The following is a 96,676-nucleotide window of genomic DNA, read 5'->3' as shown; positions in this document are numbered from 1 at the left end:
TCTAACATTTTTATTTTAAATTATTTTTTGTTAAATCTTGTTGTTTGAAAAAATATTTTTTTATAATATTTAGTTAGATGTTACTTTTTGGGATTTTATCTATTAAAAATCTAAAATACTTTATAATTTATACATTAAGATTAGATTTAAAGGAATCTCTATGCGAAGTGATATTATCAAAAAAGGACATCAAAAAGCCCCACACAGAAGCCTATTAAGAGCAACAGGGCTAAAAGATGAGGATTTTAATAAACCATTTATCGGTGTTGCAAATAGCTATATTGATATTATTCCCGGGCATTTTTTCTTAAACAAATACGCCCAAATCATCAAAGATGAAATCCGCAAAGCTGGTGGAGTGCCATTTGAGTTTAACACAATCGGCGTTGATGATGGAATTGCAATGGGACATAGCGGAATGCTTTATTCTTTGCCAAGTCGCGAGTTAATCGCTGATTGTATAGAATCTGTAATGAATGCGCACGCCTTAGATGCGATGATTTGTATCCCAAATTGCGACAAAATCGTTCCGGGAATGCTTATGGGTGCATTGCGAGTGAATGTGCCAACAATCTTCGTTAGTGGCGGACCAATGCAAGCTGGCAAGCTTGATGATGGCACGATTTTAGACCTTAACTCTGCGTTTGAAGCTGTGGGTGCGTTTAATGAAGGTAAGATTGATGCACAAAGGCTACATGAGATTGAATGCAAAGCTTGCCCTGGTGGCGGGAGCTGTAGCGGAATGTTTACTGCAAACTCTATGAATACACTTTGTGAGGCAATGGGTGTCGCACTGCCTGGAAATGGGACGATTCTAGCCCTTACTAAAGAGCGCGAAGAGTTATTGCGTAAAGCCGCACGCAGAATCGTAGAGATTGCTTTGGATTCTGCTAAAAGTGAGCAGTTTAGATTCCGCAATATTCTAAACGCTAAAGCTGTGCATAACGCCTTTGTCGTGGATATGGCAATGGGTGGTAGCACAAATACGATTTTGCATATGCTAGCAATCGCCAAAGAAGCAGAAGTGGATTTTGGATTAGAATCTATCAACCAAATCGCCAAAAATGTTGCACATATCGCTAAAATCGCCCCTGCTTTAAGCTCTGTGCATATGGAGGATATAAATCGTGCTGGGGGAGTTTCAGCGGTAATGCACGAAGTGGCAAAACGTCAAAATTCTGCCTTGCACCTTGATGCACTCACAATCACAGGCGAGACTTTGGGCGAACGCATTGCAAATGCAGAGATTAAGGATTCTGATATTATCCGCCATAATGATAATGCCTACTCTCAAGTTGGGGGCTTAAAGATTCTCTTTGGGAATCTTTGCGAACAAGGTGCGGTGCTAAAAGTCGCTGCTGTGGCAGAATCTATGAAAGAATTTAGCGGCAAAGCAATTTGTTTTAACTCGCAAGATGAAGCGATTAAAGGCATTGCAGGAGGCAAAGTTGCGCCCGGAAATGTCGTAGTTATCCGCTATGAAGGACCAAAGGGCGGACCGGGAATGCAAGAAATGCTAAGCCCTACAAGCCTTATTATGGGTATGGGCTTGGGAGAATCTGTCGCGCTTATCACCGATGGACGCTTTAGCGGGGCAACTCGCGGGGCATGTATTGGACATGTGAGCCCAGAAGCTGCAGAAGGAGGGTTGATTGCCCTTATTGAAGATGGCGATGTTATAGAAATTTCTGTTTCACGCGGAAGCTTGGAGCTTAAAGTAGATTCTGCGACTTTGGAATCCCGCAGGGCAAAATGGAAACCGATTCAAAAAGACATCAAAAGCAAATGGCTCAAACGCTACTCGCTTTTGGTTAGTAATGCTGCAAATGGTGCGGTGTTGAAGACGGAGCTGTGAGGGGGTCTAAGTAAGACAATAAGCAAGCGAGGGGGATAAATGCCAAATATTCTAGCTTTTGATGAATTTTTAAAGACATTGCAAACTACCAATAGAAGTTTAGGCTTTTTTGTGGATTGGCAAAAATGTTTAAACAATAGAGATTCTATAAGTATTTATCTCAACCATTTAAACTTTTTGTTGAGTAAAGATAAACAAGAAATGTGGAAGTAAGAAAATGGCGAAAATTAATAAAAAATCTTTAGTTTTAGAATCTTTATTGCAATATTGCAAAGAAAAGAATAATTTTATTTTTCATAATGATTTAGTTAAAGAAATGGCAAAACAACATAATTTTGGGAATCCTTTTGATGCAACAAAGCTAGATTCTAGTGATAAATTGCCACTTTCTTTTAGAGAACAAAATATTTGTTTGCTTCATTTAGGAGGAGGCAATCATCAATTTATTAAGGGTATAGAACTACTCTATCACCCCTTTGAAGCAATACAAACTTCTATAAATTGGAAATATAAAAAGAGTTTGCTTAATGAATATAATGATAGTGAGAGCAATATTTTAAGCGTGGCAAATAATCAAAGAATCTTACACCATTTTTTATTTGGAGAAGATTTAGAGTTTGAGAATCTAGGGATTGAAAATCGTCCCAAAACTTACTTTCCCCACCGCACAAAAACAACTTTAAAATATCAATTTGGAGATATTCTAATTAATGCACAAAACCAGCAAATAGAAATTGACTTAACAATAGAATATAAAGGACTTATTGGAATATTTGAAGCAAAAAATGGAGAACCTAAAGATTTTAATATTTATCAAATTTATCACCCTTATCTTTATTATTATAATTCTGGTTTAGATTTTAAACAAATTATTTGTGTATATCTTGTGAGAAATGATAATAATCTTAAATTATGGGCTTATACTTTTAGTAATCCTACACATTTAGACTCAATACAATTCTTAAAATCTTGTGAATATATCCTAATAAGGTAGGCAGTATGGATTTCAATAAACTTTACAATAATGATGTTTTAGAAGTTTTAAAAAGCATTCCAGATTCTAGCTTGGACATGGTTTATGGTGATCCTGATTATAATGTGGGAATCAATTATAATGGTTCAAAATATACGCAAAAATGGGAAGATTATATTGAATGGTATTGTGAGTTAGCTAAAGAATCTATGCGTGTGTTAAAGCCAACAGGAAATCTTTTTATGATGAATTACCCTAAACAAAATGCTTATTTAAGAGTTAAATGTTTAGATTCTATTAGTTATGATGTGCAAGATTATGTATGGGTGTATAATACTAATGTAGGGCATAGCAAAAGGAGATTAACCACTGCACACAGAAGTATTTTACACGCAACTAAGAGCAAAGATAATCATTTTTATAAGGATAATATTGCACTTCCCTATCAAAATCCAACAGATAAAAGGATTTTACAAAGATTAAAAGATGGGCATAGCGGTAGAATGCCTTACTCTTGGTTTTATTTTGATTTGGTTAAAAATGTAAGCAAAGATAAGACTTTTCATTCTTGCCAAATACCGCTTAAGCTTGTAGAAATGCTTATTAAATCTTGCACAAATGAGGGAGATTCTGTGTTTGTATTATTTGGTGGAAGTGGTGGAGAAATAATGCTGTGTGAGAATCTTAAAAGGCAATGGATTAGCTGTGAATTACATAAGCCTTATTATGAAATGATACTTGATAGATTACAAAATCAAGGGCAAATTAGAGATGAGTTTAAGTTGCCAAATTTTCAAAAACCTAGTATTAAACAAAATAATTTGTTTGCAATGCAAGGGGAATAAAGTAGATAATAGAATCTAAATTTAAGGAGAACAAAATGGCAAATTATCAAAATTTCAGCATGAGAATATAAAAAATATGATTTCAGTAATTTATAAAAATGAAACCAAGTAAAGGAAAAAACCAATGCCAACATCTGAAAATTTCAAAGATTTCACGCTTGAAATGCTTAGCAACGCATTGCAAGGCACGCAATATCGCTTTAGTGCTAAAAAGATGTTTGGAGAATATTGCATTTATGTGGCTGATGACTCTGCAATTGCACCCAAACCGATTTTCTTGCTTTGCGATGAGACGCTTTTTGTTAAAGAGCATAAGATTTTGCAACCTCTTTTAGAATCTTCTCCTAAAGGCTTCCCATATCCCGGAGCAAAAGAATCCTATATTCTTGATATAGATTCTCCCCAAATTTTGCGCGAAGTTGTGCTTACTCTTGCTCCGACACTGCCAAATCCAAAGCCTAAAAAGGTAAAGGAAAATCACTAAATGTTAAAGGAATATAAAATGACAGATGAAGAACCAAGAGAATTATTCAAGGAGTTGCAAAAGCATTGGGATTTAGAAAAAGTTAAGAATATGACTTTAGAGCAATATACAGGAATTAAAGAAGAAGGTAACGATAGAGATGATTTTACTTATTGGATTGAGAGCAAACTGGATAAACTAGGAAGCATATGGGGTGGAAGCGCATTCAAATTTGGTATCTACAAAAGAAAAAATCAAGAAGAAAAAGAGGATAACAATACATATAGCTATAATGCAACTTACGGATGGCTCAAAAAACTTGGAGAAAATCCAAAAGATGCTTTTGAAAAAACCAAAGCTATAATTCTTAAAATCATAGAACTTAGTCAAAAAAATGAACTTGATGAAATTGATAAAATAAAAGATTTAGGAGAAGCTTACAAATGGAAAATTGCCTTTCATTACCAAAATGTTAATGATATAAGGATTATGTGCATTTTCAAAGAAGATGTGCTACAAAAAATAGCTAAAGGTGAGAATCTCGGTGAGAATCTTAGCACAGCACAGATTCATCAAAAGCTTTTAGGCGATAAAACTAAACCTTATACGCTTGAAAAAATGCTAAATGAAAAATACATACCTCTTTGGGAGAAATATGGCAAAAATGATAAAGAGCAAGATATACAAAAATTAAATGAAGATAGCAATCAAAATAATTTGCGAGATTCTAAGATTCCGCTTAATCAAATCCTTTATGGACCTCCGGGCACAGGAAAGACTTATCATGCCATTGATAAAGCGTTAGAAATCTTAGGATTTACGAAAGATAATAATATCAACAAGAATAATAAGGTTAGTTTAGATTATGACAAAATTAAAAAAGAACTTGAAAAACTTAACATTAAACTTGATAAGGATAATGAGCGCGTTTATGCAAAAACCTTGTTTGAGTATTTTAAAGATAAAGGACAAATTGCATTTATTACTTTTCATCAAAGCTTTTCTTATGAAGAATTTGTCGAGGGGATAAAGCCTATTGTTGATGATTCGCAAAATATGACCTATGAAGTAAAAAATGGAATCTTTAAAGAACTTTGCAAAAAGGCATTAAAAAACTATGAAGATTCTAACAAATCTCAAGAAACAATTCAAAAAGAAAGCAATATTAGTAATGCAGTTTCAGATTTTTTTAATAATCTTATATCCAAAGAAACACTTCTCGCAAAAACACAGAGAGGGAGTTTTAGTATCAAAGAAATCAATAATGAGCGAATCTATATACAATCAGAGGACACAACACAAAATCTTAAATTTCCAATTACAGATTTTGAAAAAATTGTCTTAGCGGATAAAAATTTCAAATCTTCACGAGAGCTTGCATTTGAAGTCTTTGGAGAGAAAAATCAATCACAAATAAGAACCTATCAATACCAACTTTATAACGAATTTAAAAAAGGAAATTTTCAAAAAAGCCAACCTCAAGAAAAAGAGGCAGAAATTGAACTCAAACCCTACATTCTCATTATTGATGAAATCAATCGTGGGAATATTTCTAAGATTCTAGGAGAGCTTATTACTCTAATTGAAACAAGTAAAAGAATCGGAAATAATGAGGAGCTAAAAGTAACCTTGCCTTATAGTCAGGAAAGCTTTGGTGTGTCAAATAATCTTTACATCATCGGCACAATGAATACTGCAGATAGAAGCATTGCGCTTCTTGATACTGCATTAAGACGAAGATTTGAATTTATTGAGATGATGCCAAAATCTAGTGTTTTAAGCACAGATTGTGTTGGTGTGAATTTACAACAATTGCTAGAATCTATAAATAACCGCATAGAATTTTTACTTGATAGGGAGCATACCATAGGACATGCTTATTTTATTAATGCAAAAACTTTAGAGGATTTAAAAACAATCTTTGCTAAAAAGATAATCCCACTTTTTCAAGAATACTTCTATGAAGATTATGCCAAAATTAATGCAGTGTTAAATGATAACGAAATGATAAAAGTAAAAGATTCTAAATTTGATAAATTATTTAATACTAAATTTAACGAATTTGACAATGAAAAAGTGATATATGAAATTACGAACAAGTGGAAAGTAGAAAATTTCCAAAAAATCTATGATAGTAGTGTAAAACTTGACACACAAAACAATGAAAACTAAAAACACCCTTTGTATAGCTGAATGGCAGAGTTTTAGCATTGATGAGATAAAAGAAGTTTGCGATAGTCAAGAGAAAGCCCAAAAAATCTTTAGCGAATTTGTGGAGTTTGCCCAGCAAGATGGCAATCACTACTTTTTAAAATTTAAAAATTCTAAAACCCTTGTGGCACAAAATTATGTAGGCATTATCCAAACTACAAGCGGTTTTTGCCTAGAGATTCTACCTAAAACTTTTAGGACAAAGAAGAACAGTGAGGGCTTTAATGCCTATAATGAACAATCTCAAGAAAATGAGATTAAAAAAGCTAAAGAGATTCTGCTTAAAATGCTAAAATCCCTTAAAAATGCACCTTTTAAAGAAAGTGATTTTGCTAATCTCAAAGCCCAAAATTTTCCCTTGCTTGAAATTTTTATTTTAATGTTTTTAGAAGAGCTTTTAAAGCTTATAAAACGAGGTATGAAGGCAAATTATATTACAAAAGAAGAAAATCGCTCTTTTTTAAAAGGCAAACTTCTATTTAATGAGAATCTTAAAAGCAATTTTGCCCACAAGGAGCGGTTTTTTACAAGCAGTGATGAGTTTAGCGTAAATATCGCTCCTAATCGCATTATTAAAAGCACTTTAGAGTTTTTAAGCAAACAAAATCTAAGCGCGGCAACAAGCACAAAGCTTAATCAGATGCGTTTTATCTTTAGCGAGATTGACCCAAGCCAAAATATCACTAAAGATCTTAGCCAATGCCATAATACAAGGACTTTTAAACACTATTCTATTTTATTGCAATGGTGTGAAATCTTTTTAAGATATAAGACTTTTACTCTTTATAAGGGGGATTCTAAAGCCTTTGCTCTGCTCTTTGATATGAATAAAGTTTTTGAAGATTTTGTAGCAAGCGAAATGAAAAAATGGTGCAATAACACGCATTTTCAAGAAAAGAATCCACACTACAAAGAATTTATAGAAAATATAGATTTAATGGCAGATTTACATATCAAAACACAAGAAAAAAGCAAATATTTAGCCCAAAATCAAAAAGAAAAAGATATTTTTCAACTAAAACCAGACATTGTGGCTTATCAAGATTCTAAGCCCCATTTTATCGCGGATACTAAATGGAAAATGCTAGATACACAAGAGAGAAATTTTGCAATTTCACAAAGTGATATGTATCAAATATTTGCTTATCTAGCTAAATACAAATGCACTAAGGGATTTTTGATTTATCCAAAAATAGAAGAAATGCAAAATAAAGAATTAAGCTTACAATTTGAATTTAAGCCCCAAATTGCAATAGAGGATTCTAAGAATAATAGCACACTTACCATACTCTTCTTCCCATTAAATCAAGATTAGCACCTAGCTAAAGCCTATTCAAAAGAATCCCTAAATGCACAAAAACATTAAAACTTCAACTTTAAAAAACAAACTAAGACAAGATACGATAAAATTCTCTATTCAAAAAGCTTTTTTACAATGCCCTTTAAAGATTTTTCAAAGGAATCTTAATGCTTGAAATTTTGCTTACTTATATTTTAGCAGTTTTCTTGCTTATTGCGACACCCGGTCCTGTGATTGCGCTTATTATCCGCAATTCCTCTTTTTATGGATTCAAAACCGCACTTTTTACAAGCATAGGGACAAACTTTGCTTCTTTAATCTTAATAGCATTTGCTATTGCTGTGATTTTGGGTGTTTTTAAGATTTCTCCTTTTATTCTTTCTATTATCAGCCTTTTAGGTTGCGCGTTTATCTTTTATTTGGGGGCTAGCTCCTTGTATCTTGCTTTTAAAAACTACAAAAACAAATCTCATTTAGAGATTCCACAACCGCTTTACAAACAAAATCCCACAAAAACCTTTACTTCTAGTTTTTTAGAAGGCTTTGGAATCGCGATTGGCAACCCTAAGGATATTATATTTTTTGTTGCATTTTTTCCGCAATTCATTCACATTACTGATTCTATCGCCCTAAGTTTAAGTATTTTGGTGTTTGTATGGATTCTCCTTGATTTTAGCATTCTTGTGAGCTATGCCGCACTTACTCAAAAAGCTATTTTCTTAAAATATCAGAATCTTATTGCGATTATGAGTGATGTAATTTTAATGCTTGTTGGAATATTTGGGGCTTATTATTTATTACAATAAAAACACTTTTTATTGCCGCTACATAGTATTTTTGCACTATAATTTCAAATTTATAATATAAGTCCAATCAAAGGAATTTTAATGTCTCAAGCTCAACAAGCACAACCCCCAAAAATCAATGCTTTAAGCTATTTACCTGTAAGTTTTTTTGGCTCATGTATGGGGCTAAGCGCGATAAGTGTAGCGTGGCATGCAATGTCGCATTTGAGCTTGCTTTACTCCAAAGATTCTCAATACAATCCAGCTCCTATGCCACAATTTTCTTTTATCTTTCATTCTTTTGCCGATATGATTTCGCTAATTTTTGCAGCGTTTGCTGTTGGGGCTTTTCTTGCTTTAGGTATAGCTTATAGTCTAAAGCTCATCACAAACTTTGAGAGCTTCAAGCAAGAATTTCTCTCTCCTATCACGCGCCCATTTTTTGCCACAATCTGCATTGCTTTGCTACTTTTGCCTTTTGCACTAGATAGACTTGGAATCCCTGAAAAAATAAGCCTTTTTGTGTGGGCGATTGGGGCTATTTTTATGCTTATTTTTAGTGTGTATATTGTGCAATTTTGGATTTGCCAAAAATTTGAGCTTGCTCATATCACGCCTGCTTGGATTATCCCTGTTGTGGGATTACTTGATTTACCTCTTGCTTTGCCTCTTTTTTCACAATTCCACGCAATGCCTGATATTGGATTTTTGATTTCTCTATTTTGCTTAGCAGTGGGTTTTGCTTTTACAATCGTGCTTTGCACATTAATCTTTGCGCGCATTGTATTTTTTGCCAAACTTCCTGATAAACTTATGCCAACTTTGGTTATTTTCCTTGCACCCTTTGGAGCTGGTGTTGGGGCGTATATGGTATTAATTTCTATGCAAGCACTCACATTAGCAGAAGATTCTTTAGGCTTTCTTGCGATAGATTCTACACCTTATATTCTCTTTTTGCTTGGCTTATTTTTATTCTTTACCTTATTGCCACAAATTATCCAAATCAAAAAATGCTGCCCTTTTAGAATCTCATGGTGGGCGATTAGCTTCCCGCTAGCAGCAATGAGCATTGCAAGTATAAAAATCAACACAGAAATTTTAGAATTCTCAAAAGCTTGCGCATTATTAAATTCTCCATTTTCTCATATTGAAATGGTATTTTGGATTGTTTCAATAAGTCTATTAGTTTTTGTAACACTTATATTTATATGGCTTATTGGGCGCACTTTAGTTGGAATCTTAAAAGGAGAATTGCAAAATCTTGCATAAGGCTAAGGAGAGAAAGATTCTATTAAAGAATCTTTGCTTTACCTAGCGGAGTTTAGCGAGATATTTTTGTAAAGGGAGGTTATCGACATTTGCACTAAAAATACAAAATGCTTCTTCAACTTTAGCGCCTAAATAAAAAAAGGCATTATTAATAGGAGATAAAAGAGCATTGATACCATAACCATCACTCCCATCATAGCTTGACTCTTCTCCAAGTGCTGTGGTGATAATGCTAAAAGTTTTACCCTCTAGCAATTTAGGATTATCACTATGAAAAATTGCTGATAGCACTCTATCTTCCCATTCTTTCAGTAGCGAGGGTGTGCTAAACCAAAAAAGCGGGAATTGAAAGATAATTCTATCTGCCTTTTGCAAAAGCGCAATTTCAGATTCTACATCAATTTTATAATCCTTATAAGTTGTGCTAAGATTGTGGATTGTGAGGTTATTAAGCGATTTTGCAGATTCCAAAAGTGCTTTATTAACCTTAGAATCTTCCCAAAAAGTATGTGCAAAAATAAGCAGTGTTTGCATAAAATTTCCTTTATGAATTTCTCTAAAGTCTAAATTCTAGCCATTTAATGCTTTATAAAAACTTTTACTCTATAAACAAAATATCAAAATAATTTAACAGCATAAAATACAAACTAATACACAAAATCACAAATTTTATGCACTTTGCCCTTAAAATAAAGCCTCTGATTCTCTTCTCTTAGATACAAATCCTCTCCGCTTGCAGGATTAAAAAGGCAAGGATTTGGAATCTTATCTTGATGAAACAAATAATAAAACATTGCTGCCATTCCTGTGCCGCATGCAAGCGTTTCATCTTCTACTCCGCGTTCAAAAGTGCGCGCTATCACCCTATTTTGTGCAATTGTTGCAATATTTACATTTGCATTATATTTATGGCGTAAAGAGCGCAAATCCTCTTTACTTAATTCTTTTCCTTTCTCGCAAACCAAATGCGGAACTCCTGTATCAATAAGTGACCAAGTGTTACCAAACTCTAAGATTCCTTCCTTGATGACTTCCACACCGCTTAAAGCACTCTCTACCTCATCTCCATCTATTATTATATCAATCACACCTGCAAGTGTTAAGAATTTCTGCTTCTTACCAGCAATACCCAAATGATACGCATACATTGCTGCGGCACGACTTCCATTACCACACATTTTTGGAACACTTCCATCACAATTATAAAATTCCCATTCAAAATCATATTCCAAATGTGGTTTAAGAATTATCAATCCATCTGCTCCTATTCCTTGATGACGATTACAGATTCTTTGTGCGAGCTTATCAAATGCTTGATTTTGTTTTCCAAAGGTATGCGTAATAATAAAATCATTTCCACTTGCAGAATATTTACTAAAAAACATAAATTCTCCTTATTGTATTCTATAAAAAATTAAACTTTGCGGTTATCTGAAAACTCTGCTACCATTATAACTAGATTTTATTTAATAAGGATATTTATGGAATTTTTCCTCGCTTTTGTGGGCTTTGCCTCACTTATTTTAATTGTCTATCTTCTCTTGACAGATAAAACCACTCCATCGGTTGCTTTTATTATCGTCTCTGGTGTGAGTGCGGTTTTGCTTGTTTTGTTGGATACAAATTTCCATTTAGGAATCGGAAGTCTCCTCAAAGAAGAGTTTGATATTGCATATTTTACAAAAATGGAGAATCCTGTTTTTGATTTTAATGCGCTCAAATATTTTATCCGACAGGGAATCAACAGCGTAAGTTCCACTGCGGTTTTGTTTATTTTTGCAATTTTATTCTTTGGACTTTTAAATGAAGCTGGTGTTTTTAACACAATGATTAATTATTTGCTAAAATTTAGCAAAAACAATGTGTATAGCATTTGTATCTTAACGGTGGTTATTTCTGTTGTCGTCCATTTAGATGGTTCTGGAGCTTCTAGCTTCCTTATTGTGATTCCAGCGATGTTGCCAATCTATGAAAAGTTAGGAATGCGCAAAACAACATTAATGACGATTATGGCAGTTTCACTTGGAGTAATGAATCTCCTTCCTTGGGGAGGTCCAACACTGCGTGCGGCAACTATCATCAGCACAGATGCAAACGAAATTTGGCATCAATTAATCCCAATTCAAATCACGGGACTTTTATGCGCTTTGGGTATTGCGATTCTTTTGGCAAGAAAAGAAATCCAAAGAGGAGCGGGAAATATTGCAGTTGATGAGGATTTTCATCAATTAGCACTTGGCGAACATCACCAAAGTAGTCAATTCTTCTTGAATATTCTCTTGCTTTTGGTGATTTTAACTCTTTTGGTTGCAAATATTCTTCCAAGTTATTTTTTGTTTATGCTTGGATTCTGCTTTGCTTTATTTATCAATTATCATAAGTTGGAGGTTGCGCAAAAACTCATTGACAAATACTCTAAAAGCGCGATTTTAATGGCAACAACACTTTTTGGAGCTGGAATCCTCATCGGTGTTTTTGACAAAACAGGCATTATGAAAGTAATGGCAAATGTAATTTTAGAAATTCTACCTGATTGGGCATTAATCTTGATTCCCCTTATTGTAGGAATTAGTGCAGTCCCTATGGCGTTAATTTTCTGCACAGATTCTTACTTTTTTGGCATTATGCCTATTGTCGTTGGAATCACCTCTGCACTAGGAATCGACCCTATAAGCATTGCGATTATTATGGTTGTCGCTAGAAATTGTGCGACTTTTATTTCTCCTGTTGTCCCAGCAACGCTTTTGGGTTGCGGAATCAGTGGAGTAAGCATCAAAGAGCATATTAGCAAAAGCTTCTTTTATGTTTGGGGTGTTTCTATCGTTTGTCTAAGCGTGGGAGCAATTTTGGGGATTATAAAGTTCTTTTGATTGCATGGATTCCATACTTAGGCGGGAAAGGAGAATCCCGCTTTTGTGGGTTATTTTATTTTGGATTATCCAAGCAACGCGTCTAGGCGATTTTGTAAATATTGTGTATTAAAAGAGCTTGCATAAAGCGTTGCATTTTCTTTTAATTTTGCGGCATTAAGTTGATTGTAATTTTCTGCTACATCATCTTTCATTAAGCCACCCTCTGCGGCTCTTAGATTCACAACTGTATTCATGCTTGCATTAATGCCAGATTGGATTCCATTCATTGCAGAACCGATATTTGCGCGATCCATATTCACTCTTTCAATAAAATTCAAAATGCTTTGTTGATTATTCACGCTTAAACCTGAAACATTAGGTGCTTGCATATTAATGCTTTCTGTTCCATTACCTGTTACAAAGCTCATTTGCCCACTAAAAACATTTTTTCCATTAAAGGTAGCTTGATTTGTCGCATCACTCATTGCTTGTGTTAGCGCATTTGCTTCGCTTTCAATCATTGCTCTTTGTTCATTATTTAATGCAGGATTTCCAAGTGCAACAGAAAGCTCATTCATGCGAATTGCAGAATCTGTAATATTTGAAAGTGTTGCATCAGCAATTTGCATAACACCTAGCGCATCATTTGCATTACGAATCCCTTGACTCATTGAATTAGCCTGCATTAAAAGTGCATTTGCTAATGCCAAACTTGCACCATCAGTTGCTTCTAATGGACGAGAGGAAGAAATTTTCTTTAGTGCGTCTTTCTCTTCATCTTTTGCTTTGTTTAAGCTAATCAAGCTTTCATTTGTGCTTTGTGAATTTCCAATTTTCATTTTATCTCCTTGATTTTAGTTTAATTTGCATCCTTGCGACTTCCAAATCTACAAGCATTTTTCGTTCCACTTTATACCTTATTCGCAGAATCACTCACCATTTTTTCCTCCAAATATTTAGTATGGACAACACCTCTTTTAAAATCGTCATTTTGCATCATTTCTTTATGAAATGCAATAGTCGTTTTAATACCCTCTACACAAAACTCATCTAATGCACGAGCCATTCTAGCAATTGTTTCATTACGATTACGTCCCCAAACAATGAGTTTGCCTATCATAGAATCATAAAACATTGGCACTATATAACCCGCATAAGCATGACTATCAATGCGCACATTATTACCACCCGGAGCAATCCATTTTGTAATTTTTCCAGCTGATGGATAAAATTTTACAGGGTCTTCTGCTGTGATTCTACACTCCATTGCGCAACCATTAAAACTTATGGAATCTTGTTTTGGAAGTTCTTTCCCTTCAGCGACTTTAACCATTAATTCAATAATATCCAAACCGCTAACAAGCTCACTTACCGGGTGTTCAACCTGCAAACGTGTATTCATTTCCATAAAATAGAAATTTTGGTCAGAATCTAGCAAGAATTCATAAGTGCCTGCACCCACATACTTAATTGCTTTTGTTGCAGTAATTGCAGTTTGCAACAATCTTTCACGCGTTTTAGTCTCTAATGTTGGCGCGGGAGATTCTTCAATCAACTTTTGATGACGTCTTTGTAAAGAACAATCTCTCTCTCCAACATGTAAAACATTTCCATGTTTATCAGCAATAATTTGCACTTCAATATGTTTAGGTTTATCAATAAATTTTTCCATATAAATTGTGCCATCACCAAACGCACTAATTGCTTCAGATTCTGCTGCTAAATAAGCATTAAACATATTCTCTTCATTTTCTACAATACGCATTCCTCGACCACCACCACCAGCAGCAGCTTTTAAAATCACCGGATAGCCAATTTCCTTAGCGAGTTTAATAGCTTTTTCTTTGGATTCCACAGCACCATCACTACCCGGAATTACAGGAACTCCAGCATTTCTCATAATTTCTTTTGCTTTGCTTTTATCACTCATTAATACCATAACATCGGGAGTTGGACCAATAAATTCAATTCCATGATGGTTACAGATTTCCACAAAATTTTGATTCTCGCTTAGAAATCCATATCCCGGAAAAATTGCATCTGCTTTGAAAAGCTCCGCAGCAGAAATAATTGCGGGAATATTTAAGTAACTTTCACTAGATTTATCACCCCCAATGCACACTTTAGCATCAGCTAAATCTAAATAATGCGCATCTTTATCTGCGGTAGAATACACCGCAATTGTCTTTTTGCCCATTTCTTTAATTGTGCGGATTGCTCTTAAAGCAATTTCACCGCGATTGGCAATTAAAATCGTATTAATCTCTTTTTGCAAAGACATTAGAGCTTCTCCACAACAAATAAAGGAGAGTTATACTCCACAGGCTGTGCATCGTTTGGAATAATTTCTAAAATCTTGCAATCGAACTCTGCTTCAATTTCATTCATAATCTTCATTGCCTCGATAATCCCTAATGTTTGTCCCTTTTTCACTTTATCACCGACATTCACATACGCAGGAGCATTTGGGCTAGGACAACGATAAAATGTTCCGACCATAGGAGAATTAATCGTATCGCCACTAGGAGTTACTGGGGCAGGTGCAGTAGCAACAGGAGCTGCTTGCGGAAGGCTTTGTGTTACTTGAGATGGGGCTGCTTGCACAACAGGAGAAGAAACAGGAGCAACAGGAGCATTTACACTTCCTATGCCTTTTTCTAATTTAATTTTAGTTGTCTCTTGCGTGATACTTAGACGATTTAATGTGCTTGCATCAAAGATTTTGATTAGCTCTTTAATATCTTTAAAATCCATTTAAAGCCTTTTTTTAATTAATTTAACCCTCTTAAAGTAAGCCCTTAGAGAGAAAACCATGATTTACATTTGCTATAATATCACATTTAAATAAAATAATCACTTAGTCAAGGAATAAAATGGGCTTAAAGGAAGATACTTGGATTAGGGAAATGGCAACAAAGCATGCAATGATTGCACCTTTTTGTGAAAATCAAGTTGGCAAAGGTGTAGTAAGCTATGGATTATCTAGCTATGGATATGATATTAGAGTTAGCAATGAGTTTAAAATCTTTACAAATATCAATGCAATGGTTGTAGATCCAAAAAACTTTGATTCTGCTAATGTGGTGGATTTTGTGGGTGATGTGTGCATTGTGCCACCAAATTCTTTTGCTTTGGCGCGGACGATTGAATATTTTAAGATTCCGCGCAATATTTTAGCGATTTGTCTTGGCAAAAGCACATATGCAAGATGTGGAATTATCGTTAATGTAACACCTTTTGAGCCTGAATTTGAAGGGCATATCACAATTGAAATTAGCAACACAACACCACTGCCTGCTAAAATCTATGCAAATGAAGGAATCGCGCAAGTTTTATTCTTAGAAGGTGATAGAGATTGCGAAGTAAGCTATAAAGATAAAAAAGGCAAATATCAAGCACAAAAAGGAATCACACTTCCTAGAATCTTAAAATAAGATTCTTCCCTTTGCGCTTTTAGTGTTCTACTCCGCTCCAATCCATTTAAATACAATCTTTCTTGCAACACGCTCCAGAATCCTACGCAATGCCGCCCAGTGCATAAATGCACCACCAATCAAACCAATAATACTCCCTACAATAATATCCAAAACTCTAGCATGAATAATAATATCAGGGTCATATTGCATAAAATTACTAACCTCAGCTAAATAAGTAGAATAAGGAGTTAAAAACACCATTGATAAAGCATAATTACGCACCACAGTGTATTCTGCAAAAAACATTAACACCATCATCAAAAACGCAAACTCAAAAGGACTAAAAGTAAAATGCAATAAAAAATATGCCAAACTCACTCCAGCAATCGTTCCTAAAATCCTTTGAAGTTGTTTAATCCAAATTTGTTTAAAAGTAACTGCCGTCATCACTGCTGCACAACTAATCCCAACCCAATACCCTCTATCAAGCTCTAAATAACTCTGCAAATACATCGCAAATCCGACAAAAAAAGCGATAATTACAGGATCAACCACAATAACACCAAAACCAAATTCTCCAACTTTAGGAATAGGTTTAATAGAATGTTTAAAAATATAAATCACACTTAAAGAATACACAAGAACCATAATATTTGCTACCATTGTTCCAAGCGCAACAAGTCCAATCGCCATAGGATAATCCCTAACTTCAAAAGGAATATAAGTCCCAAGAATCGTAGCAAAAGTAAAGAAAAAGAATCCAGGCGCACCAATGCTAAAATAACGCACGACTTGCGCACTTACAAGGGTTACTCCAAAAACAATAAACGGAATAAATTGCGGAAAACTTTGCCCAACAAGTCCAAGCGTAAAAGAAACAATGATTCCAAACGCACAAGACATACTCAAAATCATTTTATGATAAATAGGAGTATCTGGCACATATAAAAAAATCATTGCTCCAATGATAGAAACCAATCCAAAATCCGGACGCCCAAAAAATGTTGCAATAAATAAAATTATCGCTATACCAAGCCCAGCAAAAAATGGCATTTGCCAAGATCTATCACTCTGATTCCAAGTAAAAATTAATCCAAATTCTTTTTTGACACCTTGAAACATTAAGCACCTAATTTATAAGAATTCATCAAAAACTATCTCTCTACACATTCTAAAATTCTGAGGTTAAATCCGCTTAATGCGCTATATTCAGACTCATTAATTTTAGAGTTGCTCAAAAGTTTAAAATCTCCTACGCCTAATGCTTTTAGAATCTGCGCTCCAATCCCCAAACCTTTAATATCTTTATTATTTTGTGTGCGTAAAAACACCAAATATCCCCCCTGCTCTTTTAGCTGTGTAATCGCGTCCATTAACGCGCCAAATAAACTTTCATTCTCCAACAACTCTAAATCTTCTCGCACACTATGAAATTTCACAAATGGAATCTTTGGAGTTCCAAACGCAAAGACAAAATGTTCTCTTCCTAAATGGTCTTTAAATTGTATTTTTGTAGAATCTGCACCTAAAAATTTGCAAGAAGTTTTACTTTCTATTGTAATAAGCTGCTCAAATTGCAAACGATATTCAATCAAATCTGACACATACAGAATCTTTAAATTGTGCTTTTTTGCAAACTCACTTAAAAACTTATCACCCCTTCTTGCCATTAATCCATCTTCTTTCATAATCTCACAAATGACGCTTACTGGCTTTAACCCTGCTAAACGACAAATATCCACACTAGCTTCAGTATGCCCTGTGCGCTCTAGCACGCCACCTTCTTTTGCAATGAGTGGAAAAATATGCCCGGGTCGCACAAAATCATTAGGCTTTGTGCTAGGCTTGCACATTAATTGAATCGTCAAATCTCTCTCATACGCGGAGATTCCTGTTTTTGCCTCTTTTGCGTCAATAGACACCGTAAAAGCTGTTTCGTGATTAGAGCTATTTTCGCTCACCATTGGGGGCAAGTCAAGCTTATGTGCAATTTCTTTTGTAATCGACACACAAATTAATCCACGAGCCTCTTGCGCCATAAAATTTACTTTTTCGGGTGTGCTAAAAATGCCAGCCATTACCAAATCACCCTCATTTTCTCTATCTTCATCGTCCATTACAATAATCATTTGACCATCTTGAATTGCTTTTATTGCTGCTTCAACACGTAAAATTACTTCATTTTCCATATAAAACCTTAAAATTTTTCTAAAAGCCAAATTATAGCGTAATATCCGCTAAATCAATCTTAGCAAGTATTGACAAATAAAAAAAATAGGGGTATAATTCCGACTTTTAAAAACATTGGGGTATCGCCAAGCGGTAAGGCACCTGGTTTTGGTCCAGGCATTCCGAGGTTCGAATCCTTGTACCCCAGCCACTTCTAAACTGCATAAATTTCAGTGATTTCATTTTATTAAGTTATCGCGGGGTAGAGCAGCCCGGTAGCTCGTTGGGCTCATAACCCAAAGGTCGGTGGTTCAAATCCGCCCCCCGCTACCAAAACCTTGCACCCTTTAAAGCTTTACAAAGCCTTATTTTGTTGTTACAATTCTAAAAACTTATCAATAAAGTGATTTTTATGGAATTTGTCGGTTCTGAACTTATTTCTGTCCATTTATTTTTTTCTTTTCCGTTGCTTTTACCGCCACTTTGGAATCTTTACGCCCTACTTAAAAATCCCTCGCATACACAAAAATTACGTTCTCTAGCAGTCTGTGCTCCAGCATATTACACACTCCTTAGTGCATCTGCATTTAGCGGATTTGTGATTTGGGCAATGTTAGGTTTTATCGTTACATTTAAAATTCTTTTAATGCTTGTTTTATGGCTTGTAATATTAGTCGCAGAAATCAAACGCCATAAATACCAAAAACGCATTTTGACTGAAGCAGACGCAGCAAAGCGCGAACAATTTTTCCGCTTTGCAAAAATAAAATACGCTTTAGATTTATGCGCTTTTATTCTTTTATTGCTTTTTATGGTCAATTAAATGCAATTTATCTACCATAAATGCGCTGGAGATTCCACAATTTTACTTGATGGAGAGATTTATAACCATCTCTTCCGCTCACGCAGAACACGCAAATTAGAATCCCTAATCTTATGCAACCTAAAAGACTGCAATGCTTATATCTATCAAATCAACTCTCTTGATAAAAAATGCGCCACACTCCAGCTCATAAACACACAAAAAATGGAATCCAAAACACCAAAAGGGCATTTGATTTGGGCGATAATTGACCCCAAAAATATAGAAAAAGCACTTCCCTTCTTAAATGAACTTAATTTAGCACGCATTACATTTTTTTATGCAAACTTCTCCCAGCAACATTTTAAAATCGATATTGAACGCTTAAATAGAATCCTAGAAAATTCTTGCATGCAATGCGGACGTCTCACGCGTATAAAAATCGAAATTCTAAAAGACTTAGAAGAAGTGTTACAGAAATACCCGAAAATTGCTGTAATGGACTTTGGCGCAAAACCCTTAGAATCGCATTTAGAGATTCCATTTCTCATTGGAGCAGAAGGGGGATTTAGTGAAGATGAACGCAAGCTCTTGCGCTCTCAACAAACTTTTAGCGCACCAAATTGTAATATCTTGCGCAGTGAAACTGCTGCAATTTATGCAACAAGCAAAATTTTCTAACCTTTACATTGCCAAGCTAAAATTGTTAGAATCCTTACAAATGAAATCAAAAAGGAATAAAATGCGCGCTAAAAAAGCTTTTACAATGCTTGAACTTGTCTTTATTTTAGTCATTTTAGGAATCCTAGCTGCTGTTGCGATTCCAAAAATTTCCGCAAGCCGTGATGATGCGAAACTTGTTGCCCTAAAAAGTGATATTAATACACTAAAAACTGCTTTTCCTGCATATTTTCTAGCACAAGGTGAAGGAACTTTTTTAAGTGCAATCACGCTAAGTAGCGCAAATTGGACATTAAGCGATTATTCTATACAAAGCAAACTGCAAGATTCCAACCAAAATCCTTGCATTAGCGCAAAACTTCTTAACACAAATAATGTGCTTTCTACGACACCAAAAGATGTGCAATTCCTAGAAATATCCACGCAAACAAACGCAAACGTAAATGGAGATACTTGTGCAAAACTTGTTGAAAGTATTGGACTAAACGCACCTCTTAAGATTCCGCTTCTTAGCAATTCTATTGTTTTTTAAAAATGCAAAAACGTGCATTTACTTTACTAGAAATTGTCCTAACACTTCTATTAACTGGAATCCTTTTAAGTATTGGGATTCCACATTTTACAAACTACACCAAAAGCGCGTGTGCAAAAAAGCTACAACTCCAAATGCTAAATCTACGTTTAGAATTAAAAGCGCAACTCAACACACAGCAAAAAGTTAATTGGGATTCCTTATACAAGCATTTAGACTTTGATGCAAAAGATTGTCATTTTAGCAAGCAAAAAGATGGCTTTGTTATCCATCACTATGGCGCACAAGCTTACTTTAGGCTTAAAGATTCTATTTTAGAATGCCAACACACAAAGAGTGCGCAACTGCATAATGGCGAATCTATGTGCGATATTTTTTAAAATTTACATTATAATTGCGCTTTTATTAAGGAGTTTTAAATGCAAGAATTTATGGCTAATCTTGATATGTATATGCTTTTATTACTCTTTTTTGCAGCACTTGTTGCGGGTTTTGTAGATTCTATTGCGGGGGGCGGGGGAATGATAACACTTCCTGTTCTCTTACTTGCTGGAGTCTCTCCCCTTCAAGCCTTAGCGACAAACAAACTCCAAAGCTCCTTTGGAAGCTTTTCTGCGACTTTGCATTTTTATAAAAAAGGTTATATTAACCTAAAATCCAACATTCCTTTTGCAATTATCGCCTTTGTATTCTCCGCAATAGGAACAATTAGTGTGCAGTTTATTCAAACAGAATTTCTCTCTAAGATTCTGCCTTTTTTAGTGCTAGTTTTTGGATTGTATTTTTTATTTTCACCCAGCATTAAGGAAGTAGAACGCACAGAAAAACTCAACAAAGCGTATTTAAGCCTTGCGATAGCTGCTGTTGGTTTTTATGATGGTTTTTTTGGTCCGGGAACTGGGTCATTTTTTATGCTTGCACTTATTATTATTGGTGGTTTTGGAGTTACACAAAGTTTAGGACAAGCAAAACTTTATAATTTCTCAACAAATCTTGCTTCTTTAATCTTTTTTGCCATAGGCGGACATATGCTATGGGGTATAGGGCTACTTATGGCACTTGGGCAATTTATCGGAGCAAATTTAGGCTCACGTATGGCGATTCGCTATGGGATTCGTATTGTTAAACCCCTTGTTGTTACAATATCCTTTATAATGGCTGCTAAGCTTCTTTATGAGCAATTTTAATGCAGATTTTCTTACAAGGATTTTTGATTGCTTTTTCTTTATTTGCAGCAATTGGCGCGCAAAATATGTTTGTCATCAAACAAGGAATCTTAAAAAATCATATCTTTTTTGTATGTTTAACCTGCATTTTGTGCGATATTGTGCTTGTAAATATTGGAGTTTTTGGCGTTGGAGAATTTCTAGCAAAAAACAAAATTTTTAGCATTATTTTAGGCATTAGTGGGACGCTTTTTGTTTTTATCTATGGAATCTTGTCTTTGCGCTCTGCCTTTAGGGCAAACCAAAGCCTAGTTTTAACACAAATGGGACACAAAACAAGCCTTTCTAAAACGATTTTCCAAACCCTTGCACTTACACTTATTAATCCCCATGTTTATTTAGATACGATTCTGATTCTAGGTGCAGTTGCGCTTCCTTTTAATTTAGAAGAAAAAATAATGTTTAGCGTTGGGATTATTAGCGCGTCTTGTGCGTGGTTTCTATGCTTAGGATTTGCTTCTCATAAAGCAAGTGTTTTGTTTAAAAATCCAAAATCTTGGATATTTTTAAATACAATCACCGCACTCGTAATGTTTTTTATCACTTATACGCTAGCGCGCTTTTGTTTAGAACAATTACAAGATTTTTTATAAGACAGAATCTCAAAGTGTTTTTAGCAATAAACGTTCAATCTCTTTTGCTGTTTTCAAAAAAAAGAAATGGTCGCCTTCTAGTGGAAAAAATTGAGAATCTTTAATAAGAGAATGAATACGCTCTCCAGATTTTAAAGGTGTGGCAAGGTCTGCTTTTCCCCAAAAGATATAGCAAGGGTTTTTAAAATTTGCAAAAAGATTAGAAAAATCTTCATCAACAACATTTTTAAAAGTTTGATACATCACTTCGTCCATATTTTGCACATCTTTAGAGCGCAAAAGATTCCGCAAGACGTAATTTGCACCGGGCAGAATCTTTAAAACCTTTGCAAGAACGATTTTAAAGCGCACCTTTAGGCTTTTTTTTGTCGGGATTCCAGCACTGCTTAACAAAATTAGCGTTTGTGGATTTAATAGCGTGGCAACTTTTCCACCAAAACTATGCCCCATAATTGTAATTTTTAAACTCTCTAAATGCAAAGATTCCAACATCAAACGCATAATTTCCGCATAATCTTGCGTAGTAAGCGCAAATGGGGGAGTTTTTGAACGCCCAAAACCGGGCATATCAATATAATAATGTGTATAATCTTTAAAGGTATCTTTAAATGCTTGCTCCATAAGATTCTTGCTTGCTCCCCAGCCATGCAAAATCACAAGAGTTTTAGCATTTTCAATCGCGCTAGGAATTATCGTGTAAGAAATCGCAAATTCTGCTTCCTTATAAATCAGAATCTTTTGTGCCACTACTTTCCTTTTGCAAACTGAATTTGATGCAATAAGGCATAATCAACTTTGATAGCATTAGGCTTTGGCAAAGCTTTTGATAGCGATTCTAATGCAGTTTTAAAATCCTTAAAGAGATAGTTTGCCAAACTTCCTGGAACCGGATTGATTTCATTTAAATAGCATTCTCCGTCTTTAACAAAGAAATCGCAGCGTATTAATGCGCCTTCAAAGAGATTTTCATATAAACGCGTGAAATTTTCTTGTAACTTTTGTTTTAATTCTTCGCCAATTTCAGCTTCTTTAGCATTACCTGTGCGCGAAAAATCTAAATATTTTTTTTCAAAATCCAAAATTTTATTTTTCTCTGGCTCTTCAATAAAAGAAAACTGCATTCCTTCTTTATTTTTAAAGCCTGCTAAATTATATTCCTTAATCCCTGCAATAAAAGGTTCAATAATAACCTTGCTATCGTATTCAAACGCACTATCTAAAGAATATTGTAAATCCTCTTGCGATTGTGCAATATTGATACCAAGCGAGCTTCCAAGACGTGCAGGCTTGATAATAACAGGAAATTCCAAATCACAAGGCAGCTCATCATCGCGATAAAGCACACGATATGCAAGACTTTTGACACCGCGACTTGTTGCAAAAGATTTAATAAATTCCTTATCATAGCTTAATACGCATGCAGCGTTGCGCGGTCCTATATAAGGGATTCCATAAAAATCAAGCAAAGAAGCAATTACGCCATCTTCTCCATCACCACCATGGATTAAATTTAGAATTACAGGAAGATTTAATGGCTTTTCCCCAAAAAGTGTGCGCATATAGAATCCATCTTTTTTGGGATAGATTTTTTGGGCTTTTTGATAGGCATTAGAGCTAAAAAACTTAGATTGCATTTGTGCAGCTTCTATATAATAAAAATTGTGATTGGAATCCAAAAATACATAATGTTTAACGTCTGGAAATAGTTTTTTTAGAGCAATTGCGCTTACAATGCTAATTTCGTGTTCGTAGGATTTTCCACCAAATAAAATACAAAGATTCACGATTTTCCCTTCAAAATGCAAAATAAAATTTTAAAATCATACCAAAAGTTTAGAGAATTTTAAACACGCAATAAGAGTCTATACAACAACACGTGGGATATAAGCGTGCAAATGCACTAAAATTTCATAAGGAATAGTCTCAAACGCCTTAGCAAATGCGCTCACATCATTAAATACACAGACTTTTGGAGCATCACTTTCTATGCTAATGCAATCCATGCTTGCACGTGGAAGGATTCTATAACCTTCTGCAGTGTATATCTCCATTCCTTCACGCAAGCGGAATAATCCATCGCCATAGCCAATATCATACGAAGAAATGCTACCACCCTTTGTTTTGCTAACTCCACTATAGCCTATACTTGCACCTTTTTTTAGCTTAAGGCTCGAAATCTTGTTGGCATAAAGAGAAGCGATAGGTTTTAATTTTGGCTGATTTAATGCACTGCAATTATATCCATAAAATGCGATTCCTATGCGAAACAAATCATCTTGCAATTCTCTTGGCAAACTTGCATTAAATACACTTGCGCGCATTGCTCCAGAAGAGCTTAAAGAGTGAAATTGTGGGCGTGGAATTTTAAAATGCTCGCACAATCTTAATGCTTCTTTTTTGATTTCTAAAAACTCCATATTTTGCACATAAAATGCACTGCTTAAATCATCTCCATAGCCATTATGTGTAAAGATTCCTTTTAGGTGTAAATTCCGCGCTTGAATAATTGTTAATGCTTCTTGTAATTGTTCTTTAGCGATTCCATTGCGATGCATTCCACTATCAATTTTTAATGCAATATTTGTGTTTTCTGGATAGCTTTGTAGAGATTCTAAACTAGGAACACAAAAGGAAAGATGTGGAATCTTTAAGGCATTTTCTAAATCTTTAGCATTCAAAAGTGAGTTTGGATAAAGAATTGTAATATCTTTAAAAAGTGGGGCGATTCCTAGAGCTTCTTGAATATTTTTCACAAAAGCGGTTTGGATTTTTGCTTTGTTTGCTAGTGTAGCAACTTCTAAGATTCCATGTCCATAAGCATTATCTTTTAGAACAATAGCAATCTTTTCTGGTTCTTTTGGTGCTAGTTTTTGTAAGATTGTTTGGTAATTATACGAGAAATTTTTGGAACTAATTTCTAAATAAGGCATAAAAAATCCCCCATAAAGGGGGCTAGAAGTTATTTTACAGGGGGGAGCTTAGAGATATAATCTGCAACTGCTTCCATATCAGCTTCTGTTAATTTGAAGTTTTTCATATTTGCATACATAATTGCTTTTGCTCCACCATTGTCAGCTGTTCCTGCTTCATAACCTTTAAGTTGCTCAACAATTCTTGTTTTATCCATACCAGCAATAGTTACACCACCTTTACTTCCTGGTGCAACTCTTTCAGCTTTTGCTCCATGACAAGCAATACATTTTTTGAAAATCTCTGCACCATCTGCTGCCATTAAACAGCCACTTGCTAATGCTAATCCTAACAAAATCTTTTTCATATCAAACTCCTTTCTTAAGTTGATGTAAATTTCATCTATAATCATATCCTTTTATCTTAAAATAATCATAAAATTTTAAAAATTTATTTTTTTATTGTTTTTAAACATCAATCTTGCATTATTATCTTTAAATCCGTTAAAATTTCACCAAAAAAGGCAATAAATGTCTAGGATTCCTTATGATTTTACAGATAAAAATACCACTTTGGTGCATATTTGTTGCAGCGTAGATAGCCACCACTTTTTAACCCAACTTCAAAAACAATACCCAGAAAAAAACTTTTGTGGTTTTTTCTACAATCCAAACATTCACCCATTTGAAGAATACCAAATGCGCCTTTTTGATGTAGAACGTAGCTGTGCGCAACTTGGAATCCCGCTTATAGAAGGGGAATATAATCTTGAAGAATGGTTAGATGGAAGCAAAGGTTTAGAAGAAGCACCAGAAAAAGGGGAGCGTTGCGGTTATTGCTTTGATTTTAGATTACAAAAAAGTGCGCAAGTTGCACTAAATACACATTGTGTAGAATTTACAACAACTTTGCTTGCAAGCCCTATGAAATCCCAAAAAGAACTCTTTGCACAAGGACAAGCAATCGCAGAGAGTTATCATCTTGCGTTTTTGCCTATTGATGTAAGAAGCAATGGCGGCACACAGCTACAAAACCAACTTGCCAAAGATGCAAATCTTTATCGTCAGAATTATTGCGGTTGCCTTTATGCGCTAAAAGCACAACGCGAAAAAGCACAAAAGAATCCCTTAGAATTACTCTCCACTTTAAATCTTCCAAAAGAAACAAGGAATCTCCCTGCTTTACGGCTTAAAAACTTCCAAACACGCACACAATTAGAACAAAAACAACAATCTTACCAAATTGTTAAACGCAAAGTGCAATATTATCGACTATTAAAGGGATTATTACAAGTGCAAGATTGCACGATTCCAAGTTTTATTTGTAACTATTCTATGCTTAACAAACCCACAAAAGCCAAAGTAGAATTTTGGCAAGAAGGTATAGGTTATGCCAATAAAGAAGGAATCCTGCTTTTAGAATTTGACGCCTTTCAAGATTTGCTTAAAATTCAAGATTTTAACACTCTCTTACATCAAGGCTTAAGCGATGCAGAGCAGTTAAATTTGCGTTATAAACTCTACCCTAATGGCTTTTTCACATCACCGATTGTTATTGTAAATCAACGCATAGAACAAACTTTTACTTTAGAAATTAGCTATATGATGCAAGAAGAAATTTTAGAAGATTTTATTCCTACATCCAATCAATAATCTTTGTAACTTCTTGCACTTCAAAGCATTTGATATTAAGATTTTGGGTTGGCTTTTTAGGGAGAATTGCGCGCACAATTCCAAGCGATAATGCTTCTTTTAACCGCTGCTCCACATTTGGCACATCACGAATATCACCCACCAAACTCACTTCCCCCAAAAAGACGCTTCCGTTTGAGAGCGAACGATTACGAAAACTTGAAAGAATCGCAGCGACCACTGCTAAATCTGCTGCAGTTTCTAAGATTTTGATTCCACCTGTAATATTAATGAATACATCATAACGATTAAGCGGAATCTCTAATTTTCGTTCCAAAAGTGCCAAAATCATATTAAGGCGGTTAGAATCAAAACCCGTAGAAGAACGTTTTGGCATTCCATAAGCGCAGTCGCTTACAAGTGCTTGCACCTCTAAAACAAGCGCACGAGAACCCTCCATAATCACGCTTAACGCACTTCCGGGAGCAGAAGTTTTTTGAGAGAAAAAAATTTTTGACGCTTCTTTTGCGCCAACTAATCCATTACATTTCATCTCAAAGATTCCAATCTCGCTTGTATTACCAAAGCGATTTTTAAAACCTCTTAAGAATCGCAATTCACGACTAGAATCCCCCTCAAAATACAGCACGCAATCTACCATGTGTTCTAGGATTCTAGGTCCTGCGATTGTCCCATCTTTGGTAATATGCCCGATGATAAACACGCAGATTCCATATTCTTTTGCCAAGCGCATAAGCTCAAAGGTTACTTCACGCACTTGTGAGACACTCCCCGGACTTGAGCTAATATTCTCACTATACAGCGTCTGAATACTATCAATCACAACCATAGAATAATGGTGTTTATCAGCATGGATTGCTGCTAGAATCTCTTGGAGTTTGATTGCATTGAGCAAATAAAGATTCTCACAAACTGCACCAAGACGCTCGGCGCGCAATTTGATTTGTGAAGAGCTTTCTTCTCCACTTACATAAAGGATTTTTTTGCCCATTTTAGCCAAGTTGCTTGAGATTTTAAGCAAAAGCGTAGATTTGCCAACGCCGGGACTTCCGCCGACTAAATACATTCCCCCAAGCACGATTCCTCCACCTAGCACAATATCTAATTCTTGCTCACCGCTGCTAAAGCGCACAAACTCTTCTTCTTGCACTTCTGTAATGGGCAAAACTTTGCTAGGCTCTAGCGCGGATTTTGTCGCTTCAAAGGCTTTGATTTGCTCCTCTTTAAACTCCAAAAAGCTTTCCCAAGCCCCGCAATTAGAGCATTTTCCAAGCCATTTTGGGCTTTGGAATCCACAATGTTGGCATTCAAAAATTTGCGCTTTTTTCTTTGCCATTTTGCAACCTTTTAAGAATGGATTTTAATTTGGCTTGTATGTGTTGCTCTAGTGAGTTGGTTCAAAAATAGAATCCAAAATCGTAGCAATATATTCTTCTTGATTAAATGCGATTAAATCTTCCGCATTTTCTCCAACACCAAGATATAAAATCGGCACGCGCAAAGTATGAATCATACTAAAAATCGCCCCGCCTTTGCTTGTGCCATCAAGCTTAGTAACAATCACGCCATCTATTCCTCCTAAAGTTTGGCTAAAAATCTTTGCTTGCTCTAGGCTAGAAGTGCCTTGTGTGCCATCTAAAATCAAAATTTTTTGGTGGGGAGAACCTGCTTTTGCCTTATCGCAAATTCTTGTGATTTTTTGCAATTCTTGTTGCAAATTACTTTGATTATGCAATCTCCCTGCGGTATCAATGATTGCTACATCTATGTTTTTAGCAACCGCTGAAGTAATTGTATCAAAAGCCACAGCAGAAGGGTCATGTCCAATCTGTGAAGCGACAACAGGGAGATTTAGCCTTTGTCCCCAAAGTTTGAGTTGTTCAATCGCAGCAGCCCTAAAGGTGTCTCCAGCGCCCAAAATCACGCTTTTACCTTGTTTTTTATAGAGGTTTGCAAGCTTAGCAATCGTTGTCGTTTTGCCCGCTCCATTCACACCAATAATAAGACACACATTAGGCTTATCTTCTACTACTTTTGCCTGCACACTATCATAATAACTTTCTCCACGAAACAACCTAAGCAACGCAACTTCAAGCTCATTGCGACTGATTTGCTCACCAAGTGGGCTTAAAATCATCTCAAGCAAATCATAATCCATATCTGTGGCAATTAGGATTTCCTCTAAAGCTTCTTTGTCAATTTTTTTATGCGTCTTTGGGAGTAAATCACGAATATTTTGTGTGGTTTTTTGTAATGTGCTTTTAAAGATTCCAAGCATTAATGCGCCTTTATTTTAGATAAATTATGCGAAAGGTCAAACTCTATCATTTCTTCTGGGATTGCGCCTAAATAATGGATAATATAATGTCCATCTTTATCGTATAAAGCAAGGAGCGGCACACCCTCAATCCCTCCAAGCGCATTGAATAGTTTAGAGCGATTTGCATCTAATATCAAAGGCATTGTGGTAGCATTTTCTTCATTAAAGATTTGCATAATACCTTTGAAGTTTTCCACTTCTCCTACTAAATCATCTATTGGGATTCCATAAAATGAAATTTGTTCGCCAAATTGTTTTTTGAGATTCTCTAAATGTGGCAGGATTCCTTTACAAGGGTCGCACCAAGTTGTGAAAAAAACTAATATTTTAAGATTTTCTTGTTGCGTTGTAACGATAAGATTTTTCAAAATATTTTCTTTTTTGGATTCAATATTTTTAAAATTACCTTGTTCTTTTGGCGGTATTTGATTAATGATTAATGTTGTCTCATCACTGCTTTGCAAGATAAGATTCTCTAAAATCTCTGGCTTTTTCTCTTTAATGCTTTGCTCTATTTGCCCATCTTGTCCCTTTTCTTTTTCACAACCCAAAAAGCCAAAACAAAGCAACCCAAAAATTACGCTAAATTTAATCCATTTCATCATTTTTCCTTGCATAAAAATGCCCATTATAGCAAATTTATGGGCTTATTTAACAAAAAGAGATTCAAGGGGAGTCTTAGTTGCTTGAACAAATTGCGCCATTTGCTCTAATGGAATCTTAAGCTTAATGATTCCATACGCATAAGGCATAATCTCGTAAGGCTGGTAAATAAAAACAAAAGAATCATAATCAATTAAAACTGCCTTAGAAGTATAAAAAGATTCCAAATCTGTATAAGGCTCGCCTGTATCGCCTAGTTTTTTGAGATAATTTTGGTATTCTTGCCAAAGCAAGTTTTTTAGTTTTGGGTTTTGAAAATCAATCAAAGATGTCAAATCCAAAATTTCATGATTTGTTTTGGACAAAATAACACCCCATTGACTTTTCATACCATGCGCACCACCTGTATAGAGATAATTATCATGCAAAAACACGCGCAAATTCTCATCAAAATAATACAAAGAATCTCCATCAAGTTGCTCTAATGATGAAAACTTTAAAAACTCTTCCATTGCTTTTTCTTCATTTTTAATTTCAGTTTCTTCTTGGAAATCTTCTAAAAAACTCCACATAGAATCTTGCGCTATCTCCAAAAATACTTTTTGAGCATTTTTGCAATCAAACTTAACCCCATACAAAACTTCTAAAGATTCTTGAATCTTTAAATCATCAGAACAATAAAACTGCGTAGAAACTTTGGCACTAGTTGCGGGATTTCTTTTAGATTTTTTGGGATACTCATAGCTTGCTTCTTGGCTTTTTAGCACAAAGGAATCTGTAATTTCAAGGTTTAGTTTTTCGCTACTTTTAGCATTAAAAGCTTCTGTGATTACTCCATTTTCAACCTTGAAAGATAAATTTTTGCATTGGAGTGTGCCATTTTTAACCGCGTTAGATTCTCTAAATTGCGACTTTTCATCTATCAAAGGCACACAACGACCTAAAGCTTGATTTCCCGCATACAAGATTCCTTCTTTGGAATCTGCAACAAAAAGGAGGGAATATTGTTGTTTGGAAACTTTTTTGATTGGAACAAAAAGCTTGGATTGCAAAAAAGTTTGTGGTAACACAAAAGTCTGATAGCTAAAATCCATAGTAGAACCTAGCAGCACAGAAGGTGCGCTAAAATATAATATAAAAGCCCCAAAAAACGCACTCAATTTTAAACTTTGTCGTTTCATTATCAAAATTCCTTATTAAAATTAAAGATTTGGAATTCTATCATTTTTTGCCATTTTTACCTAAAATATCTTGATTTTTTTAAAAGGCGTTGCTATAATTTTGCTCTCACTTTTATGCGGGAGTAGCTCAGTGGTAGAGCATAACCTTGCCAAGGTTGGGGCCGCGGGTTCGATCCCCGTCTCCCGCTCCACTAAAAATCATAAAAGTAAAATTTCTTGCGTAGCATAAGCCCGGGTGGTGAAATGGTAGACACAAGGGACTTAAAATCCCTCGGACATTACGTCCGTGCCGGTTCAAGTCCGGCCCCGGGCACCACGAGGTGGCGACATAGCCAAGTGGTAAGGCAGGAGCCTGCAAAGCTCTGATTCCCCAGTTCAAATCTGGGTGTCGCCTCCAAATTTTAGGAGCAAGAATGCGTTATTTGAGTGCGATTCTTATCTTAGCATTTTTTGGGTGTTCCAACACATGGAGTGGAGTAAAGGAAGATTCAAAAGAAGTTTATGACTGGTCTAAAAAGAAAGTCAATCAAGGTGCTAGTTGGGTTGAAGAAAAAACTGCTGAATAATCGGGAGATGGCTGAGTGGTCGAAAGCGGCGGTCTTGAAAACCGTTGAGGGTCACACCTCCGGGGGTTCGAATCCCTCTCTCCCGGCCACAATCTATAATAAAACTCCCTAAATTAAAGATTTTAAGCTGAAATTATCTATCAGCTTATTGAAATTAAATTTGAGAAAAACAAAGGGAGAGGATAAATATGGAATCTGTATTTAAGAAACTCCGCAAATGATGCAAAAACTACATAATATCTTAATAAATAAGAATCAAGTTAATAAAATTATCTCCAACTAGAAAAACTCTCCCCGACAAGAAAAAGTAAGTCGATTAAACTTTTTGCCTTTATTGAGAATAAGAAAAGAGTATTTCAATGAGATTTGATATGATTTAAGCTACTTCTTGATAGGATAGATTTTATACTCTACCCTATCAGTTGGGTTCTATGCGTATAAAGTTTAGGCTAACTAAACTTTATCTTATTGGGAGGGTTATAATTAAGAAATGCTTATCCGTTGCGTTTTTCCATAATTTCTTTAGAAATATTACTTGGAACTTCACCATAGTGGTCAAATTCCATTGTGTAAGTTCCTCGTCCTTGTGTTGCAGAACGTAAATCTGTTGAATACCCAAACATTTCAGCAAGTGGAACAAACGCATTAACAATTTTTAAGCCCATTCTATCGTCCATAGAATTAATTTGCCCACGTCTGCGATTTAAATCCCCAATTACATCACCCATATATTCTTCAGGCACTTCTACTTCTACTTTCATCATTGGCTCTAGTAAAACTGCACCTGCTTTACGACAAGCATCTTTAAACGCCATAGAACCCGCAATTTTAAATGCCATTTCAGAAGAATCCACATCATGGTAGCTACCATCAAATAATGTAACCTTGAAATCCACTACTGGATAGCCTGCTAGCACACCATTTTGCATTGCTTCTTGAATCCCTTTATCAACAGCGGGAATATATTCTTTAGGAATTACACCACCGCTAATATTATTGACAAATTCATAACCTTTGCCCGGCTCTTGTGGCTCAAGCCTAATGAAGACATGTCCATATTGTCCGCGACCGCCGGATTGTTTAGCATATTTGCATTCTTGCTCTACGCTTTGGCGAATTGTTTCGCGGAAAGCAACTTGTGGTTGTCCAACTTCTGCCTCTACCTTAAATTCACGCTTTAATCTATCTACAATGATTTCTAGGTGTAATTCACCCATACCAGAAATAATTGTTTGCCCAGATTCTTCATCTGTATGCACCCTAAAACTTGGATCTTCTTCAGCAAGTTTCGCAAGTGCTAGAGCCATTTTTTCTTGGTCTGCTTTAGTTTTTGGCTCAACAGCAATAGAAATAACAGAGTCTGGGAATTCCATTCTTTCTAATACAACGGGTTCTTTTTCAGAACAAAGCGTATCTCCTGTCAAAGTTTCTTTTAAACCTACAAATGCGCAAATTTCACCTGCATAAACTTCTTTAATATCTTCACGCTTATTAGAATGCATTTTAAGCAATCTTCCTACGCGCTCTTTCTTGCCTTTTGTAGAGTTAAGCACATAACTTCCAGATTCCAAACTTCCACGATAAACACGAACGAATGTTAGTTGTCCCACAAATGGGTCTGTCATAATCTTAAATGCAAGTCCTGCAAATTCTCCATTATCAGTAGATTTTACACTAATTTCTTTTTCTTCATCTTTTGGATCTACACCACGAATATCTGCAACTTCTGTTGGCGCTGGCAAATATTCAACAACAGCATCTAATAATGTTTGCACACCTTTATTTTTAAAGCTTGAACCACATAACATTGGAATCATATCCATTGCCAAGCAACCTTTTTTGATTCCTGCTTTAATTTCTTCAACGCTTAATTCTTCGCCACCTAAATATTTTTCCATTGTTACTTCATCTTGCTCAGCAACGGCTTCAAGTAACTTCTCACGATATTCTTGCGCTTTATCCATTAATTCTGCTGGAATTTCTTCAATATCATATTTCGCGCCCATAGATTCGTCATTCCAAACAATTGCTTTCATATTGACAAGATCCACAACTCCTTTAAAGTTATCTTCAGCACCAATTGGGATTACGAGCGGCACTGGTTTAGCCTTTAATCTTGTAGCAATTTGGGATTCCACATTATAAAAATTTGCACCAATTCTATCCATTTTATTAACAAATACGATTCTAGGAACACCATATTTGTTTGCTTGTCTCCAAACGGTTTCACTCTGTGGCTGCACGCCACCTACCGAACAAAATACCGCAACAGCACCATCTAAAACACGCATTGAACGCTCAACTTCAATCGTAAAATCCACGTGTCCGGGGGTGTCAATTAAATTAATTTGATAATCTTTCCAAAAACAAGTTGTCGCCGCAGAAGTAATTGTGATTCCACGCTCCTTTTCTTGCTCCATCCAATCCATTGTAGCTGCACCATCATGCACTTCACCGATTTTATGGCTTACACCTGTATAAAATAAGATTCTTTCTGAAGTTGTTGTTTTACCTGCGTCAATATGCGCCGCGATTCCAATATTTCTAATTTTATTTAGTGGAGTCTTTCTTGCCATTTTTAAATCCTTTAGGATAAATAATTTGAGATTTTGTGAGTAGAGAGCCTAGGGAATCTTATAAAAAATCCCCAACAGCATATTTTACCAACGATAATGCGCAAAAGCTTTATTTGCTTCAGCCATTTTATGCACATCTTCTTTTTTCTTGAAAGCTGCACCGCGTTCATTTGCGGCATCAATAAGCTCGTTAGCCAATCTTTCAATCATTGTGCGTTCATTTCTTTTTCTTGCAGAATCTAACAACCAACGAATAGATAAAGATTGTTGTCTTGCAGGACGAACCTCAACAGGAACTTGATAAGTTGCTCCACCGACTCTTCTACTTCTTACTTCTACAAGCGGTTTTACTTTTTCTAGGGCTTTTTCAAAAGTCTCAATACCTTTTTCTTTGGTTTTCTCTTCAATCTTATTAAAAGTTGCATAAATGATTTTTTCAGCAACACTTTTTTTGCCATCATACATCATCTTGTTAATAAATTTTGTTACAACGATATTGTTATAGATTGGGTCTCCCAATACTTCTCTTTGTGGGGCTTTTCTTCTTCTCATTATTTTTTACCTCCTGCATCACCCTTTGCTTTTTTTGCTCCATATTTACTGCGTGAAACTGTTCTTTTTGCGACACCTGCTGTATCTAGCGCACCACGGATAATATGGTATTTAACACCCGGTAAATCTTTTACCCTACCACCACGAATTAGCACAATAGAGTGTTCTTGTAAATTATGTCCTTCACCGGGAATATAACTAATAACTTCAAAACCACTCGTTAATCTAACTTTTGCAACTTTTCTTAATGCAGAGTTAGGCTTTTTAGGTGTCGTTGTATAAACACGCGTACAAACCCCTCTTCTTTGGGGGCAAACTACCAAAGCTGGGGACTTTGATTTCTTGATAACCTTTTTTCGCTCTTTTCTAATCAATTGATTAATCGTTGGCACTTTTATTCCTTCTTAAAAAAATTTTAATAGAGAAAATGAAGCGGATTATATGCAAATCACACTTTATTCTCACTTAAATTAAGGTTTAAATAACCTTAATAAATATTTTGGTCTTTATGGCTAATTTTCTTTAATTTTAACCTTTTTGCCTTTGTAAATTCCTGTTCCAACTGGAATCATACGCCCTAAAACAATATTTTCTTTTAAGTCTTCTAAGTGATCGACTTTTGCAGCAATGCTTGCTTCTGTTAAAACTTTTGTTGTTTCTTGGAAAGATGCTGCTGAAATTACAGAATCGCTACCAATAGCTGCACGCGTGATTCCTAATAGCATAGGTTCAGCAATAGCTGGAATTCCACCAATGCTAATAATACGTGCGTTCTCTTCTCCAAAATGACGTTTGCTTACCAAATCACCTTCAATAAATTTCGTATTGCCGCTGTCATAGATTCTGACTTGTCTTAACATTTGAGAGACGATAATTTCAATATGTTTGTCTGCAATACTAACCCCTTGTCTGCGATAGACTTGTTGCACCTCACTAACAATGTATTTATAAAGTTCTTTCTCTCCACCGATGCGTAAAATATCTTGACTAGCAACAATACCATCTGTAATTGCCTCTCCTGCATGGACAAATTCCCCATCATGCACTAAAATCTGCTTAGACTTATCAATCAAATATTCTGCGATTCTACCATCATTTGCAGTTACAATGATTTTTTCTTTGCCTCGGATTGGCTTACCAAAGCTTACGATTCCATCAATCTCTGCTAGCACAGCAGGATCTTTTGGTTTTCTTGCTTCAAAGAGTTCAGAAACTCTTGGGAGACCCCCAGTAATATCTTTTGATTTTACAAGAGCTTTTGGAGTTTTTGCTAGAATGTCTGCCATTTCTACTTTTGCTCCATCGGCAACAAAAATAGCTGTTTTAGGGTCTAACGCATAGCGAATCAATCCACCTTTTGGAGTAGATAATACAAGTGTTGGCTTAAACGCACTCGCGATGTATTCATTAACTACCAATCTTGTTTGTCCTGTTAATTCATCTGTTTGCTCTGAAACAGTAACGCCCGGAACAATATCCTCAAATTTAATCGTTCCCGTTTCTTCAGAAATAATAGGATTAGAATAAGGGTCCCAATCAGCAATGACAATATGCTCATCACTTTGTGGTTTAGCAATCAAAGTATTTTTGCTCACATTTTGATTGTCTTCTGCTTCAATAATGGAATCTCTAGCAATATAATGACGTGCTGCTTCTTGGTCATATTCATCAGCAATGACAGCAAACAAGCCTTTTTCTGTAACTTTATCGCCTTTTTTGATTCCATGATAACGCTCTAAGTGGTCGCCTTGTAAATAATAATATTTTACGATTCCTTCACCTTTTGCAAAGATTTTTTGCGTAATTGGCGCATTATCTTCTACTTTTAACTCACTTGCATAAGCAATACGATTTGGAATATTCCAACTATCTTTGATAATATCTACAATACTACCTTCATCACGCACATAATGCCCGCTAGGGTATGGAATGTAGAATTTCCCTTCAATATTTCCTGTAACTCCTGCTAACTCATTTGGTTTTGCAACATCAGACTTTCTAAGGGTAAATTTTGCAGTTTCTTTCTTGCCAACTACTGAGACAATCACTTCATCATGCACAATATCAACTTTCAATTCCCCTTCAAAAGGAGCTTTGATTTTTGGCTCAACAAGTAAAATTGCTGCATTTCTACGATTAGAAACAATAGTTTTGCCTTCACGATTCTTATAAGTTTTTACATTATAATAACGGATAAACCCTTCTTTTTCTGCAACAACTTGTCTTTCTTCTTGACTTCTGCTGGCTGTTCCCCCAATATGGAATGTTCTAAGTGTAAGCTGAGTTCCTGGCTCACCAATAGATTGTGCAGCAACCACGCCCACAGCTTCGCCAATTTTAGAAATTTTGGATTCCCCAAGGTTTAGCCCATAGCACTTTGCACATACACCCTTTTCGGCTTTGCAAGTAACAGGTGTGCGAATGATAACGGATTTTACACCCGCTTCTTTAACCTTACGTGCTTTTTCTTCATCAATAAGAGTGCCATCACTAATTAGAATCTCATTTGTAATAGGGTCAATAATATTTTCTGCAATAACGCGTCCAAAGATTCTTTCTTCTAAAGGTTCAATTAGCTCGCTTCCCACTGTAATATCGGTAATCTCAACACCTTCATTTGTGCCGCAATCATCTGCAACAACTTTAACATTTTGGCTCACATCAATGAGCTTTCTTGTCAAATAACCAGCATTTGCGGTTTTCAAAGCAGTATCTGCTAGACCTTTACGCGCACCGTGCGTAGAAATAAAATACTCTAACACATTCAAACCTTCTTTGAAGTTTGAAGTAATTGGTGTTTCAATAATTGTTCCATCAGGTTTTGCCATCAAACCACGCATTGCAGAAAGCTGTCTAATCTGCCCTGCACTACCTCTAGCACCAGAATCTGCCATCATATAAATGGAGTTAAAGCCTTCTTTATCATTTTCGATAAGCTTCATCATCGCATTACCAAGTGCATTATTAGTATCTGTCCAAACGTCAATAATCTTGTTATAACGCTCTTGTTCAGTCAATAAACCTGCTCCAAACTGCGCTTGAATATCTTTAACTTTTTTCTTCGCGCCTTCTATCACTTTGCTTTTATTATCTGGAGCAATAATATCATCAGCTGAAATTGAGATTCCAGCTTTTGTAGCATATTTAAAGCCCAAGTTTTTAAGATTATCTAAAAAGCCTGCTGTGATTCCAACTCCACCTTCTTTATAGACATAATCAATCAATGCTGCAATATCTTTTTTCTTTAGCACTTTATTCCACAAATGCACTGGCACAAAATCAGGTAAAATGGATTTTAAAATCATTCTTCCAATTGTTGTATTGATGATTCTATCTTCTACAAAAGCACGCACTTTTGAGCTAATCTCCACTATACCTGCTTCTAATGCAATATAGATTTGGTCAATATTAGAGAATAACTTATGTTCTCCTTTTGAGTTATCTCTTTCTAAAGATAAATAATACAATCCTAAAACCATATCTTGACTAGGCACGGTAACAGCTTTACCGCTTGCAGGAAGCAAAATATTCATAGAGCTTAGCATTAAAAGCTTACACTCTGTAACTGCTTCTTGAGAAAGTGGCACATGCACAGCCATTTGGTCACCATCAAAGTCTGCGTTAAACGCTGCACAAACGAGCGGGTGCAACTGAATCGCCTTGCCATCAATTAACTTTGGATGGAACGCTTGAATAGATTGCTTATGCAATGTTGGGGCACGATTTAACATTACAGGATAGTCTGCAACAATTTCTTGTAAGCACTCCCACACTTCATTACTCTTGCGTTCAATCATCTTTTTAGCTTGTTTTAATGTTGTCGCATAGCCTTTTTCTTCAAGTTTTGCCAAAATATGCGGTTTAAATAATTCCAAAGCCATATTTTTAGGCAACCCGCATTGATCCATTCTCAAATTTGGTCCTACAACAATAACAGAACGTCCGGAGAAATCCACACGCTTTCCAAGTAAGTTTTGACGGAATCTTCCTTGTTTTCCTTTGATAATTTCAGACAATGATTTAAGTGGGCGTTTATTTGCGCCTTTAACCGCGTTTGCATTGCGTCCATTATCAAAGAGTGCATCTACGGATTCTTGCAACATTCTTTTCTCATTGCGCACAATAATTTCTGGTGCGTCAAGTTCAATCAATCGCTTTAATCTTTGGTTGCGGTTAATCACGCGGCGATAAAGGTCATTAACATCACTCACTGCGAATTTCCCACCATCTAATGCAACTAATGGACGCAAATCTGGTGGCAATACCGGCAATACAGTAAGCATCATCCATTCTGGGCGATTCTGTCCGCCAGAGACAACAAAACTTTCTACGACTTTTAGACGTTTAATAATGGTTTTCTTTTTAGCTTCAGAATTTGTTGCTTTAATTGCTTCTTTTAACTCAGCAATCAAATCCACTAAATCTAAGCCCTCAAGCAACTCTTTAACCGCTTCACCGCCCATTTGTGCAACAAATCCCGTATGGTCAAATCTTTGCGCTAAGCTTTGGTATTGCTCTTCATTTAACACATCATATTTTGCAACAGGTTTTGTGCTTTCATTATCATAAAATGCTTCACCAGCCTCTTTAACAATGTATGCTTCATAATACAATACGCGCTCTAAATCTTTCATTTTAACGCCAAGCAATGTTCCGATTCTACTTGGCAGAGAATTCACATACCAAATATGCGCAACAGGAGTTACAAGTTCAATATGCCCCATTCTTGAGCGGCGCACTTTGGAGCTTGTTACTTCAACTCCACATTTTTCGCATACAACGCCTTTGTAACGCATTTTTTTGTATTTTCCACAAAGACATTCATAATCCCTAACAGGACCAAAAATCTTCGCGCAGAACAATCCGTCTCTCTCTGGCTTAAGTGTGCGATAGTTAATTGTCTCTGGCTTTTTGACCTCCCCATGACTCCAACTGCGAATCTTATCAGGACTTGCAAGTAAAAGTTGAAATGCGTTAAAGTCGTTTGGACGATCATCTTCTTTGATGACTGCCACTTCATTAACGCCTTCTTTATTCTTTACAAAAACATTAACATCTAATGCTAAGCTTTGAAGCTCTTTTGTCAAAACATAAAAAGTTTCTGGAATTTCTGATTCTTTAACCGCTTCTCCCCTTGTAATTGCCTTATAAGCCTTAACACGTCCTTCTACATCATCAGATTTAATCGTAAGCATTTCTTTAAGCGTATGTGCTGCACCATAAGCTTCTAATGCCCAGACTTCCATTTCACCAAATCTTTGCCCTCCAAATAATGCCTTACCGCCTACTGGTTGTTGCGTTACAAGGCTATAAGGTCCCGTGCTTCTTGCATGCACTTTTTCATCAACAAGGTGGTGGAGTTTTAGCATATACATATATCCGACATTGACGCGCTCCATCATCTTTTCGCCTGTGCGCCCGTCATAAAGCTCTGTTTTACCATCTGTATCAATTTTAGCAAGCTTAAAGAGTTTTTCAAATTCTTGCGCATTAACACCTTCAAAAACTGGTGTTGCAAACTTAACACCATTGCTCCAATCTCTTGCAAAATTTAGCAATTCTTCATCATTAAGCTTTTCTAAAAATGCCTTAGCAGATTTCATACCAGAATTTTCTGCAATCTCTTGCATTTTTTCTCGCAATGCAACAACCCATTTTTCTTTTTCGCTCTCAAAAATACTAGAAATTTGCTCTCCTAGATTCTTTCCAACTAACCCTAAATGCACTTCTAAAATTTGTCCGATATTCATACGACTAGGCACACCCAAAGGGTTTAATACAATCTCCACTGGACGCCCATCTTTTGTATAAGGCATATCCACTTCAGGGACGATATTAGAAACAATACCTTTATTTCCATGTCGTCCTGCCATTTTATCCCCAACTTTTAGTTTGCGTTTTGTTGCAACATAAATTTTGACAAGTTTAACCACTCCGCTTGGCAAAATATCATCTTTTTCAATAATAGAAAGCTTCTCTTCGTGTTCTTGGCTTAAATTTTTCTTTTGCTCCAAGAAATTTGCCTTTAGTGCATCATAAGCATTTTGAATTTCTTTTGGGTAACTTTTAATCAGTGTTCCCATTGCAAAACGATTTACATTTTCTAAATCTGCTTTTGGAATCACACTGCCTTTTTTATACTCTTTATCTCCTATTTTTGCGGCACTTGTTAATTTCTCTTTAGAAAGAATAGAACCAATGCGCAAGGATTCTTCTCTATCTAGCATTAAAAGTTTATCGTGATGTTCTAAATCTAAACGTGATTTTTCTTCTTCATAAGCTGCAATTGCTCTTTTATCTTTATCATAACCTTTTTTAGTAAAGATTTTTACATCAACAACAGTTCCTTCCAAACTTGGCGGGCAATATAAAGATTTATTCACAACATGCCCTGCTTTTTCACCAAAAATTGCTCTTAACAAACGCTCTTCTGGTGTTGGCTTCACTTCACCTTTTGGTGATGCTTTTCCAACCAAAATCATTCCGCCTGTTACATAAGTTCCAATTTTTACGATTCCACTTTCATCAAGGTGCGCTAATTCTTCTTCTCTAATATTTGGAATATCACGTGTAATTTCTTCTACTCCATGCTTTAATTCTCTTGCTTCAATTTCTTTTTCATAAATATGAATAGAAGTAAAAGCATCGTTGCGGATAAGCTTTTCACTAACAACAATCGCATCTTCAAAGTTATATCCATTCCAAGGCATAAATGCTACACGAATATTTTTCCCCAATGCTAACTCGCCTTGGTCCATGTTAGGACCATCAGCAATCACTTGCCCGACTTCTACTCTCTCTCCTGCTTTTACAATAGGACGTTGAGAGAAAGAAGTATTTTGATTTGTTCTTAGATTCTTTTGCAAAGAATAATGGTCAATAAATGCTCCATTTTCATCTTCACCCAAAATATAAATATTCTTAGCATCTATTTTTTCTACGATTCCAGAACGTGTAGCTTTTGTAGCTTCCCAAGAATCACGTGAAACTATTTTTTCGATTCCTGTTCCAACCACTGGCGCATCTGGTCTAAGCAACGGCACTGCTTGACGCTGCATATTTGAACCCATAAGCGCGCGGTTTGCATCATCATGCTCTAAGAATGGAATCAAGCTTGCTGCAACCCCAACAACCATTCTAGGGCTAAGGTCAATTAAATCAACCTTTTTGGATTCCATAAGCATAATTTCGCCATCTTTTCTTACTTCAATCATTTCTTCTTTGATAGTTTGATTGTTGGTTAGAATCGTGCTTGCAGGAGCAATCACTGCGCCTTCTTCTTGTGTCGCTGTCAAATACACAATTTCATCTGTAACCTTACCATCAACAACTTTGCGATAAGGAGCTTCAATAAAGCCTAATTCATTAACTTTTGCATAAGTAGAAAGCGTATTAATCAAACCAATATTTTGTCCTTCTGGCGTTTCAATAGGACAAATTCTACCATAATGTGTAGGATGCACATCTCGCACTTCAAATCCTGCACGTTCTTTTACTAAACCACCTTCACCAAGTGCTGATAATCTTCTTTTGTGTGTAATTTCTGAAAGAGGATTTGTTTGGTCCATAAATTGTGAAAGTTGCCCACCTGTGAAAAACTCTAAAATCGTCCCTGTTATCATCTTAGAATTTACCAAATCATGTGGCATTAGCTCTTCTAAGCCTGTGCTAATTGTTGTGAGTTTATCGCGAATTGCCTTTTGCATTTTTACTAAGCCTGTGTGTAGCTCATTTGCCAAAAGCTCACCAATTGCGCGGATTCTACGATTCCCTAAGTGGTCTCTATCATCAATTCTTCCTTGCCCATTTTTGACACGCAAAAGATAGCGCACAGTTTTAATAATATCTTCATGTGTTAGCACCGTAACATAATCTGGCACTCCAATATCTAATTTATGATTCATCTTCATACGTCCAACACGTGTTAAATCATAACGTTCTGGGTCGAAGAATAATTGATGCACAAATTGTTTTGCTGCTTCTTTTGTAACAGGCTCACCTGGGCGCATTACTTTGTAAATACGAATCATTGCTAAGTCATTTTCATTATCAATCTTTTCAGTCTGTTTTAATAACTTTAGCGATTCTGCATCAGCAATAAAAGCATTAATAATAGACGCATCAACACCAACTGATAAATCATTAGCAATCACAAAATCATTAATGTTTAACTCTGCAAGTTTTTTTAGCTTACTTTCGTCCATTAGCGTTAATGTATCAAAAAGCACTTCGCCGCTTGTTTTATCTATAATAGGTTCTGCTAAATAACGATTGATAAGAATCTCTGTTGGATATTCAATCATATTTAGTTTTTCTTCTTTTAAAGTCTTTGCTTTTTTAGCGGTTAATCGCTTACCTGCTGCAATAATTAAATTTCCTTTTGGGTCTTTAATATCAAACTCCACACGCCCAACAAACTCTTCAGGGTCAAATGTAATAAGGTATTTTCCGCTCTTACATTTGATATTCAAAAGCGGATAAAACATTTTCAAAATATCTTGACGCGAATAACCCAATGCACGGAATAGAATCGTAACAGGAACTTTTCTGCGCTTATTTACACGCACAAAAAGTGTATCTTTTGCATCATATTCAAAATAGAGCCAAGAACCACGGTCAGGAATAATTTGCCCTGTATAAACAAGCTTATTAGAAGCACTTGAAGATTCCTCTTCTTTAAAAATTACCCCTGGGCTTCTATGGAGTTGATTAACAACAACTCTCTCAACGCCATTAATAATAAAACTTGTGCGTTCTGTCATCAATGGAATCTCGCGCACAAAAATACTTTGCTCTTTAATATCTTTGACGCCTAACTTCTCTCCTGTCTTTTCATCTCTCTCCCAAAGCACTAAACGGATTTTAATCTTTAAAGGAATTGAATATGTTAAGCCTCTCTCCATTGCTTCTCTAACCGTATAGCGTGGTTTGCCATACTCACAACCTGCATACTCTAAACTGATTCTATTTTGTGCATCATGAATTGGGAAAATGGATTTAAAAACCTTTTCAATCCCTGATTCACCTTTTTCTTGTGTCATCAAAAAATTATTATAACTATTTCTTTGTAATTGTAGCAGGTTAGGAACTGCAATATTTTGAGGAATCTTTGTAAAATCAACTCTCAATCTGTTTCCGGATTTTAAACTCACTGGCATGTTTTACCTCTATAATAAATGTAGAATTTTGGAAGAAAAATGAAAATGGGGACACAAAGCCCCCAAAAAATTATTTAATATCGACTTTCGCACCAGCTTCTTCAAATTTTGCCTTGATTGCATCAGCGTCTTCTTTCTTAATGCCTTCTTTAACAGTAAATGGAGTTTTTTCAACCGCATCTTTTGCTTCTTTTAACCCAAGCCCTGTTACTTCTCTTACAACCTTAATAACATTGATTTTCTTATCCCCACTATCTGTAAGAATAATATCAAATTCTGTTTTTTCTTCAGAAGAAGCAGCACCGCCACCGCCAGAAGCAGCACCTGCAACAACTGTTGGAGCTGCAGAAACACCAAATTTCTCTTCAAAAGCTTTTACAAGCTCTGAAAGTTCCATAACAGAAAGGTTACCAATATACTCTAATACATCTTCTTTTGAAATTGCCATAATTTTCTCCTAATATTTATTGCGCTTCTTTTTGTTTGCGTAAATTATCCAGCCCTGTAACAAAATAACGAGCAGGAGCAGTCCAAACGGACAACAACATACCAATAAGCTCTTCTTTGGATGGGAGTTTCGAAACAGCTTCTATATGTTTTGCATCCACGACTTCGCCTTCAAGACAACCTATTTTGATTGCTAACTTTCCACCCACAGAACTTGAGAATTTGCTAACAACTTTTGCTAGAGAAATTTGATCTTCACTCCAAACAAAAATATTATTCTCTTTTAACTCTAATCCTTCAATGCTAGAATTTTTCAATGCAATTGACGCAAGTGTATTTTTAATCACTTGAACTTTTGCATTTTGCTCTCTTGCGCTTGCTCTTAAAGATTCCAACTCTTTAACTGTCAAACCTTTATAATCACAAACAATAATTGCATTTGATGCTTTAAATTCAGCAGTTAGATTTTCAATTAGAGCGGTTTTTTCTGCTTTTGTCATCATTAACCTCCTTTCAGACGAAAGACTTATATAGGGTAATTTTTAAGCTAAAGCCCCTATAGTCATTAGTCTAAGATAAAAACAAGAATAAATTATTTCATATCAATTAGCTCTTGAGCATCAAGTGTTAAAGATGGACTCATTGTTAAAGCTAATGTTGCATTTTTAATATATTTGCCTTTAGCACTTGCTGGTTTTTGCTTATTAATATTTTTTACAAGCGCAATGATGTTTTCTTCAAGTTTTTTTGCATCAAAACTTGCTTTGCCAACTGGGGCGTGAATGATACCTTTTTTATCTACACGATAATTTACTTGCCCGCTTTTTGCATTGCTAACAGCTTTTGAGATTTCCATTGTAACAGTGCCTGTTTTTGGATTTGGCATTAAGCCTTTTGGTCCTAGGATTCTACCTACTTTACCTACAAGTGCCATCATATCTGGTGTTGCAATCACCATATCAAAATTCAAATCACCATTTTTGATTTGCTCTGCTAAATCATCATCACCAACAACATCAGCTCCTGCTGCTTTTGCCTCATCTGCCTTTGCACCTTTTGCAAAAACTGCCACACGCACACTTTTTCCTGTGCCATTAGGCAACACAACAGCACCACGAATCATTTGGTCTGCATGTCTTGGATCTACACCTAAACTTAACGCAACTTCAACTGTTTCATCAAACTTAGCAGATGCTAAAGACTTAACTGTTGCAGAAGCGGTTGTAATATCGTATATTTTCGTGCAATCCACTTTATTAAGAAGATTCTGCATTCTTTTTGTTAATTTTTTTGCCATTTCTATACTCCAACGCGTCTTTTTAATCTACAACTTCAATGCCCATACTACGAGCACTTCCCTCAACAATTTTAATTGCCGCTTCTTCTGTGTTTGCATTTAAATCATCCATTTTTGTTTTGACAATATCCAAAACTTGAGCTTTTGTTAGCTTTCCTACTTTGTTTTTTAGAGGATTGTCTGAACCTTTTTGGATTCCTGCTGCTTTTTTAATCAAATCTGTAACAGGAGGTTTTTTAGTAATAAAAGTAAAACTTTTATCTTGATAAACAGTAATAATTACAGGAATATTAAAATTTCCCATATCTTTTGTTTTCTCATTAAATGCTTTACAGAATTCCATAATATTCACACCGCGTTGCCCTAATGCTGGACCTACGGGTGGAGATGGATTTGCTTTTCCTGCTGGAATCTGAAGCTTAAGTTCGCCAACAATTTTTTTTGCCATAACTTATCCTTGTTTTTAGTTATTAAACTATTTTTTCCACTTGTGAATAAAGTATTTCAATCGGAGTGCTTCGACCAAAGATTGAAACATTGAGTTTTAATTTTCTATGCTCCATATCATATTCTTCTACCGTGCCTGTGAAGTTTGCAAAAGGACCTTCAATGATTCGGACAACTTCTCCTGCCTCAAAAATAATTTTTGGCTTTGGAGCTGCGCGATTTTGCACTTTTTCGATAATATGATTAATATCTGCTTCGCTCAAAGGTGTCGGTTTTTTGGATTCTCCAATAAAACGACTCACTTTAGGCAAAGATTGAATGGTGTGCCACAATGCTGTATCTAAATCAATTTTTACAAAAACATACCCCGGGTAAAGACTGCGTTCGCTAATTTTTTTCTTGTTGTTTTTCACTTCGATAATATCTTCTGTTGGAACAACAATATCTGTGATTCTTTCTTCTAAGTGATGTTCGCTCACTAGATTTTCAATACCACGTTTTACAGCTTGTTCGCTACCAAAATATGTTTGAATTGCATACCAATACAATGCCATAAACAAATCCTAACTTATAAAATACTAGAAACAAAACTACCGAGAATGAAATCTACCAATGCCAAGAATAGAGCAATAACCGTTACAACAAGAACAACAGAAATAAAAGCATTTCTTACTTGCTCTTTTGTAGGAAAAATAACTTTAGATAATTCTTCTTTGGATAGTCTATAATAGGTAATTAGTTTTTTCATTGCTAAATTCGTCTCTCTTTATTCCAAAATGGCAGGTCAGGAGGGACTCGAACCCCCAGCATTCGGTTTTGGAGACCGACGCTCTACCATTGGAGCTACTGACCTATAAATAATAAAAGCTAAGAAGCAGGGAAAGCACCCCCCCCCCCGCAGCACTTAGCTTTTAAGTTTTACTTCTTTATGAATTGTATGTTTGTTTAGTCTTGGGCAGAACTTCTTAAGCTCCAGTTTTTCTGTTGTGGTTTTTGCATTCTTTACAGTGCTGTAATTAATATCTCCACATTCAGAACATTTAAGTCCAATTTTTACACGATTACCCTTAGCCATTGTCAAGCCTATTCAATAATCTTAGTAACAACACCCGCACCAACAGTTCTACCACCTTCACGAATTGCAAAACGTGTTCCATCTTCAAGTGCGATTGGGTTGATTAACTCAACTGTAATTTTGACGTTATCACCCGGCATTACCATTTCTACGCCATCTTGTAGTTGGATAGAACCTGTAATATCCGTTGTTCTTACATAAAATTGCGGTCTATAACCATTAAAGAATGCAGTATGTCTTCCACCTTCATCTTTAGAAAGGACGTAGATTTCTCCTTCAAATTTTTTGTGAGGAGTAATTGAGCCGGGCTTACATAAAACCATACCTCTTTCTACTTCTTCTTTCTTTGTTCCTCTTAAAAGCACACCAACATTATCTCCAGCTTCACCTTGGTCAAGCTCTTTTCTAAACATTTCAACACCGGTTACAGTTGTTTTTTGAGTTGGGCGAATTCCTACGATTTCGATTTCATCACCAACTTTTACGATTCCTCTTTCAATTCTTCCTGTAACAACAGTTCCACGACCAGCAATCGAGAATACATCTTCAATAGGCATCAAGAAAGTTTTATCTGTTTCACGCACTGGAGTTGGAATATATTCATCTACTGCGTCCATAAGCTTCATGATTTTATCACTCCACTCACCTAAATTACCTGCCTTTGCTTCTTCAAGAGCTTTAAGCGCAGAACCTGCAATAATTGGAGTATCATCACCTGGGAATTCATAACTTGATAAAAGCTCTCTAATCTCCATTTCTACCAATTCTAACAATTCTTCATCATCGACCATATCTTGTTTATTCATAAAAACAACAATATAAGGAACACCTACTTGGCGAGATAGAAGAATATGCTCTCTAGTTTGAGGCATAGGACCATCTGCAGCAGAAACAACAAGAATCGCTCCGTCCATTTGCGCAGCACCTGTAATCATATTTTTAACATAGTCAGCGTGTCCGGGACAATCCACATGCGCATAGTGTCTTTTTTCTGTTTCATACTCAATATGAGAAGTTGCGATAGTAATACCGCGCTCTTTCTCTTCAGGAGCATTATCAATATTATCATAATCTTTTAGCTCTGCTAGACCTTTTTGTGATAGAACAGCAGAAATTGCGGCACTTAGAGTTGTTTTACCATGGTCAACGTGCCCGATTGTCCCAACATTTACGTGAGGTTTGTTCCCTCTATTAAATTTTTCCTTAGCCATAAGCCTCTCCTAAAATTTTAAGTTTAAAATAGCGGATATTCTACACTATTTTTACCAATTTTAAAATTAAGAATCGTAACATTTTCTACAATTCTATCATACCTCTTGCACAATTTACACACTTAAAAATTATGCAACCTTTGAAAAACTGGAGCCCATAAGCGGGATTGAACCGCCGGCCTCTTCCTTACCAAGGAAGTGCTCTGCCACTGAGCTATATGGGCAAAAATTCTAATAAACAATACGACATAAATTTATTTAAAAGTGCTTGCTGATTATTTTAAAGAAAATTGCAGAATCAGCTCCCAGTATGGAGCGGGAAACGGGGCTCGAACCCGCGACCCTCAGCTTGGAAGGCTGATGCTCTAGCCAACTGAGCTACTCCCGCATGGCTATGGTGGTGAGACGTGGATTCGAACCACGGAAGTCGGAGACAGCAGATTTACAGTCTGCCCTCGTTGGCCACTTGAGTATCTCACCCCAAAATTATTAATAAAAACTGGTCAAACACTGAAAAAATTTATAAATTATCTGGAGCTGGCAAAGGGACTCGAACCCCCGGCCTGCTGCTTACAAGGCAGCTGCTCTACCAACTGAGCTACGCCAGCATTTTTTACATTTTTCATAAAAATGAAGTGAGATTCTACTATCTTTTGCTTTAATTGTCAATACTTTATTCTTTAAATTCCTAAAAATTCTAATTAAGATTCCATATTTTTAGAATCTCTTTCCTAATCTTTCTCTTATCTCCCTTTGCAAATCTTTTTGAAATCTTTAAAATATGGCGAAACTTTAGCTATAATAGCAGCTTGCAAAGGTTCAAGCTTTAGAAGTTTTACACAAGATTCCAAATCTAATTTTAAACTCCAAAATGCACAATCTTTGCAAAATTTAATGAAAGGTTTTCTAATGAAAAAAAACCACAAAAATCTTTGTCCCAAAGGTTTTAGAAAGAAATATTTTTCACTTGCTGCGATTTTGGCACTCAATAGCGCACTTTTAGCGCAAAACCAAAATCTAGCACTTAATGAAAAATCAGATTCTGCTCAAAAGAATCTCAAACTTTCTATTATCCATACAGAAGAGTTTGTGGAGAATGTGGATTTTAAAGAAGAGTTTGACGCACAAGAGATTCAACAATCCAATGCTCAAAATATCTATGACTTCTTAAACTCTCATTCTCTACTTAAAATTACAACAAATTATGGCAATCCTTACACAGCAAATATTGATTTACGCGGATTTGGACAAAATGGACATAAAAATATTGCCATTATTGTTGATGGAATGCGTTTAGATAATATTGATGGCGCACCAATTTCACTAAGTAGTATCCCGCTAGATTCTATTGCCAAAATAGAAATACTCAAAGGCAAAGGAACAACCAAATATGGAAGCGGCGCAACAAGTGGAATCCTAAAAATCACCACTAAGCGCACCAAAGGTGGCACATTTAATGTAGGCTACGCAAGTTACGATACATTAAACTCACAATTTTTCGCGCGCGAAGTTAGAGATGCTTTAAATATCGGAGTATATGGACAATACCAACACAATGAAGGTGCAAGGAAAATCACGCAAGGAAGTGAGGAAAAAGACGGCAGCTATAACAAAAATGGTGGAATCACTGCATTTTTGTATCCCGATGATTCTTTAATCTTAAAAGCAAATTTAAATTATGCAAAATATGGAATCAAATACGCAAACCCGCTCACAAAAGAGCAATTCACAAACAATCCCACACAAGCCCCCTTGCCTTCTTCTTTTGGCGGAGATACTTGGACGCACCAAAAGCGTTGGGATTTAGCCTATTCCACAGGCTTTACAAGCTTTAGTGATTCTGGAATCATAACAGATGTTAATATCGGTGGCAGCAGAAACACAAGTCGCTATACTAATTTTAATAACAGACTTGAAGGAAAAGGACTTTTTGGAGATTTTAATACGCAGTTTAAAAACGATTCCTTTTTGGCAGAATTTGGCGGAGAATTGCGCACAAATGAACGCAGAAATCAAGGCACAAAAGCGCAAGTAGAATCCATACTAGCATATCTTAATGGTGAAAAATACTTTGGGGATTCTACATTAAATGCTGGAATCTCCACGCAAAGGGTAATCTCTAAAATGGGAGAATCCCAATCAGAGAATTTACTTGGTGGTGAGTTTGGATTCCACTATGATTTAAGTGCGCAAACCGCACTTTTTGCTTCTTATTCTCGCAGTTTTATCGTGCCAAATGTGGATTATCTGTTTGATTGGCAAGGTAATTTAAATCATCTTATAGAAACTGCGACTTTTGATACTTACCAAATTGGCACAAAGACTATCTTTGGAATCCACGAATTAGGGGGGAATCTCTTTTGGATTAATGGAAGTGATGAAGCATATTTTGAGCCTTTTACTTACCAAAATAAAAGCTTAGGTAAAACGCGTAGAATCGGCGGAGAAGCGAGTTTTACTACACATTTTGGCTCACAAATTTCTTCGCGTCTTGGCTATGCTTATGTGGATTCCACAATACGAAGCGACACATATCAAGGCAATGCGATTCCGGGTGTTCCCAAACACACCTTTAGCGCAAGTCTTAATTATCTACCCATTTCACAACTCAATCTTGGAATCTCTTATAAATTTGGCTCTAGTATGTATGATTATAATGACTATAATAACGCACAAGAAAAAGCCCCAAATTACCAAAGCCTAAATTTAAGCGCAAGTTACAAGCTTAAAAGTTTTGAAATTTATGCCTATGTGCAGAATCTCACAGACCACAAAAACGCGATTCTTGTCTCTGAAAAATATTATCCTTATGAGTTTGAGCGCATTTTTGGCGGCGGAATAAAATATGTGTGGTGAGATAAAAACAATCAAAAGCAAGCCTAGGATTCATCTGCGATTCTACCTTGCTTATAAACTTCTAAACTCCCTATTTTTGGGAGTTTCTCTAGGGACAATCTTTACAATCTATACCCCGCTTAGCCCAAAAATTTATTCCATTGGTGGAATCGCGCTCGCATTTGGTGCATGGTGCTTGACATTTTTTTACACAAAAATCCTAAAAGAAAAGCCCTACAAAGTGATTCTTTTAGGAATTGAGCTGATTCCCTTTTTTTATATCCTTGCCTTTTTAGCCTTTCCACATACATTTTTAGGCGCGATTCTTGTTTATATCCTTTATCAAATCACCTTTATTTTTGGCGATTATTTAGGGCGCGCTGAAACGCTCATTTTTTCAAAAAGGCGCATTTTATCCGCTTTAGATAAACGCAAGCAAATCGGCTATCTTTTAGGACTTGGAATCGCATTTTTATTTTATGCGTTTTTAGAATCCCAAAATATTATGCAAAAAGAAGTGCAAATCTACAAAATACATTTTTTATTATTTCTGTTACAATGTTGCGTATTTTTCACAATATTTTACGCCTTTAAAAAGAGAAAAAATGTCCGATTTAAAAGCAGATTATCGCAAAGTTTTTAAAAACAATCTTGAAAAAATTTATAAAAAAAATAATACACTTTTGCTTGATACTAAGATTCAAAAATCCCTAAAAATAGAAATTGAACGCTACATTGCCACCCACAAATCTAAACGCCCTATTAATATCTTATTTTACTATCCCTTGCCCATAGAGTTTGATATTAGAAAACTATTACATTTTTACAAAAAACAAAAAAAGATACAAATTTTTCTGCCCCTTATGCAGGGTATTAGTTTTAAAATTGTAAAATATAGACTTCCAATGCAAAAAAGGGCTTTTGGAGTTTATGAATCTAGGGATTCATCTTTTAAAATCTCAAAACTTGATTACGCAATTGTCCCTGTAATTGGAATCGATAAAACATTTAAACGTATAGGATTTGGCAAAGGAATGTATGATAGATTTTTTAGCACTTTAAAAACAAAACCGCAAACAATTTTTATATGCCGTGCTTTAAATCTTGCACAACACGCTATCACACAATCTTATGATTTACAAGCAAATATATTTATTACGCCCTTTGCTCTCCTAAAATTTAAGGATATAAACAATGATTACATGGGTTGTTACAAGTTCTATTCTCTCTGCTCTAGTCGCCGGCGGCGGTAGTTATCTCATTTCGCGCAAACTCTCACTTGCAAGCTCTAAAATCCAACTTGAGCAGGCAAATGCAAGGGCAAAAGCTATTGAATACGAGGCAGAGAGATTTTTACAAGAATCAAAGATTAAGGCAAAAGATATTGAACTAGAAGCAAAACTCAATGCCGATAGGGAAAGTAGTAAAATCTTAAAAGAACATGAAGCAAATTTGCTACTTTTTGAAAAGGAAAAATTAGCGCAATCCCAAAATATGGAAAGAGAAATTTGCAAAATTGAGCATGAAAAGCATTTGTTACACAAAGACCGCAATGCCCTCTTTAAAGAACAAGAATCCCTAAAAAAGCTAAAAAATACTTATAATGCAAAACTCGAAGAACTTACACAAAGTTTATCCAAAGTAGCTAACCTTACTAAAAATGAAGCAAAACAAATGTTTTTAGAACGCATTAAAGAAGAATCCAAACTAGAAGCTTCAAAAATCATAAGAGAGCAAGAAACACAAGCAAAAGAAATCGCAAAAGAAAAGGCAAATTATATTTTAGCAATGGCGACATCGCGTTTTGCAGGAGAATTTGCAGCAGAGCGACTTATCCAAAGTATTGTTTTGCCAAGCGATGATTTAAAAGCGCGCATTATTGGCAAAGAAGGGCGCAATATCAAATGCTTAGAAATGATTTGCGGCGTGGATATTATCATTGATGATACGCCAAATGTGATTATTGTAAGCTCACACAATCTGTATCGGCGCGCAATCGCGGTAGAAACAATCAACCGCCTAGTTGAAGATGGCAGAATCCAACCTGCAAGAATTGAAGAAATCTATCAAAAATGCTTCGATGAGTTTGAAGAAAACATCTACAAAGAAGGAGAACATGTAACGCTCGACTTAGGACTTAGCGGAATCCACCCAGAAATTAAAAAATTAATCGGCAAGCTACGCTACCGCGCTAGTTATGGACAAAATGCTTTAGCACATTCCCTAGAAGTCGCAAACTTAGCAGGAATCATCGCTGCTGAACTTGGTGGAGATTGTATGCTTGCGACACGCGCAGGATTATTACACGATATAGGTAAATCACGCACACACGAGTTTAAAGGCACGCATGTAGAACTAGGAGCAGAAATCGCAAGACGTTATAACGAACCTCCGGTGGTTTTAAATGCGATTCTATCTCATCATGGTAATGAAGAGATAAAAAGTATCGAAGCTGCTGCTGTTTGCGCTGCTGATGCACTCTCCGCAGCACGCCCGGGCGCGAGGCGCGAAGTGCTAGAGAATTACCTAAGACGCGTTAGCGAGATAGAAAAAATCGCCACTTCCAAAATGGGTGTTTTACACGCTTATGCTATTAATTCTGGACGCGAAGTGCGTGTGATTGTCAAATCAGAAGATATTGACGATGATGAAGCTTATGTTTTAGCAAAAGAGATTGCAAAAGATATAGAATCTAATGTGCAATATCCCGGCGAAGTAAAAGTTAGTGTGATTAGAGAAACTAGAGCCTGCGCTGTGGCGGAGTAAATTAACTTTGCTCGCATTAAAAGCTTTAATTTTTCCATCAAATTTATAAGCTGGTAAAATTCCAGAATCAAAAAAGCTAAAAACTGCTACATTTGCCCCCCCCCCCCGCAAAGGCATTTGCAAGGTTAGCCGCAACCTTTTCTGTGCCACCAAAACAACAAACATTTTCTATAACAATCAAAATTTTCACTCTATTTCCTTATTATCGGCTTTTTGTGTGAGAATATATTGTGTCATTGCGTTTTTCAATTTCGATAATTTTTATAATTTGTATTTCTCTATTTTCTGAAATTGTAGCAATGATTCTATAATCTCTAATTCTCCAACGATAACGATTATCTTTGTAATTGACTAATTTTTTACATTTGGTAGCCCTAAAGGATTTTTGCAATCTTTCAATTTATCAATAAACAATACTATTTTTTGAGCCTGATGAAGATTTTTCTTTGCAAATTTTTCAAGCCATTTTTCGACTTTTGGTGCAATCCTTAGCTCAAAATTCATCTGTATATTCCGCATTAATTTCTTTTTCTAACTCTGCTTCAATTTGCTTTTTTTCTGTTTTGCTAATTGATGCTTTTATGCTATTTAGGATTTTAGAATCTTGAACCAAAACTGCTTTTATTTGCGCTTTATTACCAGTCAAAGATTTTTTGATTTTTGATTCTAAAAATTTTTTTAAATTGAGATGATTTTCTATTTCTTGTTTGTATTTTGAGATTTTATTTTCAGTAGAAATTAACGCATTCATTAAACGTTTTTTATCCATATTTTCATACTTAGAATAATCAATATTTGATACCATTTTCTCTCCTTTTTGTTGGAAGTTTCAATTATAACATAAAAACAAATCTCACTTTATTTTGATTCTATTTTGTTTTCCTAAACAGCTCCAACCACTGCTGCATAACAATGTTTTACAAACCTAATTTTACTCTTATTTTTCTCCTTAATGCAAAAGACTTTTTAAAGAAAAATCTCTCTAACTTATCTTTAAAAGACAATCTACCTTCTATGCTTTTAATTTTGCACATAGTTTTTTGCTGCTCGTCTTTAAGTTGCGTAAGATATAAAGAAGCGATTTTTTGATTTTTATTAGAAGCATTTTGTATTGTAGATAGGACAAACTCTAAATCTTGATAATTTGTTTTGATTTTTTTCAGATTGTTTGTTTGAGATGTAGAAGCCATGTTTAACCGATAATTATACAAAACATCAGAAAGATTTAAAAATTTCTCACATTCACAAATTAAGAAAAAATTTACCATCACATCTTCTGCCATTGAAATTTTTCTTTTTGTAAAAGAATCCATTGCTTTTAAAAATTTATCTTTTTTTATTAATTTTCCAACCATGGATAAATTTGGATATTTTTGTCGATATAGCCAATTACTATAATCTTTTAGGCTCAAAAATTCTTGATGATTAAATATAAAAAGTTTTCTTCTCTTTCCTTGACAATACCTAAACATTCCAAAAGTGATATAATCAAACCCTTCTTGCAATGCAATCTCACATGTATTAAGCTCTAAAAAATCATCAGAATCCAAAAACATAATATAATCCGCTTTTGCAACTTTTGCCCCCTCAAAGCGCGCTAACATTGACTTTTGATTTTCTGCCATTTGGATTATTCTTATCCTAGAATCCCTTCTTGCATACTCTTTTACAATCTCCATACTTCTATCATTTCCACAATCATCTACTAGAATAATCTCAATTTCTTTTAAAGTCTGATTAATACAAGATTCTAAGCATTCTGCAATATATTTTTCTACATTATAAACAGGGATAATAATAGAGATTTTAGGCTGCATTTCTGTCCTTAAATATTTTATACCACACATATAAGAATCCATAATACAAGCATTGTGCAGCATTTCTTTTCTTGAACGCTTCTTTGTATTTTGCTTTTGCTTGACGATAAGGTAATGATTCTTTAAGATTCCGCTTTAATGCTTGGCAAATCTCTTTTGGAATAAAATTATCCAGCGCAGCAAACCACTCATAAGTCCTAATGACATGATAATTTTGTGGAAAATTCCTATAACACCATACAAGTAAAATTTGGTCGTCATCAAAAATATTTAAAGATGTAAAAGCCTCCAAAGCCTTTTTAAAGTGCTCTTTTAATGCTATCCAAGCTTGAATATTCCCCGAAAACAAAGAACCTATCAAAAAAACATTCATATTAAAATAAATTTCAGCAATACTATCTTTTTCATTGTCTTTTATAGAGAAAAAATTGATTTTATCATGTTCAATATTTTTCTGTGGCGTCAAGAGAAAATCAAATTGTTTAGAATCTTGATAAAATTTCCCTCCGTGGTTATATCCAAAATCAAGCCATAAAACCTGCCTGCTCACGATTCCACGCTCTATCGCATCACAAACAAAATAAGGCTTACAATACATTAAGTAGCAATATTCCGCACTTAAACATTCTATATTTTGTGGATTTTTACGCCCTTGTGTTTGGTCAAAATCTTTAAAAGTTTTTTGGATTTTCTCTAATGCACTTGTATCAAAGGATTCTAAAGGCTTGATAATCACTTGCGTTTTGGATTCTAACCCTTTTGCTTTTCTGATTTTCAAAATCGCTTCTTCATGCTCTTTTGTCGTATAGACAATTAAAGGATTTTTAACGCCAGCCCAAAATGCAAAATATTCATAATACCTTGTATAATCTCTTTTAAAATCGTCAAGATTTTCTCTTTTAATATCATAAAATGCAGTTACTATCGTCATAGATTCTATATTTTCCACATTAATCCTTGTAATACTAACTTTTACCACGCAAAACAATATTATCCACCATAGAATCTTTTAGCGATTTATGATAGGTAAGTTTATGCACTGATGATTTTTCTTTTATACTATCCCACAAAGCCGCGTCATAAGAGCTTTTTGCAAATAATTGTAGCAAATGAATCTCTGTATCATTTTGCCCTTCAAAAGAGATTCTAAAATGCGCATTTACAAGCTCAAATAGAATCTGAAAGACAAAATAATGTCTCAAAATGTTCTCATTCTCCCAATATTGCAACATTGTATCTCTTAATGCCACAACCATAGGGTTATTAGCTTTTCCCACCATAAAGCTACTACAAAATTTCACCATAAAATCTTTATCCCAACAAAAATAGCGGTAGTTAAAATTTATCCAACGCTTATAATCTTTTGGAGCATTTGGAGAGCGTATTGGGGCAAAAAAATCTTTTTCGCAAATCTCTTGTGGAATCCTGCCACTTAAAAAAATAGTCGCGTCTAGCCAAATCCCTCCATAGGTTGATAGCAACGCCACGCGCAGCAAATCCGAAAAAAAAGTTTTTGTAAATTCTTTGTTTTGCATTTTTTCAGCCACAAAAGGCGGAAAATCTATATAATCTTTTATGGAATTTTCATCTAAAATGATAATTTTATGCGTATCTCCCATATGTTTTCTAACCGAAGCAAAGCACGCTTTTACTATCTCTGGAGCTTGCTCTTCTCCTTGAAACCATAATTGCCAAATAATCTTTTGCCCTTTAAAATCCACTTTAGGTGTAAAATCCCATTTTTGCAATTTATTTTCAAAATAAGATTCCACATAATGCGCATTTAAATACTTCGCGACTTGGCTTTGCGCCATAGCTTCTTTTTTTGCTTTAAGACTTCTTCTTAAAGACTTTATAGGAATCAGCTCCGCTAAAGCATACAACAACTTACACATATTCTTTTAATCTCTTAAAACTTGGAATCAAAAATAAAATTTCTTTTTTAAATCTTTTAAGATATTTGCGCCATTTTGGACGCCTTTTAGTGCGATTAGTATTAGAATCCTGCACCGATGTTTCCTTGCCAAACACCTCATCAGTCTCTACGACAACAGGATAAAGCGCATACACATTTACGACATTATCATCACTTGTGCTATGGTCATAAGGGACAAGGATTTTTTCTAAATGTTGATACATTTTTTGCGCCCCTTTAAGCTTCCAATACAACGCATGCGTGCCAAACCCTCCCCCAACAAGTCGCTTCAAATGATAAGTGGAATCCAAAGCATAATCATAACATCTTGAAAATGGCGATTCTATGCGAAATCCATCGTCTAAATACACTTGCCGATAATGCCCAAGTAATAGCAACTCCAAATCTTTAGGAAAATCTTTGCGCAAACTTAAAAGATATTCCAATCTTTCATCAAACCACGCATCATCTTCTAAGATTACGCATTCTTCTAATCCAAGTGCAAACATTCTCTCAAACGCTTTTTTGTGGCTTAAAGCACAGCCTATTTCTCCTTTTGATAGAGTTCTTCCTAAAAGATTCTGACTACCTGCGGGATTACTTACATTTGCAATAACGCTTTCATCTAACTCTTTGCCATTTACTGCATCAATAATCTCAAAATCCAAATGATATTTTAAGCAAAGATTTGAAATGTATTCCCTCCTTTGCGTTGCAGCTATTAAATTAATAACAAAAAATTTCAAACCCTGCATTATCTAGCCCTTAAAATCTCTAGCACAGCCAAAGGATACAAATAATGCTCTAATTGATGCACGCGCTCTTCATAAGATTCCAAACCTTCCTTATCTTTTTTGGCAATTACCCCTTGTGCTATCAACTCCCCACCATCTAGCTCATCACTTACAAAATGCACACTAACACCGCCAAGCTTCATCGTGCTTTCATAAGATTCCTTGATTCCATGCGCTCCTTTAAAAAGCGGCAAAAGCGATGGGTGGATATTAACCGCTCTTATCGCATTTGTAAAAACTGGGGTTAAAATACGCATAAATCCAGCTAACACGCATAAATCTAACTCCAAAGGCTCTAAAATCTCTACAAGATTTTTATCAAACTCTTCTCTATCTTTAAATGCCGCACTTTCTAAAACTTGTGTTTGTATTCCTAGATTCTTAGCGCGCACCAATCCATAAGCGTCTTTTTTGTTACTCAAAGCTAGCACAACTTCAACCTTAAAAGAATCCCCGCCTTTAATAAATGTATGATGGATTCCACCGATTGAATACTCGCTAGAACACTGCAAGGCTTCATCTTTTACACCAAAGCATTGATTATGCAAAGCTTTGATTAATGCTTCTAAATTACTTCCATTACCACTAAAGAGAATCGCAATACGTTTTACTTGCATACTTTGTTCTTAGAAAAAAGCTTTGGGTGTGTAGCTTTTAGGTTTTCAATATTTTGCAAAATCTCCTTAACCCCATATTCCACACTCTCTTCATCAAGATTATCAATATACGCATCTAATGCTTCTTGAATACTCTCTTCTTTTGCTCCGCTTAAAATTAACGCTGCACACAGCATATCACTAAGTTGAATTGATAGCTCTTCAACTTCTTCTTCTAGCTCTTTTATTCTTTCCATTTTTACTCCTTATGATTCTAAAATATCTTGTATATTTGCTTTAATATCTGCATATACAAAACTTTCTTTAAACCCATCAATCTTGCCCCCGCTTGCATTAGGGTGTCCTCCACCATTAAAGCATTTTTGTGCTAGCAAACTCACATCACAAGCATTATTTGCACGCAAACTTACATTCCCTCTAGTGCTTATATCCATAAAAAAATCAAATTGCGTATTATGCTTTAAAAATAAATTTGCTAGCACAGAAATATTCCCAATACTATAACTCAAAAATCCCCGATACTGCCCCCAATACACACTGCAAGATTCCGCCTTTTGGCGCAATAACTCACATTGATAATACGAAACCAAATTATCTAGCGTATCACTTAACAAACTTCCTTTTAAAAAACATTTCTTCATCTCTAAAATCGCATTATCTAGGAGAATATGCCCATTATTTTCTTTTAGAAATTGCGCACTATTTCTTAAAAGCTCTAATTTATACTCCCTATCTGTATCATCAAACATAAAGCGATTAAGTTCTTTTGCTTCTACAATTAGACGCATTGCTACCTTACCAAACTCAAAGAAAGTTGTATTTTCTAACCACAAATCAATGCTATTTATCATATCCACCATAGGTTCTAGCCAAACTTTTATGGAATCGCAAAGCCCATAACGCTCTAAAAGTGTATCATACACAATTTTTGTCGCACAACGTTTTGTATCTAAGACATACCAATCATATTTTTGTGCGCATTCTTGCCCACTTTTGTGGTGGTCTAACAATTCAAAACTAACTTGGAATCCCTCTAAATTTAGCTCTAATACAGATTGTGAAAGCTTTTGGCACTCTTCAAGTGTTAGATTTAAATCACTCACTAAGATATGTGCTTTACTTCCTGTATCTTGGAGTTTAATCTGCTTATAAATCTGCTCTAAGCGCGCAATAACTTCCTTTCCATAATTTGCATTATAAAAATACAAAATAGGATTCTCAAAAGCATTTTTATAAATTTCTTGACTAACCATTTGGCAGCCATAGCCATCTAAATCAATATGGGATAAATGATACACTTGCATATTCTACAACCTTACTAAACTGGAAAATCCACTGCTCCTAACACTTCGTATTTCGTCTGATAATCAATCTCTGCAACACTTAGAGTAATCATATCGCGACCAAAACCATATTGCTCTATAAATGTTGCAAGTGGTTTTCTAAGCACCATTGGAACTCCACCAATAATCGTAGGCACAGCCCCTAAAGAAACACCCTTTTGGCGCGCGACACCAATCGCATCAAGCAAGCTTTGTGATTCTGTCGGGCTAAGGCGCAAACGCTGCCCAATTTTTTGTCCATCTGGCAATCGCTCTAACAAGAATTGTTCAAGTGTTGGAGAGAGTATGAAATAACGCAATGTTCCATCATCGCTTTGAAAATTATATGTAATTAAACGTTTTAAACATGCTCTTACATATTCTGTAAGAGTCGGTAAATCCCCTTTATACGCAGGGTATCCATCAGCAATTGCTTCTGCAATACTTAGCATATCCTTAATAGGAATCTGCTCGTGTAGCAATTCTTTTAAAATATGTTGAATCACCCCTACACCAATCCCTTTAATCTCTTCAGCAAGCACAGGATAATCTTGCCCTAACTTTCCAAGTAAATTATGCACTTCTTGACGCGTTAAAAGCTCTTCAGCATGCTGTTTGATAAGCTCTTGAATATGCGTGCTAATAACTGTTGCACCATCAATTATTGTATAGCCTTCAATAATTGCATCTTCTTTTTTATCTTCATCAATCCAATACGCATCTAATCCAAACACGGGCTCTTTTGTAGGGATTCCATCTTGTAACTCCCCTGCAAACCCACTAGATGCTATGGCTAGATATTTACCTACCATAATTTTGCCATGCCCAATTTCAATTTCTTTAAGAAAAATTTGATACTCATCAGGAGGCAAATCTAAATTATCTCTTAAATGCACCATAGGCACTAAGATTCCATATTCTACTGCCATTGCTCTACGCACTTGACGAATCTTATTAATAAGCTCTCCACCTTGTGCTGGGTCTGCAAATTTAATCAACTGATACCCAAGCCCAACGCGCAAGATTTTTACCTTTAAAGCATTATCAATCTCTGCTTCATCACGCTTTCTGCGCTCTTCTTCGCTTTCTTGTGTTGGTTGTTGTTGTGCAGCAGCTTTTGTGGCAGCTTGTTGTTGTGCAGCTTTACGCTGTGGCAAATCTTCTGCGTCTATTACATCTTTTGCCTTGTTATCTTTTTTCATTTTATTCAAAAGGGATTCCACATATTTCCACACTTCCCCATCTTTTTGCTTGCTTAAAAGCAAGGCAAGGCTCAAAAAAAGCAAACCTACAAACCCGAGTGAAAGCGTTGGCAAACCCGGAACCATTGCAAAAAGCAATAAAATACAACCCACAATTAATAATGTTTTTGATTCATTAATCAGCTGGTCTATAATTCCAGAAGCAAAATTATCACCCTCTTTGCTAAAACGCGTAACAATAATACCTGTAGCAGTAGAAACGATGAGTGCGGGAAGTTGAGAAACCAACCCATCGCCAATCGTTAGAATCGTAAAAGTTGAGGCAGAATCCGCCATTGTCATATCTCTTTGGAAAACTCCAATCAGAAATCCCCCAATAATATTAATAAGCGTAATGATAATACCCGCAATTGCATCACCTTTAACAAACTTATTCGCTCCATCCATTGAACCATAAAAATCCGCTTCTGCCGCAAGCGCATCACGTCTTTCTTTGGCTTCTTCTTGTCCAATGATTCCAGAGTTTAAGTCTGCATCAATTGCCATTTGTTTTCCCGGCATTGCATCAAGTGTAAATCTTGCTTTTACTTCAGAAACACGCGTAGAACCATTTGTTACAACCATAAAATTAATAATAACTAAAATAATAAATAAAATAATCCCAATGACATAATTTCCGCCCACGACAAACTGCCCAAATGCAGCAATAATATCACTCACCGCCGCAGGTCCTAGATGCCCATTACTTAGAATCATTCTTGTTGTTGCGATATTTAAGGCAAGACGAAAAAGTGTAATAATTAGCAAAAGTGTAGGAAAGGCTGAAAAATCTGTGGGCTTTTTGACATAAAGGGCAATCAAAATAATCAAAGCAGAAAGTGCAATAGAAATTGCTAAGAAAAAGTCTAATAACCCACTAGGAAGCGGAACAATAATAATAGCTAAAATAGCGACAATAAAAAAGACGACTGTTAAATCTTTTGAGCCTGTCAAAAATCCTAAAAAAGGTGCTATTTTACCTAGAAGCGAAGTTTTTTTCTCTGCCGCTGCCAAATCTACTCCAAAAACACAAGAATTAATCTGTAATTCTAATAGTTTTTGCCCTATAAAATCAAGAAATTTGCATAATTTTAGCGGATTTTTACTTTTTTATGTTAGAATTTTCGCTTTTAATTTTATACCAATCAGGAGGTCAAAATGGCTCAAGATTCGGCGAAAAAAAGAGAAATTGTTTCTGCTTTTGCTAGAAGCCCTAAAGACACAGGTTCCACAGAAGTTCAAGTTGCGCTACTTAGCGATAGAATTAAATCTTTAACAGAACATTTAAAGGTTAATAAAAAAGACCATTCAAGCCGTTTGGGCTTAAGAAAACTTGTTTCTCAAAGAAAAGGTTTGCTAACTTACCTAAGACGCACAGACTTTAAACGCTATGCAAGCTTAATCGAAAAACTCGGCTTAAAAGATAGAGGTTAATCTCTACTAGAGCGCAAGCTCTAGGGATTCCTTTGCTGCTGTAATTATCTTTTCATCTTGACTTAAATCTACCCAATGAAATTGCTTACCGCTTTGATTTTCTCCGCTTAATAAATCCCCACTATTGCGATATTCTAAATCAAGTTGTGCAATCTCAAATCCATTTTGTGTTTTTGCAAATGCTTCTAAACGTTTTGTAGCTTTTTGTTTGGTAAATAAAAAGCAATATCCCTTTAAGCCATTGCGACTTACTCTTCCGCGCAGTTGGTGTAAAGTCGCTAATCCCAAACGCTCCGCACCAACAATCACAATCGTGCTTAAATGTGGCAGAGAGATTCCAACTTCAATCACCGTAGTAGCAAGCAAAATCTTTCCTTTTTTTCTAAACTCTTCTAAAACTTGTTCTTTATTTTTATCCTTACCATGCGTGCTATACACATTCTCAAAATTCTTAAACCAAAACTCTTCGCCCTCTTTTAAGGCAGTGTAATTAAAATTTTCGCTCTCTTCAACCAAAGGATACACGATAATGATTTGATTATCCTTTTGGATTTCTGCCCTAATATGTGCCAACAAATCTTTAAAATCATTTTGATGAATAATCTGTGTTGTGATATTTTTCTTAAAAGGCGTGTCTTTAATAAAGCTAAAATCTACAAAATTTGATGCAATCATTGCTTGTGTGCGTGGAATCGGGGTTGCAGAAAACTGCAAAATATGCGCGCGTTTAGAATCTTTGGCAAACATTTTTTCCAAAGCACTTCTTTGCGCTGTTCCAAAGCGATGTTGCTCATCAACCATTACCAAAACCCTATCACTCAAATCTTGATAAAGCAATGCGTGCGTGCCAATTAAAAAATCACATGCTTTAATATCGCCTACTTTGCTACTTTGTGTCAAAAGTCCAATCTCTAATGTTTTTGGCAAAAACTTCTTTGCTTCCTCAAAAAGCTGTTTTGCTAACACAGAAGTTGGAGCCATTAACACGCTTTTGTTAGGATAAGCAATCAGCACAGAAGCTAGAATCACAATTGTTTTACCACAACCCACATCGCCTACAATCACACGTCTTGTAGCAAACTCACCCTTTAAAGAATCTTGGATTTCTTTAATTGCCCCTCTTTGCCCATATGTCAGTGCAAAAGGTAGAGATTCTATCCATGCATTTATATCGCTATTTAATGCTTTAAGTGCTTTGACATAACGTTTTTTACCGCGCAGAAGGCGCATATGTTCATAAATTTCAATAAATTTTAATGCGTCTAAATACTGCCCAAAAAATCCGCCATTTGCGCTAAATTCCTTTAAAAATGTAAAATCTGGGTGATAAATGCAGACAAGAGATTCTAAAATCTCTAAAGGCACATTGGGATAAAATATTTTAAGAGATTCTAATTCTACAGACTTCCCAAAAGTCCTAAATACAAGCTCTTTACCTGCAATTGCACCAAAATTTAGCACAATTGTATTAGTGGTTTTTAGAATCTTTGGTTGGATTAGAGAAAGTGAGATTCCATATTTTTGAAGTTTTCCGCTAACAATAAGAGTGGTATTAGGTTTAAATTGACTTTTATGATAAGGTTTTGGGTGAAAAATAATAAGCTCTAACTCACAATCAAACTTTGCGCAATAGCATAAGATACGCGCAGGATTTGAAAATCTGAAGTTTAAAATCTCAACTTCAAGCACAACATTATGATTAATGCTTAATGTTTCGCTTAAAAATGTATTTGTGTAGCCTTTTGGCAAGACTTGCAAAATCGCCTCAAAGGGCGTCTTGCCATATTTTTGCCAAAACTCTGCCATTCACCTAATCTTTATCCTTCAAATCTGCGCTCACCACTGCAAAGCTAAGGTCTTTTATCTCGGTATGCGCTTTAATGTAAGCATTAACATCTTTAAGTTTTAGGTTTTCAATCTCTTTTAACACTTGCGCATTAAAATCTAGTGGAAGATTATCGTAATAATTCATATATGCTGTGCCTAGACGTTGGGATAATGTTTCATTACGCAATGGCTCACTTCCTAGCAAATAACGTTTTGCTTCATCAAGCTCTGTTTGTGTGATTCCATTTTTGACAAAATTATCCACCACTTCGACAACAAGTTTTTGTGCATCTTTTTCATTTTTTAAGCTAGTTTGCAAATAACCAAATGCGTAAGATTGCCTATTTGTCGCACTTAAGCGCATTACCGCAGAATACGCTAACCCTCTTTTTACGCGCACTTCTTCCATCATACGACTGCCAAACCCGCTTCCGCCTAACACAAAAGAAGCCACCTTGATATAAGCTAATTCTTTTTGCAAATCCTTAACTTCAAATGGCGCACCAAAATAAACATAAGCTTGTTGCGTATCTTTTAGAATACGCTCATAGCTTTTAGAAGCATTTGCTTCTCTTTTTGTAATCTTGATTTTTTTGCCTTTTGGAAGTTTGCTCAAAGCCTCTTTAAGCTCTTCAGCGATTTTATTAAATTCTACATCACCACCTACAACTAAAATTAACGATTCTAAATTGACATAATTTTTATAAAACTTTTCTATATCGTCTAAACTAATCTTTGCAATAGAATCTTGCGTTCCACTTAGTGGATACTCTAATGCAGTGCCTTTAAAAAGCAAGGATTGCAACAAACGATTTGCCTGATAATCATAGTCGTTTTCTTTCTCCAAAATCGCAATAAGCGCATTTTCTTTAACTTTATCAAGAGTAGCTTGCGTAAAATTTGGGTCTTGCAATAAATCTTTCAACAAAAAGATTCCATCTTTTTGCACACTTTGCATTCCACTAAGGGTGAAGCTTAGTGTTTCAAGCCCACTTCCAGCACTTAAAGAAAGTGCTTTTTCTTCTAATTTTTGTGCAAACTTTGTCGCGCCTAATTTCTTTGTGCCTTCATTTAATGCAGAGCTTGTAATATCAGACAATCCTAGATTCTTACCATTGCTCACCCCTCCAGCACCCTTAAAGATAAGCTGCACATAAAAAAGGGGCAACTGCGCATTTTGCTCATAAACAATAGGAATCTCTACACCATTTACCTGCAAACTTTTCATTTCAACTGCCATCAAACTCCCCTTTATCACCAAAAGACTCAATATAAATGCAAATATTTTTCTCAAAATCTCTCCAAAATACTATACGCTGTATCCCTTTTAGCTGGAATCTCTCCTATATCACGGATTAAGTTAATCATTTCAGCTTGATTCATAGAATTTCTAGCTCCAGCTGCTGCTACGACATTTTCTTCCATCATCGTGCTTCCTAAATCGTTCGCGCCAAAAAGTAATGCTAATTGCCCAATATATGAACCTTGCGTAACCCAACTACTTTGGATATTTTGAAAATTATCCAAAAAGATTCTACTACAAGCAAGAAGCCTTAAATAGCGGTTTGAAGAAGCTTTATGTAGATTTGGCATTTCTTTTTGCAAAGGAGTAAAAGCCGGCTGAAAGCTCCATAAAATAAACGCCCTAAAGCCATTTGTCGCATCTTGTAAATTGCGGATTCTCTCCCAATGCTCTACAATATCTTCATCGCTTTCCACGCTTCCAAACATCATTGTTGCTGTGCTTTTGATTCCTAGTTTATGCGCTTCTTTATGCACTTCAATCCACTCATCAGAATCCAACTTCTTAGGCGCAATCACATCACGTACTTTATCGCTTAAAATCTCCGCACCAGCCCCGGGAATCGAAGCCAAACCACATTTTTGTAAGCGGCTTAAAACTTCAGCAATAGAGATTTTAGAAATTTTTGCAATATAATTAATCTCAATTGCAGAGAATCCATGGATTGTAATTTGGGGGTATTTTTTAGCAATATGGCTAACTAAATCCTCATACCATTCAACTTTTAAGCTCGGATGCACGCCACCTTGAAAGAGAATCTGCGTACCGCCAATCTCTAGCAATTCTTCAATTTTCTTATCAATTTCTTCAAAGCTTAAAATATAAGTATCTTTTTCATCTAAACGACGTTTAAAGGCGCAAAACTTGCAATCCACCCAACAAATATTTGTGTAATTAATATTTCTATCCACAACAAAAGTCGTGATATTATCAGGGTGTAACTGCTTTTTGATTCCAAAAGCGCGTTCGCCTAGCTCTTTAAGCGAAGCATTTTGCATTAAATCTAAAATCTCATCTCTGCTAACACGCGGTAATTTCACCTTAACAATGGCATTTTGCTCTTTAGAATTCTTAGCAAAAACATCTTGTAAATTTGAACAATCAGACATTAGAATCTCTGCCCCATCGTAAATTCAAAGGAAGAAGTTTCATCGCCGACTTCATCATCCAATGCTTTTGGGAATATGAAGTTAATAACGCCAATTGGAGATACCCACTCAATCCCTAAACCAACAGAACTTCTTGTCATATCTTTAAATCCGTCATTTCCAATCATTCCATAATCATAGAATCCAGTAAAGCGCATCTGCACAGTTTCAAAAGGATTATAACTTAACTCTACAGTATTATAAAAATACTGCTTACCACCAATTCTTAAGCCAAACTCATCTCTTGGGGTAATAGAACGACTTTCATAACCACGCACGCTATTAATACCACCTAGATAAAATTTCTCACCAATTGGCAAATATCCTTTATCTTGCACATAACCAGCCTTTGCACGGTATCTAAAGATTAAATCTAAATCCACCCAATCTTCAGCCGACTTATAGAAGTTAAAAGTTCCTTGATATTTAATAAACTCCGCATCTCCTCCAACACCAGCATATTCCATGCCTCCAGTTGCTCTAATCCCATTTCTAGCAAAGAGATAGGAATCTGTGCTATCATAGCTAAGTCCGGGAATGATGGAAGATTTTGTGTAACTTCCATAGTAATATTGGCGATACAATTCCTCAAGCGTTGGGCTATCAAAGTCTTTTAGTCTTGATTTTTGAAAACCATAACCCAGCGTTAAATCCAACTCATCCCAAATTCTTTTACCCCCAACAATACTAAATCCAGTCGATGTTTCTGTATAGTCGTAATTTTCGTAATCACTTTGATAAATATCAGTCGCCACAGAATAATCTGTATCTAAAATTGCCGGATTATAAAGGTTTAAACGATAAGATGTAGAAACTTCACTCTTATCTAAATATACACCAGCTGTTAATCCTGTTCCAAAGATATTGCGGTCTTTTACAGATATGCTACCCATTACCCCATCATAACTTCCATATCCTAAACCAAATGCAAATTCTCCTGTTTTGCCTTCTTTAACTTTAACGAGCAAATTTACATTCTCTTCATCTACACGCTCTTCTTGAATATCCACGCTTTCAAAGTTTCCTGTACGCATAATGGCGTTTTTAGAACGTCCAATTTTGCTCATCTCATATTCTTCACCGGGAGTTAAAAGCACATTTCTACGAATGACACGATCTAGAGTTTTATTATTTCCAGAGATAATAACATCTTTAACGCGCACTTTTTTGCCTGCTTGAATATAATACACAATCCTAACTTCCCCATTTTCTGGATTTTTATCTAAATCTGGCATTACACGCACAAAGGCATATCCTAAATCTCCAATCTTGTAACGAATGGATTCTATATCTTGTCGCATTTTTGCAACATTATAAACTTTTCCCTTTTCTAACTTTAACCCATTATATAAAGAATTGACTGCGATAACATCTTCTTCTAATACAATCTCAACATCAGAAACCCTATAACGCTCTCCCTCATTAATATGATAATCAAGCACCGCATTATAAGTTGTGAAGTCTGTTTTCAAGAATGGCGCACTAACATCTGCATCTAAATATCCTTTTTGTAGATACAAATCACGAATCCTTAAGCGGTCTGCGTCTAACTCGTTGATTTGTAACTTTCCACTATTAAATCCCCACATCCAGCCAATAAAATCTTTTTCTTTGTTAGCCGTTGCTGCTTCTAGTCGTGATACAGAAATCCTATCTCTTCCGTAATAATTTGCTCTACGGATAATAATTTCTTCCCCTTTGTTGATTTCTAAAGTAACTTTTAGTGCATTTTTTGAAATCTCTTCTGTTGTTACCTCAACAACACTATCATAATAGCCTTGCGTTTCTAACAAACGAATAATTTGACGACGCACATTTGCAATCTTATTTTCATCATACACATCACCTTTTTTTAACCCAATCTCTTTGTCAAGTTGTTGTTGCTCTTTACCTGCCCCATACCCGCTTATAATAAGACTCGCAATCACCGGTTTTTCTACAAAATGATAAGTTAAGATTCCATTTTCTTCTGTAATCCAAACATCTTTAAAATATCCTTGCGCATAAAAATCACGCACAGAAGCATCTACGCGATTAATATCTAATGGCTCACCTATGCGAACTTTTGCAATTTCATTTGCAATAAGTGGAGAGATTGCATTTAATCCCTCATATCGAATCTCTTTAATAATTGGTAATTCCGCCGCCTGCACATTCGCAGTTAAAAACGCTACTGGAGCTAATAAAGAAAGGGGTTTAAAAAAACGCATTAATCAACCTTACAAAAATTATTTAAAAATTTTGCGATTCTAACCTTTTATACATAAAAAAGCAGTTAAAAATATTATAATTCAACTAAAATTTTACATTAGGTTTTATTATGCAAGCAGGAATCATCGGACTTGGATTAATTGGAGGCTCTCTAGGATTAGCATTAAAAGAAACACAAATGTTTAAAAGTATCGTAGGACTAGATAATAATTCTATCCATTTACAACAAGCACTCTCTTTAGGGCTTGTCGATGAAGGGGTGAGTTTAGAAGAGATTAAACGCTGTGATGTTATTTTTCTAGCAACGCCTGTAGAAGCAATTTTACATCTACTTCCAGAGCTTGTTGGCGTTGCTCCGCATTGCACGATTATTGACTTAGGAAGCACAAAACATTTAATTGCTACAAGCATTCCTGAAGAAATCCGTAAAAATTTCGTCTGCGCACACCCGATGAGCGGGACAGAAAATTTCGGACCAAAAGCCGCTTTTAAAGAACTTTTGCCTAACCATATTATTGTTTTAACAGATTTAGAAAAAAGCGGAGAATTACAAGTTGCAATGGCAAAAGAAATTTTTGTTGCTTTAAAAATGCACATTATTAAAATGGATTCCAAATCTCACGATAATCACGCGGCTTTTATTAGTCATATGCCACATATTATCAGCTATGCACTCGCAAACACTGTGCTCTCCCAACAAAATCCAACAGATATTCTAGCACTTGCTGGTGGGGGTTTTAAAAGTATGGTAAGAATCGCAAAAAGCTCCCCAAGAATGTGGAGTGATGTCTCTAAGCAAAATAGAGAAGAGCTTTTAAAATCTTTAGACTGCTTTGAACAAGAATTAGCTATTGCCAAAACTTTAATCCAAGACAAAAAATGGGAAGAATTAGAACAATGGATGACTAAGGCAAATTCCCTTTATGAAGTTTTCTAAAAATATATGCAAATTTAAGTTGCTAGAGTTTATGAGCGTAAGGAATTTTAATGTTAAATATGAAAAATATAAGGCATTAAACCTGCAAGATGTATAATACTACGATTAATAGGAGTATGGCAATGTTAAATCAAATTGAATTAAAGATGCTAGAAGATATAGAATCTAAATATTATATGCAACCAATGATTACAAAAATTAAGAGTGATCTTTCAAATCAAACATTGACTTTGAAAGAAGTTTTTAATCATTTGTATTCTTATCTTGTAAATTGTAAAGATGAGGTAGAGAATCTTATCCAAACAAGAATCCAAAAAGGAGAGATAAAAGACGCAAGTCAAGCTAGAAAAAGTATTGCTGGAGGAGCATTTTCAAACCTCATTATTTGGGTGTTTTTAAAAAATAAAGAACAGGGTAATATAGGACAAAATATTTTTATTACTTCTAAAATCTCTTCTATACCACAATGGCAAAATTTATTTTATATTAAAGTAGGAGATGAGACGCAAAAACCCGATGTAGATTTGGTAATTTATAGCTTAGATTCTAAAAATAAATTATGCAGATGTATTATCTTATCATTAAAAACTTCTTTGCGTGAAAGAGCTGGACAAACTTACAAATGGAAGCTGTTAATGGAGATTGCTAATACTGAATCTAGCATTAAAACAAAATATGATATTTCTTATAATCCTCCTATCTTACCGCTTGTGTGCTTTGCTACTGTGAATTTTTATAATGAAATTAATAATCCTCAACACAGAGGAATGTTTAAATTTTTTGATTGTGCTTTCATAGGAAAAAATATACAAACAGGAGATTTTATCAAGCCTCTAAGCTATCTTATTGATTATATAGGAGAGAATCTCTAATGACACTTATAGAATATTCTCATAATGCCCAAGAAAATTCCATTAAGTATTTAAAGAAACAAGAATATCACGCTACATATAATTCTAAATATGACTTTTTGGGACAATCTTACGGAAGCCTATATCCAAATTTGCATAAATATCCCGCTACAATGCTCCCTCAAATTGGTTTGGAGCTTTTCAAAGAATTTAAGGTTAAAAAGAGCAACCTTTTAGACCCTTTTTGTGGAAGTGGAAGTAGTTTTATAAGTGGCTTAGAATATGGGATTACAGATTTCGTTGGATTTGATTTAAATCCTTTAGCCATAATGATTGCAAAAGCCAGACTGCAATATATAGAAACCTCACAACTTCTTAAACAAAAAGATATAATATTAGAGCAATTATTATTGAAAAATGAGCAATTTTTAAATAATAATCCTTTAAAAAATATTACTAATCTTGATTTTTGGCTACCTAAAGAAGCGCAGCAAGATTTAAAGTGCATTTTTTCTTATATTGAGCATTTGGATAATATGGCTATACAGAATTTATTTCTCCTTGCTTTTAGCGAAACTTTAAGAGAAACAAGCTATACCCGCAATAATGAGTTTAAACTCTTTAGAATGAAAAACTATGAAAATTATAAACCCAATGTCTATGAAATTTTTAATAAATATATAGAAATAATTACAAAAAATTATTTGCAGTTTTATCAACCAAAATTGAAAGATATTATATTTTCTCTTATTAATACGAGATTTAAAAAATCTAAGCGGACATTTGACACTATTCTTACAAGCACCCCTTATGGAGATTCTAGAACTACCGTTGCTTATGGGCAATTTAGCACTTTTATAAATGAATGGCTTGGTTTTAAAGATGCAAGGAAACTTGATTCTGAATTGTTGGGTGGCAAAAAGGTGCAAAGTCTTTATAATAAAGGATTGATAAAAGAATATATTTTAGAAATTTATAGACTTGATACAAAAAGAGCTTTAGAAGTCTCTAGTTTTTATTTTGACTTAGAATTAAGCATTAAAAATTTAATAGATTCTATTAATATGGGAGGAAAGGTATTTTTTGTCGTAGGAAATCGCAAGGTAAAAAATATAGAGCTTCCCACCGATAAATTTATTTCTGAAATTTTTTGCAATAGTGGTTTCAGGTATTTACAGACAATTAAACGCAAGATTTCTAATAAGTCAATGCCTCCTTTAAACTCACCTAGCAATAAAAGTGGATTTAAATCTAATACAATGAATGAAGAATATATTATTGTGTGTGAAAGATTAAGATAACTTCGTAAAATTAAGGAATACAATGATAAACATGAAATGTTACTCAGTAGTTTTATTGTCAATAAATAAAACAAAGAAATGGATTAAAAGTGCGGCAGGAGTTGTTTCTGTAGTTCTTTTTATAACAAGCATAATTTTATTGGCAATTACATGGTCAGATTATGGAAATTTTAGTGAAAGAGTGGCAACCAATATAAATAATATACTTTTTGGTCTAGCAACAAATTTGCTTGGAATAATCGTAACCGTTTCCTTTGTTCAATATTTTATAGATAGACAGAGTGAAAAAGATAAACATAGAAAGGAAAACTTGAAAATAAAAAGATATGATAGAATCATGAGAGTTTTACTTGAAAGGTATTTGATGTATTTCAAGTGCCTAACTACTCCAATAGAAATAAGAAATAAAAATGATCCGTTGAGAATGCTAGATCAATTTAAGTTTGAAGATATGTGTGATTTATATAGATCATCGCTATATATATGCGAAGGGCTTTTTGAATCTTCAATAGAATTGTTCTATGAATCAGAAGAAATATTACGAAACTATATGGTTAAAATGATTCAAAATATCAATTTTAAATATAATGAACAATTAAAAGAAATTATTATGGACTTTGTGGAAAAATCAATTGAATATGATGTGAGAGGAGCTGTATTGAGAAATATGACAACTTATTGTGGTGAAAAACGAAACTCCGAGACCATCATGGAATATATAAAAGATACCTCGCAGGACTGGATTGGAAAGGAACAAAGAGGGAAATTAAATTCTAATATAATGTTGCCATATACCCGATTATATAAACTTTTAAAAATTGAAATAGAATTAATTAAGGGTTACGAAGAATATATGAATATAAATATTAGATAATCGGTTTATTTTTCGTGTTCAACTTTTGCGATATTGTTGGTGCAGCATAGAGATTGAAAAATCAAGGTTTTGACTTGATTTTAAAAAATAAAAATTATTTTGACGAAAAAACAAGCACACAATTTTCACCGGGCATTTATGAGCTATACGATGGGACTAATCTTTTACAACAAGAAAAAATGGACTTTCAAATACATCTTTATAAACTCGGCGAAATGGAGCAATATTTGCAAAATGCAGGCTTTACAAACATAATAGTCTATGCATCTTATCAAAAGACACTTGCGCAGAATAATCACACAGAAATGTTTTTATATGAATGCTCTTTTTGATGGTTTTTTTGCAACGAAGATTTAGGAATCCTAGCAAATTTAGCGGTGCTATTGTGGGATAGCCATTCCAACAAGGAATTATTTGATGAATTTTCTAAGATTCTTACAAAAGAAAATGCTCAATTCTTTTTGAAATTTGCAAATAATGAGCCTATTGGTTTTGCACAATGTTCGCTAAGATATGATTATGTAGAAGGCACAAAAACAACTCCTGTTGGCTATTTAGAAGGAATCTTTGTCAAAGAAAAATACCGCAATAAAGGCTATGCTAAAGAATTATTAGCAGCATGTGAAAAATGGGCAAAGGACAAAGGCTGCAAAGAGTTTGCAAGCGATTGTGAAATTAATAATATCAAGAGTTTTTCTTTTCATAGGGCTATGAATTTTACAGAAGCAAATAGAATTATTTGTTTTACTAAAAGATTACAAGATTAATTTACGCATACCACTTCCTTAGCTTATCATCTAATGCAGCCGTCAAATAATAAAACGCGGGCACGATTAGCAAACTTAAAACCATAGAAACAAGCAAACCACCAATCATTGCAATCCCCATAGGCGATTTGATTCCACTTCCTGCACCTCCAGCAAGTGCTAAAGGAAGCATACCAAAAACCATTGCAATAGTTGTCATTAAAATCGGACGCAGCCTAAGCTCACCTGCTTGCAAGATAGAATCCCTAAGCGCAACACCTTGCGCGCGTTTTTCGTTTGCCACATCAATAATCAAAGTCGCATTCTTGCCCACAAGCCCCATTAAAAGCATTAATCCCATAATACTAAATAGGCTCAAAGATTCTCCGGTGATAAAAAGTGCTAAAAATGTCCCTGTAAAACTTAGCGGCAAAGTTATCATAATCACCAAAGGTTGCAAAAGAGATTCATATAAAGACGCCAAAATAAAATAAATCAAAAATAGTGCAGAGACCATTGCCACAACAAACGCCGCATTTGTTTCTTGCATATATTTTGCATAACCCTCAATCTTATAACGCACACCATTTTCTAGCCATTCTTCCTTATGGGATTCCAAATAATCTGTCGCTTCTCCTAAACTCACGCCCTTACTTAAATTTGCATAAATCATCACGCTTCTTTGCCTATCATAATGCTTAATATTCGTAGTTGCGCCCACTTCTTCTTGCTCTACTAATCCGTCTAAAAACACATTTTCTCCACGCGCATTTCTAAGGCTTAGCAAGCTCAAATCCACAATAGAATCCTTTTTTGGGCTAAGCAACACAATATCATATTCTTTGCCCCTTTCGCGAAAATAAGAAACTTCTTGCGCCCCACTAAAAGCACTATTTAGCACCATTGCGACTTCTTGCGCGCTAAAGCCATATTGCGCTAAAATCGCGCGATTAACCCGCAAACGAATCTGCGGTGTTTTGGCTTTAATATCTGTATGAATATCCCGATATTTACCGCTTTGTTGCATTAAAGTTTGGATTTTTTCTACACTTTTATCTAGGGATTCCACCTTTTGCGCATATAATGCAAGTTGCAAAGGAGAATCATCTTCGCCTAAGCTAATTTGCGGAATCTCAATAAGCGCAATTTCCATATCAAATTTTTTCGCATAGGTTTTATAAGTTTGGCGCAAAGATTCCATAATCTCATTTTGCGTTCTTTTACGCTGATTATACGCACTTAATCGCACATAAATCTTAGCTTCATAGACTTTTTGCTCTGCAGTGTAGCCAATATTTAAAATACTATATTCCACCTCGCTTTCTTCGTGCAAAAGTTGTTGAATCATTAGTGTTTGGTTTTGCATTTCTTGTAGAGAGATTCCGGGTTTGCTTGTGAGTTTAATATCAAATTCTGCCTTATCTTCAGAGGGCAAAAACTCCACACCCAAACGCGTAATCAAAAATAAAGACAAAACAAAAATACCAAAGATTCCGCCAATTACGATTGCTTTATGTTGCAAAACCCACTCAAGAGTTTGGGTATAAAATCTCTCCAAAGCTTTAAAATACCGCTCACTAAAGCGATAAAATCTCTGCTGCAAAGAATCCTTTTGCGCCAAAGAGTGAAAATCTGCTATACGCGCACTAAGCATAGGAATAAAAGTAATCACCACCAAATAAGAAATCAAAATAGAACCCGCAAGCGTAAGCCCAAAAGAAGTAAAGAATCTCCCAGTTACTCCGCTCATATTTGCAATAGGAATGAACACTGCAAGTAACATACAAGAAATCGCAATCAGCGCAAATCCTATTTCACGCACACCTTGATATGCTGCTTCTTTGCGCTCCATTCCATTTTCTAGCTTTTTATAGATATTTTCAATCACCACAATTGCATCATCAATAATAATTCCAATGGCAAGTGTAATAGCAATCATTGTTACAAGATTTAATGTCATACCAAAAGCTTGCATAAGCGCAAATGTGCCAAGAATTGAAGTTGGGATACTTAGACTTGAAATAAAAGTAATGCGCCCATTTCTCAAGAAAAAGAACACCACAAAAACCGCTAAAAACGCCCCTAAAATCAAATCAAACTCAACAGCTGCAATCGTATCTTTAATATAATTTGTCGTATCACGCACGATAGTGAGATTATATTGTGGGCTAATCTCTTGCAAATAAGGCAAAATCTCCCTAACAGAATCCGCAATCTCAATCTCATTTGCTCCTGTGATTTTCTGCACTTCAAGCAAGATTCCACTTCCGCTAATGTCTTTGGTTGCAAGATTTGAAAAACTGCGCGCTTCTTTAGTAGAATCCACAATCAACGCAATATCGCTTAATCGCACACCCTCGCCTACCAAAATATCACCCAAATCCTGCACACTGCTTGCATCTGCTTTGGTTAGAATCTTCCATTCTTTCTTTTCGCTAATCAAACGCCCACCATCAATTTCAATATTTTGCGCATTAATGGCGCGTGCAATATCGCTAAAAGTGAGATTATATTTATTTAGCGCACTAGGATAAGGGCGAATCTTAATTTCGCGTTCCAAATATCCTACAAGATTAACTTTACCCACACCTTTGATTCTTTGCAAAAGCGGCTTGATATTTAAATCTGTATGTAAATTTAGCTCCAACAAACTCTGCATATCTTGCGGATTCTGCGCATTTGGAATCTCTTTTTGGCTAACAAAAAGCGAAATAATTGGCGCACCGCCTACATTGACTTTTTCAATAATTGGTGATTGAATCTCACTTCCAAAGCTAATCGTAGAAACTTTATCACGCACATCATTAGCAGCGACTTCAACATCTTTTTCTAGCTCAAATTCCACAACCACAACACTCACGCTATCTGCGCTTGTAGAAGTGATTTTTTTGAGCGATTCTATACCGCTAACGGCTTCTTCAATCTTATCAGTTACTTTCCCTTCTACGACTTCTGGATTTGCTCCGGGATAGATTGTGGTAATCGTAATAATTGGCACATCAACATTAGGATACAGCGCAACACTAAGTCTTTTTAAGGCATTAACCCCAAAAAACACGAGTGAGAGCACAAACATTAAAGTTGTAATAGGACGAAGAATTGCAAATTTGGACATTAGAAATTGCTACTTTGCGCCCTATTTTTAGAATCTTCTTTTAAGATTCCATTGACCAAAATCATACCATCGCCAAAAATCCCGGCTGGAATTTTTGGATTCTTTATAAATGCCTCTGCAGTTGCTTTTTTTGTCTTTTTATCAATGCTTGGATAGATTTTGCTTAAAACCATTTTAGAATCTTGGGGGATATTATCAACCTTATAAACAAATGCATCGCCGACTTTAACAAGATTAAAATATTTAGAATCAAAGACAATTAACGCCTTTTTGTGCAAGGATTCCAACACAAAAAGCTTACTTGAAATCGCACCCACACCATCGCCGACTTCTACAAACTTTTGCGCAATAACGCCATCAAAAGGAGCATAAAGAATCGTATTATCTAACAATTCCTTTTGCAAAGCGAAATTTGCCTCAGAGCGTTTTAAATCAAAAAAACTCGCCTTATATTCCGCTTTGATTTTTTCAAAAGTGTTTAAATCTATCGCGTCCTTGGATTGTTCATAACGTTTATATTGGCTTGTAATAAAAGCATATTTTGCCTTTAGGGATTCCAAACTTGCCTTTGCCACTTGGACATTTTCTTTTAAATCCTTTGCCCTTAGTGCTAATAATTTATCACCTTTTTTAACCTGTGCGCCCACTTCTACGAAAATTTCATCAACAACACCATTCGCACTTAATGCCAAAGTTGCATTTTGGAGTGCCTGCACTTCAAAGGTTGCATAGATTTCCTGTTGCATTTTCTTTTGTGAGTTTTGCACCTCTATTTGCGATTCTGCCCCAAATGCCAGCACTACAACACCAACAATCCCACAAATCCAAATTCTCAAAAGCTCTTCCTTAAAATGCTAATCTTATCACTAAGTAAATTGTAATGCTTTTATCTTAAACCCTTCGTTAATTTACAAATTCTACTAAAGCATTTCCATTTTTATAAAGAAATTCCGCCTTTTTAATCTCATAATCAAAACGCGCTTCATCATAAAAACTTTGCGCATTTAGCAATGTGCTTAGTGAGTTTAGATATTGCGTATAGTCAATGAGTTGTGCATTAAATTTTTCTTTTGCATAAGAATATGCAATGGAAGCAGATTTTAATCCCGATTCCGCCCACGAAATTTTGTCTTTTGCGCTCTTTAAAGCTTCTTTTGCGATGATTAACTCCCTATTTTGCGCATCTTTTAAATAAGTGTATTCAAAATTAGCAGCTAATGCTTTTAAGCGCGCGCTCTCTTTTGCTCTTAGTGTGGCAAAACTATCAAAAAGCGTAAAACTTACCGTAATGCCAAAAATATTTTGATAATCAGGCTCTTCTAAAGCAAAACTAAAAGGCAAAATCGGGAGATTACGCTCATGATAATTGTATCGCGTATAACGATTACTTAGCATAATCGTTGGCAAATAAGTATATTGGGATTCCGCGCTTTGGCTTGCTTGTGTTAAATAATAGTTTGCTTGTAAATCTTCTCTTGTTTGCTGCGGTGTATTTAAAGGAATCTCTTGAAGTTTTGCACGCGCATTAAGTGTTACAATCTCTGTGCCACTTAGCAAAGAAAGTTGTTCTAAATGCGCCTTAAAGGCAAGCTTTATGGATTCTATTGCATAAGAATTTTGATAATTTTGCGCCTTAATAGCTTCTAAAGTATCCAAAGAAGCAAGCCCAACTGCATAAAGTTTTTCATATTTTATAATACTTTCTTGCAGTTCTTTTTGCTGATGTTTTAGGGCAATTAGCTTACTCTCCACCCCCAAAGCAGAAAAATATTCTTGGATAATTTTAAGCTCAAGTTGCTCTTTTGTGCTGCGCTCTTGAGATTCTTTGGCTTTTAATTGATATTCTATAATCTCTAGCTTGCCTTCTCTTTTTAGCCCATCAAAAAGCAACCACTGCGCTTCTACAAATGCACCATCTAGTCTTTGTGGATAAAAAATATCAGGATTTGTTAAATTTTGATAAGCATAACCTATAACAACCTTTGGTAAATATTCTCCATAGAATGCCTTTTTTTCTTCTCTTAAAGCTTGCGATTCTGTATTTTTTGCGCGAAAGAGAGGATTTTCTGCAACATTTTGCAAAAGTGCTTTTAAATCTTGCGGCGTAGAATCTACTGCATTTTGCGCAAATGCACTCACAAAACAAAGCAAAAGGCAAACACATATTTTTCTCAAAAATCACTTCCTTAGCGCAATTTAAAAATCTTTCTTATAATTTTATTTTACAAAACCTTAAATTAATAAAGAGATTACTTGCTATAATAAAGCCAACTTTTAGGCAAAGGATTTCAATGTTTAATGATAAAAGTATCCTAATCACAGGAGGGACAGGAAGTTTTGGTAAATGTTATACTCAAACATTACTGCAACGTTACAAGCCAAAGAAAATTGTAATTTTCTCCCGTGATGAGTTGAAACAATATGAAATGGCACAAACTTATAACGCTCCTTGTATGCGCTATTTTCTAGGTGATGTGCGCGATGAAGCACGTTTAAAGGAAGCCACACTTGGGATTGATTATATTATTCATGCCGCAGCTTTAAAGCAAGTTCCAGCAGCAGAATACAATCCTATGGAATGTATTAAGACAAATATTAATGGTGCGCAAAATGTCATTAACGCCGCTCTTGCAAATGGAGTCAATAAGGTGATTGCGCTCTCTACAGATAAAGCTGCAAACCCTATTAATCTCTATGGAGCGACAAAACTTGCAAGCGATAAACTCTTTGTCGCAGCAAATAATATCGTGGGTGTGCGCAAAACACGCTTTTCAGTTGTGCGTTATGGAAATGTGATTTGCTCGCGCGGCTCTGTGATTCCTTTTTTTCAAAAATGTATCAAAGAAGGCGCAAAGGAGCTTCCAATTACTGACCCAGAAATGACACGCTTTATGATTACTTTACAACAAGGCGTAGATTTTGTGCTAAAAAACTTTTCAAGAATGCAAGGGGGAGAAACTTTCGTCCCCAAGATTCCATCAATGAAAATTACAGAAGTTGCAAAAGCACTCGCCCCTAACCTCCCACACAAAATCATTGGAATCCGACCCGGGGAGAAAATCCACGAAACAATGTGTCCTAGCGATGATAGCCATATTACCTATGCGTTTAGCGACCATTTTGTGATTGCACCAACAATTAAATTTAGCTTTTTAACAGATTTTAGCAAAAATGCACTAGGAGAAGTAGGAGAGTTAGTGCCGCGCGGATTTTCTTATGATTCTGGCTCAAATTCACAATGGTTAAGCCAACAAGAACTTTTGGAGTTATTATGATACCTTATGGCAAACAAGAAATTTTAGATTCTGATATTAACGCGGTTGTAGAGACTTTAAAATCTCCTTTTATCACGCAAGGACCAAAAGCACAAGAATTTGAAAAAGAAATTGCAAACACAGTCAAAGCAAAGTTTGGAGTGAGTTTTAATAGCGCAACTTCTGCCTTGCATTGCGCAGCACTCGCACTTGGGCTAAAAAGGGGAGATTGGCTATGGACTAGCACAAATAGCTTTGTTGCAAGTGCGAATTGTGGAATCTATTGTGAAGCAAAAGTGGATTTTGTGGATATTAATCCTAGAACTTATAATCTTGATGTTGATGCACTAAGCGAAAAACTTAAACACACCAAAAAACACAAACTTCCAAAAGTGCTTGTTGTTGTGCATTTTGCTGGGCAAAGCTGCGAAATGGAACGCATTTGCAAGCTTGCAGAAAAATACAATTTTAAGATTATAGAAGATGCTTCACACGCACTTGGTGGAAGCTATCGCACATACCCTATTGGTTGTTGCGCTTTTAGTGATATTACGATTTTTAGCTTCCACCCTGTAAAAATCATCACTTCAGCAGAAGGCGGAATCGCGACAACCAACAATGCAAAATATGCAAAAAAAATGCAAATGCTAAAAAGTCATGGAATCACAAAAGACCCTAATGACTTTGAGCGTAAAAAGCAAGGGGCTTGGTATTATGAACAGCAAATCATAGGATTTAACTACCGCTTAAGCGAGCTTCATGCTGCGCTTGGGCTTTCTCAACTTGCCAGATTAGAAAGCTATGTCAAAAAGCGTAATGCCCTTGCTAAAATCTACAATGAAAGCTTAAGTGATTTGGAGCTTACTTTGCCTTTTGTGGAATCGCACAATTACAGCGCATTCCATCTTTATGTGATTTTACTCAATAAAAAAAGTGGAATCAAACAAAAAGAGCTTTTTGAAAAACTACAAAATGCGGGCATTGGCGTGCAAATCCATTATATCCCTATCCATTTACAACCCTTTTATGCGCGCTTTGGATTCAAAAAAGGGGATTTTAAAAGCGCAGAGACTTATTATAAGAATGCCATCACTCTCCCACTTTTCCCAACTTTAAGCGCACAAGAACAACAAAAAATCATTACACTTTTAAAAGAATTTGTGCGCAAAAAGGCATAAAATGCAAAATTGTATTTGTGTGATTCCAGCGCGCGGTGGGAGTAAGCGGATTTTACGCAAAAATTTAAAAGAATTTTGCGGCAAACCTATCATTGCTTATAGCATACAAAATGCTTTACAAAGCGGAATCTTTCATCAAATTATTGTCTCAAGTGATGATACAGAAATTTTAGACTACGCAAAATCACTAGGAGCGATTCCATTAAAACGTCCAGAACATTTAAGCAATGATACCGCTTCAACACGTTCTGTGATTTTACATACCATAGAATCCCTAGCGATTCCAAAAGAATCTTGGTTATGCTGTTTATATGCCACTGCACCTTTATTGGATTCTACCACACTTAAAAATGCGTTTTCAAAGGCACAAGAAAACGCGCAAGATTGCTATTGTTTTAGCGCAGTAGAATTTGACTATTCCCCATTTCGCGCTTTTACAATTACAAACAACAAAAATACCATGCTTTTTAAAGAACACTTTAACAAGCGTTCTCAAGAGTTAGAAAAAATCTATCATGATGCGGGGCAATTTTATTTTGCACGTGTAAAAATATGGGAAGAGAGGGAAAATATTTTTGAAGATTCTTTGAGTTTTATTCTTCCACAATCCCAAGTGCAAGATATTGATACTTTAGAAGATTGGAATCTTGCAGAACTAAAATTTAAACAGCTTCACTCTAAGCTTGACACTTAGGGCAAATTCCAATCATTGCAATAGAAGTTTCTTTGATTTTAAACTGCGAAGCATCTGCGCATAGCTCTTTTAGTTGCTGCATAGAAGATTCAAGCTCCATATCTATAATGCTTCCACATTGCTCACACACAAGATGAATATGCGGATTTTTGACAAGCTCGTATCTTTGCTTTTGATTAGGCAATTTCACCTCATCAATAATCTTTGCTTCTTGCATAAAGGTAAGATTCTTATACACAGTAGCCAAAGACATAGAAGGATTACTCTCTTTAATATTTTCATAAATTTCATCAATACTAATATGCCCAAACTTTTGGATTTCTTTTAAAATCGCAAGTCTTTGGGGAGTTATTTTTAGGTGATTGTCTCTTAACATTTTTTCAAACATTATAAAATTCCTTAAACGCTATAAAAACTTAAATTAGAATCAATACTACAATAATTATTTTTTTTTGTCAATAAAAATTATCTATAGCAATTCTATGATTCCGCGTTTTGTTTTAAGTTTTCCTTGCTTTTGAAGCTCTTTTAACATACGCGAAACAGCTTCCCTTGCACTTCCTAGCGCATTTGCAATTTCTTCATGTGTAATATAAAGAATCCTAGAATCTTTACTCCCTTGATGATTATCTTGTAAGCGTGTTTTTAAAAGCTCTAAAATTCTATCCCCCAAAGAATCAAAAGCCAAAGAACTTAGAGAAAAGACAACACGACTTAATCTTTCACTCACTAAATCAGTTTGGAATTGTTTAGCAATAGGATATTTTTCACTCAAAAGATTAAATGTTTTGCTAGGTAAAATCGCAACACTTGAAGTTTGCATAAATTCTAAATTCACATCAAAACAAATATTTTTTAGCATACACGAAGCAGAGAGAATACAAAACTCATTCTTTTGCAAAATAAAAAGATTAATCTCCTTACCATTTGGAGAAACAATATATGCGCGCAACGCCCCATCAAGAATCAACACTAATCCACGGCATTCATCTTCCCCGCTAAAAATTTTATAGTTTTTGGGAAAATTTTTTGTATAAATATTTTGTGCATATATCGCATAATCGCTTGATGAAACTCCCCAAGATTCCATTAGATTTTTAATAATAACGTTCAAAATCAACCTTAAATTTTATAGAGTAACTTTATCACCTTATTCTATCTAAACTCCACATATAATTGCATAAATTTAAATGCAAAAGGCAAAACGATGCAACAAATAAATCGCCGTAATTTTTTTAAGATTATAGGAATCGCGGGTGTTGGTGCGCTAAGTGCTAATGCAAAAGAGATTCCACAAAACACGCAAGATTCCATTAAATCCCCTTATAAAACCGCTTCCATTATTGATGTTGGGCTATGTGATGGTTGCAAGGATTTAGGCACGCCAAAATGTGTGCAAGCCTGCCAAAATAAGAATCTGCCAAACTTCCCAAACCCTATTGCGCAAATCCCCTATTATTTCCCGCGCAAAATTTATGAAGATTATTCTAAAGAGCGTGATAATATCTCACGCTTGACGCCATATAATTGGACTTATATTGAGCATTTGCCGCTAGAAAATGCGCCACTTGGTATTAAAGAAGTTTTTATCCCTAGACGCTGTATGCACTGCGATGACCCAACTTGTCAAAAAATCTGTCCTTTTGGTGTGATTAGCAAAGATGAAAATGGGGCAGTTAGCATTGATGATAACTTCTGCTTTGGTGGCGCAAAATGTCGTGATGTTTGTCCTTGGGGGATTCCACAACGTCAAGCAGGTGTTGGAATCTATCTAAAAATTGCCCCAAAATTAGCTGGTGGTGGCGCAATGTATAAATGTGATGCTTGCGCTGATTTACTTGCGAAAAATCAAGCTCCCGCTTGTGAAAGCTCTTGCCCTAAAGGCGCAATTACTTTTGGGGAGAGAGAAAATATCATAAAACTTGCAAAAGAACGCGCTAAAGCTTATGAAGAAAAAGCAAAACTAAAAGGAACTTATATTTATGGAGATGTGCAAAATGGCGGAACTTCTACGCTTTATGTTTCTCCGCTTCCTTTTGAAATGCTCTCTAACACGTTAAATCAAAAGCATAATTTCACACAAGAAAAACCCCAAAAAGTTGGGATTCCACATTTAAATTTGGAGATTAAAAACTTTGTCAGCGGAGATTCTGCACTTATCAAAAGTGTGCTTTTAGCTCCTGTAATTGGCGCGATTGCTGGGGGAATTGCTGTTGTTAAATCAAACAAAGGAAATAAAAATGCCAAATAAACAACCAAAAATAATGCGCCAAAGTGCGCAAAATAGAATCGTGCATTGGAGCATTGCAATTAGCATTTTTGGATTGATTTTTACTGGAATCCTACAAATGCCTGTTTCAAAACGTTATATGCTAAATGAATTACCACTTATGGGCTGGAGCGGGGATTATCATATCTCTTTAATTGTGCATTATATTTTTGCGGCGATTCTTTGTTTTTTTGTGTTTTTTCACATTGTCTTTCATAGCGGACGCAAAGAGTTTGATATTATGCCCAAAAAGGGGGATTTCTCAAAAAGTATTGCTGTGATTAAAGCCATGCTTTTAAAAACACAAGAACCGCCAAGTGAAAAATACTTGCCCGAACAAAGACTAGCTTATCTTGGAATCGCATTTGTAATTTTGTTGCTTGTAATAACTGGAATCATAAAAACTTACAAAAACTTAAGTGGCTTTAACCTTAGCGAAGATGTTATGTTTTGGGTTACACAACTCCATAATTTAGGAATGTTTTTGATGATTTTAGCAATCATTGGGCATTTAGCTGCATTTATTTTTAAAGAAAATCGCCCATTGCTTAGTGGAATGTTTAGCGGAAAAATTGATGCAAAATATGTCTTGCACCGCCATAGTCTTTGGAAAGAAGGAGTAGAATCTGCTAAAAAAGCTCAAAAAGCTTATAAAGAGGAATCTTAAAATCCACAACACGACAAATGCGATTTAGCCATTAGCTGACAAGATTTAAATCAAGTAGCATTTTGGCTAAATCTTCATTGATATGGAATCTTATTAATAGCTCCACTTAAATTTTAATCACACAAGATTCCCAATTTACCAAACCAACACTTCCTTTTTAATTTTATTAAGTGCATCAATTGCGTCTTTTAGGCGCGAAACTTCATTATCAATTTGTTGCAGATTCCAATCTCCAAGCTCATCTGGAATATCTTGCGCACCACGTTTTATCATAATATAATCTACAAAAGAAATTTTTGCTAGCCCCAAAAGTAGCTGAATCTCGGCTTGTGCTTCTTCAATCTCGCGCAAAATCCCATCAATGCGTTCAAACATTACTTATCCTTCCAAATCATTTTAAAACGCATATTCTAGCATTTTTTGAACTTTTTTCACACCCTAAACATTTTTAACACGGAATCCCCAAAAACAAAGTATCCACTAAGAAAAAAAGGAATATAATCACGCATTTACATTTCACTTAGAAAGAGGAAAAAATGGCATTAAAAGTTTATTACGACAAAGATTGTGATTTAGGACTTATCAAAAAGAAAAAAGTTGCAATTATTGGTTTTGGGAGTCAAGGGCACGCACACGCAGAAAATTTAAGAGATTCTGGCGTAGAAGTGGCAATTGGGCTTTATAAAGGTGGCAAAAGCTGGGCAAAAGCGGAAGCTAAAAATTTCAAAGTTTTAGAAGTGGCTGAAGCGACAAAATGGGCAGATTTAGTGATGATTCTAATCCCTGATGAATTGCAAGCTGATGTATTTGCGCGTGATATTGAGCCAAATTTAAGCGAAGATAAAATCATTGCATTTGGGCATGGCTTTAATGTGCATTTTGGGCAAATCAAAGCTCCTAAGGGTGTAGGCGTGATTATGGTTGCACCAAAAGCTCCTGGGCACACTGTTAGAAGTGAGTTTGTGCGCGGTGGGGGAATCCCTGATTTAATCGCAGTAGAGCAAGATACAAGCAAAGGCGATGCAAAAGCCATTGCATTAAGCTATGCAAGCGCGATTGGTGGGGGAAGAAGCGGAATTATTGAAACAACTTTCAAAGACGAAACAGAAACTGACCTTTTTGGAGAACAAGCAGTGCTTTGCGGCGGTGTATCTAGCCTTGTAAAAGCAGGGTTTGAAACACTTGTAGAAGCAGGTTATCCTGAAGAAATGGCGTATTTTGAGTGCTTACATGAGCTAAAACTCATCGTGGATTTAATCTATCAAGGTGGTTTGGCAGATATGCGCTATTCTATTTCTAACACCGCAGAATATGGAGATATGATAAGCGGACCACGCGTAATCAATGCAGAATCTAAAAAAGCAATGAAAGAAATTTTAAAAGATATTCAAGAAGGACGCTTTGCAAAAGACTTTATACTTGAACGCAAAGCAGGATATGCACGAATGAATGCAGAGCGCAAGAATCTAGCAAATCACCCAATTGAAAAAGTGGGAACAAGACTTCGTGAAATGATGCCTTGGATTGCTGCTGGAAAACTCGTAGATAAAAACAAAAACTAACTTTATGCTTGCACTTGCAAGCATAAAAACAATAAAGAAAGACTTTCTATTTGAACTCCTTTAAAAAACTATTTTTGAAATCTGAAATTATAAAATTAACCGATAAAGGCTTGATTAGCAAAAATCAAGAGCAAGAAATTTTTAAAGCTTATCATTTAGATGAAGAATCTGAATTTTCTTATCTCACGATTTTTGGCTTTATATTTATTGGGTTTTCTTGTCTTGCTTTGATTGCTTATAATTGGGAAGAGATTCCAAACGCTTTTAAAACTCTCTTGCTACTTATGGCACTTTTTGGCACACATTTTTGCATTTTTTATTGTAAGACTTTAAAAATAGGTTTTGGAATCCTAAGCGGCTTTGTTTTATTAGCAAATATTGCGCTTCTCTCACAAATCTATCATTTAGGCGATGATACGGCTTTGGCGTTTTTCTCTGTTGGTTGCACGCTTTTAGTGCTTTCTTTTGCACTCAAATCCTCTGCTATTTTTTTGCAAAGTTATGGATTTGTAAGTGTGTGGTTTTTTGTCAATCTTTCAAATGCAATTGAAACTAATACTCTATTAATATGGAATCCCTTTGTTTTATTTATTGCACTTGGCTTTGTTGTGCAAAATGGAGTATTGCTTAAACCAAATCCAATTATCTCTAAATTTCTTGCAATTATAAATTTTATCTTTTTAAATGCGTATGCGATAGGATTTTTGATTCCAGAAAAATATTCATATTTATTATTTATCTTTACTTCTTTTGTATTTTTAAGCTTGCCTAATAAATTTCAAGATTCCAAATATTATAAAATCTGCGCGTATGTAACCTTACTCATTGCTGCAAATTTGAATCCTGTATATTTTAGAGAAATGCACAACATAGAATCTATAACGCAAGTCGTTTTAATCTCTTTAATACTAGCATTAGGTATTTTTAACCTTTATTTCAAACGCTATTTACTAGCCTCTTTAATTTTTTATGCTTTGGGTGCTGGGTTTGTTGCGCGCTATATAGCCGAAATCTATGAAACATATTATCATGATTCTATAATCTATGGCTTTTTAATTTTCCTTTTAGGGATTCACTGCATAAAAGAAAGCTACAAGATTTTAGGGGCTTTTATGCTTCTTGTAGCAATATTTAGCGTTTTCTTATCGTATTCAGCAAATCTCATTAGCGTAAGCGTATTTTTCCTAATTTGTGGGGCAATATTATTGCTTTGGGCTAGGAGAAAAAATGCTTAAACAAAAATGGCTTTTGATTGCTTGTGGGTTGCAGTTTGTCTTGATTGGAGCAATGTTTATTAATGCTTATTTGCCTGTGTATTTTGGAGATGAAGTTAAGGTTATAGCAAAAGGATACGACCCAAGAGATTTACTTGCTGGGCATTATGTCAGGCTTGATTATGGAGTGAAATCCAAAGAAAAATATCCCAAAAATACAGAGGTTTTTGTTTCACTCCAAAAACTTAATGGCGAGATTTTCACCTTTGGCGAGATTCTAACTCAAGCACCCAAAAATCAGCTTTATATCCAAGGCAAAGTGGAATCTTATTCTAATCAAATCCATTTAAAGGCAATAGAAAAATATTTCACCACACAAGAAAACGCAAAAAAGCTTGAAAATCCCCTTGCTAAACCTAATCAAGAAGCTATTATAACCTTAAAGATTCTTTTCGGTAAAGCAAGAATCACAAAACTAGAAGTTAAAGAAATAGAATCAAACTAATATTTTGCATACAAGAATGGAATCTCATAGTTTCAAGTTTAACATTTCATAATTATAAAAAGGGATTTTAAAAAGTGGCGGAGCGGACGGGGCTCGAACCCGCGACCCCCTGCGTGACAGGCAGGTATTCTAACCAACTGAACTACCGCTCCAAAAGTGGTGGTCGCTATAAGACTCGAACTTATGACATCCACCTTGTAAGGGTGGCGCTCTACCAACTGAGCTAAGCGACCGATGAAGAAAAATAAAAGTGGTGACTCCTAGGGGATTCGAACCCCTGTAGCCACCGTGAAAGGGTGGTATCCTAACCGTTAGATGAAGGAGCCACTTTTATTTATAGTGGTGACCCGCGTTGGATTCGAACCAACGGCCCATTCCTTAAAAGGGAATTGCTCTACCAACTGAGCTAGCGGGTCGTAAATAAAAAGGAAGTGTAATTATATAGATTTGGGACATAAAAGTCAATAGTTTTTTAAAAAAATCTTTAAGAACAACAACTGCGCATACAGCACTGCTTGCTCTTGAATATAATTGCGATTCCCTTTAAAATACAGCCTTTCAATAATTTCTGCTCCATCAACACTTTTTGCCCCAATATACACAGTTCCTACCGGTTTGCTAGCACTTCCACCACTTGGTCCTGCAACACCGCTTGTAGCGAGTGCAAAATCCGCTCCTGATAACTTTAATGCCCCATTTAACATCTCTCGCACAACTGCTTCACTCACTGCCCCAAATTGAGAAAGATTTTCCGCACTTACACCAAGCCAAGCTTCTTTAATAGCATTTGCATAGCTAATCACACCACCATCAAATACATTGCTAGCCCCACTTTGCTTTGTCAAGGAATATGCGATTAGTCCTCCTGTGCAACTCTCCGCAGTTGCCAACTTAAGATTCTTGCTTTCTAGCAATGCAATAATGCTTTGCTCTAAATGAAATGTGGAAAAAATCTTGTCCCCAAAAGTTCCTTCCACTTCTCTTTTAAAATTTTGTAAATCCCCATTTGTAGCACTTAGAATCTCTAAATTAGAATCTGCGTTTAACACACAAACACTCACGCCAAAATCCTTTGCGATTCCACTTAATAGCATCTTAACAGAAGTCGCATCAATGCCAAGAGGATAAAGATAAAGCAAGGACTGCTTTATGCTTGTTGGTTTTAAATGTGCAAGATTTTGCGCTTTTAGCAAATCAACAAGCCAAATGTTACATTTGTCGCTTGATACAAACATTACAAATTCTTCTATGCTTTTACATTCTATTTTTGTTTGCGCTTGCATTAGTGTTACAAATTGTGAGAAATCTTGTTGCGGCATTGCAATAAGGCATTGTTTGGCATTTCGCATATCAAGTGCTTCATCAACAGAATCACAAAACAACATTTGATGCACGATTCCAAAATGGTTACGCGCTATATTTTGCACATATTGATTCAAAGGTGCAAAGTCGCGATAATTCTCACCAACACAAATTAAAAGATTCATTTTTTCACCTTTTTGCTTTATTTTAATCCTTAGTATGGTAGAATTTTAGCCATTTTAAGCTTATTTTTGGAGGTAAATATGGCTAAAGTTTTAGTGGTGCGCCCAGAAGATGAAAAACCGGGCGAAGTTTATAATGGAAAAGGCAAATTAAACAGAAAATTTTACGAAAAAGAGATTGTAAAACTGCAAATTGAACTTATTAAATTGCAAAATTGGGTAAAAAAATATAATAAAAAAATTATTATTATTTTAGAAGGTCGTGATGCAGCAGGAAAAGGTGGGACGATTAAAGCTTTACGTGAGCATCTTAATCCACGAGGTTGTCGCGTAGTTGCTTTACAAAAACCAAGTAATGTTGAAAACACGCAATGGTATTTTCAACGTTATATTGACCAATTACCAAATGGAGGGGAAATCGTCTTCTTTGACCGCAGTTGGTATAACCGTGCGGGAGTAGAAAAGGTTATGGAGTTTTGCACCAATGAGCAATACAGAGAATTCATTATTCAGGTTGCCCACTTAGAGCAAATGCTAATTGAAAGTGGCTATATTCTTTTCAAATTTTTCTTAGATGTTGGAAGAGAAGAACAAAAAAAGCGTATTGAAAGTCGTAAAGATGAACCATTAAAGCGTTGGAAACTAAGCCCAATCGATGAAATATCCTTAAATTTATGGGATGAATATACAGAAGCCTTTGAAAAAATGTTTTCACGCACACATACGCCTTTTGCACCTTGGCTTATCGTGGATTCTAATGACAAAAAACGCGCAAGAATCAATCTTGCTAGAATCTTACTTTCTAAGATTGACTATGAAGATAAAGATGCCGAAAATGTTTGCTTGCTAGCAGACCCGGGAATTGTATCCTACTACTCTAGCGTAAAAATGTTTTCAGCTGATGCAAATAGTGAAATTGGAAACAAAAAGAAAGAAAAAGAAAAGAAAGAGAAAAAAGAGAAGAAAAAGAAAGATTGAGAAGAAAGAAGAACTTTGAATCTCCAAAATTCTCCTAAAGTTATAGGATTTGAACGCACACATACACAAGTTGGGGATTGTGTAATAGCGATTAAGGGGTTTTTCGCGGCTAAAAAACTTTACCCAAATGCAAAAATTATTGTTTTTACAAATCTACAGGGGGGGGGGCGACCTACCAGTATTTAGATTTTATAGATGAAGTCGTGCATGTTGATACCACAGATAAGACCACAAGGGAGAAAAACTTTGCTGATTGTCTAAAGGCACACCCTGTAGATATTCTACTCCTTTTGCACCGCACTTCATGGAAGATTAAAGTTGCAAACAATAGTGCAACAAAAAGAGTGGTTACAGAATTGCATATGCACACATTGTTGAATTTCAAGTTTAAATCTCCCTTGATGATGATTAGCTATTTTGTGCATGGCACAGAGAAGATTTTGCGTCTTGTTAGACAAATCAATCCCAAATATTATGATAATAACATTTCCAAAATTGACTTTGCACAAGTGCGATTCCAGATTCCGCAAGAAAACCAAGACAAAATTCACACCTTTTTAGAGCAATGCAAAAATGACAAACCCTATGAAGCAATCGTTGGTATCAACCCTTTTGGTTCATCGGCACTTTTTAACTTTGACACACAAGACTGGATAAATCTTGCACAATTACTCGCAAGTCAATTTCCCAACATTCTTTTTATTATGCTAACCTACAAAGAGAATCCTTGCAAGCTCGAACCCTTTAAGGAACAAAATATTTCTATTTTTGAAAACGATAACCAACTCATTAATCTTATCGCACTCACAAAGCATTTTAATGTATTGCTTAGCCTAAACACAGGCAATATCCATATTGCAGATATTTTACGGATTCCAACTCTCATCATCAACAAAACAAAAGAGCGTTATAACTGCATTGGCGGAAGCTATGGAGGAGAGTTTGACGCAGTGTATTTGCCAAAAAACTGGGCGCAAAACTATAAGCACTATTATGCAACATATACAAAAAAGTGTTTAGATAGAATCCAAAAATTAAAAAAGCAACAAAAATAAAATATCTTGTAATATTTATTTAGAATCTTACGCCCAAAACTAAGATACGCAAGGATTTAACGCACTTGATAGTTTCCGCGAATTTTGTATTTATAAATTGTTAAAGAATCTACGCCCAAAGGACCGCGTGCGTGGATTTTTGCAGTTGAGATTCCAACTTCAGCCCCATAGCCAAACTCCCCACCATCGCTAAAACGCGTAGAAGCATTCGCATACACACATGCAGAATCCACCGCATTTAAAAACTCTTCAATCACGCTATAATCCTCGCTTAAAATCGCCTCACTATGCTGACTACTAAAAAGATTAATATGTTCTAATGCGCCTTGCAAACCTTCTACAATGCGTAAATTTAAAATATTCTCTCCATATTCTCTATGGTATTCACTAAGTGGAATCTCCTCACATGCGATTCCACTTTTTGCCAAAATCGCACAACTTTCTGCACAACCTTTTAAAAGTGTTCCATTTTCACACAATGTTTTTGCCACAACAGGTAAAAATTCTTCAGCAAAAACAGAATCTATAAGCAAAGTTTCACAAGCATTACACGCACTAGGATATGCAGTTTTTGCATTGACGATTACAGGAATTGCGGATTCTATCTTACAAGTATGGTGTGCAAAAATATGGCACACTCCTTTATCTTGCTTAATCACAGGAACTTTTGCATTTTCACTCACAAAATGAATCAATCCCTCTCCTCCGCGTGGAATCACTAAATCAATGAATCCCTTAGCTCCTAAAATCTCTTTTAGCTCTTCTCTATCTTTCATCGCAGGTAACAACACCATACAATCTTTTGGTAATTTAAATGCGTTTAAAACCTCATAAAAAACCTGCATAATCGCTTCATTGCTATTTTGCGCTTCTTTGCCACCTTTTAAGATACACGCATTGCCACTTTTAAAACAAAGTGCCGCGACATCGCTTGTTACATTAGGACGTGATTCATAAATCACAGCCACCACCCCTAAAGGCACGCTTACCTTCTCAATTTTTAAATCACAATGGTTGCTAAACCCATCTAAAATCTTATTTAAAGGGTCTGGAAAGTCTGCAATCTCGCGTAAAGATTCTGCCATGCCTTTTAATTTCTCTGCATTTAACTCTAAACGCTTTAGCATTGATACACTTAGATTTAGCCCCTTTGCATATTCTAAATCTTTAGCATTTGCAGCCAAAATTTTAGGAGAAGCTTCTAGTAATGCTCCAGCACATTTGCGTAAAAATTCTGCACGCACACTATGTGGCAATACCGCTAAAATCTCCTTTGTAGCGCGTGTTTTTTGCAACTGCTCTTGTAAGCGCATTCTAAATTCCTTACAAAAATTTAATCCTGCATTATATCTAAAAAGATACAAAATAAATTTTATTCCAAAACTAACTTTAAAGCATAAAATATTATAATTTTGAGTTTGGAAGAAGGAAGTAATAAATAGAAATAGGCAGGGGACTATGTTAGAGTGGAGTGAAGAATTTAGTATTAAAAATCAGCACCTAGATGAACAACACAAAAAATTTCTACAACAAATTGCTGATGCCCTAGCACTTACCAAAGATTCCTCTCAAAATAAATCTCAAAATTTAGAAAAACAAATGAATGAAGCAATAGAAAGTGCTCAAGAGCATTTTAAAGCAGAAGAAACTTATATGCAGCATATTGGTTATCCCTTTTTAAACAAACACAAAACCTTGCACAGAGAGCTTGTTTCTAATATTTCTATGCTAATGATGGATTTAGAAGATGTGGATACTTGTGCGAAAGAATTTCATAACTGCTTAAAAAATTGGCTACTTGACCATATTTTAATTGAAGATAAACAAATTGAAAGCTACCGCAATCGCTTGCACGATATTAAAGAGATTCCTTATAGCCTAGAACAAAAAACAAAAATGCTAGCTGAACGCTATGATGTAGCAAATGAAGCAACGCATAAATACATCTGCCTTTGTCCTTTAAAAGAATTTCAAGTTTGTGATTCTCTACACAAAATTATGCAAGAAGATGGAACTTTTGTGCGCTGCAAAACTTGCAAACAACCTTTAGTTTATAGAGATTGTGGTTTGGATAATGAAGACAATTTTGAAGCACTCGCACAAAAATATTTCAAACAATTTTAGGATTTAAAAGTTATGCAATTTGAATCGCGTGGATTTAAAGTTTTTAACGATATTAGCAATTTACGCCAATTTCTCCTTCAAGCACAAAAAAGCGCGGGAGAAGAAATCGACTTTTATCTACTAGGATTCCGCACTTTTTATAGTAAAAAAGGTGAAAACAAATATAAACTCATAAATGATACAAACATTTTTAGCAAAAACTCTAATTTCACTGCAAATATTGATATTAAACAAGTCTATAAAATCGAAGTGTGCAAAAAATCACAAAAACCTGAACGCACCTTTGGCTTCAAGCTATTTCCAAGCGAAGATACAATTTTGCGTGCTGTGCTTTTATGCAACAACAAGACTAAATACCATGATTCTATCAAAGAAGATATTTATCAAGAACTTTATAAAACAATGGTTTTGCAAGGTTATCTTATAGGTATTCGAGAATACAACAAACTCTCCCAAAAAATTGATGCCTTTGTTTTTGCCCTCAAACAAGGCAATATTGTGCCAAAACTTACTCTAAATATTGGTGTTGGTGTAGCAAGCACAGAAGGAAAAGATGGGGTGCTCGAATGTCTTTGCAAACTCCAAAATGACCCCACGCGAAACCCTATAGGTTCTTTTCAACCAAAAGTATGTATGCAAGCTGTTAATAAAGGCGATGAGCTTTTTACCTATACAAAGCCTATTAATGGAAGTATTGGGCGCAATTTAAAAGGCGATTTTATCCCTATGAAAGCTATCACCACAAATGCGATTCAAACTGATGCTAGTATCCGTGCGCGGAGCGATTCTAATGTTATTAAATACCAAGCAACAAAAAATGGTTTCTTAAAAGAAGTGAAGCCTTTTTGTTTTATCATCAGTGATGAGCTAGATACCACAACAAAATCAGAGTCCAATCAAGTTGAAACGCAACAAGAATCCTTAAATATTGATGGAAAAACGCATAGTAACGCAAAAATCCAAACAGATATTGCATTTATCGGTTCTCATCGCGGTGAGGTAAAGGCACATACTGTTGTCATTGATGTGCTTGAAAAAGGAAGTGTTGAAGCAAAAGTTGCTTATATTAATAGCACGCTTGGCGGGACAATCATCGCAGATTATATCTATATTAAAGATGTGCGCTCTTATAATGAAATCTACCCTAGATTTAGTCTTGTTGTGGATAATATTTTAGGCGAACATAACACCTTTGAGTTAAACCCAGCGAAATTTGCTTTTTCAAGACGCGACCGCATAGAATATGTTATGCTATCTGACCAAATCAAAATCCGCTTACGGCATTTGAGAAAACAATTAGACGAAGTGTATGCGTATTTGCTCGCAAGTCAAGGAAAAGCGCACAAAATCCGCAATGATGCAGAAGAAAAGCCAGATGAGCCATTACCTAAAAACTTACAATCTATTGTAGAGCAATATGAAAAGGCTTTAGAACAATATAAACGTCTTTTGGACGAATACAAAGATATTATTAATCTTTACTATACCAATGAAGTGCGCTTAAAAGGTATTGATGAGGGTGCGCTACTAGCAAAAATGATTATTCGCAAAGAAATTTCAGAAGCAGAAACAATGGTGAAATTTAAAATCTATGCAGGAAAACACGAAGAAACGCTAAAAACAATGCTTAGCCAAAGTGCTCCAGCGCATTTCTTTGAAGTCGAAAAAGAAGGGGATTTCTTCCGCTTAAGAAGCTACAAAGATTTTGACCCAAAACTTGTGGAATGGATTGAAGAAAAACGTCCCAAAAAAGAATCTTAAACGTTTTAATCTGTTATTCTAACAGGGATTCTATGTGTTTTTAAAAAAGCTTTTAATGCTTTAATGCTAATTTCTTGATAATGAAAAATTGAAGCAGCAAGTGCCGCGTCTGCACCATTTTCAAAGGCTTTCAAAATATGCTCCATACTCCCAGCACCTCCACTTGCAATAAGTGGAATCCCAACACTGCTTGAGACTGCACGCAACTGCTCTAGGTCATAACCATTTTTTGTCCCATCGCAATCCATACTTGTTAATAAAATCTCCCCAGCACCCCTATCATACACTTCTTTTGCCCACTCTAATAAATCAATTCCTGTGGGATTCCGCCCTCCATGTGTGTAAATCTCCCAAGAGCCATTAGGGTTGCGTCTTGCGTCTATTGCTACGACAATACATTGAGAGCCAAAGCGTTTTGCACCTTGCGTGATTAAGTCTGGATTTTTAATTGCTGCAGAATTTAAACTAATCTTATCACAACCTGCATTTAGCAAATCATACATTTGCTCTATGCTTGCAATCCCACCTCCAACAGTCAATGGAATAAAAACTTCTTGCGCGACTTTATGCACCATATCAAGCGTTGTTTTTCTAGCTTCAAGGGTTGCTGTGATGTCTAAAAATGTAATCTCATCAGCCTCTTCATCATTATAACGTTTTGCGACTTCCACAGGGTCGCCTGCGTCTTGAAGCCCTAGAAAGTTTATACCCTTTACTACACGCCCATCTTTAATATCAAGGCAAGGAATAATCCGCTTTGCAAGTTGCGTTTGCATTCCTATTATCCTTTAGCCCTAAAAGTGATTCTTTAAAACCTCTTCTTATTCACATCACTTAGAATATCATCAGCAATCTGATTAACTGTGCGTGTAATATCATTCGTGCTATTAGCTACACTCACATTATCTTG

Annotated in this window: 92 protein-coding genes, 15 tRNA genes and 2 pseudogenes; 49 read left to right on the top strand and 60 right to left on the bottom strand. The window is 35.4% G+C overall.

Annotated elements, in window-relative coordinates; all coding sequences use genetic code 11:
* Positions 1 to 160 precede the first annotated feature (160 nt).
* The 9 genes and pseudogenes from ilvD (at position 161) to LS70_RS07090 (ending at position 9,701) form a co-directional block, all read left to right on the top strand.
* Positions 161 to 1,855, top strand: a complete 1,695-nt coding sequence (ilvD, locus tag LS70_RS07130) for a dihydroxy-acid dehydratase (RefSeq protein ID WP_034290581.1) — start codon at positions 161 to 163, stop codon at positions 1,853 to 1,855.
* A gap of 39 nt (positions 1,856 to 1,894) precedes the next feature.
* A pseudogene (locus tag LS70_RS07125) lies at positions 1,895 to 2,059 on the top strand (DpnII family type II restriction endonuclease); the annotation flags it as partial.
* Between the two features lie 13 nt (positions 2,060 to 2,072).
* A complete protein-coding gene (locus LS70_RS07120) occupies positions 2,073 to 2,849 on the top strand; it encodes a type II restriction enzyme (protein ID WP_034290577.1) in 777 nt (258 codons plus the stop codon).
* A gap of 5 nt (positions 2,850 to 2,854) precedes the next feature.
* Positions 2,855 to 3,673: a DNA-methyltransferase gene (locus LS70_RS07115; RefSeq protein WP_034290575.1), complete on the top strand. Its 819-nt coding sequence runs from the start codon at positions 2,855 to 2,857 to the stop codon at positions 3,671 to 3,673.
* A gap of 124 nt (positions 3,674 to 3,797) precedes the next feature.
* Entirely contained in the window at positions 3,798 to 4,157 is a 360-nt protein-coding gene (locus LS70_RS07110; protein WP_034290573.1) for a transcriptional regulator, read from the top strand.
* An 18-nt stretch (positions 4,158 to 4,175) separates the two neighbouring features.
* Complete coding sequence (locus LS70_RS07105) at positions 4,176 to 6,308, top strand: McrB family protein (RefSeq protein ID WP_236096454.1); 2,133 nt, start codon at positions 4,176 to 4,178, stop codon at positions 6,306 to 6,308.
* Positions 6,298 to 7,662: an McrC family protein gene (locus LS70_RS07100; protein ID WP_034290569.1), complete on the top strand. Its 1,365-nt coding sequence runs from the start codon at positions 6,298 to 6,300 to the stop codon at positions 7,660 to 7,662. The genes LS70_RS07105 and LS70_RS07100 overlap by 11 nt, the downstream gene beginning before the upstream one ends.
* A gap of 152 nt (positions 7,663 to 7,814) precedes the next feature.
* Complete coding sequence (locus tag LS70_RS07095; protein ID WP_034290567.1) at positions 7,815 to 8,453, top strand: LysE family translocator; 639 nt, start codon at positions 7,815 to 7,817, stop codon at positions 8,451 to 8,453.
* Positions 8,454 to 8,534: 81 nt separating this feature from the next.
* The gene (locus LS70_RS07090) at positions 8,535 to 9,701 is read left to right on the top strand and encodes a hypothetical protein (protein WP_034290565.1); all 1,167 of its coding nucleotides are present in this window, start codon (positions 8,535 to 8,537) and stop codon (positions 9,699 to 9,701) included.
* A gap of 42 nt (positions 9,702 to 9,743) precedes the next feature.
* Here the strand turns inward: LS70_RS07090 and LS70_RS07085 are convergent, their stop codons facing one another.
* Both LS70_RS07085 and dapF read right to left on the bottom strand, forming a co-directional pair.
* Entirely contained in the window at positions 9,744 to 10,235 is a 492-nt protein-coding gene (locus tag LS70_RS07085) for an NAD(P)H-dependent oxidoreductase (protein ID WP_034290563.1), read from the bottom strand.
* A 113-nt stretch (positions 10,236 to 10,348) separates the two neighbouring features.
* Complete coding sequence (dapF, locus tag LS70_RS07080) at positions 10,349 to 11,086, bottom strand: diaminopimelate epimerase (RefSeq protein WP_034290561.1); 738 nt, start codon at positions 11,084 to 11,086, stop codon at positions 10,349 to 10,351.
* Between the two features lie 96 nt (positions 11,087 to 11,182).
* On the opposite strand from dapF, the gene LS70_RS07075 reads away from it, so the two are divergent.
* On the top strand, positions 11,183 to 12,571 hold the full coding sequence (locus tag LS70_RS07075) for an SLC13 family permease (RefSeq protein WP_034290559.1): 1,389 nt from the start codon (positions 11,183 to 11,185) through the stop codon (positions 12,569 to 12,571).
* Between the two features lie 65 nt (positions 12,572 to 12,636).
* On the opposite strand, the gene LS70_RS07070 is transcribed toward LS70_RS07075, so the two are convergent.
* The 3 genes from LS70_RS07070 to accB form a co-directional block, all read right to left on the bottom strand.
* Positions 12,637 to 13,392 carry a flagellin gene (locus tag LS70_RS07070; protein ID WP_034290557.1) on the bottom strand — a complete coding sequence of 252 codons (756 nt, stop codon included), beginning with the start codon at positions 13,390 to 13,392 and terminating at the stop codon, positions 12,637 to 12,639.
* 71 nt (positions 13,393 to 13,463) lie between these two features.
* Positions 13,464 to 14,834, bottom strand: coding sequence for an acetyl-CoA carboxylase biotin carboxylase subunit (locus tag LS70_RS07065; protein ID WP_138109398.1), 1,371 nt, complete (start codon positions 14,832 to 14,834; stop codon positions 13,464 to 13,466).
* Positions 14,834 to 15,307 carry an acetyl-CoA carboxylase biotin carboxyl carrier protein gene (gene accB, locus LS70_RS07060; protein WP_034290555.1) on the bottom strand — a complete coding sequence of 158 codons (474 nt, stop codon included), beginning with the start codon at positions 15,305 to 15,307 and terminating at the stop codon, positions 14,834 to 14,836. The genes LS70_RS07065 and accB overlap by 1 nt, the downstream gene beginning before the upstream one ends.
* A gap of 119 nt (positions 15,308 to 15,426) precedes the next feature.
* Between accB and dcd the strand changes: the two genes are divergently transcribed.
* Complete coding sequence (dcd, locus tag LS70_RS07055; RefSeq protein WP_034290552.1) at positions 15,427 to 15,987, top strand: dCTP deaminase; 561 nt, start codon at positions 15,427 to 15,429, stop codon at positions 15,985 to 15,987.
* Between the two features lie 27 nt (positions 15,988 to 16,014).
* Here the strand turns inward: dcd and LS70_RS07050 are convergent, their stop codons facing one another.
* Positions 16,015 to 17,091, bottom strand: a complete 1,077-nt coding sequence (locus tag LS70_RS07050) for an FUSC family protein (protein ID WP_034290550.1) — start codon at positions 17,089 to 17,091, stop codon at positions 16,015 to 16,017.
* A gap of 32 nt (positions 17,092 to 17,123) precedes the next feature.
* Positions 17,124 to 18,158, bottom strand: coding sequence for a bifunctional 3,4-dihydroxy-2-butanone 4-phosphate synthase/GTP cyclohydrolase II (locus tag LS70_RS07045; RefSeq protein ID WP_034290548.1), 1,035 nt, complete (start codon positions 18,156 to 18,158; stop codon positions 17,124 to 17,126).
* 116 nt (positions 18,159 to 18,274) lie between these two features.
* Here LS70_RS07045 and LS70_RS07040 point away from each other — a divergent pair.
* The 8 genes from LS70_RS07040 (at position 18,275) to LS70_RS07005 (ending at position 21,972) form a co-directional block, all read left to right on the top strand.
* Positions 18,275 to 18,349 (top strand) — tRNA-Gln (locus LS70_RS07040).
* A 45-nt stretch (positions 18,350 to 18,394) separates the two neighbouring features.
* Positions 18,395 to 18,471: transfer RNA gene (locus tag LS70_RS07035), tRNA-Met, on the top strand.
* A 79-nt stretch (positions 18,472 to 18,550) separates the two neighbouring features.
* Positions 18,551 to 18,961, top strand: coding sequence for a hypothetical protein (locus LS70_RS07030; RefSeq protein ID WP_138109397.1), 411 nt, complete (start codon positions 18,551 to 18,553; stop codon positions 18,959 to 18,961).
* Positions 18,962 to 19,621, top strand: coding sequence for a 16S rRNA (uracil(1498)-N(3))-methyltransferase (locus LS70_RS07025; protein ID WP_034290544.1), 660 nt, complete (start codon positions 18,962 to 18,964; stop codon positions 19,619 to 19,621).
* Positions 19,622 to 19,682: 61 nt separating this feature from the next.
* Entirely contained in the window at positions 19,683 to 20,153 is a 471-nt protein-coding gene (locus LS70_RS07020; RefSeq protein WP_138109396.1) for a type II secretion system protein, read from the top strand.
* A 2-nt stretch (positions 20,154 to 20,155) separates the two neighbouring features.
* Positions 20,156 to 20,533, top strand: coding sequence for a prepilin-type N-terminal cleavage/methylation domain-containing protein (locus LS70_RS07015; protein ID WP_034290542.1), 378 nt, complete (start codon positions 20,156 to 20,158; stop codon positions 20,531 to 20,533).
* Positions 20,534 to 20,572: 39 nt separating this feature from the next.
* On the top strand, positions 20,573 to 21,340 hold the full coding sequence (locus LS70_RS07010) for a TSUP family transporter (RefSeq protein ID WP_052083426.1): 768 nt from the start codon (positions 20,573 to 20,575) through the stop codon (positions 21,338 to 21,340).
* A complete protein-coding gene (locus LS70_RS07005; RefSeq protein ID WP_034290540.1) occupies positions 21,340 to 21,972 on the top strand; it encodes a LysE/ArgO family amino acid transporter in 633 nt (210 codons plus the stop codon). Before LS70_RS07010 ends, LS70_RS07005 begins: the two co-directional genes overlap by 1 nt.
* Positions 21,973 to 21,981: 9 nt before the next feature.
* On the opposite strand, the gene LS70_RS07000 is transcribed toward LS70_RS07005, so the two are convergent.
* The 4 genes from LS70_RS07000 to LS70_RS06985 form a co-directional block, all read right to left on the bottom strand.
* Entirely contained in the window at positions 21,982 to 22,719 is a 738-nt protein-coding gene (locus tag LS70_RS07000) for an alpha/beta fold hydrolase (protein ID WP_034290538.1), read from the bottom strand.
* Positions 22,719 to 23,756 (bottom strand): D-alanine--D-alanine ligase, encoded by a 1,038-nt coding sequence (locus tag LS70_RS06995; protein ID WP_034290536.1) that lies wholly within the window; start codon positions 23,754 to 23,756, stop codon positions 22,719 to 22,721. Before LS70_RS06995 ends, LS70_RS07000 begins: the two co-directional genes overlap by 1 nt.
* A gap of 78 nt (positions 23,757 to 23,834) precedes the next feature.
* Entirely contained in the window at positions 23,835 to 24,902 is a 1,068-nt protein-coding gene (locus LS70_RS06990; protein WP_034290534.1) for an alanine racemase, read from the bottom strand.
* Positions 24,903 to 24,931: 29 nt separating this feature from the next.
* On the bottom strand, positions 24,932 to 25,249 hold the full coding sequence (locus LS70_RS06985; protein WP_034290532.1) for a c-type cytochrome: 318 nt from the start codon (positions 25,247 to 25,249) through the stop codon (positions 24,932 to 24,934).
* 163 nt (positions 25,250 to 25,412) lie between these two features.
* Here LS70_RS06985 and LS70_RS06980 point away from each other — a divergent pair, with 163 nt between their 5' ends.
* Positions 25,413 to 26,534 (top strand): epoxyqueuosine reductase QueH, encoded by a 1,122-nt coding sequence (locus tag LS70_RS06980; RefSeq protein ID WP_034290530.1) that lies wholly within the window; start codon positions 25,413 to 25,415, stop codon positions 26,532 to 26,534.
* On the opposite strand, the gene radA is transcribed toward LS70_RS06980, so the two are convergent.
* From radA to LS70_RS06960, 4 genes are read right to left on the bottom strand one after another with little or no spacing between them, the layout of a single operon-like run.
* On the bottom strand, positions 26,518 to 27,870 hold the full coding sequence (gene radA / locus LS70_RS06975) for a DNA repair protein RadA (protein ID WP_034290528.1): 1,353 nt from the start codon (positions 27,868 to 27,870) through the stop codon (positions 26,518 to 26,520). The genes LS70_RS06980 and radA overlap by 17 nt on opposite strands.
* A 48-nt stretch (positions 27,871 to 27,918) precedes the next feature.
* Positions 27,919 to 28,812, bottom strand: coding sequence for a signal recognition particle-docking protein FtsY (gene ftsY, locus LS70_RS06970; protein ID WP_034290526.1), 894 nt, complete (start codon positions 28,810 to 28,812; stop codon positions 27,919 to 27,921).
* A complete protein-coding gene (locus LS70_RS06965) occupies positions 28,812 to 29,456 on the bottom strand; it encodes a TlpA family protein disulfide reductase (protein WP_034290524.1) in 645 nt (214 codons plus the stop codon). Before LS70_RS06965 ends, ftsY begins: the two co-directional genes overlap by 1 nt.
* 45 nt (positions 29,457 to 29,501) lie before the next feature.
* Positions 29,502 to 30,638: an RsiV family protein gene (locus LS70_RS06960; protein ID WP_052083425.1), complete on the bottom strand. Its 1,137-nt coding sequence runs from the start codon at positions 30,636 to 30,638 to the stop codon at positions 29,502 to 29,504.
* Positions 30,639 to 30,754: 116 nt separating this feature from the next.
* Between LS70_RS06960 and LS70_RS06955 the strand changes: the two genes are divergently transcribed.
* The 5 genes from LS70_RS06955 to LS70_RS06940 all read left to right on the top strand — a co-directional run bounded on the left by LS70_RS06955 (position 30,755) and on the right by LS70_RS06940 (position 31,293).
* Positions 30,755 to 30,829, top strand: a tRNA-Gly gene (locus LS70_RS06955).
* A gap of 38 nt (positions 30,830 to 30,867) precedes the next feature.
* Positions 30,868 to 30,954: transfer RNA gene (locus LS70_RS06950), tRNA-Leu, on the top strand.
* 6 nt (positions 30,955 to 30,960) lie between these two features.
* Positions 30,961 to 31,035 (top strand) — tRNA-Cys (locus LS70_RS06945).
* 16 nt (positions 31,036 to 31,051) lie between these two features.
* The gene (locus LS70_RS10060) at positions 31,052 to 31,204 is read left to right on the top strand and encodes a hypothetical protein (protein ID WP_162845090.1); all 153 of its coding nucleotides are present in this window, start codon (positions 31,052 to 31,054) and stop codon (positions 31,202 to 31,204) included.
* Between the two features lies 1 nt (position 31,205).
* Positions 31,206 to 31,293: transfer RNA gene (locus LS70_RS06940), tRNA-Ser, on the top strand.
* A 405-nt stretch (positions 31,294 to 31,698) separates the two neighbouring features.
* Here the strand turns inward: LS70_RS06940 and fusA are convergent.
* The 17 genes from fusA to LS70_RS06855 all read right to left on the bottom strand — a co-directional run bounded on the left by fusA (position 31,699) and on the right by LS70_RS06855 (position 48,575).
* Positions 31,699 to 33,780, bottom strand: coding sequence for an elongation factor G (gene fusA, locus LS70_RS06935; RefSeq protein WP_034290522.1), 2,082 nt, complete (start codon positions 33,778 to 33,780; stop codon positions 31,699 to 31,701).
* 84 nt (positions 33,781 to 33,864) lie between these two features.
* A complete protein-coding gene (rpsG, locus tag LS70_RS06930; protein WP_034290520.1) occupies positions 33,865 to 34,332 on the bottom strand; it encodes a 30S ribosomal protein S7 in 468 nt (155 codons plus the stop codon).
* A complete protein-coding gene (gene rpsL, locus LS70_RS06925; RefSeq protein ID WP_026944116.1) occupies positions 34,332 to 34,724 on the bottom strand; it encodes a 30S ribosomal protein S12 in 393 nt (130 codons plus the stop codon). The genes rpsG and rpsL overlap by 1 nt, the downstream gene beginning before the upstream one ends.
* 120 nt (positions 34,725 to 34,844) lie before the next feature.
* Complete coding sequence (locus tag LS70_RS06920; RefSeq protein WP_034290516.1) at positions 34,845 to 43,490, bottom strand: DNA-directed RNA polymerase subunit beta/beta'; 8,646 nt, start codon at positions 43,488 to 43,490, stop codon at positions 34,845 to 34,847.
* A 70-nt stretch (positions 43,491 to 43,560) separates the two neighbouring features.
* Positions 43,561 to 43,938: a 50S ribosomal protein L7/L12 gene (rplL, locus tag LS70_RS06915; protein ID WP_034290514.1), complete on the bottom strand. Its 378-nt coding sequence runs from the start codon at positions 43,936 to 43,938 to the stop codon at positions 43,561 to 43,563.
* A gap of 16 nt (positions 43,939 to 43,954) precedes the next feature.
* Complete coding sequence (rplJ, locus tag LS70_RS06910) at positions 43,955 to 44,437, bottom strand: 50S ribosomal protein L10 (protein ID WP_034290583.1); 483 nt, start codon at positions 44,435 to 44,437, stop codon at positions 43,955 to 43,957.
* Positions 44,438 to 44,529: 92 nt separating this feature from the next.
* Positions 44,530 to 45,234 carry a 50S ribosomal protein L1 gene (gene rplA / locus LS70_RS06905; protein ID WP_034290512.1) on the bottom strand — a complete coding sequence of 235 codons (705 nt, stop codon included), beginning with the start codon at positions 45,232 to 45,234 and terminating at the stop codon, positions 44,530 to 44,532.
* A 22-nt stretch (positions 45,235 to 45,256) separates the two neighbouring features.
* Positions 45,257 to 45,682, bottom strand: a complete 426-nt coding sequence (rplK, locus tag LS70_RS06900) for a 50S ribosomal protein L11 (protein WP_034290511.1) — start codon at positions 45,680 to 45,682, stop codon at positions 45,257 to 45,259.
* Positions 45,683 to 45,704: 22 nt separating this feature from the next.
* Positions 45,705 to 46,229 carry a transcription termination/antitermination protein NusG gene (gene nusG, locus LS70_RS06895; protein ID WP_201273978.1) on the bottom strand — a complete coding sequence of 175 codons (525 nt, stop codon included), beginning with the start codon at positions 46,227 to 46,229 and terminating at the stop codon, positions 45,705 to 45,707.
* Positions 46,230 to 46,249: 20 nt separating this feature from the next.
* Positions 46,250 to 46,429, bottom strand: coding sequence for a preprotein translocase subunit SecE (gene secE / locus LS70_RS06890; RefSeq protein ID WP_034290499.1), 180 nt, complete (start codon positions 46,427 to 46,429; stop codon positions 46,250 to 46,252).
* A 29-nt stretch (positions 46,430 to 46,458) separates the two neighbouring features.
* Positions 46,459 to 46,534: transfer RNA gene (locus LS70_RS06885), tRNA-Trp, on the bottom strand.
* Between the two features lie 51 nt (positions 46,535 to 46,585).
* On the bottom strand, positions 46,586 to 46,756 hold the full coding sequence (gene rpmG, locus LS70_RS06880) for a 50S ribosomal protein L33 (protein ID WP_034290214.1): 171 nt from the start codon (positions 46,754 to 46,756) through the stop codon (positions 46,586 to 46,588).
* Between the two features lie 8 nt (positions 46,757 to 46,764).
* Positions 46,765 to 47,967 carry an elongation factor Tu gene (gene tuf, locus LS70_RS06875; RefSeq protein WP_034290217.1) on the bottom strand — a complete coding sequence of 401 codons (1,203 nt, stop codon included), beginning with the start codon at positions 47,965 to 47,967 and terminating at the stop codon, positions 46,765 to 46,767.
* A 149-nt stretch (positions 47,968 to 48,116) separates the two neighbouring features.
* Positions 48,117 to 48,191, bottom strand: a tRNA-Thr gene (locus tag LS70_RS06870).
* Positions 48,192 to 48,278: 87 nt separating this feature from the next.
* Positions 48,279 to 48,355: transfer RNA gene (locus LS70_RS06865), tRNA-Gly, on the bottom strand.
* Positions 48,356 to 48,362: 7 nt separating this feature from the next.
* Positions 48,363 to 48,447, bottom strand: a tRNA-Tyr gene (locus tag LS70_RS06860).
* Positions 48,448 to 48,499: 52 nt separating this feature from the next.
* Positions 48,500 to 48,575, bottom strand: a tRNA-Thr gene (locus tag LS70_RS06855).
* A 157-nt stretch (positions 48,576 to 48,732) separates the two neighbouring features.
* Between LS70_RS06855 and LS70_RS06850 the strand changes: the two genes are divergently transcribed.
* The 4 genes from LS70_RS06850 to rny are packed head-to-tail and all read left to right on the top strand — an operon-like array spanning position 48,733 to position 53,568.
* Positions 48,733 to 50,823, top strand: coding sequence for a TonB-dependent receptor (locus tag LS70_RS06850; protein ID WP_236096453.1), 2,091 nt, complete (start codon positions 48,733 to 48,735; stop codon positions 50,821 to 50,823).
* Positions 50,813 to 51,445: a hypothetical protein gene (locus tag LS70_RS06845; protein WP_052083409.1), complete on the top strand. Its 633-nt coding sequence runs from the start codon at positions 50,813 to 50,815 to the stop codon at positions 51,443 to 51,445. The genes LS70_RS06850 and LS70_RS06845 overlap by 11 nt, the downstream gene beginning before the upstream one ends.
* Positions 51,408 to 52,055: a 5-formyltetrahydrofolate cyclo-ligase gene (locus LS70_RS06840; protein WP_138109395.1), complete on the top strand. Its 648-nt coding sequence runs from the start codon at positions 51,408 to 51,410 to the stop codon at positions 52,053 to 52,055. Before LS70_RS06845 ends, LS70_RS06840 begins: the two co-directional genes overlap by 38 nt.
* Entirely contained in the window at positions 51,997 to 53,568 is a 1,572-nt protein-coding gene (gene rny, locus LS70_RS06835) for a ribonuclease Y (RefSeq protein WP_034290219.1), read from the top strand. The genes LS70_RS06840 and rny overlap by 59 nt, the downstream gene beginning before the upstream one ends.
* A 76-nt stretch (positions 53,569 to 53,644) precedes the next feature.
* Here the strand turns inward: rny and LS70_RS10315 are convergent, their stop codons facing one another.
* The 10 genes from LS70_RS10315 to flhA form a co-directional block, all read right to left on the bottom strand.
* Complete coding sequence (locus LS70_RS10315) at positions 53,645 to 53,758, bottom strand: glycosyltransferase family 4 protein (RefSeq protein WP_138109394.1); 114 nt, start codon at positions 53,756 to 53,758, stop codon at positions 53,645 to 53,647.
* A 303-nt stretch (positions 53,759 to 54,061) separates the two neighbouring features.
* Positions 54,062 to 54,373 carry a hypothetical protein gene (locus LS70_RS06825; RefSeq protein ID WP_034290221.1) on the bottom strand — a complete coding sequence of 104 codons (312 nt, stop codon included), beginning with the start codon at positions 54,371 to 54,373 and terminating at the stop codon, positions 54,062 to 54,064.
* Between the two features lie 112 nt (positions 54,374 to 54,485).
* Positions 54,486 to 55,385, bottom strand: a complete 900-nt coding sequence (locus tag LS70_RS06820) for a glycosyltransferase family 2 protein (protein ID WP_034290287.1) — start codon at positions 55,383 to 55,385, stop codon at positions 54,486 to 54,488.
* Positions 55,375 to 56,334 (bottom strand): WlaTC/HtrL family glycosyltransferase, encoded by a 960-nt coding sequence (locus LS70_RS06815; RefSeq protein WP_052083411.1) that lies wholly within the window; start codon positions 56,332 to 56,334, stop codon positions 55,375 to 55,377. Before LS70_RS06815 ends, LS70_RS06820 begins: the two co-directional genes overlap by 11 nt.
* A 16-nt stretch (positions 56,335 to 56,350) precedes the next feature.
* Positions 56,351 to 57,280 (bottom strand): capsular polysaccharide synthesis protein, encoded by a 930-nt coding sequence (locus tag LS70_RS06810; protein ID WP_034290222.1) that lies wholly within the window; start codon positions 57,278 to 57,280, stop codon positions 56,351 to 56,353.
* Entirely contained in the window at positions 57,273 to 58,055 is a 783-nt protein-coding gene (locus LS70_RS06805; protein WP_201273977.1) for a glycosyltransferase family 25 protein, read from the bottom strand. The genes LS70_RS06810 and LS70_RS06805 overlap by 8 nt, the downstream gene beginning before the upstream one ends.
* Positions 58,055 to 58,711 (bottom strand): phosphoribosylglycinamide formyltransferase, encoded by a 657-nt coding sequence (gene purN / locus LS70_RS06800; protein ID WP_034290224.1) that lies wholly within the window; start codon positions 58,709 to 58,711, stop codon positions 58,055 to 58,057. Before purN ends, LS70_RS06805 begins: the two co-directional genes overlap by 1 nt.
* Complete coding sequence (locus LS70_RS06795) at positions 58,702 to 58,947, bottom strand: hypothetical protein (RefSeq protein ID WP_034290226.1); 246 nt, start codon at positions 58,945 to 58,947, stop codon at positions 58,702 to 58,704. The genes purN and LS70_RS06795 overlap by 10 nt, the downstream gene beginning before the upstream one ends.
* Positions 58,948 to 58,956: 9 nt before the next feature.
* Complete coding sequence (locus LS70_RS06790) at positions 58,957 to 60,015, bottom strand: DHH family phosphoesterase (protein ID WP_034290228.1); 1,059 nt, start codon at positions 60,013 to 60,015, stop codon at positions 58,957 to 58,959.
* Between the two features lie 14 nt (positions 60,016 to 60,029).
* Positions 60,030 to 62,288: a flagellar biosynthesis protein FlhA gene (gene flhA, locus LS70_RS06785; RefSeq protein ID WP_034290230.1), complete on the bottom strand. Its 2,259-nt coding sequence runs from the start codon at positions 62,286 to 62,288 to the stop codon at positions 60,030 to 60,032.
* A 144-nt stretch (positions 62,289 to 62,432) separates the two neighbouring features.
* Between flhA and rpsO the strand changes: the two genes are divergently transcribed.
* Positions 62,433 to 62,708 carry a 30S ribosomal protein S15 gene (rpsO, locus tag LS70_RS06780; protein WP_034290233.1) on the top strand — a complete coding sequence of 92 codons (276 nt, stop codon included), beginning with the start codon at positions 62,433 to 62,435 and terminating at the stop codon, positions 62,706 to 62,708.
* 6 nt (positions 62,709 to 62,714) lie between these two features.
* Here rpsO and recG read toward each other — a convergent pair whose 3' ends face one another.
* Genes recG through bamA form a run of 4 tightly spaced genes read right to left on the bottom strand, consistent with a single transcriptional unit; the run spans position 62,715 to position 69,196 of the window.
* Positions 62,715 to 64,514 (bottom strand): ATP-dependent DNA helicase RecG, encoded by a 1,800-nt coding sequence (recG, locus tag LS70_RS06775; RefSeq protein ID WP_034290235.1) that lies wholly within the window; start codon positions 64,512 to 64,514, stop codon positions 62,715 to 62,717.
* Between the two features lie 4 nt (positions 64,515 to 64,518).
* Positions 64,519 to 65,775 carry a M16 family metallopeptidase gene (locus LS70_RS06770; RefSeq protein WP_052083413.1) on the bottom strand — a complete coding sequence of 419 codons (1,257 nt, stop codon included), beginning with the start codon at positions 65,773 to 65,775 and terminating at the stop codon, positions 64,519 to 64,521.
* Positions 65,776 to 65,825: 50 nt separating this feature from the next.
* A complete protein-coding gene (locus LS70_RS06765; protein WP_268902945.1) occupies positions 65,826 to 66,947 on the bottom strand; it encodes a dehypoxanthine futalosine cyclase in 1,122 nt (373 codons plus the stop codon).
* On the bottom strand, positions 66,947 to 69,196 hold the full coding sequence (bamA, locus tag LS70_RS06760) for an outer membrane protein assembly factor BamA (RefSeq protein ID WP_034290239.1): 2,250 nt from the start codon (positions 69,194 to 69,196) through the stop codon (positions 66,947 to 66,949). Before bamA ends, LS70_RS06765 begins: the two co-directional genes overlap by 1 nt.
* Positions 69,197 to 69,306: 110 nt before the next feature.
* Here bamA and LS70_RS06755 point away from each other — a divergent pair, with 110 nt between their 5' ends.
* From LS70_RS06755 to aac(6'), 6 genes are all read left to right on the top strand, one after another.
* Positions 69,307 to 70,134: a prephenate dehydrogenase gene (locus LS70_RS06755; protein ID WP_034290240.1), complete on the top strand. Its 828-nt coding sequence runs from the start codon at positions 69,307 to 69,309 to the stop codon at positions 70,132 to 70,134.
* 122 nt (positions 70,135 to 70,256) lie between these two features.
* Positions 70,257 to 71,006, top strand: coding sequence for a BsaWI family type II restriction enzyme (locus tag LS70_RS06750; RefSeq protein ID WP_034290241.1), 750 nt, complete (start codon positions 70,257 to 70,259; stop codon positions 71,004 to 71,006).
* Positions 71,006 to 72,286, top strand: a complete 1,281-nt coding sequence (locus LS70_RS06745; protein WP_034290242.1) for a restriction endonuclease subunit M — start codon at positions 71,006 to 71,008, stop codon at positions 72,284 to 72,286. Before LS70_RS06750 ends, LS70_RS06745 begins: the two co-directional genes overlap by 1 nt.
* 22 nt (positions 72,287 to 72,308) lie before the next feature.
* A complete protein-coding gene (locus LS70_RS06740) occupies positions 72,309 to 73,160 on the top strand; it encodes a hypothetical protein (protein ID WP_034290244.1) in 852 nt (283 codons plus the stop codon).
* Positions 73,161 to 73,234: 74 nt separating this feature from the next.
* Complete coding sequence (locus tag LS70_RS06735; RefSeq protein ID WP_201273976.1) at positions 73,235 to 73,492, top strand: hypothetical protein; 258 nt, start codon at positions 73,235 to 73,237, stop codon at positions 73,490 to 73,492.
* Between the two features lie 27 nt (positions 73,493 to 73,519).
* Entirely contained in the window at positions 73,520 to 73,927 is a 408-nt protein-coding gene (gene aac(6') / locus LS70_RS06730; protein WP_034290246.1) for an aminoglycoside 6'-N-acetyltransferase, read from the top strand.
* 1 nt (position 73,928) lies between these two features.
* Here the strand turns inward: aac(6') and LS70_RS06725 are convergent, their stop codons facing one another.
* From LS70_RS06725 to LS70_RS06715, 3 genes are all read right to left on the bottom strand, one after another.
* Positions 73,929 to 77,021, bottom strand: coding sequence for an efflux RND transporter permease subunit (locus LS70_RS06725; protein WP_034290248.1), 3,093 nt, complete (start codon positions 77,019 to 77,021; stop codon positions 73,929 to 73,931).
* Positions 77,021 to 77,857: an efflux RND transporter periplasmic adaptor subunit gene (locus LS70_RS06720; protein WP_236096452.1), complete on the bottom strand. Its 837-nt coding sequence runs from the start codon at positions 77,855 to 77,857 to the stop codon at positions 77,021 to 77,023. Before LS70_RS06720 ends, LS70_RS06725 begins: the two co-directional genes overlap by 1 nt.
* A 67-nt stretch (positions 77,858 to 77,924) precedes the next feature.
* Positions 77,925 to 79,196 carry a TolC family protein gene (locus LS70_RS06715; protein WP_081949817.1) on the bottom strand — a complete coding sequence of 424 codons (1,272 nt, stop codon included), beginning with the start codon at positions 79,194 to 79,196 and terminating at the stop codon, positions 77,925 to 77,927.
* A gap of 116 nt (positions 79,197 to 79,312) precedes the next feature.
* Here LS70_RS06715 and pseB point away from each other — a divergent pair, with 116 nt between their 5' ends.
* From pseB to pseF, 3 genes are read left to right on the top strand one after another with little or no spacing between them, the layout of a single operon-like run.
* Entirely contained in the window at positions 79,313 to 80,296 is a 984-nt protein-coding gene (pseB, locus tag LS70_RS06710; protein WP_138109393.1) for a UDP-N-acetylglucosamine 4,6-dehydratase (inverting), read from the top strand.
* Positions 80,293 to 81,453, top strand: a complete 1,161-nt coding sequence (gene pseC / locus LS70_RS06705; RefSeq protein WP_034290252.1) for a UDP-4-amino-4,6-dideoxy-N-acetyl-beta-L-altrosamine transaminase — start codon at positions 80,293 to 80,295, stop codon at positions 81,451 to 81,453. The genes pseB and pseC overlap by 4 nt, the downstream gene beginning before the upstream one ends.
* Position 81,454: 1 nt before the next feature.
* On the top strand, positions 81,455 to 82,147 hold the full coding sequence (gene pseF / locus LS70_RS06700) for a pseudaminic acid cytidylyltransferase (protein WP_034290254.1): 693 nt from the start codon (positions 81,455 to 81,457) through the stop codon (positions 82,145 to 82,147).
* Here the strand turns inward: pseF and LS70_RS06695 are convergent.
* Both LS70_RS06695 and LS70_RS06690 read right to left on the bottom strand, forming a co-directional pair.
* Positions 82,131 to 82,535 carry a Fur family transcriptional regulator gene (locus tag LS70_RS06695; RefSeq protein ID WP_034290257.1) on the bottom strand — a complete coding sequence of 135 codons (405 nt, stop codon included), beginning with the start codon at positions 82,533 to 82,535 and terminating at the stop codon, positions 82,131 to 82,133. The two genes, pseF and LS70_RS06695, sit on opposite strands and share 17 nt — an antisense overlap.
* An 81-nt stretch (positions 82,536 to 82,616) precedes the next feature.
* On the bottom strand, positions 82,617 to 83,261 hold the full coding sequence (locus LS70_RS06690; protein WP_081949819.1) for a Crp/Fnr family transcriptional regulator: 645 nt from the start codon (positions 83,259 to 83,261) through the stop codon (positions 82,617 to 82,619).
* Positions 83,262 to 83,354: 93 nt separating this feature from the next.
* Here LS70_RS06690 and LS70_RS06685 point away from each other — a divergent pair, with 93 nt between their 5' ends.
* Both LS70_RS06685 and LS70_RS06680 read left to right on the top strand, forming a co-directional pair.
* Entirely contained in the window at positions 83,355 to 84,398 is a 1,044-nt protein-coding gene (locus LS70_RS06685; protein ID WP_034290259.1) for a 4Fe-4S dicluster domain-containing protein, read from the top strand.
* Positions 84,388 to 85,083, top strand: coding sequence for a formate dehydrogenase subunit gamma (locus LS70_RS06680; protein ID WP_034290261.1), 696 nt, complete (start codon positions 84,388 to 84,390; stop codon positions 85,081 to 85,083). Before LS70_RS06685 ends, LS70_RS06680 begins: the two co-directional genes overlap by 11 nt.
* A 135-nt stretch (positions 85,084 to 85,218) precedes the next feature.
* Here LS70_RS06680 and LS70_RS06675 read toward each other — a convergent pair whose 3' ends face one another.
* Entirely contained in the window at positions 85,219 to 85,458 is a 240-nt protein-coding gene (locus tag LS70_RS06675) for a DUF2443 family protein (protein ID WP_034290263.1), read from the bottom strand.
* A 161-nt stretch (positions 85,459 to 85,619) separates the two neighbouring features.
* Between LS70_RS06675 and ilvC the strand changes: the two genes are divergently transcribed.
* The 3 genes from ilvC (at position 85,620) to LS70_RS06660 (ending at position 88,364) form a co-directional block, all read left to right on the top strand.
* Positions 85,620 to 86,645 carry a ketol-acid reductoisomerase gene (ilvC, locus tag LS70_RS06670; RefSeq protein WP_034290265.1) on the top strand — a complete coding sequence of 342 codons (1,026 nt, stop codon included), beginning with the start codon at positions 85,620 to 85,622 and terminating at the stop codon, positions 86,643 to 86,645.
* A gap of 74 nt (positions 86,646 to 86,719) precedes the next feature.
* Positions 86,720 to 87,880, top strand: coding sequence for a DUF2157 domain-containing protein (locus tag LS70_RS06665; protein WP_161594707.1), 1,161 nt, complete (start codon positions 86,720 to 86,722; stop codon positions 87,878 to 87,880).
* Entirely contained in the window at positions 87,873 to 88,364 is a 492-nt protein-coding gene (locus LS70_RS06660) for a GDYXXLXY domain-containing protein (RefSeq protein ID WP_034290267.1), read from the top strand. The genes LS70_RS06665 and LS70_RS06660 overlap by 8 nt, the downstream gene beginning before the upstream one ends.
* Before the next feature lie 75 nt (positions 88,365 to 88,439).
* Here LS70_RS06660 and LS70_RS06655 read toward each other — a convergent pair.
* The 5 genes from LS70_RS06655 to LS70_RS06635 all read right to left on the bottom strand — a co-directional run bounded on the left by LS70_RS06655 (position 88,440) and on the right by LS70_RS06635 (position 89,851).
* Positions 88,440 to 88,516, bottom strand: a tRNA-Asp gene (locus tag LS70_RS06655).
* 5 nt (positions 88,517 to 88,521) lie between these two features.
* Positions 88,522 to 88,597 (bottom strand) — tRNA-Val (locus LS70_RS06650).
* A gap of 18 nt (positions 88,598 to 88,615) precedes the next feature.
* Positions 88,616 to 88,690, bottom strand: a tRNA-Glu gene (locus tag LS70_RS06645).
* A gap of 14 nt (positions 88,691 to 88,704) precedes the next feature.
* Positions 88,705 to 88,780 (bottom strand) — tRNA-Lys (locus LS70_RS06640).
* Between the two features lie 45 nt (positions 88,781 to 88,825).
* On the bottom strand, positions 88,826 to 89,851 hold the full coding sequence (locus LS70_RS06635; RefSeq protein ID WP_034290269.1) for a CinA family protein: 1,026 nt from the start codon (positions 89,849 to 89,851) through the stop codon (positions 88,826 to 88,828).
* Positions 89,852 to 89,929: 78 nt separating this feature from the next.
* Here LS70_RS06635 and ppk2 point away from each other — a divergent pair, with 78 nt between their 5' ends.
* From ppk2 to LS70_RS06625, 3 genes are read left to right on the top strand one after another with little or no spacing between them, the layout of a single operon-like run.
* A complete protein-coding gene (gene ppk2 / locus LS70_RS06630) occupies positions 89,930 to 90,826 on the top strand; it encodes a polyphosphate kinase 2 (protein WP_034290272.1) in 897 nt (298 codons plus the stop codon).
* Between the two features lie 15 nt (positions 90,827 to 90,841).
* Entirely contained in the window at positions 90,842 to 91,012 is a 171-nt protein-coding gene (locus LS70_RS09950; protein ID WP_161594706.1) for a hypothetical protein, read from the top strand.
* A gap of 17 nt (positions 91,013 to 91,029) precedes the next feature.
* Positions 91,030 to 91,881, top strand: a complete 852-nt coding sequence (locus LS70_RS06625; protein ID WP_034290273.1) for a glycosyltransferase family 9 protein — start codon at positions 91,030 to 91,032, stop codon at positions 91,879 to 91,881.
* A 56-nt stretch (positions 91,882 to 91,937) separates the two neighbouring features.
* On the opposite strand, the gene LS70_RS06620 is transcribed toward LS70_RS06625, so the two are convergent.
* Complete coding sequence (locus LS70_RS06620; protein WP_034290275.1) at positions 91,938 to 93,194, bottom strand: glutamate-5-semialdehyde dehydrogenase; 1,257 nt, start codon at positions 93,192 to 93,194, stop codon at positions 91,938 to 91,940.
* A 145-nt stretch (positions 93,195 to 93,339) separates the two neighbouring features.
* Here LS70_RS06620 and LS70_RS06615 point away from each other — a divergent pair, with 145 nt between their 5' ends.
* Together LS70_RS06615 and LS70_RS06610 are read left to right on the top strand one after the other, a co-directional pair.
* Positions 93,340 to 94,005, top strand: a complete 666-nt coding sequence (locus LS70_RS06615; protein WP_034290277.1) for a bacteriohemerythrin — start codon at positions 93,340 to 93,342, stop codon at positions 94,003 to 94,005.
* A gap of 12 nt (positions 94,006 to 94,017) precedes the next feature.
* Entirely contained in the window at positions 94,018 to 95,766 is a 1,749-nt protein-coding gene (locus LS70_RS06610) for a flagellar assembly protein A (protein WP_034290279.1), read from the top strand.
* A 5-nt stretch (positions 95,767 to 95,771) separates the two neighbouring features.
* Here LS70_RS06610 and hisF read toward each other — a convergent pair whose 3' ends face one another.
* On the bottom strand, positions 95,772 to 96,542 hold the full coding sequence (hisF, locus tag LS70_RS06605) for an imidazole glycerol phosphate synthase subunit HisF (protein WP_034290281.1): 771 nt from the start codon (positions 96,540 to 96,542) through the stop codon (positions 95,772 to 95,774).
* Positions 96,543 to 96,574: 32 nt separating this feature from the next.
* A pseudogene (locus LS70_RS10435) lies at positions 96,575 to 96,676 on the bottom strand (methyl-accepting chemotaxis protein); the annotation flags it as partial.

It is taken from the genome of Helicobacter sp. MIT 11-5569, from assembly GCF_000765695.2.
Classification (GTDB): Bacteria; Campylobacterota; Campylobacteria; order Campylobacterales; family Helicobacteraceae; genus Helicobacter_D.
This window is presented reverse-complemented; position numbering and strand designations above follow the sequence as displayed.

Coding starts and splice junctions, on each gene's coding strand:
- ilvD (WP_034290581.1), top strand. CDS start 161: ATGCGAAGTGATATTATCAAAAAAGGACATCAAAAAGCCCCACACAGA.
- LS70_RS07120 (WP_034290577.1), top strand. CDS start 2,073: ATGGCGAAAATTAATAAAAAATCTTTAGTTTTAGAATCTTTATTGCAA.
- LS70_RS07115 (WP_034290575.1), top strand. CDS start 2,855: ATGGATTTCAATAAACTTTACAATAATGATGTTTTAGAAGTTTTAAAA.
- LS70_RS07110 (WP_034290573.1), top strand. CDS start 3,798: ATGCCAACATCTGAAAATTTCAAAGATTTCACGCTTGAAATGCTTAGC.
- LS70_RS07105 (WP_236096454.1), top strand. CDS start 4,176: ATGACAGATGAAGAACCAAGAGAATTATTCAAGGAGTTGCAAAAGCAT.
- LS70_RS07100 (WP_034290569.1), top strand. CDS start 6,298: ATGAAAACTAAAAACACCCTTTGTATAGCTGAATGGCAGAGTTTTAGC.
- LS70_RS07095 (WP_034290567.1), top strand. CDS start 7,815: ATGCTTGAAATTTTGCTTACTTATATTTTAGCAGTTTTCTTGCTTATT.
- LS70_RS07090 (WP_034290565.1), top strand. CDS start 8,535: ATGTCTCAAGCTCAACAAGCACAACCCCCAAAAATCAATGCTTTAAGC.
- LS70_RS07085 (WP_034290563.1), bottom strand. CDS start 10,235: ATGCAAACACTGCTTATTTTTGCACATACTTTTTGGGAAGATTCTAAG.
- dapF (WP_034290561.1), bottom strand. CDS start 11,086: ATGTTTTTTAGTAAATATTCTGCAAGTGGAAATGATTTTATTATTACG.
- LS70_RS07075 (WP_034290559.1), top strand. CDS start 11,183: ATGGAATTTTTCCTCGCTTTTGTGGGCTTTGCCTCACTTATTTTAATT.
- LS70_RS07070 (WP_034290557.1), bottom strand. CDS start 13,392: ATGAAAATTGGAAATTCACAAAGCACAAATGAAAGCTTGATTAGCTTA.
- LS70_RS07065 (WP_138109398.1), bottom strand. CDS start 14,834: ATGTCTTTGCAAAAAGAGATTAATACGATTTTAATTGCCAATCGCGGT.
- accB (WP_034290555.1), bottom strand. CDS start 15,307: ATGGATTTTAAAGATATTAAAGAGCTAATCAAAATCTTTGATGCAAGC.
- dcd (WP_034290552.1), top strand. CDS start 15,427: ATGGGCTTAAAGGAAGATACTTGGATTAGGGAAATGGCAACAAAGCAT.
- LS70_RS07050 (WP_034290550.1), bottom strand. CDS start 17,091: ATGTTTCAAGGTGTCAAAAAAGAATTTGGATTAATTTTTACTTGGAAT.
- LS70_RS07045 (WP_034290548.1), bottom strand. CDS start 18,158: ATGGAAAATGAAGTAATTTTACGTGTTGAAGCAGCAATAAAAGCAATT.
- LS70_RS07030 (WP_138109397.1), top strand. CDS start 18,551: ATGGAATTTGTCGGTTCTGAACTTATTTCTGTCCATTTATTTTTTTCT.
- LS70_RS07025 (WP_034290544.1), top strand. CDS start 18,962: ATGCAATTTATCTACCATAAATGCGCTGGAGATTCCACAATTTTACTT.
- LS70_RS07020 (WP_138109396.1), top strand. CDS start 19,683: ATGCGCGCTAAAAAAGCTTTTACAATGCTTGAACTTGTCTTTATTTTA.
- LS70_RS07015 (WP_034290542.1), top strand. CDS start 20,156: ATGCAAAAACGTGCATTTACTTTACTAGAAATTGTCCTAACACTTCTA.
- LS70_RS07010 (WP_052083426.1), top strand. CDS start 20,573: ATGCAAGAATTTATGGCTAATCTTGATATGTATATGCTTTTATTACTC.
- LS70_RS07005 (WP_034290540.1), top strand. CDS start 21,340: ATGCAGATTTTCTTACAAGGATTTTTGATTGCTTTTTCTTTATTTGCA.
- LS70_RS06990 (WP_034290534.1), bottom strand. CDS start 24,902: ATGCCTTATTTAGAAATTAGTTCCAAAAATTTCTCGTATAATTACCAA.
- LS70_RS06985 (WP_034290532.1), bottom strand. CDS start 25,249: ATGAAAAAGATTTTGTTAGGATTAGCATTAGCAAGTGGCTGTTTAATG.
- LS70_RS06980 (WP_034290530.1), top strand. CDS start 25,413: ATGTCTAGGATTCCTTATGATTTTACAGATAAAAATACCACTTTGGTG.
- radA (WP_034290528.1), bottom strand. CDS start 27,870: ATGGCAAAGAAAAAAGCGCAAATTTTTGAATGCCAACATTGTGGATTC.
- ftsY (WP_034290526.1), bottom strand. CDS start 28,812: ATGCTTGGAATCTTTAAAAGCACATTACAAAAAACCACACAAAATATT.
- LS70_RS06965 (WP_034290524.1), bottom strand. CDS start 29,456: ATGAAATGGATTAAATTTAGCGTAATTTTTGGGTTGCTTTGTTTTGGC.
- LS70_RS06960 (WP_052083425.1), bottom strand. CDS start 30,638: ATGAAACGACAAAGTTTAAAATTGAGTGCGTTTTTTGGGGCTTTTATA.
- LS70_RS10060 (WP_162845090.1), top strand. CDS start 31,052: ATGCGTTATTTGAGTGCGATTCTTATCTTAGCATTTTTTGGGTGTTCC.
- fusA (WP_034290522.1), bottom strand. CDS start 33,780: ATGGCAAGAAAGACTCCACTAAATAAAATTAGAAATATTGGAATCGCG.
- rpsG (WP_034290520.1), bottom strand. CDS start 34,332: ATGAGAAGAAGAAAAGCCCCACAAAGAGAAGTATTGGGAGACCCAATC.
- LS70_RS06920 (WP_034290516.1), bottom strand. CDS start 43,490: ATGCCAGTGAGTTTAAAATCCGGAAACAGATTGAGAGTTGATTTTACA.
- rplL (WP_034290514.1), bottom strand. CDS start 43,938: ATGGCAATTTCAAAAGAAGATGTATTAGAGTATATTGGTAACCTTTCT.
- rplJ (WP_034290583.1), bottom strand. CDS start 44,437: ATGACAAAAGCAGAAAAAACCGCTCTAATTGAAAATCTAACTGCTGAA.
- rplA (WP_034290512.1), bottom strand. CDS start 45,234: ATGGCAAAAAAATTAACAAAAAGAATGCAGAATCTTCTTAATAAAGTG.
- rplK (WP_034290511.1), bottom strand. CDS start 45,682: ATGGCAAAAAAAATTGTTGGCGAACTTAAGCTTCAGATTCCAGCAGGA.
- secE (WP_034290499.1), bottom strand. CDS start 46,429: ATGAAAAAACTAATTACCTATTATAGACTATCCAAAGAAGAATTATCT.
- rpmG (WP_034290214.1), bottom strand. CDS start 46,756: ATGGCTAAGGGTAATCGTGTAAAAATTGGACTTAAATGTTCTGAATGT.
- tuf (WP_034290217.1), bottom strand. CDS start 47,967: ATGGCTAAGGAAAAATTTAATAGAGGGAACAAACCTCACGTAAATGTT.
- LS70_RS06845 (WP_052083409.1), top strand. CDS start 50,813: ATGTGTGGTGAGATAAAAACAATCAAAAGCAAGCCTAGGATTCATCTG.
- LS70_RS06840 (WP_138109395.1), top strand. CDS start 51,408: ATGTCCGATTTAAAAGCAGATTATCGCAAAGTTTTTAAAAACAATCTT.
- rny (WP_034290219.1), top strand. CDS start 51,997: ATGATTACATGGGTTGTTACAAGTTCTATTCTCTCTGCTCTAGTCGCC.
- LS70_RS06825 (WP_034290221.1), bottom strand. CDS start 54,373: ATGGTATCAAATATTGATTATTCTAAGTATGAAAATATGGATAAAAAA.
- LS70_RS06820 (WP_034290287.1), bottom strand. CDS start 55,385: ATGCAGCCTAAAATCTCTATTATTATCCCTGTTTATAATGTAGAAAAA.
- LS70_RS06810 (WP_034290222.1), bottom strand. CDS start 57,280: ATGTGTAAGTTGTTGTATGCTTTAGCGGAGCTGATTCCTATAAAGTCT.
- LS70_RS06805 (WP_201273977.1), bottom strand. CDS start 58,055: ATGCAGGGTTTGAAATTTTTTGTTATTAATTTAATAGCTGCAACGCAA.
- purN (WP_034290224.1), bottom strand. CDS start 58,711: ATGCAAGTAAAACGTATTGCGATTCTCTTTAGTGGTAATGGAAGTAAT.
- LS70_RS06795 (WP_034290226.1), bottom strand. CDS start 58,947: ATGGAAAGAATAAAAGAGCTAGAAGAAGAAGTTGAAGAGCTATCAATT.
- LS70_RS06790 (WP_034290228.1), bottom strand. CDS start 60,015: ATGCAAGTGTATCATTTATCCCATATTGATTTAGATGGCTATGGCTGC.
- rpsO (WP_034290233.1), top strand. CDS start 62,433: ATGGCTCAAGATTCGGCGAAAAAAAGAGAAATTGTTTCTGCTTTTGCT.
- recG (WP_034290235.1), bottom strand. CDS start 64,514: ATGGCAGAGTTTTGGCAAAAATATGGCAAGACGCCCTTTGAGGCGATT.
- LS70_RS06770 (WP_052083413.1), bottom strand. CDS start 65,775: ATGGCAGTTGAAATGAAAAGTTTGCAGGTAAATGGTGTAGAGATTCCT.
- LS70_RS06765 (WP_268902945.1), bottom strand. CDS start 66,947: ATGTCTGATTGTTCAAATTTACAAGATGTTTTTGCTAAGAATTCTAAA.
- bamA (WP_034290239.1), bottom strand. CDS start 69,196: ATGCGTTTTTTTAAACCCCTTTCTTTATTAGCTCCAGTAGCGTTTTTA.
- LS70_RS06755 (WP_034290240.1), top strand. CDS start 69,307: ATGCAAGCAGGAATCATCGGACTTGGATTAATTGGAGGCTCTCTAGGA.
- LS70_RS06750 (WP_034290241.1), top strand. CDS start 70,257: ATGTTAAATCAAATTGAATTAAAGATGCTAGAAGATATAGAATCTAAA.
- LS70_RS06745 (WP_034290242.1), top strand. CDS start 71,006: ATGACACTTATAGAATATTCTCATAATGCCCAAGAAAATTCCATTAAG.
- LS70_RS06740 (WP_034290244.1), top strand. CDS start 72,309: ATGATAAACATGAAATGTTACTCAGTAGTTTTATTGTCAATAAATAAA.
- LS70_RS06725 (WP_034290248.1), bottom strand. CDS start 77,021: ATGTCCAAATTTGCAATTCTTCGTCCTATTACAACTTTAATGTTTGTG.
- pseB (WP_138109393.1), top strand. CDS start 79,313: ATGTTTAATGATAAAAGTATCCTAATCACAGGAGGGACAGGAAGTTTT.
- pseC (WP_034290252.1), top strand. CDS start 80,293: ATGATACCTTATGGCAAACAAGAAATTTTAGATTCTGATATTAACGCG.
- pseF (WP_034290254.1), top strand. CDS start 81,455: ATGCAAAATTGTATTTGTGTGATTCCAGCGCGCGGTGGGAGTAAGCGG.
- LS70_RS06695 (WP_034290257.1), bottom strand. CDS start 82,535: ATGTTTGAAAAAATGTTAAGAGACAATCACCTAAAAATAACTCCCCAA.
- LS70_RS06685 (WP_034290259.1), top strand. CDS start 83,355: ATGCAACAAATAAATCGCCGTAATTTTTTTAAGATTATAGGAATCGCG.
- LS70_RS06680 (WP_034290261.1), top strand. CDS start 84,388: ATGCCAAATAAACAACCAAAAATAATGCGCCAAAGTGCGCAAAATAGA.
- LS70_RS06675 (WP_034290263.1), bottom strand. CDS start 85,458: ATGTTTGAACGCATTGATGGGATTTTGCGCGAGATTGAAGAAGCACAA.
- ilvC (WP_034290265.1), top strand. CDS start 85,620: ATGGCATTAAAAGTTTATTACGACAAAGATTGTGATTTAGGACTTATC.
- LS70_RS06660 (WP_034290267.1), top strand. CDS start 87,873: ATGCTTAAACAAAAATGGCTTTTGATTGCTTGTGGGTTGCAGTTTGTC.
- LS70_RS06635 (WP_034290269.1), bottom strand. CDS start 89,851: ATGAATCTTTTAATTTGTGTTGGTGAGAATTATCGCGACTTTGCACCT.
- ppk2 (WP_034290272.1), top strand. CDS start 89,930: ATGGCTAAAGTTTTAGTGGTGCGCCCAGAAGATGAAAAACCGGGCGAA.
- LS70_RS06620 (WP_034290275.1), bottom strand. CDS start 93,194: ATGCGCTTACAAGAGCAGTTGCAAAAAACACGCGCTACAAAGGAGATT.
- LS70_RS06615 (WP_034290277.1), top strand. CDS start 93,340: ATGTTAGAGTGGAGTGAAGAATTTAGTATTAAAAATCAGCACCTAGAT.
- LS70_RS06610 (WP_034290279.1), top strand. CDS start 94,018: ATGCAATTTGAATCGCGTGGATTTAAAGTTTTTAACGATATTAGCAAT.
- hisF (WP_034290281.1), bottom strand. CDS start 96,542: ATGCAAACGCAACTTGCAAAGCGGATTATTCCTTGCCTTGATATTAAA.